We start from the raw sequence: 113,159 nt of genomic DNA on the forward strand, positions 1-113,159 counted from the left end.
GTATTCGCCGGTGTGCAGCGGCTGCCCGGCGCGATTGAAGCGCCAGTAAAGACGCAGCCAGAAGGCATCCCGCAGGGTGCCCGCCGCCTCCATGCGCAGGATCGTGCCGCCGGGGGTCGCGCGGTTGGGTACATCGAGCAATTGTTCTTGAGTGACGGCCAGCGGCTGGTTCAGGGCGCTGTCGACTTTCCAGGCCGCCACGCCCGCTGCCAGTACGGCAACCACGATGAGCGTCTCCAGCAACAGCAGAAATTTACGCTTCACAAATCAGGCATCCAATAGCGCGTGGGCAATGCCTTGCAGTTTACGGGTGAGCGGACCCGCCGGCCACCTCAGTGACGTGAATGCGCGCACAGGCCACACGCCGTAGACGCTATTGCACACGAAGACTTCCTCGGCCCGTGCCAGGTCCGCTGGCCACAGGTCGTCCACGACAACCTCCAGACCCAGGCTTGCGGCCTGCTCCAGCAGTTCGGCACGCATCACCCCGGCCACGCCACAGCGCTGCAGGGAAGGCGTGTGCAGCACCCCGTCGATGACCAGAAACAGATTGCTGTAGACCCCTTCGACCAAGCGCCCGGACATGTCCAGCATCAAACCTTCGGCGAAGCTCGGGTCGCTCCATTCGGCGCGTGCCAGGACCTGTTCCAGGCGATTGAGGTGCTTGAGTCCGGCCAGCAACGGCTGCTCGGCCAGGCGCGTACTGCAGGGGTAGAGTTCCACGCCCTGCGCGCCGTTGGCCTGCGGATAGGCAGGGCTTGGACCGCCTTGCAGAATACGTCGCGCACCGGCCTGCGGATCGGGCGCGTAACCTCGGGCACTGTCGCCACGGGTGACGATCAGCTTGAGCACGCCCTTCTCCAGCGCTGCGGCATAGCGGACAATTTCGTCGCGCAGCACATCCGAGTCGATCAGGATGGCCAGACGCTGGCAGCCCAGCGTAACGCGCGTCAGATGACGTTCAAGAAGTACCGCCTGGCCACCGCGCACGGCGACGGTTTCGAAGACACCGTCACCGTAGGCCAGGCCCCGACTCTTCAGGCCCAGCGCATCGCATGGCTGCCCGTCGAGCCAGGCCTGCATCAACCGGCGAAGCGCCGGAAGACCAGCGAACCGTTGGTGCCACCGAACCCGAACGAGTTGCTCAGCACCACATCGATCGGCATGCTGCGTGCGGTATGGGGCACGAAGTCCAGATCGCAGCCTTCGTCAGGCTCGTCGAGGTTGATGGTGGGCGGCGCCATCTGGCTGTTGATCGCCAGCACACTGAAAATCGCCTCGACCGCACCTGCGGCGCCGAGCAGGTGCCCGGTCATCGACTTGGTGGAGCTGACTGCGAGCTTGTAGGCATGCTCACCGAACACGGTCTTGATGGCACTGACTTCGGCCAGGTCGCCCGCCGAGGTCGAGGTGCCATGGGCATTGATGTATTGCACCTGGTCGGGCGTAATGCCGGCATCGCGCAGGGCGTTGGCCATGCAGCGCGCCGCGCCGGCGCCGTCTTCGGGCGGCGAGGTCATGTGGAACGCATCGCCGCTGGTGCCGAAACCGATCAGTTCGGCATAGATGGTCGCGCCGCGCGCCTGCGCATGCTCGAGTTCTTCGAGTACCAGCGCGCCAGCACCGTCGGACAACACGAAACCGTCACGGCCCTTGTCCCACGGACGGCTGGCACGGGTGGGCTCGTCGTTGCGCGTGGACAACGCACGGGCCGCGCCGAAGCCGCCCATGCCCAAGCCGCATGCAGCCATCTCCGCGCCACCGGCGATCATCACGTCAGCTTCGCCATACGCGATGTTGCGCGCGGCCATGCCGATGCAATGGGTGCCGGTGGTGCAGGCCGTGGCGATCGCGTAGTTGGGCCCCTGAGCGCCGAGGTGGATCGACAGGAAACCGGAGATCATGTTGATGATCGAGCCAGGCACGAAGAAGGGCGATATCCGGCGCGGTCCGCTGTCATGCATGATGCGGCAGGTTTCTTCGATATTGGTCAGGCCACCAATGCCCGAACCCATGGCCACGCCGATACGCTCGCGATTGGCGTCGGTGACTTCAAGACCGGCGTTGCGTACCGCCTGGAAACCCGCCGCCAGGCCGTATTGAATGAACAAGTCGAGCTTGCGTGCCTCCTTGACCGAGAGGTATTGCTCGACCTCGAACTCCTTCACCGAGCCGCCGAAACGGGTCGAATAGGCCGATAGATCCGTATGCTCGATAGGACCTATGCCACTGCGGCCGGCCAGGATGCCCTGCCAACTGCTCGGCACGTCGGTGCCCAGCGGTGACAGCATGCCCATACCTGTGACCACGACGCGTCTACGCGACACAGCACTCTCCTTATTCTGGAAACATCAACGCGCGGCCGTCTAAAGAAAAAACCGCACGCCAACGAAGGCAGTGCGGTTTTTCCATGACAAGCAACGGCGATTACAAAACGTTACGCCTGGTGGGCAGTGACGTAATCGATGGCAGCTTGAACGGTGGTGATTTTCTCGGCTTCTTCGTCAGGAATCTCGGTTTCGAATTCCTCTTCCAGAGCCATCACCAGCTCAACGGTGTCCAGGGAATCGGCACCCAGATCTTCAACGAAGGAAGAAGAGTTGGTGACCTCCTCCGCTTTGACGCCCAGTTGCTCGGCGACGATCTTCTTGACGCGTTCTTCGATGGTGCTCATACCTTGTTTTCACTCCTAATGGACATATGTCAGGCGGCTGGCCGGTACGTAAGTTTATAGAAGAAGCTCGGCTTTTCAAACTGAAAGCGTCACTGCCACCCTACGCGAGCCCGCCACCTAGAATTCGGATGCAGCTTTATAACGGATTTTGGATGCCGGGTAAGACATTTTTTTGAAGCCATCCGTCACAATTTTCGTTACATGTACATGCCGCCGTTCACCGGAATTGTAGCGCCGGTCACGTAGGCAGCACCGTCGGAAGCCAGAAAACCGACCACTTTGGCGATTTCGTCGGCCTGCCCCAAACGACCCAGCGGAATCTGCACCTGCAGGGATTCACGCTGCGCTTCAGGCAGTTCGCGGGTCATGTCGGTGTCGATGAAACCAGGCGCCACCGAGTTCACGGTGATCGCGCGCGAACCCACTTCACGGGCCAGGGCACGGCTGAAGCCTTCGAGACCGGCCTTGGCTGCGGCGTAGTTTACTTGGCCGACGTTGCCCATTGCACCCACAACCGAGCCGATGCTGATGATCCGGCCCCAACGTGCCTTGGTCATGCCACGCAGTACGGCCTTGGACAGGCGGAACAAGCTGTTGAGGTTGGTATCGACCACATCATGCCATTCGTCGTCTTTCATGCGCAGCATCAGGTTGTCGCGGGTGATACCGGCGTTGTTGACCAGAATCGCCGGCGCGCCGAACTGCTCCTGAATCTTGGCCAGGGTGGCGGCCACCGATTCGTCGCTGCACACGTTGAGTTCCAGGCCGGTACCTTCGATACCATGCTCCTTGAGCGTGGCGGCAATGCGCGCGGCGCCGCTCTCGGAGGTGGCGGTACCGATGACGGTGGCGCCCATGCGACCCAGTTCCAGGGCAATCGCCTGGCCAATGCCACGGCTTGCGCCAGTGACCAGTGCAACTTTACCTTGCAGGCTCATGCAAGTTCTCCTTGATCAGGCTTGCGCCGCGCGAGCGGCAGCGAAAGCTTCGGGGGTGTTCAGGTTTTCGGTGCTTACGCCATCGGCGCAGCGCTTGTTCAGGCCAGCCAGGACCTTGCCCGGACCGCACTCGACCAGACGTGGTGCGCCCTGGGCTGCCAGGTACTGCACGGTTTCGACCCAGCGCACCGGTTTGTACAGCTGCTCGAGCAGGTCGCGCTTGAGGGTTTCGAGATCGGCCGGTACGCCGGCACTGACGTTCTGTACGACCGGGATCTGCGGCGTCTGCCAGTCGATGGCGTTGATCGATTCGGCGAAGCGTTCGGCAGCCGGCTTCATCAACGCACAGTGCGACGGCACGCTGACTGGCAATGGCATGGCGCGCTTGGCGCCCTTGGCCTTGCACAATTCGATGGCACGGGCAACGGCCTGTGCGGCACCGGCAATCACTACCTGGCCCGGGGAATTGAAGTTGACTGCACTGACGACTTCACCCTGCGCAGCTTCGGCGCAGGCAGCCAGCACATCGGCGTCTTCCAGGCCGAGAATGGCCGCCATGGCGCCCTGCCCGGCCGGCACGGCTTCCTGCATCAGTTGGCCACGACGCTCCACCAGCTTGACCGCATCGGCCAGCGACAGGCAGCCAGCGGCAACCAGCGCGCTGTATTCGCCCAGGCTGTGGCCAGCGACATAGGCCGGACGCTCGCCACCCTCGGCCAGCCACAGGCGCCACAGCGCGATGGAGGCAGCGAGGATGGCAGGTTGCGTCTTGTCGGTCTGGTTGAGGCTTTCGACCGGGCCTTGCTGGACCAGCGCCCAGAGGTCATAACCCAGGGCGTCGGACGCCTCCTTGAAGGTGTCCATGACCAGAGGGTACTGTGCGCCCAGTTCGGCCAGCATGCCGAGCGACTGGGAACCTTGCCCCGGGAAAACGAATGCGAGGGATGCAGACATTGAACAAGCCCTTGTGTGATCTTGTTGCCGAAAATTTCGACGCCGGAAGCGTACCCGGCGCGCTGAACTCAGAGTTGGATAACCTATGCCCGCTCGTGGTCACATTCAAGCACTGGGGGCCAGGCATGCCTAAAGCAGCATCTGCGCCAACCGCCCGTGCAGGCGCTGGGGCAGGTTTTCACGAATCTCGTCGCGTGCACGGTCTATCGCGCACTGCAAGCCCTCCACGCCCGCGGCGCCGTGGCTCTTGACCACGATACCCTGCAGGCCGAGGAAACTGGCACCGTTGTAGCGCGCCGGCGCCAGATCGGCCTGCAAGCGCTTGAGCAGCGGCATGGCCAGGGCGCCCACGGCCCGCGCCATCAGGCTGCTTTGAAACAACGCCTGAACGCGTTCGGCAAACATCCCGGCCAGCCCCTCGTTGGACTTGAGCAGGATGTTGCCAACGAAACCGTCGCACACCACCACATCGGCCTCGCCTCGGAACACACCGTCGCCTTCGATGAAGCCGGTGTAGTTCAAGCCCTGCGCCTTGCGCAGCAGACTTGCCGCCAGCTTGACCTGCTGGTTGCCCTTGATGTCCTCGGTACCGACGTTGAGCAGCGCCACCCGTGGCCGTTCGACACCCAGCGCTTGAGCGGCCACCGACCCCATCACAGCGAACTGATACAGATGCTCGGCGCTGCAATCGACATTGGCGCCCAGATCGAGCAGCTGGCAGTAGCCTCCCCGCGTGGGGATGGCGGCCATCATCGCGGGGCGGTCGATACCGGGCAAGGTCTTGAGCAGGTGCCTGGACAGCGCCATCAAGGCCCCGGTATTGCCCGCGCTGACCACGGCCTGAACCTGCTCGTCGCGCAGCAACTGCAGCGCCACCCGCATCGAGGAATCGGGCTTGCCGCGCAACGCCTGTGACGGGCGCTCGTCCATGCCGACCACTTCGCTGGCGGCAGCGACGTGCAGGCGTGAGCGATCCACCGCCGGCTGGCTGGCAATCAGTTCTTCAAGGAGTTGAGGGTGACCGACGAGGGTCAGGTGCAGCGAGGGCGTAGCGGACAGGCAGGCAAGGCTGGCCTGAACAATGCTGCGGGGACCGAAGTCCCCGCCCATTGCATCAATCGCGACGGACTGAGCGGACAAGATTTACTCGTCAGCGCCCTTGTCGATCACTTTACGGCCACGGTATACGCCTTCTGGCGATACGTGGTGACGCAGGTGCACTTCACCGGTGGTCTTTTCGACCGACAGGGTGCTTGCCTCGAGTGCGTCGTGCGAACGGCGCATGTCACGGGCAGAGCGGGATTTTTTGTTCTGCTGAACAGCCATAATTGATTAACTCCTAAACGTTTGGGTCACGCTTTAACTGCGCCAATACACTGAACGGGTTGGACCGCGTTACCTCGTCCTCGCTCGGATCGGGATCATCTGCTCCCGCCGGCTGCTGGCATTCTTCCGGATGATGAGCAGGCACGATGGGCAAGGCGAGCAACAGCTCCTCCTCGACCAGCGCCTGCAGATCCAATGGATCTTCGCCCAGTTCCAGCACGTCATAACCTTTCGGTAACGACTGGGTGTTCGCACCCTCCTTCACCACGGCGTAACTGCATTCGCTGTGGATCGGCAGGGTTACCAGCTCAAGACAACGCTGGCAAACCATCTTGACTTCGACGTCCAGGCAGCTGTGGATGACCACGGCCTTGCGTTCGTCTCGTTCGAAGATGAATTTGGCCTGCACCGTACCGACGTTGTCGGAAAGCGGGTCGCAGAGTCTCTCCAAATCGGCCAACTGCAGCGAACCTTCAAGGGTTACGCCACGATCTGCCAATTTGCGCGGGTCAACGTGAGGTGGAATCGGTTCATTCAACATAGGCGCAGCATTCTAGGGACGCCCCCCTCGCCTGTCAAAGGAAATTCGGGCCTGGGTGCGTGATAGAGTGGCCGTTCATCCACAGGAGCCTGCCATGCCCGCCCTGCTACTTGCTTCCAGCTCGCCCTACCGCCGCGAACTGCTGTCGCGGCTGCGTCTGCCGTTCACCTGCGCCTCGCCTGATATCGATGAAAGCCACCTGCCAGACGAGCCGGCGTGCGCCCTGGTCAAGCGCCTGGCTGAACAGAAGGCCAGGGCACTGTCGGCCGCCCACCCCGGGCATCTGATCATTGGTTCGGATCAGGTCGCAGTGTTGGGCGAGAGAATTCTGGGCAAGCCGCTGGATTTCGAGCGTGCGCGCGAACAGTTGATCGCGGCCAGCGGTGCATCCGTCACGTTTCTCACCGGTCTGGCGCTATTGAATGTGGACAGCGGCGAGTGTCAGGTCGATGTGGTGCCGTTCACAGTGAACATGCGCCGGCTCTCGACCGTAGCCATCGAGCGCTACCTGCTGGCGGAAAAGCCCTATGACTGCGCCGGCAGCTTCAAGGCCGAAGGGCTGGGCGTGAGCCTGTTCCAGAGCACCGAAGGCCCGGACGCCACCAGCCTGGTCGGCCTGCCGCTGATCCGCCTGGTGGACATGCTGCTCAAAGAAGGTGTGCAAATCACTTGAGTCCTGCAGGGCGATCACGATCGCCTTAGCGGGCAGAGGGCCCGCGAAAGGGCCCTTGACCGCACCGCACAACCTCAGCGCAGACTCGGCCCCTGGAACCCCATCCACATGGCGATCTGATCGGCAACGCTGGCACCCAGCTTTTTCGAGAAACGGTCCAGCGGCGACTCCTTCACGGTGAAGTCGACCATATCCTTGGCGCCGATCACGTCACGGGCAACCATACTGCTACTGCCCAAGGCATCGACCAGGCCCAGCTGCAGCGCCTGCTCGCCCGACCAGATCAGCCCGGAAAACAGCTCCGGATGCTCCTTGTCCTTGAGTCGATCGCCACGCCCGGCCTTCACGCTGTCGATGAACTGCCGATGGGTCGTGGCCAGAACGCCCTTCCAGAACTCGGTCTCATCGGCGCGCTGTGGCTGGAACGGATCCAGAAAGGCCTTGTGCTCACCCGAGGTATAGGCGCGTCGCTCCACGCCCAGTTTTTCCATGGTGCCGACGAAGCCGTAGCCCGCCGCAGTCACGCCGATGGAGCCGACCAGGCTGGATTTGTCCGCATAGATCTGATCAGCCGCGCTGGCAATGTAATAGGCCCCGGAGGCGCCCAGGTCGGCGATCACTGCATAGACCTTGATGTCCGGGTGCTCACCGCGCAGGCGACGGATCTCGTCATATACGTAGCCGGATTGCACCGGGCTGCCGCCAGGGCTGTTAATGCGCAGGATCACGCCTTTCACCTTGGTGTCTTCGAAGGCGCTGCGCAGGCTGCCGACGATGTTGTCCGCGCTCGCCGCTTCCTTGTCGGCAATCACGCCGCGTACGTCGATCACGGCGGTGTACCCGGATGCACCACTGGTGGCGGCCTTTTCCATGTCCAGCAACGGCGAAAACAGCAAGATCGCGCCGAACAGGTAAATAAAGGTCAAGAACTTGAAGAATATGCCCCATCGACGTGCGCGGCGCTGCTCCTGAACACTGGCCAGCAGAGTCTTTTCCAGCAATCGCCAGCTTTTCTCGTCGCCGATCGGGGCGCTGTCTTCTTCGCTGCGCGGCGCTTTCCATTGGTCAGACATTTTCTACTCCTTATGCAAGGCCACGCGCACCGGCGCGGCGACTGTCCAGCCACTGCGGCAGTTGATCGAACGACTCGATACACAGCTGCGGCTCGTATTGCCGCAGCACGTCCAGCGGCAAGGCGCCATAACCCACTGCGACGCTGTGCATGCCGGCATTGCGGGCCATCAATAGATCGAACGAGGCATCGCCGACCATCAGCGAACGCTCAGGCCCCACCTCACAATGGCTCATGATCTGCTCAAGCATCAGAGGATGGGGTTTGCCGCGGGTTTCATCGGCCGCCCGGGTGATGTCGAAAAAGTCCTCCCAGCCGTGGGCCTTGAGCACACGGTCCAGCCCTCGGCGCGCCTTGCCGGTGGCCACCGCAAGGCGGTAACCCTGCTCGCGAAACCCGAGCAAGGCCTCGCGGACCCCGGGATACAACAAGGAAGGACTAGCGTCCAGGGCCATGTAGGCATCGGCATAGTGATCGCGCATAGCCATCACCTGTACGTCGTCGAGCTGGGGATACAACACGCTGATGGCTTCCGGCAAGGCCAGGCCGATGATGCCCTTGACCGCCTCGTCACTGCAGGGCGGATACCCCGATGCCGCCGCTGCGGCGTGCATGGCCTCGACGATCCGGCCGATGGAGTCGCACAGGGTGCCATCCCAGTCGAAAATCAGCAGTTTGTAATCAGCTTGCACTCAGTCGCTCCACGGTCTTGGCCCAGACCTCGTCGACCGGTGCCTCGACCTTCAGCTCGCCGCCATCGGGCAGCGGCACGGTCAGCGCGTAGGCATGCAGGAACAGCCGCTTGCCGCCCAGGTCGCGAATCTCCTTGGAAAAGTTCTCGTCGCCGTACTTGGTATCGCCCGCGATCTCGTGACCGGCGTGCAGGGCATGCACACGGATCTGATGGGTGCGCCCGGTGATGGGGCGTGCTTCGACGATGGTCGCGAAGTCGCCGAAGCGACGCAGCACCTTGAACAGGGTCAGCGCTTCCTTGCCTTCTTCGTTGATCTCGACCATGCGCTCGCCGGAGCGCAGGTTGCTCTTGAGCAAAGGCGCATTGACCTGTTTCTTGGCAGTCGCCCAATGCCCTCGTACCAGGGCCATGTAGCGTTTGTCGACACCGTCGCCACGCAGCGCAGCGTGCAGGTGGCGCAGCATGCTGCGCTTCTTGGCGATCATCAACAGGCCGGAGGTGTCCCGGTCCAGGCGATGCACCAGCTCGAGCTCCTTGGCATCGGGACGCAACTGGCGAAAGGCTTCGATCACACCGAAGCTCAGGCCACTGCCGCCGTGCACGGCAATGCCTGCCGGCTTGTTCAGCACGATCAGCGCCTTGTCTTCGTAGACGATGGCGTCCTCGAGACGCTGCAGCAGCCCTTGCGCCACCGGCACCGGCGCGTCGCGCTCGGGCAGGCGCACCGGCGGCACGCGCACGATGTCGCCAGCCTGCAGCTTGTATTCCGGCTTGATGCGCCCTTTGTTCACTCGCACTTCGCCCTTGCGCAGGATGCGATAGATCAAGGTTTTGGGCACGCCCTTGAGCGCCGTGATGAGGAAGTTGTCTATGCGTTGGCCGGCAAGTTCCGGCGCAACCTCGATCAGCTGAACGCCGGAGGTTGGGGGAGTAGTAGTCGTCATGGCCGCGATCATAACAATTTTTTATGGATTTGAAGCACTTAATGATTGCTGCTATAGTCGCGAACGCCGCCATAAGCGGCTGGGCAGCGGACAAGCGGTTATGAACCAGCCCTGACCAACGCAATTCTCGAGGACGCGAGGCCGTCCTACGGGGCTTTTGCCAGTTACGGAGTATTTGAGGGCAACGCCCGCGCAGGTGCGAGAAGGCCGATGAAAGCCCAGGAACCCCGGCATACCGGACACCTTCCTGCCTTTGTTCGACGCCACTCCCGCTTCGCAGTCGCTCTCACCCAGTTCAGGCACAAGCTTCGGAAACCCAACGCCTTAGTCATACAGGGCGAACTTTACGAATTGAAGTTCGCGATATTGCCAACCCGTTGCGGATTCAGCGCACGGCAGCACCCGAATTATCAGGGATACGTGTAGGGTGGAGATGCACAACCGTCGGACCGTGTAGTACCGCGTCACGGCAGGAAGCAGCCTCAGGCACTTCTGCCATGCCGGTCTTGAACAAGACGCTCAAGGGCGTCCACGCCAGACGATTGATTCCTCCTCCTGACTGAGTGCTTTTGACACCACAGCAAGCAGGACGCGTCGTCGCGGTTCCGCCCCTGTTGGGCAGATATCGCTGGACACTGCAGTGGCCTAGGCCCTGTTGACGCACCTGACACCGACCGTGAGAAGTCGTGTGTGCCGAACGCCGTTTCCGGCAGCCCGGAAACCGACGGTACTACATGAAAAGAATGCTGATTAACGCAACTCAACCCGAAGAGTTGCGTGTTGCCCTGGTAGACGGCCAGCGCCTCTACGACCTGGACATCGAGTCCGGCGCCCGCGAGCAGAAGAAGGCCAACATCTATAAAGGCCGCATCACTCGCATCGAACCCAGCCTTGAGGCCGCCTTCGTCGACTTCGGCTCGGAACGCCACGGCTTCCTGCCCCTCAAGGAAATCTCCCGCGAATACTTCAAGAAAAACCCTGAAGGCCGCGTCAACATCAAGGAAGTCCTGAGCGAAGGCCAGGAAGTCATCGTCCAGGTCGAGAAGGAAGAGCGCGGCAACAAGGGCGCAGCCCTGACCACGTTCATCAGCCTGGCCGGTCGTTACCTGGTGCTGATGCCCAACAACCCACGGGCCGGCGGCATCTCCCGTCGCATCGAAGGCGAAGAGCGCAACGAGCTGCGCGAAGCACTCAATGGCCTGGTGGCTCCGGCCGACATGGGCCTGATCGTCCGCACTGCCGGCCTGGGCCGCAGCAGCGAAGAGATGCAATGGGACCTGGACTACCTGCTGCAACTGTGGACCGCGATCAAGGAAGCCTCCCTGGACCGCTCCGCGCCATTCCTGATCTATCAGGAAAGCAACGTCATCATCCGCGCCATCCGCGACTACCTGCGCCAGGACATCGGCGAAGTGCTGATCGACAGCGTCGAAGCCCAGGACGAAGCCCTGACCTTCATCCGCCAGGTGATGCCGCAGTACGCCAGCAAGATCAAGCTGTACGAAGACAGCGTCCCCCTGTTCAACCGCTTCCAGATCGAAAGCCAGATCGAAACCGCCTTCCAGCGCGTGGTCGAACTGCCTTCCGGTGGCTCGATCGTCATCGACCCGACCGAAGCACTGGTGTCCATCGACATCAACTCGGCGCGCGCCACCAAGGGCAGCGACATCGAAGAAACCGCCCTGCAGACCAACCTCGAAGCCGCCGAAGAGATCGCTCGTCAGCTGCGCTTGCGCGACATCGGCGGCCTGATCGTCATCGACTTCATCGACATGACCCCGGCCAAGAACCAGCGCGCCGTGGAAGACAAGGTCCGCGAATCACTGGAAGCCGACCGCGCCCGTGTCCAGGTGGGTCGTATCTCCCGCTTCGGCCTGCTGGAAATGTCCCGTCAACGCCTGCGCCCTTCGCTGGGCGAAAGCAGCGGCATCGTCTGCCCACGCTGCAGCGGCACCGGGATCATCCGTGACGTCGAATCGCTGTCGCTGGCCATCCTGCGCCTGATCGAAGAAGAAGCCCTGAAGGACCGCACTGCCGAAGTCCGCGCCCAGGTGCCGATTCCAGTCGCTGCCTTCCTGCTCAACGAAAAACGCAATTCGATCACCAAGATCGAACTGCGCACCCGCGCCCGCATCGTGATCCTTCCGAACGATCACCTGGAAACGCCGCACTTCGAAGTGCAGCGCCTGCGTGATGACAGTCCGGAAGCCCACAGCGGCCAGTCCAGCTACGAAATCGCCGCTGCTGCCGCTGAAGTCGAAGAGGTCCAGCCAGCCGCTGCCACTCGCACCCTGGTTCGTCAGGAAGCGGCGGTGAAAACCGCGCCGACCCGCACCGCTGCCCCCGTTTCCGCGGAAGAAGCTGCCCCGGTGGCTGCTGCAGCACCGACGCCGGCGCCTGCTCCCCAGATCGCCGAACCAAGCCTGTTCAAGGGTCTGGTCAAGTCCCTGGTCAGCCTGTTCGCCACCAAGGAAACGCCTGCCGCTCCGGTGGTCGTCGAGAAGCCTGCCGCCACCGCCCCCGAGCGCCCGGCGCGCGAAGAGCGTCGCAACGGTCGTCAGCAGAGCCGCAACCGCAGCAGCAATCGCCGCGACGAAGAACGCAAGCCGCGTGAAGATCGCGCACCGCGTGAAGACCGCGCCGCCCGCGAAGACGCACCCGCCGCACGTGAAGAACGCCCTGCCCGCGCGCCTCGCGAGGAACGCCAGCCGCGCGCTCCGCGTGAAGACCGCCGCCCACGCAACGGTGGCGACGACGCACCACGGGTACGTGAACTGCGCGAGCCTCTGGACGCACCGACCGCTCGCGAAGAACGCCCAGCCCGCGAAGAGCGTGCTCCACGTGAAGAGCGCGTGACCCGCGAAGAGCGCGCTCCTCGTGAGGAACGTGCACCACGTGAAGAGCGCCCGGCCCGTGAAGAACGCGCACCACGCGAGGAACGTCCGGCCCGTGAAGAACGCCAGCCTCGCGTCGCCCGCGAAGAACGCGCAGCGCATCCGGAACAGGCATCCGAAACCGACGCCGACACTGCCGAAGACGTGCTGAACAACGAAGAGCTGCTGCAGGACGACAACCAGGAAGGCAACGACGGCGATCGTCCGCGTCGCCGCTCCCGTGGTCAGCGTCGCCGCAGCAACCGTCGCGAACGTCAACGCGATGCCAACGGTGACGTGATCGAAGGCTCGGAAGAGTCCAACGAGTCGACTACCCAAGGCGAGTCCAACGGTGCAGCCCTGGCCGCCAGCGTTGCCGTCACAGCCGCAGTCGCGGAAAACGCCATCAGCGCTTCTGCCGAAGCCCAGGCCCACGAACAGGCCGAACAGGCCAATCGCAGCGTGCAACCTGCCGCTGCCCAGGAAGCCGACGCTGAAGGCGAAAGCCTGGCTGCGCCGGAAATCGTCGCCACCGCGCCGACTGCCGAAGCCGCCGTCGAGACGCCGGTTGCTATCCCCGTCCAGGCGGACAGCCCTGCCGAAGTCGAACGCCCTGCAACGGTCTCGGCACCTGACACCTGGGCGGCGCCTGCCAACGAAAGCGCTGCACCTGTGGTCGAGCAACAGCCCGTCGTCGAAGCAGCCCATCCTGCCGAGACCCACGAGCCAGTGCAGCAGGACGTCGCCGAACCGGTGGAAGTAACGCCTCCGTTCGACACCACCCCTGCGCCGATCAGCCAGCCCGGCGCCGACGTCGAAGTTGACGCACCGGTAGTCGTCGATCCTGCACAGGTCAACGAGCCTGCGCTCCAGCCGCGCGCCGTGCCAGCCGCCGAAGAAGTGCCTTCGTTGCCTGCCGAGCCTGCCCTGCACCAGATCAGCGAACCTGCTGCTGTGGAGCCGTCGACTGTCGAACCAGTCGCGGCCGAACCTGCCGCCGTCGAGCCTGTGACGGTAGAACCGGTCATCGCGCCGGTTGCCGAACCTGCTCCTGCGAGCGAGCCTGTGGTGGTTGCACAACCCGAGCCGCTCAAGGAAGCCGAACCGGCACCGGTGCTGCCGAGCAACGGCCGTGCGCCCAACGATCCTCGCGAAGTGCGTCGTCGCAAGCGCGAAGCCGAGGAAGCAGCGAAGCTCGCCGCGCTCAAGCCTGAAACTGAAGTATCGAGCGCTGCTGACAGCGCGCAAGGTACTCAGGACGAGCCCAAGCCACTGGTGTAATCACTGCGTGTGAATCAGCCCCCGCCGCCCACGCGCCGGGGGCTTTTTCTTGCCTGCCGCTCAGATATCCGGGCTGATTTGAAGCTTAATGCATCTAATGCGTTGACAGCCTGCCAGGTATCTGTAGAATGCGCCTCCACAGACGCGGGATGGAGCAGTCTGGTAGCTCGTCGGGCTCATAACCCGAAGGTCGTCGGTTCAAATCCGGCTCCCGCAACCAAACATCGGAAGGGCCACTCTATAAACGGGTGGCCTTTTTCGTATGCGCTCGAAAAAGCCAATAGCCACCTAACGAAGGCTGCGCGCGAGCAATGTGAAAATTGCTTTACAGTTGGCCAGGCGCCGGTCACCCACGGCGCACAGGCGTTAGAATGGCGCGAATTATTTTTTCCACAGGGATTGGTACTTTGACGGGATCCCGGCATCCTGTTGCGCACAATCCAAGAGGTGATTGATGCGCTCTGACTTGCCCGACTCAACTGCTATGGAACTCCCACCTGCCGCTGCCGCCGGCCCGATAAAGCCCGAGCGCGCTCGCTGGCTGGATCTGCTGAGCCGCTACCGGCAGCCGGTGGGGCTGGCCGTTACCCTGTTGCTGTTTGCCATCGCCCTGCTCGCCTGTCGGCATCTGCTCAGCGAACTGGACATCTACGCGCTGCACGACTCGGTACTGGCCACGCCGCCTGCTGCACTGGGCGGAGCCTTGCTGGCCATGGTCTGCGGCTTCATCATTCTGCTGGGCTATGAATGGTCCGCCAGCCGCTATGCCAATGTGGCTCTCCCGGCACGCACCTTGGCCCTGGGCGGCTTTACCTCATTCGCCATCGGCAACGCCATCGGCTTGTCGATGCTGTCCGGCGGTTCGGTTCGTTACCGGCTGTACTCGCGATTGGGCGTAGGTGCAGGCGAAGTCGCGCGCATGACCTTGTTCGCCAGCCTTTCGCTGGGCTGTGCATTGCCGCCGCTTGCCGCCGTGGCCACCCTGAGCAGCCTGCCCGCCGCTTCGCTGGCCCTGGGGCTTTCGCAAGGGCTGCTGGGAACCATCGCCGCGATCGTGCTGCTACTGACTGCCCTGCTGGTGCTGGGCGTCTATCGACGTCGTCTTGCCGAGCAGCCGCTGGCCGATAACCTGCTGGTCCGTGCCGGACGTCGCACCCTGCGCTTGCCGAGTGCGCGCCTGACCCTGCTGCAACTGGTCATCACCGCACTGGACGTGGTGGCAGCCGCCACCGTGCTCTATCTGTTGCTGCCCGAGGCTCCGCCGTTCGGTGCCTTCGTGCTGATCTACCTGCTGGCCCTCGCCGCCGGTGTGCTCAGCCACGTACCAGGGGGTGTCGGGGTCTTCGCGGCGATTCTGCGCGCCGCGTTCGCCGACACCCTGGGCGCCGCGCCCCTGGCTGCGGCGCTGCTGCTGTATCGCCTGATCTATGTCGTGCTGCCGATGCTGGTGGCGTGCGTGCTGCTGCTGGCCAACGAAGCGCGCCGTTTGTTCTTCGCCCAGCAGGCCATTCGCGTGGCCTCCGGGCTCGCCGCCCCGATCCTGGCGGTGCTGGTGTTCCTGTCCGGCGTCGTGCTGCTGTTCTCCGGTGCGACCCCAGAGATCGATACGCGCCTGCAGGACCTGGGCTTTCTGATCCCCCACCGCCTGATCGATGCTTCGCACCTGGGTGCCAGTCTGGTGGGCGTGCTGTGCCTGCTGCTGGCACAGGGGTTGCGCCGTCGCCTGTCGGCCGCGTGGGTATTGACCATGGTGCTGCTGCTGGTGGGTGCCGTGCTGTCGCTGCTCAAGGGCTTCGACTGGGAAGAGGCCTCGCTGCTGTGCATGACCGCACTGCTGCTCGCCGTCTTCAAGCGCTCCTTCTACCGGCCCAGCCGACTGCTGGAGTTGCCGTTCTCCCCGCTGTACCTGATCGCCAGCGTGTGCGTGGTGGGTGCATCGATCTGGTTGCTGTTCTTCGCCTACCAGGACGTACCCTACAGCACCAAGCTGTGGTGGCAGTTTGCGTTGGATGCCGATGCACCTCGCGGCCTGCGTTCGGCCCTGGGCAGCGCAGTGTTGTTGATCGTGGTTGCGCTGACCTGGCTGCTGCGCACCGCGCGCCCGGTGATCCATCTGCCCACACCCGAGGAACTGCAGCGCGCCGCGACCATTCTCAAGGCGTCGCATCAGCCCGATGGTGGCTTGGCCCTGACCGGCGACAAGGCGCTGCTGTTCCACCCCAAGGATGAAGCCTTTCTGATGTATGCCCGCCGCGGGCGCAGCCTGGTGGCGCTGTACGACCCCATCGGCCCGACCCAGCCGCGCGCCGAAATGATCTGGCAGTTCCGCGACCTCTGCGACTTTCACCACGCGCGCCCGGTGTTCTATCAGGTCCGGGCCGAGAACCTGCCGTTCTACATGGACATCGGCCTGACCGCGATCAAGCTGGGCGAAGAAGCCCGGGTCGACTTGTACGCTTTCGATCTGGAAGCCAAGGGCAAGGAAATGAAGGACCTGCGTTACACCTGGAACCGCGGCACCCGAGACGGTCTGTCGCTGGAGATCTACGAGCCCGGACAGGCGCCATTGGAAGAGCTCAAAGTCATTTCCGATGCGTGGCTCACGGGCAAGAACGTACGCGAGAAGGGGTTTTCCCTGGGCCGCTTCAGTCCGGAATACCTGAACCATTTCCGCATCGCGATCGTCCATTTCGAAGGCAAGCCCGTGGCGTTCGCCAACCTGCTGGAAACCGACAGCAAGGAGCTGGCCAGCCTGGACCTGATGCGTGCGCATCCCCAGGCGCCCAAGCTGACCATGGAGTTCATGATGGTAGGCTTGATCCAGCACTACAAGAAACACGGCTACGGGCGCTTCAGTCTGGGCATGGTGCCGCTGTCCGGTCTGCAACCGCGACGCGGTGCTCCCCTGACCCAGCGCCTTGGCTCGATGGTGTTCAATCGTGGCGAGCAGTTGTACAACTTCCAGGGCCTGCGCCGGTTCAAGGACAAGTTCCAGCCTACCTGGGAGCCTCGCTACATGGCCGTGCCGGCCGGCCTTGATCCGCTGGTGGCACTGGCCGATACCGCCGCCCTCATTGCAGGTGGCCTGACAGGATTGGTGAAACGCTGATGATTCGACGTTACTGGCGCAAGTTGTTCGCCTTGATCGTGGTACTGCTGCTGGCAGCTGCCGGCTACTACTGGTGGGCCACCCGCCCTGTCCCGGCTGCACAGCTCAGCGCACAACGCCTGAGCAACGGCAGCGACGCTCGCGATGTCGTCCCCGGCACGCGGACCAAGTCCCGGGTGGCGATCGCACTGCCCGCCGCCGAAGCCCTGACCGACAAGCAGTTGCTGGACTTGAGCCGGGACGCCTCCGCGCACATCGTCCAGGTGATCCTGCCGGAAACCGACTGCAGCGCGCAGCAAGCCGCGTTGAATGCCGCCATCGAGCGACTCGACGCCAAACCGGATCTGGTGGCGGGGATCGGTCCGGGCGCCTCGCTGGCCTGGCGCTGGCTGGCCACGCAGGACAACGACAAGGCCCAGGCCGTGTCGGTGGATCTGAGCGTGGAGAAACCCGACGGCTGTGTACCGGAGTTGCCGAAGAAAGCCGAGCATGGCCAATGGATGGTCGCCTGGAACGACAACCCCGACGACGCCAGCGCCGCGTTCGTGCGCGACCAACCCAATGCGCAGACCGTCATCAGCGATTACGACGTGAAGCTGCCGCAAGTGCTGAAGAATCAGGTCACCGATATTCTGGTCGGCGATGAAGGCACCCACCTGGCCATTCCGGTGGTCGAGGTGCCCGCAACGCAGAGCAACGACACCGTCAGCCTGTTCCTTTCCGGCGACGGCGGCTGGCGCGACCTCGACAAGGCGGTGGCCGGGGACATGGCGACCATGGGTTACCCAACAGTAGGGATCGACACCCTGCGCTATTACTGGGAGCACAAGACACCCGAGCAAAGCGCCGACGACCTGGTCGAGTTGATGCACTACTACCGACAGAAATGGGGCGCGAAGCGCTTCGTGCTGACCGGCTATTCGTTCGGTGCCGACGTGCTGCCAGCCATCTACAACCGCCTGCCCGCCGAGGAACAGAACAGCGTCAGCGCGATCATCCTGCTGGCCTTCGCGCGCAGTGGCAGCTTCGAGATCGAAGTCGAGGGATGGCTGGGCAATGCGGGCAAGGAGGCACCTACCGGCCCGGAAATGGCCAAGCTGCCGGCCGCCAAGGTGGTCTGCGTTTACGGCGAGGAAGAGGCCGATGAAAGCGGCTGTACCGAAGCCACCGCAGTGGGTGAGAAAATGAAGCTGCCAGGCGGGCATCACTTCGACGAGAACTACCCGGCGCTGGCCAAGCGCCTGGTGCAGCAGATCGACAAGCGTACCGGCTCGAACTGATCCTGCTCTAAAAACAAAGCCCCGGACCTGAACAGGTGCCGGGGCTTTTTTGTGGGGGTCAGGTGAGGCCTCTTCGCGGGCACTGCCGGCTCCTGCAGGGGAGTCGAGTCAGCAATGAGCATGCCCTGCCGCTGCCTCTCCCTACATTTCCACCTGCGTACCCAGCTCGATCACCCGATTCACTGGCAGCTTGAAGAAGCGCAGGTTGCCGTTGGCATTCTTCAGCATGAAGGCGAACAACTGCTCGCGCCAACGCGCCATGCCGGCCAGCTTGGAGGGGATCACCGTTTCGCGACTGAGGAAATAGGTGGTACGCATCGGGCTGAAGTCCAGGTCCGGCAGATCACAGAGGGCCAAGGCACCCGGTACGTCCGGTTCATCCATGAAGCCGTAGTGCAGAATCACCCTGAAGAACCCCTCACCATAGCTTTGCACTTCGAATCGACGGCCCACTGGCACCCGCGGCGTGTCCTCGTTGACCACCGTCAACAGCACCACTTGCTCATGCAGCACCTGGTTGTGCAGCAGGTTATGCAACAGCGCATGGGGTACGGCATCGGAGCGCGCGGTCAGGAACACCGCCGTGCCTTGGACGCGATGCGGTGGCTGCACGCTGATACTGCCGATGAAGATCGGCAGCGGCAGTCCGCCCTCGTCGATCCGCTCGACCAGCAGTTGCTTGCCGCGCTTCCAGGTGGTCATGAGGATGAACAGCACGGTCCCCGCCAGCACCGGAAAGGCACCGCCCTGGATGATCTTCGGCACGTTGGCGGCGAAGAACAGGCCATCCACCAGCAGGCAGCCGATCAGCACCGGCACCGCCAGCACCGGCGGCCATTTCCACAACAGCAGCATCACCGCCGAGACCAGAATGGTCGTCATCAGCATGGTGCCCGTGACCGCCACACCGTAGGCCGAAGCCAGGGCGCCAGAGGATTCGAAGCCGATCACCAACAGCACCACGCCGACCATCAACGCCCAGTTCACCGCGCCGATGTAGATCTGCCCCTGCTCGCTGCTCGACGTGTGCTGAATGTGCATGCGCGGAATATAGCCCAGCTGAATGGCCTGCTGGGTCAGGGAAAAGGCGCCGGAAATCACTGCCTGCGAAGCGATCACGGTGGCCAGGGTGGACAATGCCACCAAGGGCACCAGAGCCCAGCCCGGCGCCAGCAGGAAGAACGGATTGCGCGCCGCTTCGGGGTTTTCCAGCAGCAGGCCACCCTGACCGAAGTAGTTCAGCACCAGAGCGGGCAATACCAGGATGAACCAGGCGCGAGCGATGGGCTTGCGGCCGAAATGGCCCATGTCGGCGTACAGCGCTTCGGCGCCGGTCAGCGCCAGGACCACGGCGCCCAAAATCGCCACGCCCATGCCGGGATGAACGATGAAGAAGCGCACCGCCCAGGCCGGATTCAATGCCTTGAGCACTTCGGGATGCTGATACACGCCATAGGCGCCGAGCAGCCCCAGCACCAGAAACCACATCACCATCACCGGCCCGAACAGCTTGCCGATGCGCTGGGTGCCGTGTTTCTGGATCAGGAACAAGGCCACCAGCACCACCAGCGCCATGGGCACAACCCAGCGCTCCAGGCCATCGAAGGCCAACTCCATGCCCTCGATCGCCGAAAGCACCGAGACGGCCGGAGTGATCATGCTGTCGCCGTAGAACAGCGCCGCACCGGCCAATCCGCACACCACCATCAACGCGCGCAGCCTGGGCAGTGCTGAAGTGGCACGGGTCGCCAGTGCTGTCAGGGCCATGATGCCGCCCTCGCCCTGGTTGTCGGCGCGCAGCACGAACAGCATGTATTTGATCGAGACCACCCAGATCAGCGACCAGAAGATCAACGAGAGGATGCCCAGCACGCCATCGTGGGAAATGGGTACGCCGTAGCCCCCGGAAAAGACCTCCTTGAGGGTGTACAGCGGACTGGTGCCGATGTCGCCATATACGACGCCGACCGCTGCCACCAGCATGCCGATCGGGCGGGCTGTCGAATGCCCACCATTGCCGTCACTACTTGCCTGAACCATCGACTACTCCTGCGACCTTGATTTGTAACGCCATGTGGCGCGACGCGGCGAAGCATAGCGCAGCACTCGTCGTAATTCCTCGCATAATGCTGGTCAAGAGACCTCGCCATCGCTAGAATTGCGCACTTTTTGATCAGAGGCGTACCCAGCGCCCGCCTGTGCGGCCCACGAGGCCCTATCGATACCGAGGTTAGCCATGTCCACCACTCCTTCGTCGGCCGCTCCAAAGGTCGGCTTCGTCTCGCTGGGTTGCCCCAAGGCCCTGGTCGATTCCGAGCGCATCCTGACTCAGTTGCGCATGGAAGGTTACCAAGTGGTACCGACCTATGAAGACGCCGACGTCGTGGTGGTCAACACCTGTGGCTTCATCGACACCGCCAAGGCCGAGTCGCTGGAAGTGATTGGCGAGGCGCTCAAGGAAAACGGCAAGGTCATCGTCACCGGCTGCATGGGCGTCGAAGAGAATGCCATTCGCAAGGTGCATCCCAGCGTGCTGTCGGTCACCGGCCCTCAGCAATACGAGCAGGTGGTCAATGCCGTGCACGAAGTGGTGCCACCGCGTCAGGACCACAACCCGCTGATCGACCTGGTACCGCCGCAGGGCATCAAGCTCACGCCGCGTCACTATGCCTACCTGAAGATTTCCGAAGGCTGCAACCACAGCTGTAGCTTCTGCATCATTCCCTCGATGCGCGGCAAGCTGGTCAGCCGCCCGGTGGGCGATGTCCTGAGCGAGGCCGAGCGCCTGGTCAAGGCCGGGGTCAAGGAAGTGCTGGTCATCTCCCAGGACACCAGCGCCTACGGCGTGGACGTCAAGTACAAGACCGATTTCTGGAACGGTCGCCCGGTCAAGACGCGCATGCTCGAACTGTGCGAAGCGCTGAGCAGCCTGGGCGTCTGGGTCCGCCTGCACTACGTGTACCCCTACCCCAACGTCGACGACATCATTCCGCTGATGGCCGCCGGCAAGATCCTGCCGTACCTGGACATCCCGTTCCAGCACGCCAGCCCGAAAGTGCTCAAGGCGATGAAGCGCCCGGCCTTCGAAGACAAGACCCTGGCGCGCATCAAGAAGTGGCGCGAGCAGTGCCCGGATCTGATCATCCGTTCGACCTTCATCGTCGGCTTCCCAGGCGAGACCGAAGAAGACTTCCAGTACCTGCTGGACTGGCTGAGCGAGGCCCAGCTGGACCGCGTCGGCTGCTTCCAGTACTCGCCGGTCGAAGGCGCGCCGGCCAACCTGCTGGACGCCGACATCGTTGCGGACGACGTGAAGCAGGACCGTTGGGACCGCTTCATGGCGCACCAGCAGGCGATCAGTGCGGCACGCCTGCAGATGCGCATCGGCAAGCGTGTGGAAGTGCTGATCGATGAGGTCGAGGAACAGGGCGCCGTGGGTCGCTGCTTCTTCGATGCGCCGGAAATCGACGGTAACGTATTCATCGACGATGCCACTCACCTCAAGCCGGGCGACAAGGTCTGGTGCACCATCGTCGACGCCGACGAATACGATTTGTGGGCCGAACTGGCCTGACTCCAGGCGCTCTGACCCACCGTGCAAGCAGGCGGCGACCGAACCGGTTCGCCGTCGCGCCCACTCCCGTTGCCGGTCGCTGGGTAATCTGCGCGGGCTTAACCGCCGCCAGACAGTTACACTAGCGCCCTTTCCCAGCTACGGCCGCAGTCATGTCTGAACCCATTCGTCTCTCCAAACGCCTCATCGAACTGGTCGGGTGTTCCCGCCGCGAGGCTGAACTCTTCATCGAAGGCGGCTGGGTGTCCGTTGACGGCGTGGTGGTCGACGAACCGCAGTTCAAGGTGGACACGCAGAAGGTCGAGCTCGACCCGCAGGCCAAGGCCGAAGCGCCGGAACCGGTCACCCTGTTGCTGCACCAGGCGCCGGGACAGAGTGCCGAAGAGGCGCTGGCCACCCTTGACGCGCAGACCTTGTCCGGCGAGCACACCTTCGGCAAACGCCCGCTCAAGGGCCACTTCCTGCGCCTGAGCTGCGCGGCCGAGTTGCCGGCTAACGCCAGTGGCCTGCAGATTTTCACCCAGGACTGGAAGACCCTGCGCAAGCTGACCGCCGACGCGGCCAAGATCGAGCAGGAATACGTCGTGGAAGTGACGGGCGAAATGAGCCCCCACGGCCTCAATCGCCTCAATCACGGCGCGCTGTACAAAGGCAAGGCACTGCCGGCGGTCAAGGCCAGCTGGCAGAACGAGACACGCCTGCGCTTCGCCCTGAAGAACCCTGCACCGGGCGTACTGCAGCAACTGTGCGCCAGTGTCGGCCTGACGATTGTCTCGATCCGCCGCATCCGTGTCGGTGGGGTGTCGATGGGCAAGCTGCCGCTGGGCCAGTGGCGCTACCTGACGAGCAAGGAAAAATTCTGAACCCTCTCTTTTTCCGGCGCTGCCTGGGCAGTGTCGTTCAACCAGGACCTACACCATGATTCACAACGATGTACTGCGCAGCGTGCGCTACATGCTCGACATCAGCGATGGCAAGGTGGCTGACATCACTGCCCTGGGCGGACTGGAGATCAGCAAGGCCGACGTCATCGCCTACACCAAAAAGGACGAGGAAGAAGGCTTCGTGCATTGCCCGGACGCGGTCCTGGCGCACTTTCTCGATGGCCTGGTGATCTATCGCCGTGGTCGTGACGAAAACCGCCCGGCCCAGCCGGTCGAGCTGCCAGTGACCAACAACATCGTGTTGAAGAAACTGCGCGTGGCCTTCGAGCTCAAGGAAGACGACATGCACGCCGTGCTCAAGTCGGTGGACTTTCCGGTGTCCAAGCCCGAGCTGAGCGCCCTGTTTCGCAAGTTCGGTCACAACAACTACCGTCCCTGTGGCGACCAGTTGCTGCGCAACTTCCTCAAGGGCCTGACCCTGCGAGTCCGCGGTTAAGCCCCATGGCCTATAGCGTCGAACCCATCGGTTTTGTCCGCTCCTGTTTCAAGGAAAAATTCGCCATCCCGCGCCAGCCCCAACTGGCGCCGGCCGCGCGCGGTGTGCTTGAGCTGCTGCCACCGTTCGATCAGGGCGAGGCCGTGCAGGGACTGGAAGAGGTCAGCCATGTGTGGCTGCTGTTCCTGTTTCATGAGGCCCTGGAAGACAAGCCACGCTTGAAGGTTCGTCCACCACGGCTGGGGGGCAACCAGTCGATCGGCGTCTTCGCCACCCGCGCTACCCATCGGCCCAACGGCATTGGCCAGTCAGTGGTGCGCCTGGACAAGATCGAAGGCTCGCGCTTGCACCTGTCCGGTATCGATTTGCTGGACGGCACGCCCGTGCTGGACATCAAGCCCTACGTACCCTATGCCGATAACGTGCCTGGCGCCGTCAATGCGATCGCCAGCGCCGCGCCAGCGCTCATTGCCGTGCAGTGGCAGGAGGCCGGTCTGGCGCAGGCCCGAACGCACGCCGCTCGCCTGCAGCAGCCCTTGGTCGAACTGATCGAACAGTGCCTGGCCCAAGACCCACGTCCGGCCTACCAGAAACCCGCGCCGGAGCGCGAGTACGGTGCGCGGTTCTGGGATGTGGACGTGCGTTGGCATTATCCGCAACCCGACCTGATTCGTGTGCTGGAAGTGGTGTTGCCCTAGACCTTTTCACAGCCCACAAAAAAACCGCCCGAGGGCGGTTTTTTTCAGGATGCTATTCAGCCGCTTACTTCTCGACGAAGGCGCGCTCGATCAGGTAGTCACCCGGCTCACGCATGCGTGGCGAAACGGTCAGGCCGAAGCTGTTGAGCACTTCGCTGGTCTCGTCGAGCATGCTCGGGCTGCCGCACAGCATGGCGCGGTCGTCCTGCGGGTTGATCGGCGGCAGGCCGATGTCACTGAACAGCTTGCCGCTGCGCATCAGGTCGGTCAGGCGGCCTTCGTTCTCGAACGGCTCGCGCGTCACGGTGGGGTAGTAGATCAGCTTGTCGCGCAGGGCTTCACCGAAGAACTCGTTCTGCGGCAGGTGCTCGGTGATGAACTCGCGGTAGGCGACCTCGTTCACGTAACGCACGCCGTGGCAGAGAATGACCTTCTCGAAGCGCTCATAGGTTTCAGGGTCCTGGATGACGCTCATGAATGGCGCCAGGCCAGTGCCGGTGCTCAGCAGGTAGAGGTGCTTGCCCGGCTTCAGGTCGTCGAGGACCAGGGTGCCGGTGGGCTTCTTGCTGATGATGATCTCGTCGCCTTCCTTGAGGTGCTGCAGCTGCGAGGTCAGCGGGCCGTCAGGCACCTTGATGCTGAAGAACTCCAGATGCTCTTCCCAGTTCGGGCTGGCGATCGAGTAGGCGCGCATAAGCGGGCGGCCGTTTGGCTGCTGCAGGCCGATCATCACGAACTGCCCGTTCTCGAAGCGCAGGCCCGGATCGCGGGTGCACTTGAAGCTAAACAGGGTGTCATTCCAGTGATGAACACTGAGTACACGTTCGTGGTTCATGTTGCTCATGTACGGGGCTCCTAGAAAAAGCGTACGCCTGACAGGGGCGCGAGTGCGCAGTAGTTTACGGGGATGAACAATATCTGTTAAATGGATTATTGAGATATGGGTAATCGGTTATATAGATATGCGATTCACACTCCGCCAATTGCAAGTCTTCGTCACCGTGGCCCAGCAGGAAAGCGTGTCGCGCGCTGCCAACCTGCTGTCGCTGTCGCAGTCGGCGACCAGCACCTCCATCACCGAGCTTGAGCGGCAATCGAGCTGTCAGCTGTTCGACCGCGCCGGCAAGCGCCTGAGTCTCAATGCCCTAGGCCATCAATTGCTCCCCCAGGCCGTGGCCCTGCTCGACCAGGCCAAGGAAATCGAAGACCTGCTCAACGGCAAGTCCGGATTCGGCTCGCTGGCAGTGGGCGCGACCTTGACCATCGGCAACTACCTGGCCACTTTGCTGATCGGCCGCTTCATGCAGGTGCACCCGGAAAGTCAGGTGAAGCTGCACGTACAGAACACCGCCAACATCGTCCAGCAAGTCGCCCATTACGAAATCGATCTGGGTTTGATCGAAGGCGACTGCAGTCATCCCGACATCGAGGTGCAGCCCTGGGTCGAAGACGAACTGGTGGTGTTCTGCGCACCGCGTCACCCATTGGCTCGCGTACCCAGCGCCAGCCTGGCGCTGCTGACCCAGGAGGCGTGGATTCTGCGCGAACAAGGCTCGGGCACGCGCCTGACCTTCGACCAAGCCATGCGCCACCATCGCCTGGCACTCAACATCCGGCTCGAACTGGAACACACCGAAGCGATCAAGCGTGCCGTGGAGTCCGGGCTGGGCATCGGCTGCATCTCGCGACTGGCCTTGCGCGACGCTTTTCGGCGCGGCAGCCTGGTGCCGGTGCACACGCCCGAACTGGATCTGGCGCGACAGTTCTACTTCATCTGGCACAAACGCAAATACCAGACGTCAGCGATGCGCGAGTTTCTCGAACTGTGCCGCGCCTTCACCGCCGGCGCCCAGCGCAGCGACGAAATCGTGCTGCCCGACATCGCCTGACCTCAGGCGCCGGTTACAGCAAAATCACTGCCCACACCAGCACGATCATGGTCAGCGCGACGAACTGGGCTGCGCTGCCCATGTCCTTGGCATTCTTCGACAACGGATGACGCTCCAGCGAGATGCGGTCGATGGCCGCCTCGATCGCCGAGTTGAGCAGCTCCACGATCAACGCCAGCAGGCACACGGCAATGAGCACCGCCCGCTCCACACGGCTGACCTGCAGCAAAAAGCTTACGGGCACCAGCACGACGCTGAGCAGCACCAGTTGGCGGAACGCGGCTTCGCCGGTGAACGCGGCGCGCAGGCCGTCAAAGGAGTAGCCGGTGGCGTTGAGAATACGTTTGAGGCCGGTCTGGCCCTTGAAAGGTGACATGCGCGACGATCCGGAAAGGGAAAACGGCCGACACTGAAACGTTCGGCATTGAAAGAGGTGACGGTACAGCTCAGTTCGCGGAGGTGGACTCCAGTTGTTGCAACAGCAAGGCGGCCTGGGTGCGAGTGCGCACGCCCAGCTTGCGGAAGATCGCCGTCACGTGGGCCTTGATGGTGGCTTCCGACACGCCGAGTTCGTAGGCGATCTGCTTGTTCAGCAGCCCTTCGCAGACCATGGTGAGTACCCTGAACTGCTGAGGCGTCAAGCTGGCCAGTCCTTCGCTGGCGGCCTTGGCTTCAGCGGAGACGCTAACCGCCTCGAACGCCTGCGGCGGCCACCACACCTCCCCATCCAGCACATCACGCACGGCGGCCTGGATGGTTTCCAGCGGACTCGACTTGGGGATGAAACCACTGGCGCCAAATTCACGCGAGCGCACCATGACCCAGGCGTCTTCCTGGGCCGAGACCATCACCACCGGGATCTGCGGGTACTGGCCACGCAGCAAGACCAGCCCCGAGAAGCCATAGGCGCCTGGCATGTTGAGATCCAGCAGCACCAGGTCCCAGTCGGCCTTTTCATCGAGACGCCCCTCGAGCTCGGCAATGCTCGCCACCTCGACCAGACGCACGTCCGCGCCCAGTCCCATGGTCAAGGCCTGGTGCAGCGCACTGCGGAACAGAGGATGGTCGTCGGCGATCAGGATTTCGTAAGTGGCCATTGATCACAGGATTCCAGGAAATGAAGCCGCTCGGACAGTACCGCCCGATTCGGCGCCAAGAATGCCGACCCCGCTCATGGTGGTCAAGCGACTCCACGGCCAGAGTCGACTCGGATTCGACGCAGTGCCCGGAATTATAGGTAGTCGACCAGGAATCGATGCCCCGCATCCGTCTCGTCGACGGGCTCCTGAAATTTCGCCGCCAGGTAGTGTGCACTGAACACATCCAGATAGGCATCCAGCACTCGCGCTGCCGCCTCGTCCCCGGCCAACTCCAGACACAGCGCGGCCACCTCGGCCGTGCAGAAGTGATCATCACGCTTGGAACGGCGCAAGGTGTAGCGCGACAGTTGCTCAGGCGCCAGGCTCAGCACTGGCAGCGAGGCCAGATAGGGGCTCTTGCGGAACATCTTTCGCGCTTCGGTCCAGGTCGCGTCCAGCAGGATGAACAGCGGACGCCGGCCGGGCTGGGGAGTCACGCTGTTCGTCACCCGCTGCGGCTCGACGAATTCTCCGGGAAAGACCAGGTAGGGTTGCCACTGTGGATCGGCCAGCAGCGCCAGCAATTGTGGGTCGACACCCACCCGCGACCACATGAAGGCATGGGTGTCGGCGATCACGTCCGCGATCAGCCAACCGGTATTGCTGGGTTTCATGGGTTCGACGTCATGCATCAGCAGACACATGGCCGACTGCGCAGCGACGCTGGGGCGCCAGGCACACAGACAGTACTGGGGAATGACCCGGCAACGCGGGCAGCGCGGCGCACGCGAACCCCTTGCGGTAAATGGCTGGGTACTGCGCGCCAGACGCTCGCTGCGCAGACGGAAAACGGCATGGCTCATTGCAGATCACGCTGGGAACTGGGGCGCGGATTCTAGCAGAGCTGACCCTGGGAGCGATGCCGATGGTGAGCCGACGTGCCGCACCGTATAATCCGCCTACCCTCAGAGGTGGGTGAACGCCTGTACCATCGACAGGTCATACGCCCACTTGTCTTGCCCGGCTTTTTGCCCAGGAGTGTTTCATGCTGCGCTTTATCGCCCCATCCTTCGCCTTGCTGCTTGCCCTGCCGCTGGCCGCCCACGCTGCCTCGTTGAAGGAGATGGAACTGTCGAAAAACCTGCAGAAAGTCGCTCAGCAAAGCAGTGTGGGTACGCCGCGCGCAATCAACGAGGACATCCTCGATCAAGGTTTCACCGTCGAAGGCAACCAGTTGATCAACCATCTGAGCGTTCGCGAAAGCCAGGCCGAAGAGATGCGCCGTGATCCCAAAACCGTGTACCTGCAGCTGGGTGCCAGCGTGTGTCGCAACAAGGGATTCCGCAACCTGATGGCACAGGGTGCCGTGATGCGCTACGACTTCACCGAATACAAGACCAATCGCACCATCGGTACTCAGTCCTACACCGCCAAGGATTGCGGCAAATAATACTCTGAGAAAAGTGACGGTGCTCCTCGACGAGCACCGCTGACTCAACGGCGAAATGGATCAGTCCAGATCCTTGCCGTTGAGTAGACGGGAAATCAGCTCCATCGGGTAGCCCCGATATGCCAGGAAGCGTGTCTGCTGGGCCCGCTCCTTGGCTTCAGTGGGAAGCCTGGCAGCGAACTTGCGCTCCCAGACATCACGCAGCTGTACGCCCCAATCAAATCCGCTTTGACGAAGTGCCTGTTCGACATCAGCCCGCTGCAGACCGCGCTGGGTCAGGTCTTCGCGTATCCGCGCAGGCCCGTAGCCCGAGTTGGCTCGGTAGCGAATGAAGCTTTCCAGATAACGCGCTTCGGACAACAAGCCTTCGTCGGTGAGACGATCAAGCTCGGTGTCGATCATTTCGGGGGAGGCGCCGCGCTGACGCAATTTGCGCGTCAGCTCGACTCGACCGTGCTCGCGACGTGCGAGCAGGTCCATGGCAGACCGTCGCACGGCGACGGGTGTATCTAGTACGACAGGTGGCATGGGCTAATCAGAAATCAGCTTCTGCTTCGGCCGTGTCTGCAGCGGGTGCAGTCGCCGCCGATGCCTTGTCTGCTGCCGCCTTGTCGGTACCACCGGTCAGCAGTTTGTCGCGGATCTGCTTCTCGAGAGTGGCCTTGATTTCCGGGTTGTCTTGCAGGAACTTGGCCGAGTTGGCCTTGCCCTGACCGATCTTGCTGCCCTGGTAGCTGTACCAGGCACCCGACTTCTCCAGCAGCCCGTTGGCCACACCCAGATCGACGATTTCGCCGTTCAGGTAGATGCCCTTGCCGTACAGGATCTGGAACTCGGCCTGACGGAATGGCGGTGCTACCTTGTTCTTGACGACCTTGACGCGGGTTTCGCTGCCCACCACTTCGTCGCCTTCCTTGACTGCGCCGGTGCGGCGGATGTCCAGGCGAACCGAGGCGTAGAACTTGAGCGCGTTACCACCGGTGGTGGTTTCCGGGCTGCCGAACATCACGCCGATCTTCATGCGGATCTGGTTGATGAAGATAACCAGGCAGTTGGCGTTCTTGATGTTACCGGTGATCTTGCGCAGCGCCTGGGACATCAGGCGTGCCTGCAGACCCACGTGCATGTCGCCCATCTCGCCTTCGATCTCGGCCTTGGGCACCAGTGCGGCCACGGAGTCGACGATGATCACGTCGACCGCGTTGGAGCGCACCAGCATGTCGGTGATTTCCAGCGCCTGCTCGCCGGTGTCCGGCTGAGAGACCAGCAGGTCATCAACGTTGACGCCCAGCTTGCCAGCGTATTCGGGATCCAGCGCGTGCTCGGCGTCGACGAAGGCGCAGGTTGCACCGGCCTTCTGAGCCTGGGCGATGACCGAAAGCGTCAGCGTGGTCTTACCCGACGATTCCGGGCCGTAGATCTCGACGATCCGGCCTTTTGGCAGACCGCCGATACCCAGCGCGATATCCAGACCAAGCGAACCGGTAGAGATGGCCGGAATCGCTTGGCGATCGTGGTCACCCATGCGCATGACGGCGCCCTTACCGAATTGACGTTCGATCTGACCCAGGGCCGCAGCCAAGGCACGCTTCTTGTTGTCGTCCATTGAAGTCCTCACGTAATCAATAAGGCCTGACGGCCAGAACACCTGTATAAGTAGCCAGTATTATTCCACATACCACGTCCCTCGCCTACCCCGGAAACGGTTTTTCTCCAGCGGCAAGGTGTAACAAACCCTGAAGGGCAGCGACCACGGTTTGCCGGCGCACGGCGTCGCGGTCGCCGGCAAATTGCTCGCGCCGGCTGAACACCCGCGTGCCGTCGGCCCAGGCCAACCACACCGTGCCCACCGGCTTGTCCGCGGAGCCACCGCCAGGGCCGGCGACGCCACTGACTGCCACGGCAAAGCGTGCTCTGCTGTGCTGCTGAGCACCGCGCACCATGGCTTCGACTACCTCGCGGCTGACGGCACCGACCTGTTCGAACAGCTCGGTCGGAACCTGCAACTGGGCGGTTTTCTGCGCATTGGAATAGGTGATGTAACCCGCTTCGAACCATGCCGAGCTGCCGGCGATTCGTGTGATGGCTTCGGCAATGCCACCGCCTGTGCAGGACTCCGCCGTGGTGACCTGGGCGCCGAGGCCAAGCAGGCGCTCGCCGAGGTCGGCAGAGAGTGAGGTCGAGGCGTCCATAGCAGCTCCTTGATAAGGCGGCCAACGAGGCTACGCCCTCGCGCCATGCAGGTCAAAAGTCGCCATGGCCTGCCTGGATACGACCGATCCGACGGGCATTCGTGCGACTGCGTCTGCGCTGCCAACGTCCTACATCGCAAAAAAAATCCCTGTACTATTGGCGACCTGCCTTACGTCCCCCAAGACACCCGCGAGCTAAGTCCTTGAATGTCCGATTTTTCTAACCACACCCCGATGATGCAACAGTACTGGAAGCTGAAGAACCAGCATCCTGAACAGCTGATGTTCTACCGCATGGGCGATTTCTACGAAATCTTCTACGAAGACGCGAAGAAAGCGGCCAAACTGCTCGACATCACCCTGACTGCCCGCGGGCAGTCGGCGGGGCAGTCGATCCCCATGTGCGGTATTCCCTACCATGCGGCCGAGGGTTACCTGGCCAAGCTGGTCAAGCTGGGCGAATCGGTGGTGATCTGCGAGCAGATCGGCGACCCAGCGACGAGCAAGGGGCCGGTCGAGCGGCAAGTGGTTCGCATCATCACCCCGGGTACGGTCAGCGACGAAGCGCTGCTCGACGAGCGTCGCGACAACCTCATCGCGGCCGTACTGGGCGACGAACGTCTGTTCGGTCTGGCGGTATTGGACATCACCAGCGGCAGCTTCATGGTCATGGAGCTGGCGGGCTGGGAAAACCTGCTGGCGGAGCTTGAGCGGATCAATCCGGTCGAGTTGCTGATTCCCGATGACTGGCCCCAGGGGCTGCCGGCCGAGAAGCGCAAGGGCTCGCGCCGTCGCGCACCCTGGGACTTCGAGCGCGACACCGCGCACAAGAGCCTGTGTCAGCAGTTCGCCACCCAGGACCTCAAGGGCTTCGGTTGCGAGAAGTTGACCCTGGCCATCGGCGCCGCCGGTTGCCTGCTCGGCTATGCCAAGGAAACCCAGCGCACTGCCCTGCCCCATCTGCGCAGCCTGCGTCACGAACGCCTGGATGACACGGTGGTGCTGGACGGTGCCAGCCGTCGCAACCTGGAGTTGGACACCAACCTGGCCGGCGGGCGCGACAATACCCTGCAATCGGTCATCGACCGCTGCCAGACCGCGATGGGCAGCCGCCTGCTGACGCGCTGGCTCAATCGCCCACTGCGTGACCTCAAGGTGCTGCAGGCACGCCAGGGCTCGATCAGCTGCCTGCTGGAAGGCTACCGCTTCGAAAGTCTGCAGCCTCAGCTCAAGGAAATCGGCGACATCGAGCGAATCCTCGCGCGGATCGGGTTGCGCAACGCCCGGCCGCGGGACCTGGCGCGCCTGCGTGACGCCCTGGCCGCCCTGCCCGAGCTGCAGGTGGCGATGGCCGAACTCGAAGCTCCGCATCTGGCGCAGCTGGCGGCCATCGCCGGGACCTATCCGGAGCTGGCCGATCTGTTGGCCAAGGCCATCGTCGACAACCCGCCTGCGGTGATCCGCGACGGTGGTGTGCTGAAAACCGGTTACGACAGCGAGCTGGACGAACTGCTGTCGCTGAGCGAGAACGCCGGGCAGTTCCTGATCGATCTCGAAGCGCGCGAAAAGGCGCGTACCGGCCTGTCCCACTTGAAGGTGGGCTACAACCGTGTGCACGGGTACTTCATCGAACTGCCCAGCAAGCAAGCCGAGCAGGCACCGGCGGACTACATCCGGCGGCAGACGCTCAAGGGCGCCGAGCGCTTCATCACTCCAGAGCTCAAGGCCTTCGAAGACAAGGCGCTGTCGGCCAAGAGTCGCGCCCTGGCGCGCGAGAAGTCGTTGTACGAAGCACTGCTGGAAAACCTCATCGGCCATTTGCCACCCTTGCAGGACACTGCAGCAGCGCTGGCCGAACTCGATGTGCTGAGCAACCTGGCGGAGCGGGCCCTGAACCTGGACCTCAATCGTCCGCGCTTCGTGGAAGAGCCGTGCCTGCGCATCGGCCAGGGTCGCCATCCGGTTGTCGAGCAGGTGCTGACCACGCCGTTCGTGGCCAACGACCTGAGCCTGGACGACAGCACTCGCATGCTGGTGATCACCGGTCCGAACATGGGCGGTAAGTCCACCTACATGCGGCAGACCGCCTTGATCGTGTTGCTGGCGCACATCGGCAGCTTCGTGCCGGCGGCCAGTTGCGAGTTGTCGCTGGTCGACCGCATCTTCACCCGAATCGGTTCGAGTGACGATCTGGCCGGCGGTCGGTCGACCTTCATGGTGGAGATGAGCGAGACCGCCAACATCCTGCACAACGCCACCGAGCGCAGCCTGGTGCTGATGGACGAAGTCGGTCGCGGCACCAGCACCTTCGACGGCCTGTCGCTGGCCTGGGCTGCCGCCGAATGCCTGGCCGGACTGCGCGCCTACACGCTGTTCGCCACTCATTACTTCGAGCTGACGGTGCTGCCGGAGAGCCAGCCACTGGTGGCGAACGTGCACCTGAGCGCTACCGAACACAACGAACGCATCGTTTTTCTGCACCATGTGCTCGCCGGTCCCGCCAGCCAGAGTTATGGTCTGGCGGTAGCGCAGTTGGCCGGCGTGCCAGGCGCGGTGATCCAGCGGGCCAAGGAGCACCTGAGCCGCCTGGAAACCACCAGCCTGCCCCACGAGGCCCCGACGCCCGCACCTGGCAAGACGGCAGCGCCGCATCAGGCCGACCTGTTCGCGAGCCTGCCACACCCGGTACTGGAGCAGCTTGCCAAGACCGATATCGATGGACTGACCCCGCGCCAAGCGCTGGAATTGCTCTATGCACTGAAGAACCGGGTCTAACGCTTATTCCTACAAGCTGCTAGAATCCCGCGCGGTTTGGGAATGCCAACGGCTATTAGCCTGGTCTGCGGCTGCCTGTCCCAAACCAAGCGGCCCTGTGAAGGGCTTCGCTGCCGCCGCCTGAGGAGAGAAATAGAAATGACCTTCGTCGTCACCGACAACTGCATCAAGTGCAAGTACACCGACTGCGTGGAAGTCTGTCCGGTGGACTGCTTCTACGAAGGCCCGAATTTCCTGGTGATTCACCCGGATGAGTGCATCGACTGCGCACTGTGCGAGCCAGAATGCCCGGCCCAAGCCATCTTCTCGGAAGATGAGGTGCCCGAAGACATGCAGGAGTTCATCCAGCTGAACGTGGAGTTGGCCGAAGTCTGGCCCAACATTACCGAGAAGAAGGATGCACTGCCTGAAGCCGAAGAATTCGACGGCGTCAAAGGCAAGATCAAGGATCTGGAGCGCTAAGTCGCCCCTGCTGCCCCGCGCCAGCCCCGTTCGGCCGCGATCACTGAGGTGACGCCCGTTCGAGCGGCTGGTGGTTTGCTTCCCACCTAAAAAAAAGACAAAAAAAAGGGGCGGTAATGAGCCGCCCACCTTTCCCTGTCCCTTTTATCCCTGTCATCGTCCTGATGAATCGCGTCACTGCGATATCCCTTTTGGGCACTCGATCCTGAGCACCTGTGTCGTCCCTGAACACGCCTTGATATTAACGTATCCAAGAGTTAAGACAACTGCGGTTAATTCTCGCGGGAAGCTGACTTTGTTGTCAGATTATTGAATAAGTTGCGATGGAACAGCCAGTTGCAGCGCACAGGATTTCAAATTACGAAACTTTGACTCGCTTTATAGCCAAAGGCTTACATAACGTCGCCGGAAATACTGACAATCACCTGCAACATTACAGCAGCCAATAAAAAACGCCCCTGCGAAAGGGGCGTATTGATTGGCCATGCTAGCGAGCCTATTGAAACAGCGACTCGCTCGACAGCCCGTTCTTCTCGAGTATCTCGCGCAATCGTTTGAGGCCTTCCACCTGGATCTGGCGTACGCGTTCGCGGGTCAGGCCGATCTCCAGACCGACATCCTCCAACGTACTGCTCTCGTGCCCGCGCAGGCCGAAACGGCGCACCACCACTTCGCGCTGCTTGTCGGTCAGCTCGGACAGCCACTGGTCGATGCTCTGGGACAGATCGTCATCCTGCAGCAACTCGCACGGGTCGGTAGGGCGGTCGTCGGTCAGGGTGTCGAGGAGGGTCTTGTCCGAATCCGGCCCCAACGATACGTCCACCGAAGACACACGTTCGTTGAGCCCAAGCATGCGCTTGACCTCGCCCACGGGCTTTTCCAGCAGGTTGGCGATTTCCTCGGGGGACGGTTCGTGGTCGAGCTTCTGCGTGAGCTCGCGCGCGGCGCGCAGGTACACGTTGAGTTCCTTGACCACGTGAATCGGCAGGCGGATGGTACGGGTCTGATTCATGATCGCCCGTTCGATGGTCTGCCGGATCCACCAGGTGGCATAGGTCGAGAAGCGGAAGCCGCGCTCGGGGTCGAATTTCTCGACCGCGCGAATCAGCCCCAGGTTGCCCTCCTCGATAAGGTCGAGCAACGACAGGCCGCGATTGACGTAGCGACGGGCTATCTTCACGACCAGGCGCAGGTTGCTTTCGATCATGCGCTTGCGACCGGCTGGGCAGCCGCTCTGGGAAAGCCGTGCGAAGTGCACCTCTTCTTCGGGTGAAAGCAGAGGTGAAAAACCGATTTCATTCAAATACAACTGGGTCGCGTCGAGCGCCCGTGTGTAATCGATGTACTTGTGCTGTTTGAGCGATGTGGAACTGCGGGCCTTGGTGCGAACCGCGGGTGCAGCAGGTTCTTCGTCCGACATCACATCCAATACGATGCCGGGTTCCATAAGGAGCACCTCATCGTCGATGTCAAACCCCGGCGCTTCTTTGCTGAGAGCCATTGTTATAGTCCTTTGCTGAGTTCGACCTCAAGCTCCAGCGGCGCCAATCTCCATGGCAGCGCTTGAGCCCGTCCCCACTACGTGAAGGAACAGGCTGGCAGTGCAAATCAACGACGTGGCAGGAACTGCAGCGGATCTACGGGCTTGCCCTGGCGGCGAATCTCAAAATGCAGCTTCACCCGGTCCGTCCCCGTTGAACCCATTTCGGCAATTGTCTGACCGACCTTGACCTGCTGACCCTCCCGAACCAACAACCTGCGGTTGTGACCGTAGGCACTGACGTAGGTATCACTGTGTTTGATGATGACCAACTCGCCGTAGCCCCTCAATCCACTCCCGGCGTAAACCACAGCCCCATCAGACGCAGCAAAAACAGGCTGTCCCAAATCACCGGCGATATCAATTCCTTTATTCAAACTACCGTTTGAAGCGAATTTGCCGATCAGAACACCATTGGCTGGCCATGCCCAACCACCCTGTGTGCGCTCGCCAGCGGGTACCGGCGTGGGCGAAGGCACGGGGATGGCAGCGCTGCTGGCGGTCGTGGTCGGCGCCGTGGTCAGCGGTCGGCGGGTGACGGTGGTACGGCTCGAGGACGATGCCGAGGCGCCACTCTGCGTGGTGACCACGGTGGTTGCTGGCGCACCCGAGCTACCATCGAAGCGAATCACCTGACCGGGGCGAATGGTATAGGGCACGGGAATGTTGTTGCGTGCGGCCAGGGCCTTGTAATCCCAACCATAGCGGAAGGCGATGGAAAACAGTGTGTCGCCGCGCTTGACCGCGTATTGGCCGGTGGTCACGGGCTGGCGCTGTGCCGCCTTGGCTGCATTGTTGCGATCGACCACGCTGACCTGGCTGGAGGTGCTGGAACAGCCGGACAGAAAGGCTGCGACCGCAACCCCGAGCATCAGGAGCTTGAAGCTCGAACTACCTGCACGCTGCCCAATGATTGTGAGGCTCACCCGCCGCTCCTTTGTTGTGGTGACAAAAAAATATCCAACTTCACTGCTCGCCTTCGACGCGCCTGGCTGCAGGCTCTGGCCGTACCTGCGCCACGACCCGCTGTCAGACAGGCGCTGGGCAGCAGAATTCACTCCGCACGGCCACACCGATCACGCCAGCGGACCGTTGAGCAACGGCACGAAACGTACCGCCTCCAGGACATGCCGGGAGAAGCCGTGCTCTTCGCGTACGATCAGCATCAATTGCTGGACGTCGCCCGAGCCGACCGGAATCACCAGCCGACCACCGGGCGCGAGTTGATCGAGCAAGGCTTGCGGAACATCGGTCGCCACGGCGGTCACGATGATGCCGTTGTACGGCGCCAGCGCCGGCCAGCCTTCCCAGCCATCGCCCCAGCGGAACACCACGTTGCGTTGATCGAGGGCCTGCAGGCGCTCCTTGGCGCGATCCTGCAGGACCTTGATCCGTTCCACCGAGAACACCCGTTCCACCAGTTGGGCCAATACGGCCGTCTGGTAGCCCGAACCCGTGCCGATCTCCATGACCTTGTCCAAGGGACCCGCCGCGAGCAACAGCTCGCTCATGCGGGCGACCATGTAAGGCTGGGAAATGGTCTGGTTGTGGCCGATGGGCAGCGCCGTGTCTTCATAGGCGCGGTGGGCAAGGGCTTCGTCGACGAACAGGTGGCGAGGCGTGCGGCGCAGCACTTCGAGCACCTGTGTGTTGGCCAGGCCTTCGTCGCACAACCGCTGGATCAGGCGCTCGCGGGTACGCTGCGAGGTCATGCCGATGCCGTGGTGCTGATTGTCTCTATTGCGCATCAACCGAGCCCCTCGAGCCAGCCTTGAACCTGTTCGAAGGCCTGGTTGAAGGTACGGTCCAGCTGCAGCGGAGTGACCGACACGTAGCCCTGCATCACCGCATGGAAATCGGTACCGGGACCGCCGTCCTCGGCGTCGCCGGCCACCGCGATCCAGTAGCCGGGCTTGCCGCGCGGGTCGACCATGCGGATCGGTGCGGCGGCTCGGGCCCGATGGCCCAGACGGGTCAGGACCATGCCGCGGATGCGGTCGATCGGCAGGTTGGGAATGTTCACGTTGAGCACGGTGCGCGGCGGCAGGTTCAACTGGTCACGGGCCTCGATGAGCTTGCGCGCATAGTACGCCGCGGTCGGCAGGTGCTCGGGCTGACGCGACAGCAACGAGAAGGCAAACGAGGTGTGCCCCAGGAATCGCCCTTCAAGGGCGGCGGCCACGGTGCCCGAATACAGCACGTCGTCGCCCAGGTTGGCGCCCAGATTGATGCCTGAAACCACCAGGTCCGGCTCGAAGGGCAACAGGCCGTTGAGACCCAGGTGCACGCAGTCGGTGGGCGTGCCGTTCACGCTGATGAAGCCGTTGGGCAGGGTCTGCGGGTGCAGTGGCCGATCCAGCGTGAGCGAACTGCTGGCGCCGCTGCGGTCCTGGTCGGGGGCGATCACCGTGCACTGGGCGTAGCCATGCAACACGTCGTGAAGCGCGGCGAGGCCGGGGGCGGTGACCCCATCATCGTTGGAAATCAGAATACGCATGGACTTTCCGTCTGCCCTGTCGGCACCAGATCGACGAGTTCGCGCACCACGACAGTGGCGAAGCAACCGGCCGGCAGGACGAAGTGCAACTGCAGGATGTCAGGCTCGGGATAATGCCACGTCAGCTCGCCAATGGGCAGCCGCAGAATGCGTCGCTCCTGTTCCAGACCGGCCCGGGCGAGCCAGGCGCAGAGTGCTGGATGCTGACCGGCCACGGTGTTTTCCAGGTCGGCGCAATGGCCGCCGGCGGCCGAAGCGCCTTCGCCCCACAGCGCTGCGGTGGGGTGCAGGTCGAGGATGTCCAGTCGCGGGTCGCTGCATTCGGCTTCACCGGCCACAAAGAAACTGCGGCTGTCGGTGAAGGCCAGCAGATCACCAACCTGGGCACGGTTCCAGGTACCGTCGGCAACGCGCGCGGCGAGTATCTGGTTGAACAGAAAACTACGCGCTGTGGAGAGCAGGCGCGAACGCACGTTGCGTTGCTCGGGCAGCGCCTGGCGCTCGGCATACTGCCGAGCGTCGTGCAGGTTGCCGCCCTGGAAACCGAAGCGCTGGGTGCCGAAATAATTCGGTACGCCGGCCTGCCGGATTTCTTCAAGGCGCGCGTCAAGCGCGGTCCGATCGGCCTTCAGCGCAGTCAGGCGCACGGTGAAGCCGTTGGCCGAGTGGGCGCCGCGCTGCAATTTGCGCGAGTGCCGGGCGTGCTTGAGGATGACCAGGGTGTCGTTCTGCGCCGCGCTCAGGTCCGGATCGGCCTTGCCAGGCAGGTGCAGACTGAACCACTGGCGGGTCAGCGCCTGGCGATCCTTCAGGCCCGCGTAGCTGACGGTGCGCAGCGGTACGCCAGCGGCCTTGGCCAGGCGGCGTGCCGCTTCTTCGGTATTGAGGTTGCGTTTTTCGACCCACAGCCAGAGGTGCTCGCCCTGACCGGACAAGGGGATGTCCAGCACTTCATCGACCTGGAAGTCTTCGGCGCTGGCCTTGAGTACGGCGCTGCCCAGGCTGTCGCCTGAAGCTCGCGGGCCGAGCAGTTCGAGTTCGGTCATGCGCGCAGCAACAAGGCGACCGCATGCACGGCGATACCTTCCTCGCGCCCGGCGAAGCCCAGCTTCTCGGTGGTGGTCGCCTTGACGTTGACCTGGTCCAGCTCCACGCCCAGATCGGCGGCGATCCGTTCCCGCATGGTTTCGATGTGTGGCGCCATCTTGGGTGCCTGGGCCACGATGGTTGCGTCGACGTTCCCGACTTTCCAGCCTTTCTGGGCCACTACCGACACCACATGACGCAGCAGCACACGGCTGTCCGCGCCCTTGAACTGCGGATCGGTGTCCGGAAAGTGCTTGCCGATGTCGCCCAGCGCAGCGGCGCCGAGCAAGGCATCGCTCAAGGCGTGCAGCACCACATCGCCGTCGGAATGAGCCAGCAGGCCGAACTTGTGAGGGATTCGCACGCCGCCCAGGGTAATGAAGTCACCCTCGGCGAATCGGTGCACGTCGTAGCCGTGGCCAATACGCATAGAAAAAAACGCCCTGATTGAGTCAGGGCGTGATTCTACCTGCTTTGGCACAGGTTGGGCGGATCAAAACATCTGTCGATGAGGGTGATGGCCGTCCAGTCACCCCAAGGCCTTGGCATGATGCCGCAAATGGTCATCGATGAAGCTGGCGATGAAGTAATAGCTGTGGTCATAGCCCGGCTGCATGCGCAGCGTCAGTGCATAGCCTACAGCCTTTGCCGCCTGGCTCAAGGCCTGCGGCTTGAGCTGGTTCTCGAGGAAGTCGTCGCGATCGCCCTGATCCACCAGCAGCGGCAGATGTTCCGCCGCATCGGCGATCAGCACGCTGGCGTCCCATTCGCGCCAGCGCGAGCGCTCTTCGCCCAGATAATGGGAAAACGCTTTCTGCCCCCACGGACAATCCATGGGATTGCTGATCGGCGAGAACGCCGAGATCGACCGGTAGCGCCCTGGGTTGCGCAGCGCGCAGACCAGCGCACCGTGGCCGCCCATCGAGTGGCCACTGATGGAGCGTTTGTCCGAGGCCGGAAAGTGCGCTTCCACAAGGTCAGGCAACTCATGCACCACATAGTCGTGCATGCGGTAATGCTGCGCCCACGGCTGCTCGGTGGCGTTCAGATAGAACCCGGCACCCAGACCGAAATCCCAGGCTTTCTCCGGATCATCCGGTACGTCGGCACCGCGAGGGCTAGTGTCGGGCGCCACGATGATCAGGCCCAGTTCCGCGGCCAGCTTGAGACCACCGGCCTTCTGCATGAAGTTCTCGTCGGTGCAGGTCAGCCCCGACAGCCAGTACAGCACGGGCAACTTGCCGCCCTCCTCGGCCTGCGGCGGCAGGTACACGGCGAAGGTCATGTCGCAATTCAACGTTTTGGAACGATGCTTGTAACGCTTGTGCCAGCCGCCGAAGCTCTTCTGGCACGACAGGTTTTCCAGGCTCATGGCAGACCTCAGAAGTGGATGACCGAGCGGATGCTCTTGCCTTCGTGCATCAGGTCGAACGCCTTGTTGATGTCTTCCAGACCCATGGTGTGGGTGATGAAGGTGTCCAACGGGATTTCGCCGGTCTCGGCCATTTCGACATAGCTGGGCAACTCGGTCCGGCCGCGCACGCCGCCGAACGCCGAACCGCGCCAGACCCGACCGGTGACCAACTGGAATGGCCGCGTGGCGATTTCCTGGCCGGCGCCTGCCACACCGATGATCACCGATTCGCCCCAGCCCTTGTGGCAGCATTCCAGGGCTGCACGCATCAGTTGCACGTTGCCGATGCACTCGAAGGAAAAATCCACGCCGCCGTCGGTGAGGTCGACGATGACTTCCTGGATCGGACGGTCATATTCCTTGGGATTGATGCAGTCGGTGGCACCCAACTGACGGGCAATCTCGAATTTGCTCGGGTTGATGTCGATGGCGATGATCCGACCGGCCTTGGCCTTGACCGCACCGATGATGGCCGACAGGCCGATGCCACCCAGACCAAATACCGCCACGGTGTCGCCTGGCTTGACCTTGGCCGTGTTCAGTACCGCACCGATACCGGTGGTGACACCGCAACCCAGCAGGCAGACCTTTTCCAGCGGCGCTTGCTTGTCGATCTTGGCCACCGAGATCTCCGGCAGCACGGTGTACTCGGAGAACGTCGAAGTCCCCATGTAGTGGAACAGTTCCTTGCCGTTGTACGAGAAGCGCGTGGTGCCATCAGGCATCAGACCCTTGCCCTGGGTGGCGCGGATGGCCTGGCAGAGGTTGGTCTTGCCCGACTTGCAGAACTTGCACTGACGGCACTCGGGTGTGTACAGCGGAATGACGTGATCGCCCACCGCAACCGAGGTGACGCCCTCGCCCACGGCTTCGACGATGGCGCCACCTTCATGGCCCAGTACCGACGGGAAGATACCTTCCGGATCCGCGCCCGACAGGGTGTACGCGTCGGTGTGGCAGACGCCGGACGCGACCACGCGCAGCAGGACTTCACCGGCCTTGGGCATGGCCACGTCGATCTCGACGATTTCCAACGGCTTGTTGGCTTCGAATGCAACGGCGGCGCGGGACTTGATCATCAATGCTGCTCCTGAAATGAACGGGACTGACTACAGTGTAATTCATCGACCAATACGGAATAATCACCCCTTCGGCAAAACATTGATGCTGTACAGGGATAATCGGATGAGTGACAACCGCTGGGAGGGGATCGACGAGTTCGTCGCAGTGGCCGAGTGCGCTCATTTCAGCGCCGCGGCCCAGCGCCTTGGCGTGTCTTCGTCCCATGTCAGCCGCCAGATCGCTCGACTGGAAGAACGCCTGCAGACGCGCCTGCTCTATCGCAGCACGCGACGCGTGGCGCTGACCGAGGCGGGCCAGACGTTCCTGCAACATTGCCAACGCCTGCAGGATGGCCGCGACGAAGCCTGGCGCGCCATGAGCGATCTGACCGGGGAACCCAAGGGGCTGCTGCGCCTGACCTGCGCCGTGGCCTACGGCGAGCGCTTCATCGTGCCGTTGGTCACGCGCTTCATGGGGCTGTACCCGCAACTGCGCGTGGACATCGAGCTGAGCAACCGCACCCTGGACCTGCTGCACGAGGGCCTGGATCTGGCCATCCGGCTGGGGCGCCTGCAAGACTCACGGCTGGTGGCGACACGACTGGCCCCACGACGGATGTTCCTCTGCGCCTCACCCTTGTACCTGGCGCGATACGGACGCCCGCACAGCGTGTCGGAGTTGGCGCGGCACAATTGCCTGGTGGGCAGCTCGGACATCTGGCCCTTGCAGGTCGATGGCAAGGAGCAGGCTCAGCGGGTACAAGGTAATTGGCGCTGCAACAGCGGTCAGGCGGTGCTCGAAGCAGCATTGCAGGGCGTAGGGCTGTGCCAGTTGCCCGACTACTATGTGCTCGAACATCTGCGCAGCGGTGCGCTGGTGTCCCTGCTGGACGCTCACCAGCCGCCCAATACGGCGGTATGGGGGCTTTATCCGCAACAGCGTCACCTGTCGCCGAAGGTCAGAAAGCTGGTGGACTATCTGCGGACAGGGTTGAGTGAGAGGCCGGAATATCTGTAGGAGCGGTCATCGGCCGCGAACAAGGTCAGCGCGCGCCTTCAGCCGCGCATGGCCCAACGCTGACGCAACCACTCGAGATCTTCCGGTCGGGTGACCTTGAGGTTGTCCGCCCGCCCCTCGACCAGTTTCGGCGCAAACCCGGCCCACTCGATGGCCGAGGCTTCGTCGGTAACGGCCACGCCGGCCACCAGGCTGTCGGCCAGTGCTCGATGCAAGGCGCCCAGGCGGAACATCTGCGGCGTGAACGCCTGCCAGATGGTGCTGCGATCCACGGTGTGTTGAACGCGCCCGGTCGCATCGGCACGCTTGAGCGTGTCCCGCGCCGGTACGGCCAGCAGCCCGCCCACGCTGTCGTCGGCAAGCTCGGCGAGCAGCTTGTCCAGATCGGCACGGGACAGATTGGGACGCGCCGCATCGTGCACCAGCACCCAATCGCCTTCGTCTGCGCCCTGGGCATGCAAATGCAGCAAGGCGTTGAGCACCGAATCGGCCCGCTCGCGGCCGCCGGCCACGCGTTGGATCAGTTCGTTGCGGGCGCTGGGCAGTTCGGGCCAGAACGGATCATCGGCAGCGAGGCTGACGATCACGCCCTTGAGCTGCGGATGCCCGAGAAAACAATCGATGCTGTGTTCCAGAATGGTACGACCGCCCAGGCTCAGGTATTGCTTGGGACGGTCCGCCGCCATGCGTGCACCCACGCCTGCAGCGGGAATCACTGCCCAGAAGGCTGGCAGCGAGGTCTTCATTGGGCCAGCTGGTAGAGGGTTTCACCCTCCTTGACCATGCCCAGTTCATGGCGAGCGCGCTCTTCCACGGTCTCCATGCCCTTTTTCAATTCGAGTACTTCAGCGTCCATCACGCGATTGCGTTCCAACAGCCGCTCGTTCTCGGCGTGCTGTTCGGCGATCTGCTGTTTCAGCTCGGCTACCTGCTTGAGACTTCCGTTTCCGACCCACAGGCGATACTGCAAACCACCCAGGAGCAGAAGCAAGACGAGAAACAACCAATAAGGACTGCGCATCACATTACCCAGTGGTAAAAAACTTCAACTCTGCGACCAGATAGCACGAAGCCTGGCATCCGCCAGGCTCCGCATGTCGTCTTTCTACCATCTATTGCTTAGCCGCGAAACTCGTCGCGACCACGGTAGATCGCCTTGGCGCCCAATTGCTCTTCGATACGCAGCAGTTGGTTGTACTTGGAAACGCGGTCGGAGCGGCACAGCGAGCCGGTCTTGATCTGACCGGCAGCGGTACCCACGGCCAGGTCGGCGATGGTTGAATCCTCGGTTTCGCCGGAGCGGTGCGAGATCACCGCGGTGTAACCTGCGGCCTTGGCCATCTGGATGGCTTCCAGGGTTTCGGTCAGGGTGCCGATCTGGTTGAACTTGATCAGAATCGAGTTGGCGATCTTCTTGTCGATGCCTTCCTTGAGAATCTTGGTGTTGGTCACGAACAGGTCGTCACCTACCAGCTGAACTTTCTCGCCGATCTTGTCGGTGAGGATCTTCCAGCCTGCCCAGTCCGACTCGTCCAGGCCGTCTTCGATGGAGATGATCGGGTAGCGCTCGGTCAGGCCCTTGAGGTATTCGGCGAAACCTTCGGCGTCGAACTTGTGGCCTTCACCGGCCAGATCGTAGGTGCCGTTTTCGAAGAATTCGCTGGCAGCGCAGTCCAGTGCCAGGGTCACGTCGGTGCCCAGTTTGTAGCCGGCCTTCTCGACGGCTTCGGCAATGGCGCTCAGGGCGTCTTCGTTGGAGGCCAGGTCAGGGGCGAAGCCACCTTCGTCACCTACCGCAGTGCTCAGGCCGCGAGCCTTCAGTACCGCCTTGAGGTGGTGGAAGATTTCGGTGCCCATGCGCAGGGCGTCGGAAAAAGTCTTGGCGCCAACGGGCTGGACCATGAATTCCTGGATGTCGACATTGTTGTCGGCGTGCTCGCCACCGTTGATGATGTTCATCATCGGCACGGGCATGGAGTAGACGCCCGGGGTGCCATTGAGGTTGGCGATGTGCGCGTAGAGGGGCAGGTCCTGGTCCTGCGCGGCAGCCTTGGCGGCAGCCAGGGACACGGCGAGGATGGCGTTGGCGCCCAGCGATGCCTTGTTCTCGGTTCCGTCCAGGGCAATCATGGCGTGGTCCAGTGCCTTCTGGTCAACCGGGTCCTTGCCCAGCAGCGCATCGCGAATCGGGCCATTGATGTTGGCCACGGCTTTCAGAACACCCTTGCCCAGGTAGCGGCTCTTGTCGCCATCGCGCAGCTCCAGCGCTTCACGCGAGCCGGTGGACGCGCCCGACGGTGCACAGGCAGTGCCGATGATGCCGTTTTCCAGAAGCACGTCGGCTTCCACGGTAGGGTTGCCACGGGAGTCGAGAACTTCACGACCTTTGATGTCGACGATTTTTGCCATTGTTATGAACACTCCAAAGTAGACGAGAACGACGCAGCGGGGGTCTTGGTGGCCCATTCACGGGCAGAGAACCGCTCCCACATGGAGCCCTGTGAGAGCGGGTCTCTGCCCGCGAAGGGTTCACCACAACAAATCGGGCACTACTTTACCGCAATCAGGCCGTTTCGATCGCCGGGAAACCTTTGACCAGTTCGTCGAGCGCCTTGAGCTGGGCGAGGAACGGCTCCAGCTTGTCCAGACGCAGTGCGCACGGACCGTCGCACTTGGCGTTGTCCGGGTCCGGGTGGGCTTCCAGGAACAGACCTGCCAGGCCCTGGCTCAGGCCTGCCTTGGCCAGGTCGGTGACCTGGGCACGGCGACCACCGGCCGAGTCGCTGCGACCGCCCGGCATCTGCAGGGCATGGGTAACGTCGAAGAACACTGGATATTGGAACGACTTCATGATGCCGAAGCCGAGCATGTCCACCACCAGGTTGTTGTAACCGAAGCTCGAACCACGCTCGCAGAGGATCAACTGGTCGTTACCGGCTTCCTCGCACTTGGTCAGGATGTGCTTCATTTCCTGCGGCGCCAGGAACTGGGCCTTCTTGATGTTGATGACCGCACCGGTCTTGGCCATGGCGACCACCAGGTCGGTCTGGCGCGACAGGAAGGCTGGCAGCTGAATGATGTCGCAGACTTCGGCGACCACGGCAGCCTGCGCAGGCTCGTGGACGTCGGTGATCAGCGGCACATTGAAGGTCTGCTTGATCTCCTCGAAGATGCGCATGCCCTCTTCCAGGCCGGGGCCACGGTAGGAGGTCACCGAAGAGCGGTTGGCCTTGTCGAAGCTGGCCTTGAACACGTAGGGGATGCCGAGCTTGTCGGTCACCCGCACGTATTCTTCGCAGACCTTGAGGGCCATGTCGCGCGATTCCAGCACGTTCATGCCGCCGAACAGGACGAATGGCTTGTCGTTGGCGATCTCGATGTCGCCAACGCGGATGATCTTCTGCGCCATGAGGGTCAGGCCTTCTTCTGATGTTGAGCCAATGCAGCCTTGACGAAGCCGCTGAACAGCGGGTGACCGTCACGCGGCGTCGAGGTGAACTCGGGGTGGAACTGGCAGGCCACGAACCACGGATGGTCCTTGGACTCGACCACTTCGACCAGCGCACCATCACCCGAGCGACCGGAAACCACCAGGCCGGCGTCGACCAGTTGCGGCAGCAGGTTGTTGTTCACTTCGTAGCGATGACGATGACGCTCGACGATCACATCGCGGGCGTAGCAATCGTGCACCTTGGAACCGCTGATCAGCTGGCAGTCCTGCGCACCCAGGCGCATGGTGCCGCCCAGATCGGAAGCTTCGGTACGGGTTTCCACGGCGCCGGTGGCGTCTTCCCATTCGGTGATCAGACCGACCACCGGGTGGCCGCTGGCGCGATCGAATTCGGTGGAGTTGGCGTCTTTCCAGCCCATCACGTTACGGGCGAATTCGATGACGGCCACCTGCATGCCCAGGCAGATACCCAGGTACGGCACCTTGTTCTCGCGGGCGTACTGCACGGCGGTGATCTTGCCTTCCACACCGCGCAGACCGAAGCCGCCGGGAACCAGGATGGCGTCCACGCCTTCGAGCAGCGCAGTGCCCTGATTCTCGATGTCTTCGGAGTCGATGTAGCGCAGGTTGACCTTGGTGCGATTGCTGATGCCGGCATGGCTCATCGCTTCGATCAGCGATTTGTAGGCATCGAGCAGTTCCATGTACTTGCCGACCATGGCGATGGTCACTTCGTGTTCCGGGTTCAGCTTGGCATCGACCACCGCGTCCCACTCGGACAGGTCGGCGCTGCCGCACTGCAGTCCGAAACGCTCGACGACGAAATCGTCCAGGCCCTGGGAGTGCAGGATGCCCGGGATCTTGTAGATGGTGTCGGCGTCTTCCAGGGCGATGACCGCGCGCTCTTCGACGTTGGTGAACTGCGCGATCTTGCGACGCGACGAGGTGTCGATCGGGTGATCGGAGCGGCACACCAGCACATCGGGCTGCAGGCCGATGGAGCGCAATTCCTTGACCGAATGCTGGGTCGGCTTGGTCTTGGTCTCGCCGGCGGTGGCGATGTACGGGACCAGCGTCAGGTGCATCAGCATCGCGCGCTTGGCGCCGACTTCGAAGCGCAACTGGCGGATCGCCTCCAGGAACGGTTGCGATTCGATGTCGCCCACGGTGCCGCCGATCTCGACCATGGCCACGTCGGCATCGCCGGCGCCCTTGATGATGCGGCGCTTGATCTCGTCGGTGATGTGCGGGATGACCTGGATGGTCGCGCCCAGGTAGTCACCACGACGTTCCTTGCGCAACACGTGCTCGTAGACGCGGCCGGTGGTGAAGTTGTTGTTCTGGGTCATGGTCGTGCGGATGAACCGCTCGTAGTGCCCCAGGTCCAGGTCGGTCTCGGCGCCGTCATGGGTGACGAACACTTCACCGTGCTGGAACGGGCTCATGGTGCCCGGGTCGACGTTGATGTACGGGTCAAGCTTGAGCATGGTGACTTTGAGCCCCCGCGCCTCCAGGATGGCCGCCAATGAAGCCGAGGCAATGCCTTTCCCCAATGAAGAAACAACACCGCCCGTGACGAAGATGTAGCGCGTCATGAAAAACCCTAGAAGTCTGCGTTAAAGCGGCAGAAGCCGCCGGGGAAAGCGAAGGAAGGCCGAAGCCCCCGACGGCCAAAAACGGTTTGGCAATCGGCAACGTCCGTGAATCCGGTGGGCTCACAGAAGCTGTATCAAGAAGGGAGCGTAGTCTACCGGATTCCCCCTTTCATCTCAAACTCTGCTCGCCGGTCGGCGGCGACCACACCAGTTGGCCATCGACGCTGGACAGCGGCAGGTTGGCCACGGCCACCAGCTGGTCGTCGACGAACAGCAGAGGCAGGCGATCGCGCACGAACCCCGGCAGGCGGCTTTCGTTGAGCAGGCGTTTGAGGTCTCGCTGCCCGCGAGCGGGCAAGCGCAGGCCTTCGCCGCCCTGGCGGTAGCGAATCTGCGCCTGACCGGGCGGCGGACTGCCCTGCCATCGCACCTCACCGTTGCCCGGTAGCTGCAAGGCCTGTTCAAGTCGCGGCCATGTTTGAACCGCGGGCTGAGCCTGCGACCATTGGCCACTGACCCACCAGATCCGTCCGTGCGCCCTGTGCAGCTCGCCGTCGGTCAGTCGCCAGACGGGCGTGGCTGCCGCATCGGCGTCGCGTAAGGATGTCCATCCGACCCAGTGCTGGGTGTCGGGCAGGCGCGTCAGGCCTGCCAGCCAGCACTGCAGGGCATTGCGCTGACGGCTGTCCGACAGCGCTTGCAGCGGCGCCAGCGCCAGGCTCGGTACGGCCAGCCAGGAATGCTCGACCGACGCGCGCGCAGGCTCCAGGTCCGCTTCGGCCAGTTCCTCGAGCAACTGCGCCGCTTCGCCCAGATGGGCGGCCGCCCTGGCAATGCTGCCCGCCGCCTGGGGCCAGCGCGCCGTGATCACGGGCAGCACGTCGCGGCGCAGGTAATTGCGGGAAAAACGGGTATCGGTGTTGGAGGGGTCGTCGATCCAGTCCAGGCCCTCGGCGCGAGCGTACGCGACCAGTTCGCTGCGAGGCTCATCGAGCAGCGGCCTGGCCAAGACACCCTGCCCTTGCGGTCGCTGATGCGGCATCGCTGCAAGCCCCCGTACGCCAGCGCCGCGCAGTAGTCGAAACAGCAGGGTTTCGGCCTGATCATCCTGGTGCTGGGCGGCGAACAGGACATCGCCGATCCCGAGTACCCCATCGAAGGCTCGATAGCGTGCCTGACGCGCGGCTTGTTCCAGGCTGGGGCCGTTCTCGACCTGCACCCGGATGATGCGCAACGGCACACCGAGCTGATCGCACAGGGATTGGCAGTGTGCGGGCCAGGTATCGGCGACCGATTGCAGACCGTGATGGATATGAAGAGCAGTCAGCGGCGGACGCTTGGGCAGACCGGCCATCAGGTGCAGCAGGACGGTGGAGTCGAGGCCACCGGAGAAGGCGACGTACCAGGCAGGGGCTGAGAGGTAGGGTTGCAACCGGGCCTGTAATCGTTGCATCAAGACTGAGGATTCACGCATATGGTGCGGCCCTCACTGGGCAAAGCGAGGTATGAGCGGTGCTCCCTTCGCGGGCAGAGGGCTCAGCCGCCCGCCCCGCTCCCACACGGATCGGGGCTGGGCCTTGAATCGGCGGTGCGCCCTTCGCGGGCAGAGCCCGCTCCCACAGTGGACGGAGTGAACCCATACCTGTGGGAGCGGGGCGGGCGGCTGAGCCCTCTGCCCGCGAAGGGCGCGCCGCGGTCTCGAACCTTACAACCCGTAGCCCATCAACCGGTCATACCGGCGGCTGAGCAGCGTCTCGGTGTCGAAGCCCTTGAGCATGTCCAGTTGGCGGGTCAGCTCGGCGCGGATCAGGGCCGGGGCGGCGACCGGATCGCGATGGGCGCCACCCAGTGGCTCGTCGATTACCTTGTCGACAATGCCCAGGTGGTTCAAGCGCTCGGCCGTGATGCCCATGGCTTCGGCGGCGTCCGGCGCCTTTTCGGCCGTTTTCCACAGAATCGACGCGCAACCTTCCGGCGAAATCACCGCATAGGTCGAATACTGCAACATGTTCAGTTGATCGCAGACACCGATGGCCAATGCGCCACCCGAACCGCCTTCACCGATCACCGTGGCGATGATCGGCGTTTTCAGGCGTGCCATCACGCGCAGGTTCCAGGCGATCGCTTCGCTCTGGTTGCGCTCTTCGGCATCGATGCCCGGGTACGCGCCCGGCGTGTCGATGAAGGTAAGGATCGGCATCTTGAAGCGCTCGGCCATTTCCATCAGGCGGCACGCCTTGCGGTAGCCTTCCGGACGCGGCATGCCGAAGTTGCGACGGACCTTCTCGCGCACTTCGCGGCCTTTCTGGTGGCCGATGATCATCACCGGCTGCTCGTCGAGACGGGCGACACCGCCGACGATGGCAGCGTCGTCGGAGAAATGACGGTCGCCGTGCAGCTCATCGAACTCGGTGAAGATGTGCTGAATGTAGTCCAGGGTGTACGGGCGGCGCGGGTGACGCGCCAGCCGGGCAATCTGCCAGCTGGTCAGGTTGCCGAAGATGCTTTCGGTCAGCGTGCTGCTTTTGTCTTGCAGGCGAGAGATCTCGTCGCCGATGTTCAACGAATTGTCGTTGCCTACCAGGCGCAGCTCTTCGATCTTGGCTTGCAGGTCAGCGATCGGCTGTTCGAAATCAAGAAAATTCGGGTTCATAGGCATCCGTCTTGGGTCGACGGCCAAGCGGCCGGCCGGTTGATCCGTTTGGCGCCATACCTTAAAGGAAACGGCGCGTTCAGGTCGAGTTTATTAATTGTGGTCGAGCCCGGCCCGCGAGGCCAGCTCAACGGTCAGGTTCAACGATATTGCAGAAAGACGTTCTCGCGACCGAACTGGTCACGCAACGCTTGAATCAAGCTGTCGGCCGGGTCGATCCGCCAGCCTTCGCCGAACTGCAGCGTCGCCTTGGCGTCGTTGCTGGTGTATTCCATGGTGATCGGGCAGGCGCCACGGTGCTGACGGCACAACTCGCCCAGCCAGCCGAGCCGATCGCCACCCAGCCCGTCGGCGTGCACCTTCAGACGCAAGCTTTCGGCCAGGTTGGTGCGCGCATCTTCCATGCTCATCACGCGCTTGACGCGCAGGCGCAGGCCACCGGAGAAGTCATCGTTGCTGACCTCCCCTTCCACCACCACCATGGCGTCGGTCTGCAGCAGCGATTGCGCGGACATGAAGGCATCGGCGAACAATGAAGCCTCGATGCGGGCCGAGCGGTCGTCGAGGGTGATGAAGCCCATCTTGTCGCCCTTCTTGTTCTTCATCACCCGCAGCGCGATGACCATGCCGGCCACGGTCTGGGTTTCGCGCGAAGGCTTGAGGTCGATGATGCGCTGCCGAGCGAAGCGGCGGATCTCGCCTTCGTATTCGTCAATCGGGTGCCCGGTGAGGTACAGCCCCAGAGTCTCCTTCTCGCCGCGCAGCCGCTCCTTGAGGGTCAGCTCCTTGGCCTTGCGATGGTCGGCATAGACATCGGCGTCCGCTTCGACGAACACACCGCCGAAGAGGTCGTCGTGGCCGCTGTCGTGGGTGCGTGCGGTCTGCTCCGCCGCCTTGATCGCGCCCTCCATGGCCGACAGCAGTACCGCGCGATTGCGGTCGATGTTGGCTTGATAGGCTTTTGGCTCATCGTGGAAATACGGGCCCAGGCGGTCGATCGCACCGCTGCGGATCAGACCGTCGAGTGTGCGTTTGTTGATGCGCTTGAGATCGACGCGCTCGCAGAAGTCGAACAGGTCCTTGAACGGGCCGGCCTGACGGGCTTCGATGATCGCCTCGACGGGCCCTTCGCCCACACCCTTGATCGCGCCCAGCCCATAGACGATGCGGCCATCGTCGTTGACCGTGAACTTGAACTCGGAGTTGTTCACGTCCGGCGCGTCCAGGCGCAGCTTCATGGTGCGCACTTCTTCGATCAAGGTCACGACCTTGTCGGTGTTGTGCATGTCCGCCGAGAGCACCGCGGCCATGAACGGCGCCGGGTAGTGAGCCTTGAGCCAGGCGGTCTGGTAGGACACCAGGCCATAGGCGGCGGAGTGGGACTTGTTGAAACCGTAACCGGCGAATTTTTCCACCAAGTCGAAGATGTTGCCCGCCAGGTCCGGGTCGATGTTGTTGGTGGCGCATCCTTCGATGAAGCCGCCACGCTGCTTGGCCATCTCTTCGGGTTTCTTCTTGCCCATGGCGCGACGCAACATGTCGGCGCCGCCGAGGGTGTAGCCTGCCATCACCTGAGCGATCTGCATCACCTGTTCCTGATACAGGATGATGCCGTAGGTGGGCGCCAGTACCGGTTTCAGACCCTCGTACTGGTAGTCCGAATGCGGGTAGGCCAGCTCGGCGCGACCGTGCTTGCGGTTGATGAAGTCGTCCACCATGCCCGACTGCAGCGGGCCCGGCCGGAACAACGCCACCAGTGCAATGAGGTCTTCCAGGCAGTCGGGCTTGAGCTTCTTGATCAGCTCCTTCATGCCGCGAGATTCGAGCTGGAAGACGGCAGTGGTCTCGGCCTTCTGTAGCAACTGGTAGGTCGGTTTGTCGTCGAGCGGAATGAAGGCGATGTCCAGCGGCGCCTCGTTGACCTTGGCCCGGTCGCGGTTGATGGTCTTCAGCGCCCAGTCGATGATGGTCAGGGTACGCAGGCCGAGGAAGTCGAACTTGACCAGACCTGCCGCTTCCACGTCATCCTTGTCGAACTGGGTCACCAGGCCGTCACCGGCCTCGTCGCAGTAGATCGGCGCGAAGTCGGTCAGCTTGGTCGGCGCGATCACCACACCACCGGCGTGCTTGCCGACGTTACGCACCACGCCTTCGAGCTTGCGCGCCATTTCCCAGATTTCCGCCGCCTCTTCATCGACCTTGATGAAGTCGCGCAGGATTTCTTCCTGCTCGTAGGCCTTTTCCAGGGTCATGCCGACTTCGAAGGGGATCATCTTGGACAGGCGATCAGCCAGGCCGTAGGACTTGCCCTGCACCCGCGCCACGTCGCGCACCACCGCCTTGGCCGCCATGGAGCCGAAGGTGATGATCTGGCTGACCGCATTGCGGCCGTACTTGTCAGCCACGTAGTCGATGACCCGGTCGCGACCGTCCATGCAGAAGTCGACGTCGAAGTCGGGCATGGACACCCGCTCTGGGTTGAGGAAGCGTTCGAACAGCAGGTCGTATTCCAGCGGATCGAGGTCGGTGATCTTCTGTACGTAAGCCACCAGAGACCCTGCGCCCGACCCCCGGCCCGGACCCACCGGCACGCCGTTGTTCTTGGCCCACTGGATGAAGTCCATCACGATCAGGAAGTAACCGGGGAAGCCCATCTGGATGATGATGTCGAGCTCGAAATTCAGCCGGTCGACATACACCTGTCGGCGCGCTTCGTAGTTCTCGGTAGTGTCCTTGGGCAGCAGCACGGCCAGGCGCTCTTCCAGGCCGTCGAACGAGACCTTGCGGAAATATTCATCGATGGTCATGCCATCGGGAATCGGGTAATCGGGCAGGAAGTGCTTGCCCAGCTTGACGTCGATGTTGCAGCGCTTGGCGATCTCGACGGTGTTTTCCAGCGCCTCGGGCAGGTCGCTGAACAACTCGGCCATCTCCTCGGCGCTCTTGAGGTACTGCTGGTCGCTGTAGTTCTTGTTGCGGCGCGGGTCGTCCAGCGCCCGGCCTTCACCAATGCACACGCGCGTCTCGTGGGCCTCGAAGTCTTCCTGCTTGATGAAGCGCACATCGTTGGTGGCCACCAAGGGCGCGCCCAGGCGGTCGGCCAAGGCTACGGCGGCGTGCAGGTACTCTTCGTCGTTGGTGCGGTTGGTCCGCTGCACCTCGACGTAGAAGCGCTCGGGGAACACCGCCATCCACTCGCGCAGCAGGTTGTCGGCATCGCCCGGGTAGCCGCCCAACAGGGCCATGCCGATCTCGCCCTCCTTGGCCGCCGACAGGCAGATCACCCCTTCGCTGGCTTCGGCCACCCATTGCCGCTCGACGATCACCTGGCCATTGCGCTGGCCATCGATGAAGCCGCGGGAAATCAGCTCGGTGATGTTGCGATAGCCCACCGCGTTCATCGCCAGCAGGCTGATGCGGCTCAGTGGGCCGTCGGGGTCGCGATTGGCCAGCCACAGGTCGGCACCGCAGATCGGCTTGATGCCAGCGCCCATGGCCGCCTTGTAGAACTTCACCAGCGAACACATGTTGTTCTGGTCGGTCACCGCCACCGCTGGCATGTTCATGCCGGCCAGCGCCTTGACCAGCGGCTTGATCCGCACCAGGCCGTCGACCAGCGAGTATTCGGTGTGCAGGCGAAGATGAACGAAGGAAACCGACATGTTGATCCTATGGTGACGGGTAGAACGACAAGGCCCGGATTGTACCGGGCCCTGATCAAAACATCAGCCTGCTAGACCCAGGCAGGGGTTTGATCGATGCTTTCGCGAGCCTGCCACGCCGCGCGGACTGGCGCGAACGATCGCCGATGAATGGGCGTCGGCCCCAGGCGGGCCAAGGCTTCCAGATGCACCGGCGTGGGGTAGCCCTTGTGACCACCCATGCCGTAACCCGGGTAGATCAATTCGAAAGCGGACATCTCCCGGTCGCGACTGACCTTGGCCAGGATCGAGGCGGCGGCGATGGCCGGGACCTTCGCGTCGCCCTGGATCACCGGGGCGCTTGGTACATCCAGCTGCGGGCAGCGATTGCCATCGATCAGCGCCAGTCTTGGCGTGATGCTCAGGCCTTGGACCGCCCGCTGCATGGCGAGCATGGTCGCGTGCAGAATGTTCAGGCGGTCGATCTCTTCGACCTCGGCACGGGCGATACACCAGGCCAGCGCTTTCTCGCAGATTTCGTCGTAGAGCAGTTCGCGACGCGCTTCGTTGAGTTTCTTCGAATCGTTGAGGCCCAGGATCGGCCGACGCGGATCGAGAATCACCGCCGCCGTCACCACCGCGCCACACAACGGGCCGCGGCCGACTTCATCGACACCGGCGACCAGCTCTTCGACCAGATCGAAATCCAGGCCCATTTGCAGTTGCCTGCTTGTCTGTAGAGGCTTAGCCATCGTTCCTGCCTATCAGTTGCAGCACGGCGTCGGCCGCCTGGTTGGAGGCGTCGCGGCGCAGCGTGCGATGAATCGCGTCGAAACCGCTGGTCTGTTCCTCGCCACCGGCCAGCAGCGGCAGCAAGCGCTCGACCAGCGCCTGGGGCGTAGCGTCATCCTGCAGCAGCTCGGGCACCAGCATTCGCTGGGCCAGGAGGTTGGGCAACGACACGTAGGGGCTCTTGACCATGCGCTTGAGAATCCAGTACGTCAGGGGCGCCAGTCGATACGCAACCACCATCGGGCGCTTGTACAGCAGGGCTTCCAAAGTGGCCGTACCGGAAGCGATCAATACCGCGTCACAGGCAGCCAGCGCCGTGTGCGAGTCGCCGTCGAGCAAGGTCACCGGCAGCGTGCGCCCCGCAAGCATCTGCTCCAGTTGCGCCCGCCGCTGGGGGGTGGCACAGGGAATCACGAAGCGTGCATCCGGTTTCGACTGCAGCAGCAACTGGGCACTGTCGAGGAACAGCTCGCCCAGGCGGCCGACTTCCCCACCGCGACTGCCGGGCATCAACGCCACCAGCGGGAACTCGCCGGCCAGGCCCAGCTGGGTGCGGGCCTGGCTACGGTCCGCCTGCAGGGCGATGGTATCGGCCAACGGGTGACCGACGAAACGCACCGGCACGCCCTGCTCCTCGTAGAAGCGAGCCTCGAAGGGCAGCAACGTGAGCATAAGGTCGCAACCCTGGCGAATCTTCAATACACGCTTCTGCCGCCATGCCCAGACCGAGGGGCTCACGTAGTGCACGGTCTTGATCCCGGCCTGGCGCAGCTTGAGTTCGATGTTCAGGGTGAAGTCGGGTGCGTCGATGCCGATGAACACGTCCGGCTTGCAGGCAATCAGCTCGGCAATCAGCTGCTTGCGCCGCGCCAGCAGTTCGCGCAGACGACCCAGCACTTCGACCAGGCCCATCACTGCCAGGCGCTCCATGGGGAAGCGACTGACCAGCCCTTCGGCTTCCATCAGCGGGCCGCCGACGCCGATGAACTCGACATGCGGATGGCGCGCCTTGAGCGCACGCATCAGCCCGGAACCCAGGATATCGCCACTGGCTTCGCCTGCCACCAGTGCCACGGTCAGCGGTGCGGGGTGAGACATCAGCGGGTGATGCCGCGAGTCGAGGACTGGATCGACTTGAGGAACACGTCGACTTCAGGGTGCAGCCGCGCAGGTTCTTCCAGATCGAGCAGGGCCTGCTCGACGGTCAGGCCACGACGATAAACCGTCTTGTAGGCACGGCGCAGCGCGTGGATCGCTTCGTCGCTGAAACCGCGGCGGCGCATGCCTTCGAAATTCATGCTGCGAGCTTCGGCCGGGTTGCCGAACACCGTGACATAGGCCGGCACATCCTTGCCGATGGCGGTACCCATGCCCGAAAAGCTGTGGGCGCCAATGTGGCAGTACTGGTGAACCAAGGTGAAGCCGGAGAGGATCGCCCAGTCGTGAACATGCACATGGCCGGCCAAAGCGGTGTTGTTGACCAGAATGCAGTGGTTGCCGATCACGCTGTCGTGCCCGATATGGGCGTAGGCCATGATCAGGTTATGGTCGCCCAAGGTGGTTTCGGCGCGGTCCTGCACGGTGCCACGGTGGATGGTCACACCTTCGCGGATCACGTTGTGGTCACCGATGACCAGGCGGGTTTCCTCGCCTTTGTACTTGAGGTCCGGCGTGTCTTCCCCGATCGAGGAAAACTGGTAGATGCGATTGTGCCTGCCGATGCGGGTCGGCCCCTTGAGAATGACGTGAGGACCGATCACGGTACCTTCACCAATTTCCACGCCCGCACCAACGATCGACCAAGGGCCGACTTCGACACCATCTGCCAATATGGCGGACGGATCGATGATGGCGCGAGGGTCAATCAAACTCATAGCTTGCGTTCCGCACAGATGATCTCGGCCGAGCAGACCGGCTTGCCATCGACCGAAGCCTTGCAGTCGAACTTCCAGATCTGGCGCTTGCAACTGATGAACTTGGCTTCCAGGATCAACTGATCACCCGGCAGCACAGGCTGGCGGAAACGCAGCTTGTCCGAACCCACGAAGTAGTACAGCGTGCCGTCGGCCGGTTTCACGTCGAGCATCTTGAAACCGAGAATACCGGCGGCCTGGGCCATGGCCTCGATGATCAGCACGCCCGGCATGATCGGGTGCGCGGGAAAGTGACCATTGAAGAACGGCTCGTTGATGCTGACATTCTTGTAGGCGCGAATGCTCTGGCTTTCGACGTCCAGCTCCACGACCCGATCCACCAACAGGAAAGGATAGCGGTGCGGCAGGTATTCGCGAATCTCGTTGATGTCCATCATTTCGGGGGGAAGCCTGTAGTAAAGATAGGGAGCGCGCGGCTGACGCGCGACACTCCTATTGCAAATCAAGGGGCAGTCTAGCGGCTGGGCACACTTGATATGGAAAAGGTATCAGCCATCAGATGACGCTTTACCGCCTTGGGTCACTGCCTCGACATGCTTTTCCACCTGCTTGAGGCGCCGAGCCATGTCATCCAGATGCCGCAATCGCGCAGCGCTCTTGCGCCACTCGGCTGCCGGCTGCATCGCCGTACCCGAGGAATAGGCACCCGGCTCGGTGATCGAATGGGTCACCATGGTCATGCCAGTGATGAATACCCCATCGCAGATCTCGATGTGCCCGACCAGGCCTACACCGCCTGCGAGCATGCAATTCTTGCCGATCTTGCTGCTTCCCGAAATGCCGACGCAGGCTGCCATGGCGGTGTTGTCGCCAATCTGCACGTTGTGGGCAATCTGGATCTGGTTATCGAGCTTCACGCCATTGCCGATCACGGTATCGGCCAGTGCACCACGGTCGATGGCGGTATTTACACCGATCTCGCAGTCGTCGCCGATGCTGACGCCGCCGATCTGGGCGATCTTCTGCCAGACGCCTTTCTCGTTGGCAAAGCCGAAGCCCTCGCCACCCAGCACGGCTCCGGATTGGATGACTACTCGCTTACCGATGCGCACGTCGTGATAGAGCGTGACCCGGGGCGCCAACCAGCCGCCCTCGCCGATCTCGCAGCGTGCACCGATGAAACAGTGCGCACCGACGGTCACACCGGCCGCGATCCTGGCCCCGCTCTCCACGACCGCGAACGGCCCGACACTGGCAGCAGCATCGACCTGGGCATCGGCAGCGATGACCGCAGTAGGATGCACACCCGTGCTGGCGCGGGGCTTGGGATCGAACAAGTGGGAGATGCGTGCATAGGCCAGATATGGGTCAGGAACGATCAGCGCGTCGCCCTTGAACCCTTCTGCATCAGCGGCCTTGAGCAGTACGGCCCCGGCATGGCTGTCGGGCAGATACTTGCGGTACTGCGGATTGGCCAGAAAGCTCAGCTGAGCTGGGCCGGCCTCCTGCAAGGTGGCCAGCCCAGTGATGATCTTCTCCGGGTCGCCACTGACCGTGGCGCCCAGGAACTCAGCCAGCTGACCGAGCTTCATGGTCGCTGTCATATCAGCGCGACTGATTCATGCGCTCGATGACCTGGCGAGTGATGTCGAACTGAGGTTTGACATCAATCACCGCACCGCGCTCCAGCACCAGGTCGAAGGCACCTTTCTTGATGACTTCTTCGACGGCGCCGTCAAGCTTGGGCTTGAGCTGCTTGAGCATTTCGCGGTCGGCAACGGCCTTGGCTTCGTTCAGTTCCTTGGACTGGAACTGGAAGTCGCGGGCTTTCTGCTTGAATTCGAGTTCCAGGCGCTCGCGCTCGGGCTGGGCCATCTTGTCGCCACCGGCGACCAGACGGTCCTGAATGCTCTTGGCGCTGCTTTCCAGGGTCTTGAGCTTGCTCAACTGCGGACCGAATTTCTTCTCGGCATCGACAGCGTATTTCTTGGCCGCGTCAGACTCGAGCAGTGCCATCTGATAGTTCAGAACGGCGATTTTCATGTCGGCGAAAGCCGGAGTGGCACCCAGCGAGGCGGCGAGGGTCGCGGCCAGAACAACCATTTGAGTCAACTTGCGCACAATAAACTCCTACAAAATCCGTTGTTGTTGCCAAGGAGCAGACCTTAGAAGGTCTGACCCAGAGAGAATTGGAAGACTTGGGTTTCGGCGTTGTCAGGTTTCTTGACCGGCATTGCCAGGCTGAAGCTCAACGGGCCCAGGGCGGTGATCCAGGTCACACCCAGACCGGCGGAGACGGCCATGTTGGCGATGTCGATGTCGTTGCAACGGACGGGTTCACCGGTTGCAGTTTTGCTGTCGTTGCAGTTGGTATCAAATACGTTACCAACGTCGACGAACAGGGAAGTACGCAATGAGCGCTGATCCTTCACGAACGGCAGCGGGAACAGAACTTCGGCACCACCGGTGATCTGTACGTTGCCGCCGAATGCCAGTGGATCCTGGTCCGGGTCTGCGAGGGTGCCTCGGGCATCGTTCTTTTGACTCGGAGTACTACGCGGACCCAACGTACTGTCCTTGAAACCACGTACCGAGTTGAAACCACCGGCGTAATAGTTCTCGTAGAACGGCAGGCCGTCGGTTGAACCGTAACCATCGCCATAGCCCAGTTCGGTGTGGAAGCGCATGGTGTAGTTTTCGGTGACCGGCACGAACGCTTGGTTGCGATAGTCGATCTTGAAGAACGACAGGTCGCTGCCCGGAATGGTGATTTCACCGGTCAGGCTTTGCGAGGCACCGCGGGTCGGCAGTACACCCTTGTTCAGCGTTGACGAAGACCAGCCGGCCGAAGCCTTGAAGTTGGTGAAGTTCTCACCTTCCTTCTCGATGAAGTCGAAAATCTCTTCAACGGTGTATTTACCGGTCTTGATCTTGTCGTTCTGCACGCTCAGGCCAAAGGTCAGGCGCGAGGTTTCACTGATCGGGTAGCCGAAGTTCATGCCGGCGCCCAGGCTGTCCACCGCGTAGCTGGCCACGTCGACGTCGAGGTCGTCGTAGTCGGTGGTGCGGTAGAACGCGTTGTAGCCCAGGCTGACGCCGTCCGGCGTGTAGTAGGGGTCGGTGTAGCTGAAGTTGTAGCGGCTCTGGTACTCGCTGCGGGTCAAGCCGATCGACACGCGGTTACCGGTACCCAGGAAGTTGTTCTGGCTGATCGAACCACCCAGGATCAGACCGGCGCTCTGGGCGAAGCCGACGCTGGCGGTGATCGAACCCGACGCCTGCTCTTCCACGGCGTAGTTGACGTCGACCTGGTCATCGGTACCGGGCACGGCCGGCGTTTCGACGTTCACTTCCTTGAAGAAGCCGAGGCGCTCGAGGCGGGTCTTGGATTGGTCGATCAGGTAGGTCGACGCCCAGCCGCCTTCCATCTGGCGCATTTCACGGCGCAGCACTTCGTCTTCCGACTTGGTGTTGCCACGGAAGTTGATGCGGTTGACGTAGGCACGCTTGCCCGGGTCGACCACGAAGGTGATGTCCACGGTGTGGTCTTCGTCGTGCGGCTGAGGCACGCCGTTGACGTTGGCGAAGGTGTAGCCGTCGTTACCCAAGCGGCGGGTGATCAACTCGGAAGTCGAGGTCATGACCTTGCGCGAGAACACCTGGCCCTTCTTCACCAGCATCAGCTGCTGGACCTGATCTTCAGGCACTTTCAGGTCACCGCTGAGCTTGACGTCACGAACAGTGTACTTTTCACCTTCGTTGACGTTGACGGTGATGTAGACGTGCTTCTTGTCCGGCGTGATCGACACCTGGGTGGAGGCGATGTCCATGTTGATGTAGCCGCGGTCCAGGTAGTAGGAGCGCAGACGCTCCAGGTCACCGGACAGCTTTTCGCGTGCGTACTTGTCGTCGTTGCGGAAGAACGACAGCCAGTTGGATGTCTTGAGTTCGAACAGGTCGGTCAGGTCTTCCTCGGGGAATACCGAGTTGCCCACCACGTTGATGTGCTGGATGGCCGCGACCGTGCCTTCGTTGATGTTGATCTTCAAGGCCACACGGTTGCGCGGCTGGGTGACCACTTCGGTGTCGACCGACGCCGAGTAGCGACCCTGGGCGACGTACTGGCGCTGCAACTCGTTGCGCACGCCTTCGAGGGTCGCACGCTGGAAGATCTCGCCTTCGGCCAGGCCGGACTGCTTGAGGCCCTTCATCAGGTCTTCGGTGGAGATGGCCTTGTTGCCTTCGATGTCGATACTGGCCACCGAAGGTCGTTCGACCACGGTGATCACCAGGACATTACCGTCCCGGCCCAGTTGGATATCCTGGAAGAACCCGGTTTTAAAGAGTGCACGGGTCGATTCCACCAGGCGACCGTCGTCGGCCTGGTCACCTACGTTCAACGGCAACGCGCCAAACACGCTGCCGGCGGAAACCCGCTGCAGACCGTTGACACGAATATCGGAGATGGTGAAGGACGCGGCGTGAACTTCAGCGATCATCAGTACGGCAAGAACCGCAGTTAGCAGCAGACGTTTCATGAAGTCCTTTCTTATTCCAACTGGCAATAAACAAACTGCCGCAAAAGCGGCAGGTTCGCGAACGAGCGAAGCGTTACAGTCGACCCAGATCGTTTATCAGGGCAAGTAACATGACCCCAACCACCAGACTGATGCCGATCTGGATTCCCCAACCCTGTACCCGATCGGACACTGGGCGACCACGCACCCATTCGATCAGATAGAACAGCAGATGCCCCCCATCCAGTACTGGAATGGGCAGCAAATTGAGAACTCCGAGGCTTATGCTCAGGTAGGCAAGGAAATTCAGGAAATCCCCAAAACCCGACTGGGCCGAAGCGCCCGCCACTTTAGCAATGGTTATCGGTCCACTCAAGTTTTTTACCGACAGCTCGCCGAACAGCATTTTCTTCAGCGAATCAAGGGTCAGCACGCTCATGGTCCAGGTACGCCTGGCGCCTTCGACCACGGCATCGAGCGGCCCGTAGCTGACTTCGCGCAGCATCTGTGGTGGCCACTCGACCGGTTTTACCCCGGCGCCCAGGTACCCCGTGGCTTTACCCTCGCCCTTTGAGACCAGGTTTACCGGTACGTCCAGTTGGGCATTGTCACGCTCCACGCGCAATACGATTCGACTGTCCGGGCGCTGGCGCACCAGGTCCACGACCTGCTGCCAATCGCCCAGTGGCTGGCCGTCCAGTGCCAACAGACGGTCCCCGTTGCGCAGCCCAGCGGATTGGGCCGGACCGTTCGGATCGAGTTCGGCCAGGATCGGCTCCAGCGCTGGGCGCCACGGACGGATGCCCAGCGAGCGAATCGGATCAGGTTCTTCGGAACCCTGCAGCCACTGGCTCAGGGCCAGCGAACGAGTAGTCTCGGCATCGGAACCCGGCCCGCGTACGGTCAGTTGCAAGGACCCGGTTTCACCCAGTCGACGGACCATCTGCAGGTTCACCGCTGCCCAACCTGCAGTGCTCTCGCCATCTACCGCAACAATTTCTCCGCCCGCCATCAGACCGGCGGTTGCTGCAATGCTGCCCGGCTCGACCGATCCGACCACCGGCTTGAGTTGCTGGGTACCCAGCATCGCCAGCAGCCAGAAGAACACCAAGGCCAGAAGAAAGTTGGCCGCCGGTCCGGCAGCGACGATGGCGATGCGCTGACGCACACTCTTGCGATTGAAGGACTGGTCAGCCTGGTCGACCGGCACCTCGCCCTCACGCTCGTCGAGCATCTTGACGTAGCCGCCCAAGGGAATGGCCGCAACGACGAACTCGGTGCCCTGGCGGTCGTGCCAGCGCAGCAGCGGCGTGCCGAAGCCTACCGAAAAACGCAGCACCTTGACGCCACAGCGCCGTGCGACCCAGAAGTGGCCAAACTCGTGAAAGGTAACCAGCACCCCCAATGCCACCAGGGTGCCGATAATCATGTAGAGCGCACTCATAACTCTCTCCGAACGACGGCCATACGGGTGTCAGTTCCCGTGCTGATTCAACCACTGCTGGGCCAGATCCCGCGCGCGGGCGTCCGCGGCGAACACCGTGTCGAGCGTATCCAGCGCAACGACAGGCTCCTGGTTCAAGACGTCTTCGATCATACGCGGGATCTGCGGATAGCGTATGCGACGCTCGAGGAACGCCGCCACGGCAATCTCGTTCGCCGCGTTGAGCATGGCCGGGGCGCTGTCGCCCGCCTCCGCCGCCTGCCGCGCAAGACGCAGGCAGGGAAACCGCTGCTCGTCCGGCGCCTCGAAATCCAGCCGGGCGATGGCGAACAGGTCCAGAGGTGCCACGCCGGAGTCCACACGTTGAGGCCAGGCCATGGCATGGGCGATTGGCGTGCGCATGTCGGGGTTGCCCAACTGCGCCAGCACCGAGCCGTCGACATAATCGACCAGGGAATGGATCACGCTCTGCGGATGGACCACGACCTCGATCTGGTCCGGACGCGCATCGAACAGCCAGCAGGCCTCGATCAGCTCCAGCCCCTTGTTCATCATGCTCGCCGAATCGACGGAGATCTTGCGCCCCATCGACCAGTTCGGATGGGCGCAGGCCTGCTCTGGGGTGACCTGTTCCAACTGCTCAAGGGGGGTCTGCCGAAACGGACCGCCCGATGCGGTCAGCAGAATCCGGCGCACACCGACATTGCTCAGGCCGCGCTCGAAGTCACCGGGCATGCACTGGAAAATCGCGTTGTGTTCACTGTCGATCGGCAGCAAGACCGCGCCGCTGTCGCGCACGGCCTGCATGAACAAGGCGCCTGACATGACCAGCGCTTCCTTGTTGGCCAGCAGCACTTTCTTGCCCGCACGGACGGCGGCCAGCGTAGGGCGCAGGCCGGCAGCGCCGACGATAGCGGCCATGACCGCATCCACTTCCGGCGCCGCCGCCACCTGGCACAAGCCCTCCTCGCCTACCAGTACTTCGGTGCGAGACCCAGCTTGAAGAAGCGCTTGCTGCAAGTCGCTGGCACGCGCCGCAGTGGGCACCACGGCGAACACCGGACGGTGCACCAGGCACAGCGCCAACAGTTCGTCCATGCGTGAGAAACCGGTCAGGGCGAATGCGGCATAGCGGTCCGGATGCCGGGCGATGACGTCGAGCGTGCTCAGACCAATGGAGCCGGTTGCGCCCAGTACGGTAATACGCTGCACGCCGCTCACATCACGCCCCAGCCAGCGGCCCACAGCAGTACGGCGAACACCGGTACCGCTGCGGTCAGGCTGTCGATGCGATCGAGCACGCCGCCATGGCCGGGCAGCAGGTTGCTGCTGTCCTTGATGCCGGAACGACGCTTGAACATGCTTTCGGTGAGGTCACCCACGACCGAAATGGCCACCACGATCGCGGCGCCGAGCAGGCCCGCGAGCATCTGGCCCACGCCCCAGTCACGCACCAGGCCAATGGCCAAGGTGATCAAGAGGCTGGTCACCAGACCACCGTAGAAACCTTCCCAGCTTTTGCCAGGACTGACCTGAGGTGCCAGCTTGCGCTTGCCCAGAGCCTTGCCGGTGAAGTAGGCGCCGATGTCGGCACCCCAGACCAGCACCATGACAGTCATGATCAGCCAGTTGCCCAGTGGCCAACCCTTGAGCAACACCAGGCCTTGCCAGGCAGGCAGCAGAATCAGCAGGCCGATGAGCAGCTTGCAGGCAAGGCTGGCCCAATGCTCGCTGGTGCGCGGGTACGTCAGCACCAGAAAGGTGGCCAGACACCACCACAGCACTGCGGCACCGAGCACGAACGGCGCCAGACCGGGCGTCAGGTAAAGGAAGAACAACAGGCCCGCGACCACCGCCGCGAAGGCGATGCGCGCGGACTGCTTTTCGAAGCCGGCCAGACGCGCCCACTCCCAGGCGCCCAAGGTGACCACCACGCCGATAAACAGGGCGAAGCCTGCTCCTTCGAGCAGGAAAAAACCGCACAGGGCAATCGGCAGCAGGATCAGCGCAGTGATGATGCGTTGTTTAAGCATTAAGCACGGGCTCCGGCTTCGACCTGCTCGCTCGTTTTACCGAACCGGCGCTGGCGCGAAGCGAAATCGGCCAGCGCCGTGCGCATGGCTTCGTGTTTGAAATCCGGCCAGAACAGGTCGGAAAAATACAGCTCGGCATAAGCCAGCTGCCACAGCAGGAAGTTGCTGATGCGATGCTCGCCGCCGGTGCGGATGCACAGGTCTGGCAAGGGCAGGTCACCCGTGGCCAGGCAGGTCTGCAGCAGATCGGGGGTGATGTCTTCCGGCTTCAGGTGGCCGGCCTGGACTTCCCGCGCCAGACGCTGAGCCGCCTGAGCGATGTCCCACTGACCGCCGTAGTTGGCGGCGATCTGCAGGACAAAGCGGTCGTTGCCGGCAGTGGCCGCTTCGGCTTCACGCATGGCCGCCTGCAGTTCGGGGTGGAACCGCGAGCGGTCACCGATGATCCGCAGGCTGATGCGGTTGTCGTTCAGCCGACGCGCTTCGCGACGCAACGCGCTGAAGAACAACTCCATCAACGCCCCGACCTCGTCGGCCGGGCGCTGCCAGTTCTCGCTGGAAAAGGCGAACAAGGTCAGTACCTCGACCTTGGCCTCGGCACACACCTCGATGACCGCGCGCACGGCATCCACACCGGCCTTGTGCCCAGCGACACCGGGCAACAAACGTTTCTTGGCCCAGCGATTGTTGCCATCCATGATGATCGCAACATGCCGCGGTACCGTGGAAGGTACAGCCAACTTGGTCTTTTCCATGAGACGGACTAATTCCTTAAACGGCCATCAGGTCCGCTTCTTTCTGCTTCACGGCCGTTTCGATGTCCGCGACGAACTTGTCGGTCAGCTTCTGGATATCATCGGCGGCACGACGTTCTTCGTCTTCGCTGATTTCCTTTTCCTTGACCAGATCCTTGTACTGGCTCAAGGCATCACGACGGATGTTGCGCACGGCCACGCGGGCATCTTCGGCAGCGTCGCGGGCCTGCTTGGTGAAGCCCTTGCGGGTCTCTTCAGTCAGCGCCGGCATGGAGATCAGCAGCAACTCGCCCAGGTTGGTCGGGTTGAGGTTGAGGCCGGCAGCACCGATGGCCTTGTCGACCGCAGCGAGCATGTTGCGCTCGAACGCAACCACCTGCAGGGTGCGCGAGTCCTTCACGGTGATGCTGGCGACCTGGTTGATCGGGGTGTCGGCACCGTAGTAGGGAACCTGGACGCCTTCCAGGATGCTTGGGTGCGCCTTGCCGGTACGGATACGACCGAACGCGTGCTGCAGCGACTCCAGGGATTTCTGCATGCGCGCCTGCGCATCCTTCTTGATTTCGTTGATCATACTTCGCCTTCCTCGATCAGAGTTCCTTCGGCGCCGCCCACTACGATGTTCAGCAGAGCGCCAGGCTTGTTCATGTTGAATACCCGCAACGGCATCTTGTGGTCACGGCACAGGCAGATGGCGGTCAGGTCCATCACGCCCAGTTTGCGATCCAGTACTTCATCGTACGTCAGGCGGTCGAATTTCTCAGCATGCGGATCCTTGAACGGATCGGCCGTGTAGACACCGTCCACCTTGGTCGCCTTGAGGACCACGTCGGCATCGATCTCGATGGCGCGCAGGCACGCTGCGGAGTCGGTGGTGAAGAACGGGTTGCCGGTACCGGCGGCGAAAATTACCACATCGCCGGAATTGAGGTGACGAATACCCTTGCGACGATCGTAATGGTCGGTCACGCCGACCATCGAGATGGCCGACATGACGATGGCGGCAATGTTGGAGCGCTCCAGCGCATCGCGCATCGCCAGGGCGTTCATGACCGTGGCCAGCATGCCCATGTGGTCGCCGGTGACACGGTCCATGCCGGCCGCGCTGAGAGCAGCACCGCGGAACAGGTTACCCCCGCCGATGACCAGGCCTACCTGAACGCCGATGCCAACCAGCTGGCCTACTTCGAGGGCCATGCGGTCCAGCACTTTCGGGTCGATCCCGAAGTCTTCGGAGCCCATCAGGGCCTCGCCGCTAAGTTTGAGCAAAATGCGTTTATAGCGAGGTTGACGACCACTCACCTGCTGAGCCATTGCGTGTCTCTCCTGCGGCGTTTAATAAATTCTGGACGGGCCGGTGTACGGCGCGCCTAACTCTAGCTTGCGGCACTGCGACAGTACCACCGGACCTGCGCCTTGTAAGCGGCTAAATCCGGGTCCCGACTTTGAAAAAGAGGCTGCGCGCGTAAGCGGGCAGCCTCTTTGGGGCAACAGGACGAATCCGTCTTATTGCTTGCTGGCAGCGGCCACTTGTGCGGCAACTTCGTCAGCGAAGTTGTCGACAGGCTTCTCGATGCCTTCGCCTACCTTGAAGTAGGTGAACGAAACGATTTCAGCACCGGCTTTCTTGGCCAGGTCACCGACCTTGACTTCAGGGTTCTTGACGAACGCCTGCTCGACCAGGCTGGCTTCGGCGAGGAACTTGCTGATACGACCAGCAACCATTTTCTCGACGATTTCGGCTGGCTTGCCCTTGATCTTGTCTTCGTTCAGGCTCATGAAGACGCCCTTCTCACGCTCGATCGCTTCGGCCGAAACCTGCGATGGCAGCAGGAATTCCGGGTTGCTGGCAGCCACGTGCATGGCGATGTCGCGAGCCAGTTCGGCGTTGCCGCCGTTCAGGGCGACGATGACGCCGATCTTGTTGCCGTGCAGGTAGGCATCGACCACGTCGCCTTCCACACGCACCAGGCGGCGGATGTTGACGTTTTCGCCAACCTTGGCAACCAGGGCTTCACGAGCCGGCTCTTGAGCGGCGATCAGTGGAGCTGCGTCGGTCAGCTTGTCGGCGAAAGCCTTTTCAACGCTGGCGGCGACGAAGTTCTTGAAGTCGTCCTGCAGAGCCAGGAAGTCGGTCTGCGAGTTGACTTCCAGGATGACTGCGGACTTGTTGTCAGCGGCAACCTTGACGGCGATGGCGCCTTCGGCAGCAATGTTGCCGGCTTTCTTGGCGGCCTTGATGGCACCGGAAGCACGCATGTCGTCGATGGCTTTTTCGATGTCGCCGCCGGCCTTGGTCAAGGCCTTTTTGCAATCCATCATGCCTTCGCCGGTACGCTCGCGCAGTTCTTTGACCAACGCTGCAGTAATCTCTGCCATTTCAAATTCCTCTTGGATAGGTGTCTAACCATTCCACCCGTTAACGGGCGCTCAATTCTTGACCTTGCCAGCGGCTCTTTACAGTTCGAGCGATGACGATGCCGGCAATGGTTCTCGAGGTGGCAAAAAGGGGGCCTAGCCCCCTTTTTGCGTACCGAGTAAACGCTGGGCGTCTAGACTCAGCCTTCTACCGCTGCGGCAGGTGCGTCCTGAACGTATTCTTCAGTACCGCCAGCCACGTGGTTGCGACCACGGATGACCGCGTCGGCCATCGAACCCATGTACAGCTGGATGGCGCGGATGGCGTCATCGTTGCCTGGGATGATGTAGTCAACGCCTTCAGGGCTGCTGTTGGTGTCGACGACGCCGATGACCGGGATACCCAGCTTGTTGGCTTCGGTGATCGCGATGCGCTCGTGGTCGACGTCGATGACGAACAGTGCGTCAGGCAGGCCGCCCATGTCCTTGATACCACCCAGGCTGCGATCCAGTTTTTCCAGATCACGGGTGCGCATCAAAGCTTCTTTCTTGGTCAGCTTGGTGAAGGTGCCATCTTCGGCCTGGGTTTCCAGGTCGCGCAGACGCTTGATCGAAGCACGGATGGTCTTGAAGTTGGTCAGCATGCCGCCCAACCAGCGATGATCGACGTACGGCGAGCCGCAACGTGCTGCTTCCTCGGCCACGATCTTGCCGGCGGAACGCTTGGTACCGACGAACAGGATCTTGTTCTTGCCCTGGGCCAGGCGCTCTACGAAGGTCAGTGCTTCGTTGAACATCGGCAGGGTTTTTTCGAGGTTGATGATGTGGATCTTGTTACGCGCGCCGAAAATGTACTTACCCATTTTCGGATTCCAGTAACGGGTTTGGTGACCGAAGTGCACACCGGCCTTCAGCATATCGCGCATGTTGACTTGGGACATGATAGTTCCTTGATAAGTCGGGTTAAGCCTCCACGTATCCCAATGACCAACCCGTGGCAGAACCACCGGCACCCAGGTCATCGTGTCGACACGTGTGTGGGTTTGGTTGCTCCCGGGGCATCCCCGGAAAGCGGCGCATTTTATACCATAGCCGCCTCGATATAGAAACCTGAAATAGCGTCGATGCACAACGGCTTTTGCGCCGCTGCCGGATTCGCGCGACAATGGCGCCCATCACCTCTTATATAGAGGCGTCGTCAGCGCCGCGCGGCAGTCCGCGGTGGCTCTGGTAGAATCGCCTCGATTTCCAGCCTGCGAATGCGCGCAAGCGCTCAGAGAGCCCCGAATGACCGTGACCATCAAGACCCCCGAAGACATCGAGAAGATGCGAATTGCCGGCCGCCTGGCGGCCGAGGTGCTGGAGATGATCGCGCCTCACGTCAAGCCCGGTGTCACCACCGAAGAGCTCGACCGCCTGTGCCACGATTACATCGTCAACGAGCAGCAGGCCATCCCTGCCCCGCTCAACTATAAAGGCTACCCCAAGTCGATCTGCACCTCGATCAACCATGTGGTCTGCCACGGCATCCCCAACGACAAGCCTTTGAAGAACGGTGACGTGCTGAACATCGACGTCACCGTGATCAAGGATGGCTACCACGGCGACACCAGCCGCATGTTCCACGTCGGCACCGTGCCAGTATGGGCCGAGCGTCTGTCGCAAGTGACCCAGGAATGCCTGTACAAGGCCATCGAACTGGTCAAGCCAGGTTGCCGTCTGGGCGACATCGGTGAAGTCATCCAGAAGCACGCCGAGAAGAACGGTTTTTCCGTGGTCCGCGAATTCTGCGGCCACGGTATCGGCAAGGTGTTCCACGAAGAACCCCAGGTGCTGCACTACGGGCGCGCCGGGACCGGCATGGAGCTCAAGGAAGGCATGACCTTCACCATCGAGCCGATGATCAACCAGGGCAAGGCCGACACCAAGGTGCTTGGCGATGGCTGGACGGCGATCACCAAGGACCGCAAGCTATCGGCGCAGTGGGAGCACACCCTGGTGGTGACCGCTACCGGCTACGAGATCTTCACCTTGCGCAGCGACGACACCATCGCCCGCGTTTCGGCGTGATGCCGCGCAGGCGAGCGAACCGTTCAGGCCACTAATCTCTTCAGGAATACGACATGCCGCAGGTGGATCCGGAGTTGTTCGATCGCGGCCAGTTCCAGGCCGAACTGGCATTGAAGGCAAGCCCCATCGCGGCTTTCAAGAAGGCGATTCGCCAGGCTCACGATGTGCTCGACGAGCGCTTTCGCAACGGCCGCGACATTCGTCGGCTGATCGAAGACCGTGCCTGGTTCGTCGACAACATCCTGGAGCGTGCGTGGAACCAGTTCGACTGGAGCGAGGATGCCGACATCGCCTTGGTCGCCGTGGGCGGCTACGGTCGCGGCGAACTGCACCCCTACTCCGACATCGACCTGATGATCCTGCTCGAAAGCCCCGACTACGAGGTCTTTCGCGATTCGATCGAGCGTTTTCTCACCCTGCTGTGGGACATTGGCCTGGAAGTGGGCCAGAGCGTGCGCTCCATCGATGAGTGCGCCGAGCAGGCGCGTGCCGACATCACGGTCATCACCAACCTGATGGAAAGCCGCACCATCGCCGGGCCCGAGCGGCTGCGCAAGCGCATGCTCGAGGTCACCAGCACCGAGCGCATGTGGCCCAGCCGCGAGTTCTTCCTGGCCAAGCGCGCTGAACAGTCCGCCCGTCACCACAAGTACAACGACACCGAGTACAACCTGGAGCCCAACGTCAAGGGTTCCCCCGGCGGCCTGCGCGATATCCAGACCCTGCTGTGGGTGGCGCGCCGCCAGTTCGGCACGCTGAACCTGCACGCGCTGGCCGGTGAAGGCTTCCTGGTGGAAAGCGAGAACAACCTGCTGGCCTCTTCTCAGGAGTTCCTGTGGAAGGTCCGCTATGCCCTGCACATGCTCGCCGGGCGTGCCGAAGACCGCCTGCTGTTCGATCACCAGCGTTCCATCGCCGGCCTGCTGGGTTACAAGGACAGCGACGCGAAGCTGGCGATCGAGCGGTTCATGCAGAAGTACTACCGCGTGGTCATGAGCATCGCCGAGCTCAGCGACCTGATCATCCAGCATTTCGAGGAAGTGATTCTCGGCGACCCCGATGCCGGTTCCACGGTACCGATCAACTCGCGCTTCCAGCTGCATGATGGCTATATCGAGGCGACTCACACCCAGGTGTTCAAGCGCACTCCGTTCGCGATGCTGGAAATCTTCGTGCTGATGGCGCAGAACCCGGAGATCAAGGGCGTACGCGCGGACACCATCCGCCTGCTGCGTGAGCACCGCCACCTGATCGACGATACGTTCCGCAACGATATCCGCAACACCAGCCTGTTCATCGAGCTGTTCAAGTGCGAAGTGGGCATTCACCGCAACCTGCGTCGCATGAACCGCTACGGCATCCTCGGCCGCTACCTGCCCGAGTTCGGCCATATCGTCGGGCAGATGCAACACGACCTGTTCCACATTTATACGGTGGATGCGCACACGCTCAACCTGATCAAGCACCTGCGCAAGCTGCAGTACACCCAGGTCTCGGAGAAGTTTCCATTGGCCAGCAAGGTCATGGGCCGCCTGCCCAAGCCAGAGCTGATCTACCTGGCCGGGCTGTACCACGACATCGGCAAGGGGCGTAACGGCGACCACTCCGAGCTGGGTGCGGTGGATGCCGAGCACTTCTGCCAGCGTCACCAGTTGCCGGCCTGGGACAGTCGCCTGATCGTCTGGCTGGTGCAGAACCATCTGGTGATGTCGACCACCGCGCAGCGCAAGGATCTTTCCGACCCGCAGGTGATCCACGATTTCGCCCAGCAGGTCGGCGACGAGGTGCACCTGGATTACCTCTACGTGCTGACGGTGGCCGACATCAACGCGACCAACCCCAGCTTGTGGAATTCCTGGCGGGCCAGCCTGTTGCGTCAGCTTTATACCGAGACCAAGCGCGCGCTGCGTCGGGGCCTGGAAAACCCGCTGGACCGGGAGGAGCAGATTCGTCGCACGCAGAGCGCGGCCCTGGAGATACTGGTACGCGGCGGGACCGATCAGGACGACATCGAGCAGCTCTGGTCGCAGTTGGGCGACGACTATTTCCTGCGCCATAACGCCGGCGACGTGGCTTGGCATACAGACGCCATCCTCCAGCAGCCTGCCAATGGCGATCCGTTGGTGCTGATCAAGGAAACCACGCAGCGCGAGTTCGAGGGCGGCACGCAGATCTTCATCTATGCGCCCGACCAGCACGACTTTTTCGCGGTGACGGTCGCGGCCATGGACCAGCTCAACCTGAACATCCACGACGCACGCATCATCACTTCCAGCAGCCAGTTCACCCTCGACACCTACATCGTGCTGGACAACGACGGCGGCTCGATCGGCAACGACCCGCGCCGCGTCGCGCAGATTCGCCAGGGCCTGAGCGATGCGCTGCGCAATCCCGATGACTACCCCAACATCATCCATCGCCGCGTGCCGCGTCAACTCAAGCACTTCGCCTTCGCGCCGCAGGTGACCATCCAGAACGATGCCCAGCGCCCGGTCACCATCCTGGAGCTGAGCGCGCCTGACAGGCCTGGCCTGCTGGCCCGCATCGGCAAGATTTTCCTGGAGTTCGATTTGTCGTTGCAGAACGCCAAGGTGTCCACACTGGGCGAACGCGTGGAAGACGTCTTCTTCATTACCGATGCGCACAATCTGCCCCTGTCCGACCCGCAGCTGTGCAGTCGGCTGCAGGCCACCATCGTCGACCAACTCAGTGTCAGCCAGGCGCAAGGCGTCGAGCTGTCCCGTTTGAGCATTTGATATGAACCATGCGTTGAACCAGTTGCAGCCCTACCCTTTCGAGAAGTTGCGTGCCTTGCTCAGTGGCGTCACCGCTGCTGCGGATAAGCGTGCGATCGCCCTGTCCATCGGCGAACCCAAGCACAGCTCGCCAGCCTTCGTGAAGCAGGCGCTGGCCGACAATCTCGACCAGATGGCCGTGTACCCGACGACCCAGGGTATTCCGGCCCTGCGCGAAGCCATCGCGCAGTGGTGCGAGCGACGCTTCCAGGTCCCGGCGGGTTGGCTCGATCCGGCGCGCCACGTACTGCCGGTCAATGGCACCCGTGAGGCGCTGTTCGCCTTCACCCAGACCGTTGCCCAGCGCGACGTCGACGGGCTGGTGGTCAGCCCCAATCCGTTCTATCAGATCTACGAGGGCGCAGCGCTGCTGGCGGGCACCACGCCGCACTACCTGCCCTGCCTGGACCAGAACGGCTTCAACCCGGATTTCGACGCGGTCTCGGCCGATGTCTGGCAGCGCTGCCAGATCCTGTTCCTGTGCTCGCCCGGCAACCCGACCGGTGCCCTGGTGCCGTTGGCGACCCTGAAGAAACTCATTGCCCTGGCCGACGAATACGACTTCGTGATCGCCGCGGACGAGTGCTACAGCGAGCTGTACTTCGACGAAGACGCACCACCGCCCGGTCTGCTGACGGCCTGTGCCGAGCTGGGTCGCAGTGATTTCAAGCGGTGCGTGGTGTTCCACAGTCTGTCCAAGCGTTCCAACCTGCCGGGCCTGCGCTCGGGGTTCGTGGCGGGCGATGCGGATATCCTTAAGGCATTCCTGCTGTACCGCACCTATCATGGCTGCGCCATGCCCGTACAAACTCAACTGGCCAGCATCGCCGCCTGGCAGGACGAAGCTCACGTACGGGCCAACCGCGATCTGTACCGGGAAAAGTTCGATGCCGTGCTGGACATCCTGACGCCGGTACTGGACGTCAAGCGCCCCGACGGCAGCTTCTACCTGTGGGCCAAGGTGCCGATGGACGATGCCCAATTCTGCCGCGAGCTGTTCGAGCAGGAGCATGTCACGGTGGTGCCCGGATCCTACCTGTCCCGCGAAGTCGATGGACTCAACCCGGGTGCCGGACGCGTACGCATGGCGCTGGTCGCACCGTTGAGCGAGTGTGTCGAAGCCGCTCAGCGCATTCGCCAGTTTCTCGAGCGTCGATAACACATAGCTACGCCTGTGCCGGGCGTTTGATCGCCATCATCGGTGGCTCTTTTTCAGGAGCCATTGATGATGTGCGATCTACTGTTCTGCAAACCCCTTCCTGCCTCCGACATCGAGGCTTCACGCCGCGTGGCCCTGGCCGAGCGCGCGACCAATGCGTTGAGCGCCCCTTCTTCCGGACGTTCAAAACGCGCTCTGGGCCAGTTCTCGAAATTCTGGGCACCCGGCCGCACGTTGACCATCGGCTTTTTCAACGACACCCCACGTGAGCACCAAGCGGCCATCGAGAAAGTGTCACGGCAGTGGCTGTGCTGGGCCAACCTGAAGTTCGACTTCGTCGACAGCCCGTTCGCCGACATCCGCATCTATACCGGTGGCGAAGACAACTACAGCCAAGTCGGCACCGATGCGCTGCTGGCCAGCCCGATGGATGCGACCATGGCCCTGAGCGTCAAGCCAGATGATCCAATGTTCGGGCGAACCGTGCTGCACGAGTTCGGTCACGTGCTGGGGCTGCTGCACGAACATCAACACCCCAACGCGGATATTCCGTGGGACGTCCCCAAGCTGTATGCGTATTTTGCAGCCAAGGGCATCGACCAGCAGACCGTCGACATCAACCTGCTGGACAAGATCGACAAGGCACTGGCCAAGGGCACGGCGTATGACCGTACTTCGATCATGCATTACTCGGTGCTGCAGGAGCAGACCGTGGGAGACTGGGAAGTGGGCATCAATCACACCTTGAGCCGCCGCGACCGCAAGTTCGTGCGGCGCATATACCCGGAGGTGGTCGCCTAGCGGGCCCGGCCGAGGCTGGCTTGATCGAGGTCGAATTCGACCAGCGCTTCGTTCACGGCGGCAGCGTTGGTCAGGTGCTGTCGGCGCACGACGTAGCATGGAAGCTGTTCGTATTCCTGTTCCACCCACACCGGTTGGCGAGAGGTCCGCTCGAAATCGGGCCACTCACCAATGACGAGGAAAATCACCTGGGGTATGAGCGCGATTGCCAGCATCAGGTTGAGGTCGACCAACCCCAATCCACCGAGCGCCGAGCCCACCACCACAGGTATGGCGCTAGCGACGGCCGTCCACAGTTTGGATAATCTGCGCATGGGGTATGACCTCACATGGGTTACTGTATGTTTATACAGTAACCCAGTCTGGGCTTTGTTATCAATCCCTGAGAGGTTCCCGCTCGGCGGATCAGCTGACGCCCAAGGCGTGCGGCCCATCCTGCGTGCTTTACAGGGTTCAGTCGGGTGCGCCGAACATGGCGGTCACTGCCTGTTCCCCCAACGCTGGGCCGACACTCATGCCGACTCCACTGTGCATCAGCGTTGCACTCAACCCCGGCGCGATGTCCAACCGCGAAAAGGGATTGGGTCCCTTGGCGCCATAGACACCTTGCCAGCGTTCCACGACTTGGATCTTGCAACCCAGGGTGTCCTCTGCGAGCGCCAGCATCCACCGGTCCACCTGCTCGGAGTTGAACGGTGAAGCGTCCGTGGCGTAATCATGGGAATCACCGATGATCAGATCCCCATACGGTGTGGGGCTGACCAGCAGGTGAATGCCGTGTTCTTCCAGATGAGGATAATTGCGTTGGATTTCGGCGCGCACGGCGGCGGCCTCAGGCAGATCTGCAAAGGCTGCGTAATGAACACAGCTCAGTCCGGTCAGTACAGAATGCTGAAGTTCCAGATTTGAGTCGGGCCGCCCCCGCAGCATCTGCAAGCGGCACACCCTGGGATTCAGTGCCGCCATGGGCTCGGCCAGCAGCGTCAGATAGTCATGCCCTGAACACACCACCACCTGCCGACCGCGAAAACTACCGGCAGTGCTCTGCAGGTGCCCAGGTTCGACTCCGCTGACCAAGGTCGAAAAATGAAATTCGACGCCCAGTTCGCGCTGAAGATAGCCGACCAGTTGCGGTATGGCCTCGCGGGAATACAGCTGCTGATCATCGAAGCCATGCAAGGCGGCTCGATGATGGTTGAATCGACCGCCATACAAATCGCTCAGTTGTGCGCGGCTCAACAGTTCTACCCGATAATCGTGTTGCTGGGCGCGCCCGGCGCAAAAGGCGGCGAGCAGTGTTTCTTCCGCTTCGGTGCGCGCGAACAGCAACGAGCCATTGCGCTTGAGCTCGAAGCCTGCGGCTACGCTCCAATTGGCCCAGAGCCCGCGGCTGGCTTTGGCCAATTCGAGCATGACGCCGGGCGGTTGCCCGGTGACCAACGCTTGGCCGAAGTTGCGTACCGAGGCGCCCACGGGAGTGGCTGAACGCTCGAACACACGCACCTTCAGTCCTCGCCTGGCAGCCGCATAGGCGTGAGAAAGCCCGAGAATTCCCGCGCCTACCACCAGCAGGTCGCTTGCAAACCGATCCATTTCAACCTCCTCCCTATTGCTTGGCCGATTTACCGTCGTAGCGTTTGCGCCACTCGGCCAGAATGTTGTCGCGCTCTCTCGAGGCCCAGGCGAAGTCATTCTTGATCAGGCGCTGCTCATAGTCGGCCGGTAGCTCGGTGGGCGGCTTGGCCAAGCCTGCCTGGGCCAGCACTGCAAAGTTTTCCTGGTACAGCGCCATGCCCGCGGCACTCGCCGAGAAGTCAGCCAGACGCTTGGCAGCCTCGGGGTGAGCGGTGCCCTTGATCACGGCTGTTGCCTCGATCTCCCAGCCCAGGCCCTCTTTGGGCAGGATGATATCCAGCGGAGCACCTTGGCGTTTGAGCTGTACTGCGGGGTACTCGAACGAAATACCGATAGGGAACTCGCCCGCTGCAGCCATCTTGCAAGGCTTGGAACCGGAGTGGACGTACTGACCGATGTTGCGATGCAAATCGTCCATGTAGGCCCAGCCCTGCGCTTCGCCAAAAGTCTGCAGCCAGGCGCTTACGTCCAGGAACCCGGTACCGGACGAGGCCGGGTTGGGCATCACGATCTTGCCGCGATAGACCGGGTTGGTCAGGTCTTGCCAACTGACAGGGCGCGGCAGGTTCTGCTTCTCGGCTTCGATGGTGTTGAAGCACAGGGTGGCGGCCCAGACATCCATTCCGACCCACGCCGGCGGGTTGGCCGGATCACGGTACTGGGCGCCAATCTTGGGCAGATCCTTGGGCGCGTAGGCGTCGAGTAGGCCTTGTTGATCGAGGATGGCCAGACTCGAGGCTGCCAGCCCCCAAACGGCATCAGCTTGCGGACGGGCCTTTTCCGCGAGCAGCTTGGCCGTGATGATTCCAGTCGAGTCCCTCACCCATTTGATATCGATATCCGGATTGGCTTTCTCGAAAGCTTTTTCGTAGGTCTGCAGTTGCTCGGTTTCCAGGGCGGTATACACCGTAAGTTCCGTGGCGGCCTGGACGTGGAGGCTGAAGCCTGCGAGCACTGCGGCAAGGGCGAGGGGCTTGAACATGAAGTGATCCTGAGAGGTTCGCGAAGAAGTTGTCGGTCAGTCAGACGCTTGATCATGGACTGCAGGGTGTTTCACCCCGGGCCATACGTAGGTTGATCTCATCGATGAGCGCTGGCAGATCAGCGATGGTGTCTGCCAGGTAATGCGGGCGTGCCGGGGTGAACAGCGCATCGATGCGCTGTCGATGCTGCTCGAGCTCGGAGGGGGTGAGCGCCTCGAAGGCCGGGTAATCCAGACCGAGGAAATTACCGGAGAAGCGCAGCCCGACCGTCCACATTCCGGCACTGCGGCCTTCGAGAATACCCGGCAGGGTGTCATCGACTTTCACACAGGCGGCGACGTCGCCGATGCCCAGCGCGATCACATTGGCCAGCGCCTGGGCTGGGCCCGGTCGCCCAGTGAGCAGGTCATCGGCCGCGACCACATGATCGGGCTGATAGCCGGCCACAGCGGCCATGGCCACGACATGATCCATCACCTGCCGGGGATATCCCGAAGTGGTACCGATTTTAAGTCCGGCTTGGCGCAGGTGCTCGATTGCGGCGAGTGCACCGGGAATGAGGGCGCTGTGCTTGCCGACATTGGCGATCTGCAACGGCATGAACCGCTCGTAGATGGCTGTCACGTCGGCATCGCTGGGTCTTCGCGCGAAGCGTTGCTCGAAACGCGCAGCGATCTGTGGCTGATTGCACAGGCTGCGGATGTGGTCCCACTTGCCCATGCCCATGGGGCCACGGGCTTCTTCGAGGCTCAGCTCGATATCGAATGTGGCGAAGGCCTCGACAAAGATTCGAGTAGGCGCGAACGAGCCGAAATCGACGACGGTGCCAGCCCAGTCGAGAATGGCCGCCTGCAGCCGTATGGGGGATCGATAGTGCATCAGGGTCTCCGCAGATCAGTGGGATGGGGTGCTCTGGCGCCAGGCTTGTGAACGTCGCAACAGCCCTCGAGACGTCCAGGCGAGCAACAGTGAAACGGCCGCCGAGGTGAACAGAATCAGCGTCGACATGGCGGCTGCGCCGCCGACATTGCCTGCGTCGTCCATGTTGAGTACCGCTACGGCAGCGAGAATGCTGTCTGGCGAGTACAGGAAAATGGCTGCGGAAACGGTGGTCATCGCCGAGACGAACAAGTAACGGACGATGTCCAGCACTGCAGGTAGGCAAATCGGCAAGGTGACCCGCAGGTAGTGCCGATGCAAAGGGACCTTGAGCGAAAGCGCCGCCGCTTCGAACTCGGTGTCCAACTGGCGCAAGGCAGTGGTCGCGGTCATGTGCGCAGTGGTGAGGTAATGGGCAATGGTGCAGATCACCAGCAACGCCATGCTGCCGTATAGGCTGTGCAACGGGTTGTCGGGCAGATTGAAGAAAAAGGCATAGCCAAGTCCGAGCACCAGCCCCGGCACGGCCATGGGTATGAAGGTGAGTATGCGCAGGGCCAGATCAAGGCCAGCCTGCCCACGGGTTTTCTCCATCAGATAGGCACCGGTGAAGATCAACGCGCTGCCGATCACCGCACTGCAGCTCGCCAGTACCAGGCTGTTGCGATAGGCCAGCCATCCACCGCCTGCGTTTTCATTGAACAGGTAGTGCTTGAGCGACAACGACAGGTTGTAGGGCCAGAACTTGACCAGAGAGGAAAACACCGCCATCCCCAATACGGCCAGCAGCGCTGTGCAGATGAGTACGACGATCACCAGATAACCGCCATCTCGCCATGTCGAAGGCTGTGGCGTGAATACCTGCGCGCGGCCACTCATGAACGAACGTTGGCGCCGGCGCAACCAGGCATCCATGGAAAAGCTGATCAGCGCGGGCACCAGCAAGACCATACCGATGAGAGCTCCACGACCGAATTGCTGCTGCCCCACCACAGCCTTGTAGGCCTCGATGGCCAATACCTGATAGTCGCCACCGACAATCACCGGCACGCCGAAGTCGGTGATGGTCAGCGTGAAGACCAGGCAGAACGCGGCAAACACGGCTTGTCGAGAGGCGGGCCAGGTGATGCTGTGGAAAGACCGCCAGGCGCTTGCACCCATGCTCGATGCCGCGTCGAACAGACGCGCGTCACTCAGCGAGAGGGCCGAAAGCAGAATCATCAGCGCGTGGGGAAACGTGTAGATCACCTCGCCGATCACGATGCCCCAAAAACCATAGATATTGTCTGCAAAAAGGCCGCGCAGCAGTCCCTGGTTACCGAACAGGTAGATCAACGCAATGGCGGGCAGCATCGAAGGCGCCAACAGCGGCAGCAGGGATATTGCGCGCCACAGGCTCTTGGCGGGAATCAACGTGCGTTGCAGCGCGTAGGCGAACACATAGGCCAGAGGCACCACAATGATCGCGACAGTCAAGGAGACACGCAGGCTGTTGCCCAGCAACCAATGGAAATGCTCGCTGGCCAGCAATTGTCGAGCTGCGGCAAGTCCGCCGCCCTGCCCCATGTCGTTGCTGAAGCCGCGCCAGAAGATCGCCAGCAGGGGCAGAAGCAGCGCCATCGCCAGAACGGCGAGAAACAGTACTTTCCCGCCGAATACGAATAGTCGGTCGGCCCAACCGGAGCGTTCGATCCGGCGGACCTGGACCCGTTCGCCAACCGGCATGTTCACGTCAAGCATATTAGGCAAACACCTGCAGGCTACTTGGAGGCAGGGCTACCTGGATATTGCGCGTCCCCGGAGATGGCAGCTGACGCGCACTGATTTCGGCGGTCAGTGATTGACCCGGCAATGCGTCGAATTCGAAACTCACTCGGCATCTGTTGCCAAGGAAGGTCACGTCCCTCATCTGCGCAGCGAAAAGGTTTTCCTCCCCCTGCAGAGGATTCACGCAGATTGCCTCGGGACGACAAAAAAGCCGCCCAGCGGCGCGAGGCGCGACTCCACCGGCCAGTCGCAATTGCAGTGCCCCGACTTGCGCGTGACCGCTGCCATTGCCTTCGAAACTCAACCAGTTGCCCTGGCCAACAAAATTGGCCACGAATGGCGTCTGCGGATGTTCATAGATCGATTGCGGGCTGGCGTACTGCTCGATGCATCCCTGGTTCATCACTGCAATCCGATCAGCCATCAGCATGGCTTCTTCCTGATTGTGCGTGACCATCAACGTGGTGATGCCCAGGCGCTGCTGCAGGCTGCGCAACTCCATACAGAGGTGTTCGCGCACCTGGGCATCAAGCGCCGACATGGGCTCATCCAGCAGCAGCAACGACGGTGCAGGTGCCAGTGCGCGAGCCAGTGCCACACGCTGCTGCTGACCGCCGGACAGCTGGCCGGGATACTTCTTCTCGCTTCCGGTCAGCCCTACCAGCTCAAGCATGTCGCCAACCCGCTGACGAACGATGTCACGGGCGCTGCCGGTGAGCCCATAGCCGATGTTCTGCTCGACGTTGAGATTCGGAAACAAGGCATACGACTGGAACACAATGCCGTAGTCCCGGGCCTGGGGCGGTAGATTGGATACATCCCTGCCCCCCAGATAGATGGTGCCCCGGTTCTGGCGCTCCAATCCGGCGATGCATCGCAGCAAGGTGGTTTTGCCGCACCCCGATGGCCCCAGCAGGCAGACCAGCTCGCCAGGCGAGACGGCCAATGACACATTATCCAATGCCTTGAAGGCGCCGAAGCTCTTCTGCAAGTCAGCGATCCGAACCTGTACGCTCGGGGAGGCTTCAGCGGTGGGAAGGGAACAGAGCATGGATGCACCTCATCAAATGGAGCACGAGCCGCGTGTGCAACGCGGCATTCGTGTCGATGAAGCAATGCTAGGGTGCTATTGCGACGGCGATGTGGCAGATAGCCAAAAGCTGGCGATAGTCATATCGGCAAATTTGTTAAGCATCTACCGCTCAAGACTGTCGCGAGCCACGTCGAGAAAGGCGGCGGGCAAGCGTGATTGCCTGCGATCCTTGAGGCAATACAGATACTCGGCGATCTGCGGCGCGCCTTCTACCGCGATGGTTCGCAGATCCGGATTGACGGGTACCTCCTGGCGGGCAATGAGACTCACACCGATATTGCGCAGAACGGCCTCGCGAATGGATTCGCGGCTGCCGATTTCCAGTTCGATAACAGGGCGAACCTGATGGGTGGTCAAGAAGGTCTCGGTCAACGTTCGGGTGGTGGAACCGTGCTCACGCATCAACAGGCATTGTCCGGCCAGCGCGCTGGGCGGCACGCAATCATGCATGGCCAGCGGGTGCTGCTTGTGGACGGCCAGCACCAAGGGATCGGTGCCCAGCACCAGGTGCATCAAACGCGGATCCTCCAGCCATTGCGAGGACGCCGCCAGGTCTACCCGGTACTCTTCCAGCGCCTCGAGGACGTCCTGAGAGTTGCCTATTTCCACTGACACGTCGATGTGGGGCAAACGTTCGCGAAATGCCTTGACCAGATCGAGTATGTAATAAGGCGCCGTCGCACCTATTCTGAGTGCCCCCCTGCCCTGGCCGCAGTTTCGCAGGTGGAACTCGATATCGGCTTCATGCTGAAGCAGGACTTTCACCTTGGGCAACAGCCGAGCCCCCTCATCGCTGACGGTCAGACGACGCCCGCCTCGATAGAACAACTCGACCGCGTAGCGGCTTTCCAGCTGCCGAATCTGCGTAGTGACCGTCGGCTGGCTCAAGCCAAGCTTCTTGGCCGCCTGGGTGACACTACCCAAAAGGGCGACGGTGTAGAACGCCTTCAGCTCTGCACTCAGCATGATTCAACAGGCTCCTCAAGATCGCTGGCGTGGTTGCGGAACACCCACCGGCGCAATAATGGTTTAATCCGTACACCGGGGTGCCATCAGGGGCTTCATGACAACGGATCCGTCTTCATGCGCCTGTCAGACTTCATCCTCAAGAACATCGAACCCATCCTTCAGACCTGGGAAGATTTCGCGCGAAGCCTGGAAACGCCTGGCACGCCGCTCGATCGTGAAGACCTCAGGGATCATGCGCACGCGATGTTGCTGGCCATTGCCGATGATTTGCGCAATACGCAATCGAGCCAGGAGCAGGCCGAGAAGTCAAAGGGCCATGACCCCCAGAACGATACTACCGCAGCCAATGTCCATGCGCTTTCCAGGCTGCTTTCCGGATTCACCATCGAGCAGGTCGTCGCCGAATTTCGCGCCCTGCGCGCAAGTGTCATCAAGCAGTGGGTCAACGACGCCAGCAAGAAAGCCGACATCGATGTCGAAGACATGATCCGGTTCAACGAGGCGATCGATCAAGCCCTGGCGCGATCGGTGGGCAGCTACACCGAGGCGGTACAAGCCTCGCGGAACGTCTTTCTCGGCATACTGGGGCATGACCTGCGGACCCCTCTGGGCGCGATCATGCTGGGGGCAGACGCACTGCTGCGCACAGATGATCTGAGTGCGCGGGCCACCAAGATCACTTCGCGGATCTATACCAGCGTCAAGCGCGCTTCCCGGATCGTGGGCGATCTGCTGGACTTCACCCGGTCCCAACTGGGCCCCGGCCTGCCAGTTTCGAAGACTAGGAGCGACGCGGCGCCTGCGCTCGAACGCGTCGTCGAGGAGCTGCGCATGGTGAACTCGAACGCGAAAATCCTGCTTGAAAGCCCGGTCAGTGCGATCGGCCTTTACGACGCCGCGCGCCTGGAACAGGTGTTTTCCAACCTCATAGGCAACGCTTTGCAACATGGTGATCCACAGGGGGCCATCTCGGTGGCGCTTACCGCCACAGACGATACGCTCAGGTTCACGGTTCACAACACGGGCGCGGTCATTCCCGAAGACGTCCTTGGATCGATCTTCAATCCATTGGACAGATATTCACCTGAGTCACCCACCGACAAAGGACCGCATGCCAGCCTGGGTTTGGGATTGTTCATCGCGTCCGAGATCGTCAGCGCCCATCAGGGGCATGTGGACGTCACCTCGAGCGCTGAAGCGGGCACCGTGTTTGCCGTCGAGATTCCCACCGGCGCCGCTGATCTACCTTCCTCCACAGACGCGCAGCGCTGATCATCCAGCGCGGCGCCCGTTCTGCGGGAGCTCTATTGGCGGCCCGCCGCAGACCGCTTTCAAGCCCGCGGCCAGGGCTCAGCGCCCGTGGCCGAGGTTGGCTTCGCTCATGTCCAGCTCGGCCAGCACCTCGCGCACGGCATCGTCGCCGATCCGGCGTTCGCGGCGCATTTCATAGAGTGCCAGGCGCTGCGCGCGCAGTGCCTTGATCCGCAGGTGGCGTTCGAGTTGATCCATTTGCCGCGCCAGCGCCTGGGCCTCGGCGGAATCCTCGAACGCGTCCAACTGCTGGCGGTACTCGGACATGATCCGCGCCTTGAGCTCGGTCGCCAAGGCCGCCTGACTGGCGTCCTGCTCGGTGGCTTTCTGCGTCGGATCTTCCTCTTCGAGCGAGCGAATGGCCGACTCGGCGGTGTGGCGCCAGGCATCCCGCACTTCCTGGCGAGCGCCCTGATCATCGCTGGTGGCCACGCCGCGCAGCAATAGCGGCAAGGCGATGCAGGCCACGACCAGCGACAGCAGGATGACACCGGCGGCAATGAAGATGAGCAGGTCCCGCTGGGGGAAGTCCTGACCGGGTGCCATCAACAGCGGCACCGACATGACGCCGGCCAGGGTTACCGCGCCGCGCACACCGCCCAGGGTCAGCAGGGCGCAGGAGCGGGCATCGGGCAGCCGCGTGATGGTGGCCTTGCCGCGCAGGCGGCGTATCCACGTCATCGCGCGCCAAGTGCTTTGCACCCAGACGAAACGCAGCACCAGCAAGACGCCGAAGATCGCCAGCACCTCCAGGCAGCGCCACGACAACGCGGGCCACAACGTCGGCTCGTGGCTCAGCACTGCCTTGACGATGTCCGGCAACTGCAGACCAAGGAGGAGGAAGATCAATCCATTGAAGGCAAACTCCAGCAGCGCCCACACGCTGCGGTTGAGGATGCGCGTGCGGGTCTGCCGGGGCAGCAGGTCCAGCCAGCTCTGCATCATGCCGGCAGCCACCGCGCTGAGGATGCCCGAGGCACCCAGGCGCTCGGCCAGCACATACGCGGCGAAGGGCAACAGCAGCATGAACACCACATGGGTCGCCGGATCGTCCCAGCCCCGCGCAATCATCCAGACACGCAGACGCCCCACCACCCAGCTCAGCAGCACGCCCAAGGCCAGGCCGCCGACCGCCACCAGGACGAACGTGACACTGGCGTCGGCCAGGGAGAACACGCCGGTGATCGCTGCCGCCAGGGCGAACTTGAAGGTCACCAGGCCCGAGGCATCGTTCATCAGCGCTTCGCCCTGAAGGATGCGCATCAGCGGGGTCGGCAAGCGGTCCTGGGCAATCGCCGACACCGCTACGGCGTCGGTCGGCGACAGTACCGCCGCCAGGGCGAAGGCCACCGGCAGCGGAATGTCGGGCAGCAGCCAGTGAATGAAGTACCCCGCCCCCAATACCGTGAACAGCACCAGGCCCACCGCCAGCATCAGCACGGGGCCGCGGTAATGCCAAAGATCGCGCTTGGGAATGCGCCAACCATCGGAAAACAGCAGTGGCGGCAGGAACAGAAACAGGAACAGCTCAGGCTCCAGCGCAACGTGCAGGCCCAGGGTCGGCCAGGCGAGGATGGCCCCGGCGGCGATTTGCAGCAGTGGCAATGGCAAGGGAATGACGCGGGCGAACAACCGCGAAACGCCGACCAGCATCAACAGGATCAGCACGGTGTAGGCGGTTTGCATGGGGCAGGATTTCCTTTGAATCGACAGGCAGCCGCCATGGTAACGGTTTGCAACAGGTTTGGCCGCGACCGGGATGTCGCAGTTCAGCGATCGCTTCAAAGCCCAGCCCAGTCCCGCCCACGCAGGCATGGCGCTGTCACAGTCGATGCCGCATAATTCCCCGATTCGTTTTCGGGAGGCAGTGGGGCGCATTCGTAGCCCCTCCTAGATCAATGACGCATATTCTCTACGGCATCAAAGCCTGCGACACGATGAAGAAGGCCCGCACCTGGCTCGACGAGCACCAGGTGCAATACGCCTTCCATGACTACAAGACAGCTGGCATCGACCGCGAGCACCTGGCCCGCTGGTGCGACGAGCACGGCTGGCAGGTCGTGCTGAACAAGGCCGGTACCACCTTCCGCAAGCTTGCCGACGAACAGAAGGCCGACATCGACCAAGCCCGTGCCATCGAACTGATGCTCGCCCAGCCGTCGATGATCAAGCGCCCGGTGTTGCAGGTTGGCGACAAGACCGTGATCGGCTTCAAGCCCGACATCTACGCAGCGGCCCTTGCCTGACACGGGCCCGCACTCATTCTGCACGAGGTAATTCCATGTCCAATTCTCTGTTCAGCCTGGCCTTCGGCGTCGGCACGCAAAACCGTCAAGGCACCTGGCTGGAAGTGTTCTACGCCCAGCCCCTGACCAACCCGTCTGCCGCGCTGGTCGATGCCATTGCCCCCCTGTTGAACTACACCGGCGGCAACCAGGCCATCACCTTCAGCAACACCCAGGCTTCGCAACTGGCCGAAGCGCTCAAGCACGTCGACCCGTCCCAGGCTGCCCTGCTCACTCGCCTGGCCGAGAGCCACAAGCCACTGGTCGCGACCCTGCTGGCCGAAGACGCCGCGCTGACCTCCACGCCCGAGGCGTACCTCAAGCTGCACCTGCTGTCGCACCGTCTGGCCCAGCCGCACGGTCTGAACCTGGCCGGCATTTTCCCGTTGCTGCCCAATGTCGCCTGGACCAGCCAGGGCGCGGTCGATCTGGCCGAACTGGGCGAGCGTCAGCTGGAAGCGCGCCTGAAGGGCGAGTTGCTGGAAGTGTTCTCGGTGGACAAATTCCCGAAGATGACCGACTACGTCGTGCCGGCCGGTGTGCGCATCGCCGACAGCGCCCGTGTGCGACTGGGCGCCTACATTGGCGAAGGCACCACCGTCATGCACGAGGGCTTCGTCAACTTCAACGCCGGCACCCAAGGCCCGGGCATGATCGAAGGCCGTGTTTCGGCCGGTGTGTTCGTCGGCAAGGGCTCGGACCTGGGCGGCGGCTGCTCGACCATGGGCACCCTGTCCGGTGGTGGCAACATCGTGATCAAGGTCGGTGAAGGCTGCCTGATCGGCGCCAATGCCGGTATCGGCATCCCGTTGGGCGACCGCAACACCGTGGAAGCCGGCCTGTACATCACGGCGGGCACCAAGGTGGCCCTGCTCGACGAGCAGAACCAACTGGTCAAGACCTTGAAGGCGCGCGACCTGGCGGGCCAGCCCGACCTGCTGTTCCGTCGCAATTCGGTCACCGGCGCCGTGGAGTGCAAGAGCCACAAGTCGGCCATCGAACTCAACGAAGCGCTGCACGCTCACAACTAAGTGGCGATATCGGGCCCGGCATCTCTGCCGGGCCTCTTGCCCGGGGTCTTCGACCATGTTCCACGCCTCCCCCTGGCGCTCTGACTTCCCAGCCATCGCCGCCTTGCAACACCAGCAGCAGACCTACCTGGACAGCGCTGCCACCACGCAGAAACCACACGCCCTGATCGACGCCATCGGCCAGTACTACGCGCAGGGTGCGGCCAATGTGCATCGCGCGCAGCATCTGCCTGGCTCCTTGGCCACGCGTGCGTTCGAAGCCAGCCGCGAGAAGGTCGCGCAGTGGCTCAATGCAAGCAGTCCGGAGCAGGTCGTTTTCACTCACGGCGCGACCAGTGCCCTGAACCTGCTGGCCTATGGCCTGGCCGAGCAGTTTCAGACGGGCGATGAATTGGTGATCAGCGCCGCCGAGCACCACGCCAACCTGCTGCCCTGGCAGCAACTGGCCAAGCGTCGTGGCCTGTCGTTGCGGGTTCTGCCACTGGAAGCCAGCGGCGTGGTTGATCTGCAAGCGGCCGCACAGATCATCGGCCCACGTACTCGGGTATTGGCAGTGAGTCAGTTGTCCAATGTGTTCGGTGCGTGGCAACCGCTCTCGCCCCTGCTGGCGCTGGCTCGGGCCCAAGGCGCGATCACGGTGGTGGATGGCGCCCAGGGCGTGGTGCACGGACGCCATGATGTGGAGCACATGCAGTGCGACTTCTATGTGTTTTCCAGCCACAAACTGTACGGCCCGGACGGCGTCGGCGTGTTGTATGGACGCCGCGAGGCGTTGCAGAAGCTCGCGCACTGGCAGTTCGGCGGCGAGATGGTGCACCAGGCCGACTACCAAAGCGCCAGCTTTCATCCCGCGCCCCTGGGCCATGAGGCAGGCACCCCGCCTATCGCCAGCGTCATCGGCCTGGGCGCGACTCTGGATTACCTGAGCGGCCTGGACGCGAAGGCGGTCGCCGAACACGAGGCAGCCCTGCATGCACAACTGCTGGCAGGGTTGCGCGCGCGCAGTGGCGTTCAACTGCTTGGCGCACCGCAGGTGGCGTTGACCAGCTTTGTCGTGGAGGGCGTGCACAACGCCGACCTGGCGCACCTGCTGACCGATCAGGGCATCGCCGTGCGGGCCGGACACCATTGCGCCATGCCGCTGATGAAGCACCTGGGTTTGTCGGGCGCCATTCGTGTGTCCCTTGGCCTGTACAACGACTCAGGGGATTTGCAGCGGTTTTTCGACGCGTTGGACAAGTCGCTGGAGATACTCGTATGACGATGAGTCCACAGGCGCAAGAAGCACTAGAGGTGTTCACCCAGGCCGTCGGGTGGGAGCAACGCGCACGGTTGCTGATGCAATGGGGCGAACGCCTGGAACCGCTGAGCGACGAGCAGAAAGTGGAGGCCAATCGCGTGCACGGCTGTGAGAGCGTGGTGTGGCTGGTGGCCGAGCGGCAGGGCGAGCACTGGCACTTCAACGCGGCCAGCGATGCCCGAATGATCCGCGGCTTGCTGGCGCTGCTGCTGGTGCGGGTTCAGGGGCTCGATTCCCAAGCGTTGCGTGAGTTGAATCTTAACGCCTGGTTCGAGCAACTGGGCCTGGGTCGCCAGCTGTCGCCTTCACGCAGCAATGGGCTGAACGCGGTATTGAAGCGGATGAGCGAACTGGCGTGAATCTCTGGGTCGGGTGGGCAGCCCGGCCCTCAGCCCCCCGCCTTGACCCGATCAGCCGGCCGCCGCACTCCGGCGACGATCTTGTCGACCGCCTTGGTCGCCGCCACCATACCGAAGGTCGCCGTCACCATCATCACTGCGCCAAAGCCCCCCGCGCAGTCCAGTTTCACTCCGTCACCGACGAAACTCTTCTGCAGACAAATGCTGCCATCGGGCTTGGGATAGCGCAGCTGCTCGGTGGAGAACACGCAGGGCACGCTGTAGTGACGGGTGACCGTGCGCGAAAAGCCATAGTCGCGACGCAGGGTCGAGCGCACCTTGGACGCCAGCGGATCGTTGAACGTCCGGTTCAGGTCGCACACTTGAATCAGGGTCGGATCGATCTGCCCGCCGGCGCCGCCCGTGGTGATGATCTGAATCTTGCGCCGCTTGCACCAGGCGATCAGCGCGGCCTTGGCATTCACGCTGTCGATGCAGTCGATCACGCAATCGATGTTCGGCGTGATGTATTCAGCCATGGTGTCGCGAGTGACGAAATCAGCCACCGCGTGCACGGTACAACCAGGGTTGATGCCCCGCAGCCGCTCGGCCATCACCTCGACCTTGGGCTTGCCCACGGTGCTGTCGAGCGCATGCAACTGACGGTTGGCGTTGCTGACGCAGACGTCGTCCAGGTCGAACAGCGAGATCTCGCCCACCCCGGTGCGGGCAATCGCTTCCGCCGCCCAGGAGCCGACGCCGCCCACACCCACGATGGCCACGTGCGCATCACGCAGGCGCTGCATGCCCTCCAGACCATACAGGCGGGCAATACCGGCGAAACGGGGATCTTCTGTACTCATGGGGCGGCACCTCAAAAAACCGGCGCGCAGTATACATCACAGCCCGATGCAGGAGCGGTCATGGGATGCGCCGCCCTTTTCGCGGTCAAGGACCGCTCCTACGGACGAGGGAAACCGTTAATATAGCGCCTGACCGTCATTATCCGAGGTGAACCCCATGAGTTCGTCCACACCCCACACCGCCAAGCTCGATCGCATTCTGGCCGATGCCCAGCGCGAGCGCGAAAGCGGCTACCGCGAAAAGGCCCTGCGCATGTACCCCCATGTATGCGGCCGTTGCGCCCGCGAGTTCGCCGGCAAGCGCCTGAGCGAGCTGACCGTGCACCACCGCGACCATAACCACGACAACAACCCCCAGGACGGCTCCAACTGGGAACTGCTGTGCCTGTACTGCCACGACAACGAGCACTCGCGGTATACCGACCAGCAGTACTATGCCGAAGGCTCGACCAGCAGCCCGACCATCGCCAAGGCGACCCACAACCCCTTCGCGGCCCTGGCCGGATTGATGAAAAAAGACTGAGCGAGCACGTGGCCAACAAACGGTACAGCTGCATCGGGTTGTTCAACCCCAAATCCCCGGAAAACGTCGGCTCGGTGATGCGCGCCGCCGGTTGCTACGGGGTCAATTCGGTGTTCTACACCGGCAAGCGCTACGAGCGTGCGCGGGATTTCGTCACCGACACCAAGCGGGTTCACTACGACATCCCGCTCATCGGCATCGACGACCTGCAGAAGATCATCCCCCTGGGCTGCACGCCCGTGGCCGTGGAACTGGTCGACGGCGCACGCCCGCTGCCCGAGTACACCCACCCGGACCGTGCCATCTACATTTTCGGCCCCGAAGACGGCAGCCTCGACCAGAGCGTGCGCGACTGGTGCGAAGACACCATCTATATTCCCACCACCGGCTGCATGAACCTGGCGGCCACGGTCAACGTCGTGCTCTACGATCGACTGGCCAAGGGCAACAACACGCGCTCCGGGCCCAAATTCAAATAAGCCGATGGAACAGCGTGACGATTTGGCAGTCAGCTTGTTATCACTGCCCTATCAGGAGATTCACCATGAGCGACAGCAAAACCGTGGACGTCATCAAATCCGTTACTCAGCCCGACTACCATAACGTCAAGGGTTGGGAACGTGCCGGCTCGCTGCTGGTAGGCGTCGTCACGATCGGCAAGGGTCTGCGCCGCGGCGGGATCTTCGGCCTGATCCAGGTGGCCATCGGCGGCGCCGCCCTGGCACGCGGTTGGAGCGGTCACTGCGCAGCCAAGTCGCTGGCCGAAAAAGGTCGTAGCGATCTGGAAGAGATCCGCAGCAAGATCGAGCGCGCTGGCGAAGACCTGCTGAATCTGAAGAAGAATGCCGATTCGGCCACCGACACGGCGACCGTGACCGGTGAAGATCCGGCTGTGACCCCCAAAGTTTAAGCGTCCGGTATCAGGCGCATCCCTGCACGCTGCGGGGATGCGGTTCACTCGCGTGAATCGACCCTCGGAAACGAGCCCCGCGCTCGATCAGCCCGCCCGAAAAATCAGATAGTCTTCCCAGTCGTCTTCATCGACATCCTTCTCGCTGACCATTTTTCCAGACTGCGAAATACGCTGTTTGTGCACCTGTTCGCGATCACCACAGACCAGATGATGCCACAGCGGCAAATCCTGCCCCTGGCTGACCAGGCGGTAGCCGCAGGTGGGCGGCAGCCACTTGAACTGGTCGGCCTGGCCCGGCGTCAGCTGGATACAGTCAGGCACTTCGAGCTTGCGCCTTGGGTAATCGCTGCACTGGCAGGTCTTGAGGTCCAGCATCTTGCACGCCACGCGGGTGTAGTAGACGCTCTCGTCGTCTTCGTCCTCGAGCTTCTGCAGACAGCACAGGCCGCACCCGTCGCACAGCGACTCCCACTCGACCGGATCGAGTTGGTCGAGCGTCTTGCGCATCCAGAAGGGTTCGACGATGGCGGCCATGTTACCGAGTGTCCTGTACGAAATTGACGGTTCAGGCATGGGCGGTACCTGAAAGGGCCGCCAGTCTAGTGCGCTGCGGCGCGCGGGCCAAGCCTTGGCGACTATCGGTCAAGCTTCACTTGTCAGGCGCGATCGATTCGCAGTAGGTTTTGCCCCTGTCATCCATCACTCTCTCATTCAGGAATGCCATGAGCGCCAATCCCCGCATCGCCGACTACGCCATCCACGAGCAATTCATCAATCGCTGGTCGCCCCGTGCGTTCGAGCCGGTCGAGATCGAACAGGACACCCTGCTCAGCTTCTTCGAAGCCGCTCGCTGGGCCGCTTCGGCCTACAACTCGCAACCTTGGCGCTTTCTCTACGCACGCCGTGGCACGCCGAACTGGGAGCGTTACCTGGGCCTGCTCAATGAATTCAACCGCTCCTGGGCGCAGCATTCGTCGGCGATCGTGATAATCGCCTCGAAGACCACCTTCACCGCACCCGGCGCGACCGAGGAATCGCCCGCGCTGTGGCACACCTTCGACACCGGTTCGGCTTGGGCTCACCTGGCGCTGCAAGCCAGCATCAGCGGCTGGCACACCCACGGCATGGCCGGTTTCGACCAGGACAAGACCCGTGAAGAGCTGAAAGTCCCCGCCGAATACGCGCTGCACGCCGCCGTGGCCATCGGCAAGCTGGGCGACAAGGCCACCCTGGCCGAATACCTGCAAGGCCGCGAGCTGCCGAGCCCGCGTCTGTCTCTGACCCAACTGGTGGCCGAAGGCGACTTCACGCTGTGATCCGAAGGGTCGGCTCGCCATCCGCCGCCGACCCTGCTTCCCTCAATCCCCGCAACTCAATAGCCGCGAGCGAAATCCACTTCGCCGCGCAGCGGCTTGCCGTCCTGCCACGCCTGCAGGTTCTCGACGAACAGCTCAACCATGGCCGACGGCGAGGTCGGTGCTGCGCTGTGGCCGGTGAGCAGCAAGCCCCACGCGGTCCAGAAGGGATGCTTGACCGGCAACGGCTCCTGCCGACAGACGTCAATGACCGCACCGGCCAGGTGCCCTTCCTTGAGTGCTTCCACCAGATCCGCGTCCACCACCGCCACGCCGCGTCCGGCGTTGATGAACAGCGCTTCGGGCTTGAAACGCTTGAACATCGCCGCATCGAACAGATCGTGGGTCTGCGGGGTGTCGGGTAGCAGGTTGATGACATAGTCGGCTTGCGCCACCAGTCGCCCGAGCTCGGCGAGCGGCGCCACTTCGGCGAAAGGCGCCAGCGTTCTTGTACTGCTCGCCACCCCGTTGAGGGTGACACCGAAGGGTTGCAGGAAACTCGCCACCGCCTGGCCTATCTCGCCGACACCGACGATCAGCACGCTGCGCCCGGCCAGGCTCGAGCCGGGGCGCGGATCCCATTTGCGCTCGACCTGGCTGACCAGTCGCGCCAGCACCTCGCGTTCATGGCCGAGCATATACGTCAGCATGTATTCGGCCATCACCTGACCGAAAATACCCACCGCACGGGTCAGGCGATAGCCGCGCGGCAAGCCTTCCTTCAATAGCGGCGTGATGCCCGCCCAGGTCGACTGCGCCCATTGCGGCGTCGCGCCGGTGCGCAACAGGTTGACGAACAGGTCCGGCTGGCCGAGCCACACCGGGCAATCTGCCGCCAACCGCGCCAGCTCGGCCGGATCGCCGCTGGTCTGTACATTCAAATGAGGAGCAGCTGCGCCGAGCAACCTGGCGTATACGGCGTAATCGTGTTCGGCGATCAGAACGCGGGTCATTGCGAAACCTTGGTCAAGACAGCTGGCCGACCCTGTTTCAGCAGGGCGGCAGCAGATAGGGATGATCAGATGGGGTCGTTGCGGCGCAGCAGTTCTTCGGGAAGATGCTCGATGTACTCGTCTTCGGCGGGCGGCATCTGCAGGTGGTAGCCCTGGGTGTCCAGGTGTTCCAGCACCAGGTTGATATCTTCACGCGCCAGGGCGCGCTCGGGGCTCAATACCAGGTCGAAGGCGTGCACCGGCTTGCCGAACACCCCCAGCAGGCCTTCGGGCACGCGCTCCAACGCGTCGCTCTTGAGCACATAGAGGTACATTTCGTTCTTGCGCGGGCTGCGATAGATCGAGCAGATGCGTTTCATGACGGGTCTCCAGCGTTGGCCAGGCTGTCGAGCAGGGCCTGCCCCATGCGCTCGCGTCGCCATCCACGCAGCGAATCGGGCAATTGATAAGGGCCATCGGGGTAGCCGGTCTTGAGCAGGGCCTCGAGGGTTTTCTTGCGCAGCATCAGCTCGGGTGCCATGTTCAGGCGCTCCGCTTCGCGTTGGCCAATGGCGCGCAGCTGCTTGAGCACGGCCGAGCTTTCGATGGGCAAAGGCTCGGGCAGCGCCGCTGGCCACTGCTCGGGCGGAACGCTGGCACCGGTCTTGATCAACTCCAGAATCTGCTCGCCATCCTGGCGGACGGTCCGCGGATGCATGTCTTCGATCTTGGCCAGGGTCTGCAGGTTGTCCGGTTGCAGTTTGGCCAGCGGCCACAGCGACTGCTCACGCACGATGCGGTTGCGTGGCAGATTGCGCGCACGGGCCTCGCGCTCGCGCCAGGCGCATAACTCGCGCAGCACCGCCAACTGTGCGCGCGACAACTTCCACGCCAGCTTGGCGTCACGGTACAGCTCGTCGGGGTTCACTTCGCGGCGCAGTTGGGCAACCAGTTCGGCGCCGTCTTCAAGGACCCAGGCGTACTTGTCCTCGGACAACTGCGGACGCAGCTTCTCGAACACTTCGGCCAGGTGCACGGCATCCTCGGCGGCATAGCTGACCTGGGTATCGGACAACGGCCGCTGCAGCCAATCCGAACGGGTCTCGCCCTTGGGCAGCTCGATGCCCAGCACTTCCTGAACCAGGCGCGAGTAACCCATGGAGAAACCCAGGTTGAGGTAGGCCGCCGCCAATTGGGTGTCGAACAGCGGCGCCGGCAGGCTGCCGGTCAGGCGCAACAGCACTTCCAGGTCTTCGCTGCAGGCGTGCAGCACCTTGATCACCGCAGGGTTTTCCAGCAGTTGAGTCAGCGGTTGCCATTGGGTGATCGACAAGGGGTCGATCAGAAAAGCGCTGGCGCCGTCGCCGATCTGCAGCAGTCCGGCGATCGGGTAGAAGGTGTCGACCCGCATGAATTCGGTGTCGAGGGCGACGTACGGCAGGCGCTGCCAGTGGGCGCAATGCTCAGCCAGGCTGGCATCGTCGCGAATCCAGTGAATATCGATGGCCACAAGCCTCTCCCACGAATAATGGCGCGCAGTATATATCGGCCCTGCTTCCACGGGGACATCCATCCGTGCCTGCGGTCGCCAATCCTGAGAGTACCTGTTGCGGGCACACGCATTGAACGATCCGCCCCTCGTTGTGGGTCGAACCTAGGCATGGGGTCGTTTTCGATGGCCCGCCATTCTGTCCACACTGACCAGAGGTGTCGAGATGCCGGTAAAACACAACCTGTTCGCTGACCTGAAACTAAGCAAGGAAGAGGTCGAAACCCGCGCCAAGAGCGACGATCGACTCAGCCAGCTACTCACCGAATACCACGTCAGCGACGCCGACGTGGTCAAGGCCGAAGACCGCGCCGCGCCGGACGACGAGGTCAAGAAGCTCAAGGAAAAACGTCTGCTGATCAAGGACAAGATCGTCCAGCAGCTGGGCTAGTGCGAGCGTGGGAGGCGGCGCAGGCGCGCCGCTTCCACAGTCCTCACAGCGCCGAGGATTCGCGCTTCAGGTCCGCATGGCGAAACGGCTTGGTCGCCCCGGACAAGGATGTGGCCACCTGATCGAGCCAATGCTCGGCGGTAAATTTTGGCGCACTGGCAGCGAGCACGATCAGCATCAACCCAGGCACCAGCGCAGCCAGCCCGAGACGCCGCAGGTTCCAACGTTCCAACACCAGAAGAAACGCGAACGCGGCACTCCCGCCGATCACCGCACCCATGATGGCCTCCGCCATCGGGTGGATCACATTGCCCACCAGCGTTGCCGCGAACCAGACTCCAAAGCCAAGACCCGCCAGCGCCGCTGGCCATCGCAGCCGTGGGTGGATCTGCCGCGCAAGCACACTCGCCAGCACCGGCATCATCAAACACGCATTCATCGCATGGCCACTGAACACGGCAATGTTCAACGACGGCAGGCCGATGCCCCAGCCCTTGAACAGAATCTTGCTGGCGCCGACCAGGGCGTAGGCGCACAGCACCGTCAGCAACCACACGGCACATGCGGCGCGGGCGCCGCTGAACCACAACCAGCCGGCAATCACCAGCGCAATGGGGAACATCACGGTGATAGCACCGTACTCCAACAACATGCATCACTCCTTCACAATCGAACCAACTGCGCCGGTCGTGTAGATCCGGCGCGACATCAAGGCGTCTTGTTGAGCGTTATACGCGAGATATCATGGACCGCGATGTACTTCTTGGCATTCTTCGACACACGCACGCATCCAAACACCAGCACGTAGGCACCGGCCAGGTCCTCGAGCTCGTGAATGGGAAAGCGCTGGGTGAAATCATCGGCCAGCGAACTGTCGCCCACCACGCTCAAGTCCTGCCGCCCGCCGGTGTTGAGCCACAGGCTCGGCGGCTGATCGCCCGACTGCGCCGCATCGGAGATCAAGCCCCAATAACCGCGCATGCGCTCCAGCTCATCACACTCGGCATGGGCGAACGGCACGAAGAAATCGCGGACCTTGAACAGCCCGCTTTCCACCGAGATCAACTGCTCCGAACGACGAAAGTCCTCACTCAGGATCAGGTTCTTCAGCAATGTGCTCAAGCGCCGATGACGGGTCTGGGTTCTTTGTGCGGCATGCCCGCCACTCTGCCGGCCTGCGCCATAGGTGGCCTCTGCGCCCTCCTCCACGGCGTGATGATGCAACGGTGCGCCAAAGGCAAAGTCCACCTCGATGCGTTCGCCCCGGTTGACCACATCGTCCTGCTCCAGCGTGTCACCGCGGTACGACGCACTCTGCGGCCCGCCCATGTCGCAGAACTCGGCATGGGGCCGGGCACCGAAGCAGGAGGCCTGTCCACTGCGCGCCGCCTTGCGATAGAACCCTGGCCCCATGCAACGCGGACACAACAGATTGCGCCGCATGACACCAATGCACTTGGGGCTCAGCGCCTCGAATCCGGCGATGTCGTAAACGGTATTGTTGATGGTGCACAAGGCGACGTCCATGCAGCTCTCCGGCTTGGGTCTCAATGGGGATGCGGGAGGTTGGCAGTGGATGGAATGGGATGATAGGCGAAGGGGGGATTTTCAGATTTTTCTTACAGGGTTTCTGCTGCGCAGCTTTTTTGGCGAAAGCACGGGCTAGCGAGCCGGAACGCAACGGCTCACTTTGCACAGAGGTACGGGTGGCTGAAACACGGGTCGGAAGTTTGCCGGGTCGTTTTTCAGGCCTTGGCAATTTCTGGCGTCAGCAGCCATTCGGCGCTGTCATTCCAGACGTCCATGCGGACTATCTTGCCATTACGCACCTCGAATCGATCCAGGTAACGGTTGCCCGAGAAACTGCGGCCATCAGCCCATTCGCCATAAAGCGTTCCGTTTGAATACACCACGGTGTGATCACCACGGTCCATCCAGTCGAAATCACCCAGGGCCTTCTTGACCCACGCGTAACGTGAACCGTTGAACGCAGTGATTGCCTGGGGATCAGGCATCACCCGTCCGCCGGTGAACGTGATCTGCACATCCTCACTCATGAACGTCGCGGCGCGGACCGGATCCGGAGCCATCGAGGCTTCGAGGAAACTGCTAACAATCTGTACGTCTTTGTTCATATCGATCATCGTCATAACTCCTGAATCATGGGAAGTCCGCTGATGGCGGATGCATCCGCTTGGTGCAAAACGCTTTATTTTGGCGCGCAGACTGCGGTATTCACGGACATATCGGCCATTTTTGTGGATCCAGCGACTGGCATCCTACTTGCTAGCAATAAACATGCAAATGCTAGCAATCAGGAGAGTAAACCATGGCCACCTGGCTTCCAAACCTGCAACGTCTGCTGTTCCCCGTGGCTGCGGCAGCCACGCTCAACCTGGCGATGATCCATGGCGCGCAAGCGGTCGAACCGCCGATCAAAGTCGGTTTGGTAGCCGCCCTTTCGGGCCAATCGGCCAAGTCCGGGGAAGCCCTGACCCGCGGCCTGACCATGGCCATCAATGAGGTCAATGCCAGCGGCGGCGTGCTTGGCCGTCAGTTGGAGCTGGTGCGTCGAGATGACGAAAGCAACCCGTCCAAGGGGATGCTCGCCGCGCGCGAGCTGGTCCAGCGCGAGAAGGTCACCGTGCTGTTCGGCGGACTGGACACGCCAGTTTCCCTGGCTATCGTGCCGCTGGCCAATCAGCTGAAAGTACCGTTCATGGGCATCTGGGCCGCGGGTACGAAAATCACCGAGAACGGTGCGGCAGACAACTACGTGTTCCGGGTCTCTGCCGTCGATGAGCTGGTGGACGAGGCCCTGGTGCAATACGGGGTCGACAACGGCATGAAAAAGCCGGGCATGATCCTCATCAATAATCCCTGGGGCGAATCCAACGAGGCAGGTTTCAAACGCGCCCTGGAAAAACGCAGCCTGGCCAATGCCGGTGTCGAGCGCATTCAGGACAGCGACCTGGATGTGGTTCCGCAACTGACTCGCCTGAAAAACGCCGGCGCGGACACTCTGCTGATGGTGGGCAATGTGGGTCCTTCGGCGCAGGTGGTCAAATCCCTGGACCGCATGGGCTGGGACGTGCCTGTGGTTTCTCACTGGGGGCCGGCGGGTGGTCGTTTCGGCGAATTGGCAGGGCCGAACGCGTCCAAGGTCCACTTCATTCAGACCTACGTGTTCACGGAACACAACGGTGCCAAGGGCGATGCATTGTTGGCCGCATTGAAAACGGCCTACCCGCAGATCAAGACCGTGGCCGACGTCACCCCGGCAGTCGGCATCGCCAATGCGTACGACGCGCTGCATCTCGCCGCTCAAGCCATCGAAAAGGCCGGCACCACGCAGGGCCCTGCCGTGCGCGACGGTTTCTACGCAGTCACGGACTATGACGGCTTGATCAAGCACTACAAGCAGCCGTTCAGCCCATCCAAGCATGATGCCCTGGGCCCTGACGACTATATCTTCACCCACTTCGTCAACGACCAGATCGTGCCGCTCAAGCCTCAGGAGTAAGCGATGTTCACCGCCGCCGTTATCACCGGGCTCGGCCTGGGCAGCATGTACGCCTTGCTGGCATTGGGTTTTCACCTCACCTACGTCGTATCGCGCACCGTCAACTTTGCCCAGGGCAGCGCCATGATGGTCGGTGCGGTGCTCGGCTACCTGTTTTGCATCAACTGGGGCTGGCCACTATGGCTAGGCGTGCCACTGACATTGATCCTCTGTGCGGTGTATGGCTTGGTGATCGAGCGCTACCTGGTGCGGCCCTTCCACAGCCGTGGTTCGCAGGCCTGGTTGATGGCAACGGTGGCGGGCGGGATTCTGGTGGACAACCTGGCGCTGTTTACCTTCGGCAAGGAACCTCGGCAGTTCGAGAGCCACTTGGTGAACCTGAATGTCGAGCTGTTCGGCAGCCATATCAGCGCCCTGCAGCTGTTGATTCCACTGGCAGGCGCGGCTGTCGCCCTGGCGCTGTATCTGGTACGGCGTTACACCCGGCTGGGCAAGGTATTGGAAGCCTGCGTGCAGAATCCGCGCGCTGCGATGCTGATGGGCATCAGCGTCAATCGTGTGGTCGCCATCGCCTTTGCGCTGTCGACCGTCTTCGCGGCGGTGGCGGGCCTGTTGATTGCACCATTGTTCAGCGTCAACGCGGAAATGGGCATGTTGTTCGGATTGAAAGCCTTTGCGGTGGCGATTCTCGGTGGCATCGGCAGCGCGGGCGGTGTGTTCGCCGCCGGATTGCTGTTCGGCCTGGCCGAGGCGTTGATCACCCTGTACTTCGGCTCGGCATTCACCCAGATATTCACGTTTGCACTGGTCATTCTGGCGCTGGCGATTCGGCCTAACGGCCTGTTCGGCAGCCGGGTATTGGTGAAAGTATGAACAACCTCAAAACCCTGGTCGCTCCAGCGTTCATCGCCTTGCTCGCTGTGGTCTGCGGCGTCATGGCGTTCACGCTCGACAGCTACTCGTTACTGGTTTTCACCCTCTGCGCCCTGGCGGCGGTGGTCGGCGTCGGCCTCAATATCCTGCTTGGCCTGAGCGGACAGATTTCCTTCGGGCATATCGCGTTCTACGCGATAGGCGCCTATGTATCGGCACTCCTGAGCATGGCCGGATGGACGCTGTGGCTGGCCCTGCCAATGGCCGGTGCGGTGGCGGGTCTGATTGGCGCGCTGCTGGCGATCCCCGCGCTTCGGGTCAGCGGCCCTTACCTGGCGATGATCACCATCGCCTTTGCGTTCGTGGTGCATCACGGCTTGATCGAATGGCGGGACGTGACCGGTGGCTCCAACGGCTTGATGGGTATCCCGCTACCGGAGTTCGCCGGCCTGGATCCAGCGATCCTGCTCGCCCTGCTGGCCGCCGCGCTGATGATCGGCGCGCTGCTGTTCTATCGACGCCTGAGCCAGAGTGGCTGGGGCAAGGCCATGCGTGCGGTGAAAACCTCGGAAATCGCGGCACGCTCGCTGGGCTTCAATCCGGTGATCAGCAAGACCCTGGCGTTCGCATTGTCCGCGGCCCTGACCGGGCTGGCAGGCGGTTTGCTCGCGCCATTGCTGATGTTCATCAACCCGGAATCCTTTCCCTTCTCCCAATCCATCCTGTTCGTTCTGGCCGTGATCGTGGGCGGCAGTGGCATGCTGTTCGGGCCGCTGATCGGCGCAGTGTTGATCGTGCTGGTCCCGGAACTGCTCTCGGATTTCGCCGAATACCGGCTGTTGATCTTCTCCCTGCTCCTGCTCATCGTATTGTGGATCGCGCCCAACGGACTGCTGGGCGCCCTTGCCCGACGCCTGATCAAACCGGTGCGCTTGCTGCCGCCGACGTCCATCGATCAAGCACGCATGGCCGCGCATCTACGCAGCCGTGGCCCGTCCTCGGGGTTGCGGGTTTCCGATATCGGCATTCGCTTCGGTGGTGTGCAGGCCGCGCAACACGTCAGCCTGCAGGCACCCGCTGGCAGTATCACCAGCATCATCGGCCCCAACGGCGCGGGCAAAACCACCGTTCTGAATATGATCAGTGGATTCTACGCACCAGACAGCGGCCAGATCGAATTGCAGCAACCGCTGGCCGGCCTACCGGCCTGGAAAACCGCCAGGGCCGGCATCGCCCGTACTTACCAGACCACCTTGCTGTTCGGCGAAATGTCCGTACTCGACAACCTGTTGGTGGCGATGCAGAAGGGACGCCTGGGTCTGCCGTTCAGCCGCGCCCCGGAAACACAACGCAGCCTGGCGCTGGATCTGCTGGCATTGGTGGGCTACCGCGGCGAGGTGAATATTCCCGCCGAAGATTTGCCTCACGTAGACCGTCGCCTGGTGGAAATAGCCCGGGCGCTGGCGACCGCACCGGCGGTATTGCTGCTGGATGAACCTGCGGCGGGCCTCAGTCGTCGCGACACCGACGACCTGGCGATACTGCTGCGCAAGCTGGCGGACTTCGGCCTCACGGTCATTCTGGTCGAGCACGACATGACGCTGGTCATGTCGGTGTCCGAGCATTTACTGGTGCTTGACGCTGGCAAGCCGATCGCCTCGGGACCGCCGTCTGAAATCCGCCAGAATCCGCAAGTGATCGCGGCCTATCTGGGCGGCACCGACTATCAGGCCACCGCGCGTGCCCAACCCTGGGCCGGTAGCCGCGATGCGCGTCTGTACGTCAAGGATCTGGTCATTGACTACGGCGCGTCCGCCGTGGTCAACAAGGTCAATCTGCTGGTCAATCCTGGCGAGCTGGTGGCCATTCTCGGCGCGAACGGCGCTGGCAAATCGAGCATTCTGCAATGCCTGGCCGGCCTGCATCGCGCCAGCAGCGGCAGCATCCTGCTCGACAACGAAAATATCGAACAGACCAGCGCCAGCCTGATTGCCGCGCAGGGCCTGGCACTGGTGCCCGAAGGCCGTCAGGTCTTCCCTTACCTGAGCGTGCGCGACAATTTGCTACTGGGCGGTTACTCGCGCCGCGAAGCCTTCGATACCGACGCTGAAATCGAGGCCATCCTCAAGCGCTTCCCTCGCCTGCGCGACCGCATCGACAACCCGGCTGGTCTGTTGTCCGGAGGTGAACAGCAAATGGTCGCCGTGGGGCGCGGCCTGATGGCGAAGCCGAAAATCCTGTTGCTCGACGAACCCTCCCTGGGCCTGTCGCCCGCCATGATCGGCGAGCTTTACGACGCGCTGGCTGCCCTGCGTGACGAGGGCGTGACCATTCTACTGGTGGACCAGATGGCCAACCTGGCGCTGCAAGTGGCAGATCGTGCGTATGTGCTGGAAACCGGGACCATCGTGAAAACCGGCAGCGCCGCTCAATTGCGCGAAGACAAAGACTTGGCTGCGGCCTACCTGGGCGAAGGTGTCAGTGCATGAAGGCGATGAAGATCATCAATGTGCGGCTCGGCGCCGATAGCCACCTGACCAAACTGCAGGTCGAGAACGGCTATTTCGTCGAAGCCTTGAGCGCAGACGCAGGCCCGTGGGAAACCCTCGATTTGCGTGGGCAGCTCGTGATGCCCGGCCTGATCGAAACCCACATTCACCTGGACAAAGCCTGCATCATGCAGCGATGCCATCTTCAGGAAGGCACGCTGGCGGAAGCGGTGGCCCAAACCCGAGCGGCCAAAGCCGGGTTTACCGAAGACGATGTGTATCGGCGCGGCGCGCAGGTGCTGGACAAGGCCATCGTGCAAGGCACCACGCACATGCGCACCCATGTGGAGCTGGATCCACAGATCGGCTTGATCGGTTTCCATGCCATTCGCCGTTTGCAGGCCGACTATGCATGGGCTATCACCCTGGAACTGTGTGTGTTTCCGCAGGAAGGAATGCTCAACAACCCAGGGACCGAGGCACTGTTGTGCCAGGCACTGGAAAGCGGTGCAACGGTCCTGGGTGGGTGCCCGTATATGGACAGCGACCCGCTGGGGCAGATCCAGCGGCTGTTCGAACTGGCCACACGCTACGACTGCGACCTGGACCTGCATCTGGATTTCGATTTGAACCCCGAAGGCCTGACCGTCATGGAAGTCGCGCGCTGCACTCGGCTGCATGGTTGGGGCGGACGCGTGACCATTGGCCATGTGACCAAGCTGTCCGCCTTGCCCCAGGAATCACTGACGGGGCTCGCATTGGAGCTGGCCGAAGCGGGCGTTCAGGTGACCTGCCTGCCCAGCACCGACCTGTTCCTGATGGGTCGCGACGTGTTCCACAACAAACCTCGGGGGCTGGCACCGCTGGCGCATCTGCACGCCTGCGGCGTGACGTGTTCGGTGTCCACCAACAATGTCGGCAACCCCTTTACGCCCTATGGCGATGCTTCGCTGGTGCGTCAGGCCAACCTTTTCGCCAACGTCAGCCAGATGGGCACAGTGCCGCAATTGCTGCAGTGCCTGGCCTGGGTATCCAGCGAATCGGCACGCCTGCTCAGGCTGAAAGATTACGGCCTGCTACCGGGCTGCCGCGCCGACTTCATCGTCTTCGACGCGCCTTCGCCAGCAGCGGTGATCGCCGAGATAAGCGCCCCGGTGATGGGCTTCAAGGGTGGCAGGCAAACATTCAGTCGACCGGTCGGGACGTTGCTGAGGCCATGATTGAACGGGCAAGCCTGCCCGTCAGCCACTCAGCGCCTGCTTGAGGTTGAACTCCTCCAAGGCTCGCTCTTCCAGGGCCAACTGCCCTTCCAGTTCGTCCAGGTGCTCCAGCATGACCCGTACGGCCCCCGCGTTATCGCCCTGTTCCAGCGCGGTGATGATCTGCTGATGTTCGTCCGACGCGCATGACGGCACATCGTTGCGCTGGTACAGCGCCACGATCAATGAGCTGCGCACCATCAGATTTCCAAGGATATCGCTGAGCACGACGTTTCCACTGATTTCGCCGAGCATGAGGTGAAATTCACTCAGCTCGCGAACGATGGCGCGTCGATCGGTATCGCTGGTGGCTTTGCGCTCGTTGTTCATATGGCTGGCAATGCGCTGGCGGTGCTTGCGCATCACGGCCGGGGTAATGGCCTCGACGATCGCCCGCTCGATGGCGCGACGGGCACTGAAGATATCCCGCGCTTCCTTGGCGGTAGGCTGGGCCACCATGGCGCCCCGATTGGCTTCGATGGTCACTACTTTCTGCATCGCCAGCCGCTGCAGGGCGACTTGCACGTGATTGCGGTTGGCCTGCAAGGTTTCGACGATGTGGGCTTCGACCAAGCGAGTGCCGGGCGGCAGGCGATGGTGGGCAATAGCGTTGAACAGCGCATCGACGATACGCTGCACCTCAAGCTGTTTGGCAGTGACGGTACTCAACCCCATCGTTTCCTCTGTTGTCTAGAAAGCCTCATGCCTATACACGAGATGGCTAGTATCCGGCAAATACCCGTTCAACCTTCAGTCTGCCTGACCAAGTGCCGTACCCTCGCCTCGCGGATCATGCATGGCACTGCGCCGCCCCTGGGCATCGATGGCGATGATACCGGCATGGCCCGTCATCGGGCTCTGCGCCGGTATGATTTCCACCCCATGACCCAGCGCCGCCAGGCCTTCGATGCTCGTGGCGCTCATATCGCCTTCGAGTTTGAGGTTGTCGGTGCTGTCGAAAAAACTGCGGCCCAGCAAAAAGCGGGGGAAGCCCAAGGCCTGATCGATAGGCTGCTGATAGTCGATGAGCTGCGTCGCCAGGACCATCTGCGTCTGCGGTTGACCATCGCCTCCCTGAGTGCCGAAGAACCAGCGGCGACCATCGTCGGCCAGGTAACAGGATGGGTTGAGCGTATGGGCGGGACGCTTGCCGGGGGCCCAGCCATTGACGTGTTCGGGACTGGCGTTGAAACCCGCAGCACGGTTCTGCCACAGCACCCCGGTGTCGCCCAGAATACAGCCCGAGCCGAAGTCATGAAACAGGCTCTGGATGAGGCAGGCCGTCCGACCCTGGGCATCGGTCGCAGCCATCCAGACCGTATCGGCAGGACGCCCCGGCTCGTTCCACGGCGCTGCTCGCTGGTCGTCGATGGCATCGGCATACCCTCGAACGTGCCGTTCATCGAGACTGGCGGCGAAATCCCAAGCCGTACCCAGGGGGTCGCACAATTGCGCGTTGCGGCGCAGCAGACCTTGCTTGATGGCTTCGACCAGGTAGTGGTAGTAAAGCGCGCTGCCATTGCCGACCTGCGCGAGTGGCTTATGCTGCAGCGCGGCCATGGCTTGCAGGGTGTAAAGACCCTGGCACGGCGGTGCGACGTTGTAGAGTCGGCCCTGGCGGTAAGGTACCGAAACAGGGGCCACCAGCGGTGCACGCGTGGCCGCCAGGTCGGCCTGGGTCAAGCCACAACCGAGCCGATCGAACGCCGCCCCGAACGCGTGAGCCAACTCGCCTTGATAAAAATCCTCGACCCCGTACCTGGCCAGATGCCGCAGGGTGTTGGCAAGCGCCGGCTGACGCAGCGTATCGCCTGCGCGCAACCAGCGCCCATCGGTCTTGCAGACACCGTGCAGGTCCGACAGCTGCTCGATGAGTGGCTGCCGCAGTGTCTGCCAAAACAGCTGGGACTGTGAAACAGGCGTGCCCGCCTCCGCCACGCTGGCGGCGTCCTGCAACAGGTCGGCCCAACCCAAATGGGAGCCCCACTCCTGCCGGCTGATAGTCGCCGCCGTCTGCCAACTCGCCAGCGCACCTGCCGTGGTGGCGACCGACGATGGACCTCTCAAACCGATGACTCCGCCGTCGGGCAACCGCTGCCCGGCCTGGCCGATCCCCACGATGGTGCGGACCTGGGTGTCGTGGATCATCCAGAGGGCATCTCCGCCCAGGCCGGTCATGTGCGGGAAGACCACGGCCAGCATCGCACTGGCTGCCAGCATGGCATCAATGGCCGTGCCACCCGCATCGAGGATCTGCATCCCTGCGGCAGTGGCTTGGGCGTGAGGCGTGCAGATCACAGCATGAGAAGAGGTAGCGATCATGATTCGAGGCCCTGACTTTGCTAGCTATTTATGAATTTATTGTTAGCAGAGCAATAAGTGTGCCGCGCTTTTTTCTTGGTGGCTGGTGAGGCTCGGGTTGGGCAAACGGCAGTGGGCTGAATCAATGGCGGCGAAGAGGATCTTCAGGCTTTCAGACGGTGTTTCCTATCAGCGGGGACACGATCTGCGCCCCCGCTACGGTCATTGCGCGGCGTTGAACTGCGGGGTGGCCTCGATAGGCGCCTTGACCAACAGATACGGCGGCTGCCGGGTGTCGAACCCCTTGCCCATCCGGCTCCACTGCCCCAACGTCACGTACACCGAATCGGCGGTCACGAATACGCCGTCCGGCCAAACCAGTCGCGGGTCGCGCACGACCACGTCGAGGCGTCCATCCGGCCAGCGACGCAGCACCTGATGATGCTCGGCATCGGTCATGTACAGACGGCCCTGAGCGTCCATGTCCATCCCGTCGACCATTACCTTCTCGCCTTCATCCTTGATCCGGGCAGCCAGTTGTCGATCATCGAGGCCGAAGTCGGAAAGTGCTGCGGTTGGCAGACTCCACAGGTGTCGACTGGTGAGCGGTGAATAGAACAGACGCGAACTATCGGGCGTCAGCGCCAGACCATCGACGCCACCGTGAGGGAATGCCGTGTTCTTGCCGTCGTAGCGCATGGGCACACCGTCGAGCTGGGTGACGAAATCCATCTGCGCCACGATGGAAGGATGACCGGTAAGCACACGACGCTGCTTCCCCGTGGCCAGATCCACCACCACCAAAGCCGGGTCGTCGCCGAAGGATGAGTCGGCGACATAAGCGGTGCCTTGGCTGCCGTGGGTCAGATCGATGCGCAGGTCATTCATGTGGCTGTCCTGACGCAGAGCATCCTTGAGCTCGATGGACGTCACGATGCTGTTGCTGCTCAAGTCGATACCCACCACCTTCGCCGCCCCCGCCGGAATGCCCTGCTTGCCGGCGCGCTTGCCATCGTCGATCAACCAGAGGCGCCCACGCTTATCCAGGGTCATGCCATGCAGGGAAACGAGACGCTTGGCGTCGGACAGCCCAGACGGCAGGCTGACATCGGCGGAGGGATAGGGAACCAGCTTACCGTTGACCAACTCGCCCAGCGTCATGCCAGCGTGATCATCGGCATGACGCGGAAAGCCGACAAAGGTGCGCCCTTCCGGAGTAACCACGATGCCCGACGGCCCTGGGCCGCTGAACGCCGCCACCTCCTGGATCGAACCAATGGGAACCACGCTGCGATCAATGGTCTCGGCCTGGGCTGCATTCGCTGTCAAAGCCAACATCGCGGCCGCCAGGGCGGTGATCGAGGCTCGCTTCAATGGGTTTTTGGTCATCCTTTCCGGGCTCCTGCGGGATGAGATGGGCTGGTCTGCACCGAGTTGTGAAACCGGTTTCAGAGGTGTGCGAAAAAAAACCTGTCGGGGTGTCGGATGGAACGGACGGCGCGACAGATTCATGGGTATTGAAGGGAGTTGGGGTGGGGAAGTTCCACTGGATGAAGGGTGACGTGTGGCTGGGAATGGACTGAACGATGGTTGACGGCCGGTGCGTCACGATCGAAGTCGGGGAGTCGGAGACGATCAAATCGACGCAGCCGCCAAACCGAGGCTTGATGGTTAATTCCACCGCGTGAAATGGCGTCCAAAACAAAAAGCCCCCGAGAACGTCAACGTTTTCGGGGGCTTAGCGTGTAGCAATAATGGCGGAGAGATAGGGATTCGAACCCTAGGTACCGGTGAAGGTACAACGGATTTCGAATCCGTCCCATTCGGCCACTCTGGCATCTCTCCAACGGCGCGAATCATACCAGCGTCTGCGCCAAACGCGAAGCCCCTGATGCAAAATAATTTGCGAATTCAGGCGCTTGCGCGTCTACAGCGGTGTTACAGCGGCACGCCCAGGCGGTTGGCCACTTCTTCGTAGGCTTCGATGACGTCGCCCAGACCCTGGCGGAAGCGGTCCTTGTCCATTTTCTTGCGGGTGTCCTTGTCCCACAGACGGCAGCCGTCGGGGCTGAATTCGTCGCCCAGGACGATGGAGCCGTCACTGAACACGCCGAATTCGAGCTTGAAGTCGACCAGCAGCAGGCCGGCGTCGTCGAAAAGCTTGATCAGCACGTCGTTGACCTTGAGCGACAGCTCTTTCATCTTCGCCAGCTGCTCGGCGGTGCCCCAGCCGAAGGCCACGACGTGGGATTCGTTGATGAACGGGTCACCCTTGGCGTCGTCCTTGAGGAACAGTTCGAAGGTGTACGGGTTCAGCTTCATGCCCTCTTCGACGCCCAGACGCTTGACCAGGCTGCCGGCGGCGTAGTTGCGCACCACGCATTCGACCGGAATCATGTCGAGCTTCTTGACCAGCACTTCGTTGTCGGCCAGCAGCTTGTCAAATTGAGTCGGGATGCCCGCCGCTTCCAGCTTCTGCATGATGAAGGCGTTGAACTTGTTGTTCACCATGCCCTTGCGGTCGAGCTGTTCGATGCGCTTGCCATCGAACGCCGAGGTGTCGTTGCGGAACAGCAGGATCAAGCGGTCGGCGTCGTCGGTCTTGTACACCGACTTGGCTTTGCCGCGGTAGAGTTCTTCACGTTTTTCCATGATGGGCTCCGCTTGCTAAAAGTATGGGCTAGGCGCCCCTTTGGGACGCTAGGCGATGTGACGCCAGTCGAGCCCTGAATCTTGATCGGCCACTTGCAGCCAGTCCGCGTCGCACCCCAGGGTGTCGACGAAGCATTGCCGAGCCAGCTGCGGCAGGTTGTTCTTGCTGCTCAGGTGGGCCAGCACCAGGTGTTGCAGGTTCTTCCAGCCCAACTGTTCCACCAGGCCAGCAGCCTGGTGATTGTTCAGATGGCCCCAGTCACCGCCGACGCGCTGCTTGAGGAAATAAGGGTAGTGCCCACGGGCGAGCATGTCGCGGCAATGGTTGCTTTCGATCATCAAGGCGTCCAGGCCCTGATAGTGGTCGCGAACCCTGGCGCAATGGGAGCCCAGGTCGGTCAGCAGACCGAAGCGGCGCTTGCCGTCGGTGAATACGTACTGGGTAGGCTCCAGAGCGTCGTGGGCCACGGAGACCACTTCGATGCGCAACGCCCCGACGTCCAGCACGTCGCCACAACGCACATGGCTGCGCACCGGCACCGGCTTGCGCAGACCGCGCTCGGTGCCCTGGCTCATGTAGACGGGCACGCCATGACGCCGCGCCAGCAGCTCCACGCCATGCACGTGGTCGGCATGTTCGTGGGTCACCAGCACGGCGCTCAATTGCGCGGCGCTCAGGCCCAGACGGGCCAGCCGACGTTCGGTTTCCCGCAGGGAGAAACCGCAGTCGACCAGCACGTGCGTGTCTTCGCTGCTGACCAGTGTGCCATTCCCTTGGCTACCGCTTCCGAGAACGGCGAAACGCATCGCTTAGCCCAGGTTGTCTTGAATCACACCCAACACGCGGCGGGCAACGTCTGCCGGGGCCACGGTGTTGATGTTCTTCTCGACAGTGACCTGAACGGTGTCGCCCACCTTGCTCAGGCGCACCTGGTAACGCTCGGCGCGGGCTTCGATCTCTTCCTTGCTCGGCGCATTGCCGAACACGCGGCTGAAGAAGCCGGGCTTGTCGTCGGCGCGCTGGGCGGACTCGGCGAGGTTGATGTAGTACAGGCCCAGGCTGCGGTTGATGTCTTCGATGCGCCACTGGCCCTGTTCAAGGGCACGACCCACGCTGGACCAGGCACGGTCCAGGTCGGCGCCGACGTTGAGCACCGGGTTGCCGCTGCCGTCTTCGCTCATGGCTACACGGCTGGGCGCGTCGAAATCACGCGCGGCAACCAGAGACACCGAGCCGCCGCGTTCCGAGTCGCGGGTCATGCTGGCGAGCATCTGGTCGACCAGAATCGAATCCAGGCCAGTGTTCACCGAACGTGCGGGGAAATCGGGCTCGCTGGTGCTGCCACCCGGACGCTCGACGCTGACCACGTAGATTTCGCTGCTGTTGCGTTGCACGCCTGGCTCGATGCGCACGCGCACGCGGGTTTCGCTTTCACCGGAGGTGGTCGCGCCGCTCAGGCGCTGCGCCATGGAGGCGGAGAGCTCGTCGAAGCGCTGCCAGGTGGTGGTGAATTCGCCGGTCTGCGGGCGGTCTTCGGCGATGCGGAAACCGTTGTCCTCGAAGAACTGGTGCGCGATCGGCCAGACTTCGGCAGGTGCGCGCTGGGCCAGGATCCAGCGGTTGTCACCGCTGCGCTGCAGCGAGAAATCGCTGGCCTGGGCCGCCACCTGCAAGGGCAGTGGACGCGGTACTTCGAATTCGGATGCCTTGGCGTTGTCGTCGGCGACGTTGCGCGGGATCGGCAGCAGCGGATCCAGACGCTTGTCGGTTTGCACGCCGGGCGGCAGTTGCATCGGGGCGGTTTGGGTCGCCTCGAGGTAATCATTGCCACGATCGCGGAAATAACCGTTTTCGCCCCAGAGCCACCCGCAACCGCTGGTGCTCGAAATGACCAAGGCAAGGGCAGAAAGGCCAGCCAATCGCTTCATGCGTCTTACTTCCTCAATTAAACCAGGACGCCGGACTGGCGCAGGGCCTGCCGCAGCGGTTCATGACAGGTGGCGCTCAACCAGGTGAGCGGCAGGCGAATGCCTTCGGGCATCAAGCCCATTTCGTGCAACGCCCATTTGACCGGAATCGGGTTGGCTTCCAGGAACAGGTTCTTGTGCAGCGGCATCAGCTTGTCGTTGATGGCGCGGGCCAGTTCCGCCTCGCCGTTCAACGCCGCGTTGCACAGGTCGGCCATGGCGCGCGGGGCGACGTTGGCAGTGACCGAAATATTGCCCTTGCCGCCCAGCAGAATCAGCTCGACGGCCGTGGGATCGTCACCGGACAGCACGAGGAAATCGCTGTCGACACGGCTGATGATGTCCTTGGCGCGCTCGAGGTTGCCGGTGGCTTCCTTGATGCCGATGATGTTCGGCACCTTGGACAGCCGCACGACGGTGTCGGCCAGCATGTCGCAGGCGGTACGACCGGGAACGTTGTAGAGGATCTGCGGGATGTCGACGGTTTCAGCAACGTGCTTGAAGTGCTGGTACAGGCCTTCCTGGGTCGGCTTGTTGTAGTACGGGGTCACCAGCAGGCAGGCATCGGCGCCGGCGCGCTTGGCATTGCGGGTCAGCTCGACGGCCTCGCGGGTGGAATTGGCACCGGTGCCGGCGATGACCGGGATACGCCCGTTCACCTGCTTGACCACGTGCTCGATGACCTTGATGTGCTCTTCGTAATCAAGGGTCGCCGACTCGCCGGTGGTGCCGACGGCGACGATGGCATGGGTGCCCTCCTGCAGATGGAAGTCCACCAGCTTGCTCAGGCTGTCCCAGTCCAGACGCCCTTGGGCGTCCATGGGTGTGACCAGTGCCACCATACTGCCCGCAATCATGCAACCGCTCCTGCCGGAAAAAGAGAGCGGTAATGGTACTGGCGCCAACCACCTTGCACAAGCGAAGTACCACGCCGCGAGCATTCCCCTTCGCGCCGCTTTTCTATACCCTTTCAGACTTTGATCGGCAGGGGTTGCCTTTCTTGCCTGGTCATCGCCTGCCGTAACGGCGCTTCGAACCCCGTCCCTGAGCCTTGTCACCTGGCGTCACCCCGTATCTGCGGGCGTTGCCGGGCAGTCAGCGCAGGTTCGCACGAGGTACGGCGCAGGCCTTGAACCAGTCATCCGGCCCCTTGAAGCTGCCGACCGCTCATCGCTTTAGGAATGCTGCATGTCCACCCCCACAGTTCGCGAACAATTCCTCGTCATCAGCGCCCTGGGCCGCAACCCCATGGAACTGACCAATGTACTGTGCCGCGCGGCCCACGACGCCCGCTGCTCGGTGTCCACCTCGCGCCTGACTCGTCATGGCGAATACAGCGCCCTGGTTCTGCAGGTATCGGGCAACTGGGACGCCCTGGCGCGCCTGGAAACCGGCCTGAGCTCGCTGGCCAAGAAGCACGACTTCACCGTCAGCCTGGTGCGCAGCGCCACCCTGGACAGTCGCCCGCAGGCGCTGCCTTACGTGGCCTATGTCAGCTCGGCGTATCGTTCCGACATCATCAACGAGCTGTGCCAGTTCTTCATCGACCACAACGTCGAGCTCGAGAACCTGACCTGCGACACCTACCAGGCGCCGCAGACCGGTGGCACCATGCTCAATGCCACGTTCACCGTGACGCTGCCTGCCGGTGTGCAGATCAGCTGGTTGCGCGACCAGTTCCTGGACTTCGCCGATGCGCTGAACCTGGATGCGCTGATCGAACCCTGGCGTCCACAGAACCCCATGTAAGGATTGACCGATGGCTGTCGCCCTCAATGAACCTGTTGCCGATTTCCAAGCCCAGGCCACCGGCGGTCAGACCGTCAGCCTGAGCGAGCTCAAGGGCCGCCAGGTGGTGGTCTATTTCTACCCCAAGGACAGCACGCCGGGCTGCACCACTCAGGGCCAGGACTTCCGCGACCTGCTCGAGCAGTTCAAGGCCGCCGACACCGAGGTGTTCGGTGTGTCGCGCGACGGGCTCAAGTCCCACGAGAACTTCAAAGCCAAGCAGGGCTTCACCTTCGAGCTGATCAGCGACAAGGACGAGGCGCTGTGCCAGCTGTTCGATGTGATCAAGCTGAAGAAGCTGTATGGCAAGGAGTACCTGGGCGTGGACCGCAGCACCTTCCTGATCGATCGGGACGGCGTATTGCGCCAGGAATGGCGTGGCGTGAAGGTGCCAGGGCATGTGCAGAGTGTGCTGGAGGCGGCACAGGCGTTGAGCAAGGGTTGATATCGGCGGTGGCCCCTTCGCGGCCGCTGACCGCTCCTACAGACAGGATCACCTGTGGGAGCGGGCTCTGCCCGCGAAGCCCGCACCGCGGTCTCAGAGCATCGGCGCGACGGTAGGCTCCTGCCTTGGCCAGGCATCCAGCACGGCCTTGAACAGGGTCGCCAGGGGAATGGCGAAGAAGATGCCCCAGAATCCCCACAACCCGCCGAACAACAGCACCGCACAGATGATCGCCACCGGGTGCAGGTTCACCGCCTCGGAGAACAGCAACGGCACCAGCACGTTGCCATCCAGGGTCTGGATGATGCCGTACACCACCATCAGGTAGATGAACTGGTCACCCCAGCCCCACTGGAACAGCGCGATCAGCGTGACCGGGACCGTCACCACCACCGCCCCCACGTAGGGCACCACCACCGACAACCCCACCAGCAGTGCCAGCAGAGCGGCGTAGTTCAGCCCCAATGCGACGAAGGCGATGTAGGTCACCACGCCGCAGATGAAGATCTCGATGACCTTACCGCGGATGTAATTGGCGATCTGCCGGTTCATCTCCTGCGCCACCCGAGTCAGCAGCGCACGCTCGCGCGGCAGGTAGCCGCTGACCCAGCGGCCGATCATCACCCGGTCCTTGAGGAAGAAGAACACCAGGATGGGCACCAGTACGAAATAGATCATGACGTTGACCAGCAGAGGCAGGCTGGACAGGGAAAAAGTCAGTGCCCACTGGCCGAATTTGCCGATCTCGCCGCGGGCCGCTTCGATGGCCTGCAATACCTGCTCGTCGCTGACCAGGTGCGGATAGCGCTCGGGCAGCAGCAACAGCAGCGACTGCCATTTGCCGAGCATGCCGGGCAGCTCGTTGAACAGGGTGATCACCTGATGCCAGAGCAGCGGCACGAGCACCAGCATGAACAGCGCCAGCGCGCCCATGAACAACGCGAACACCGCGCCGACGGCCACGCCAGAGGGCCCCCGCAGGCGCCCCAGAATGTTGACCAGGCCTTGCATGAGGACCGCCAGCACCACCCCCGCCAGCACGGGTGCCAGCATCCCGCCCAAGGTCAGAACGGCGGTGAACGCCAGCACCAGCAGCACCGCCAGAATGACGGCCTCCTCATCGGAAAAGTAACGCTGGATCCAGTCGCGTAGCACTTTGAACATTGAAATTCCCTTGAATGACCCAGCTACCAGGGTGGTGGCTCAGGCCTTGCGCAACCAATACGAGTAGACCCCGTCCAGCGCCTTTTCGTGTAACAGCGCATGACCTGCCAAGGTGGCAAACGAACGGAAGTCGCGCTGCGAGCCGGCGTCGGTGGCGATCACCTTCAG

Annotated in this window: 109 protein-coding genes and 2 tRNA genes (2 of these 111 running past the window's edge); 34 read left to right on the plus strand and 77 right to left on the minus strand. The window is 62.4% G+C overall.

The window, feature by feature from the left end; all coding sequences use genetic code 11:
- From mltG to AC788_RS19760, 9 genes are all read right to left on the minus strand, one after another.
- Nucleotides 1–264, minus strand: the 5' end (the start) of a protein-coding gene (gene mltG, locus AC788_RS19720; RefSeq protein WP_049862236.1) for an endolytic transglycosylase MltG. The gene continues 843 nt to the left of window position 1, outside the view; 264 of the gene's 1,107 nt are visible here — the first part of the coding sequence; the start codon lies at nt 262–264; the stop codon falls past the left edge of the window.
- Nucleotides 265–267: 3 nt separating this feature from the next.
- A complete protein-coding gene (pabC, locus tag AC788_RS19725; protein WP_049862237.1) occupies nt 268–1,083 on the minus strand; it encodes an aminodeoxychorismate lyase in 816 nt (271 codons plus the stop codon).
- Entirely contained in the window at nt 1,083–2,327 is a 1,245-nt protein-coding gene (gene fabF, locus AC788_RS19730) for a beta-ketoacyl-ACP synthase II (protein WP_049862238.1), read from the minus strand. The genes pabC and fabF overlap by 1 nt, the downstream gene beginning before the upstream one ends.
- Nucleotides 2,328–2,437: 110 nt before the next feature.
- Complete coding sequence (gene acpP, locus AC788_RS19735) at nt 2,438–2,674, minus strand: acyl carrier protein (protein WP_049862239.1); 237 nt, start codon at nt 2,672–2,674, stop codon at nt 2,438–2,440.
- Nucleotides 2,675–2,871: 197 nt separating this feature from the next.
- Nucleotides 2,872–3,612: a 3-oxoacyl-ACP reductase FabG gene (gene fabG / locus AC788_RS19740; protein ID WP_049862240.1), complete on the minus strand. Its 741-nt coding sequence runs from the start codon at nt 3,610–3,612 to the stop codon at nt 2,872–2,874.
- Between the two features lie 15 nt (nt 3,613–3,627).
- Complete coding sequence (fabD, locus tag AC788_RS19745; RefSeq protein ID WP_049862241.1) at nt 3,628–4,566, minus strand: ACP S-malonyltransferase; 939 nt, start codon at nt 4,564–4,566, stop codon at nt 3,628–3,630.
- Nucleotides 4,567–4,695: 129 nt separating this feature from the next.
- Nucleotides 4,696–5,706, minus strand: coding sequence for a phosphate acyltransferase PlsX (gene plsX, locus AC788_RS19750; protein ID WP_082223729.1), 1,011 nt, complete (start codon nt 5,704–5,706; stop codon nt 4,696–4,698).
- 3 nt (nt 5,707–5,709) lie between these two features.
- A complete protein-coding gene (gene rpmF, locus AC788_RS19755) occupies nt 5,710–5,892 on the minus strand; it encodes a 50S ribosomal protein L32 (protein WP_003179396.1) in 183 nt (60 codons plus the stop codon).
- Between the two features lie 13 nt (nt 5,893–5,905).
- Entirely contained in the window at nt 5,906–6,433 is a 528-nt protein-coding gene (locus tag AC788_RS19760) for a YceD family protein (RefSeq protein ID WP_049862243.1), read from the minus strand.
- 94 nt (nt 6,434–6,527) lie between these two features.
- On the opposite strand from AC788_RS19760, the gene AC788_RS19765 reads away from it, so the two are divergent.
- Nucleotides 6,528–7,106 carry a Maf family protein gene (locus AC788_RS19765; protein WP_049862244.1) on the plus strand — a complete coding sequence of 193 codons (579 nt, stop codon included), beginning with the start codon at nt 6,528–6,530 and terminating at the stop codon, nt 7,104–7,106.
- A 74-nt stretch (nt 7,107–7,180) separates the two neighbouring features.
- Here AC788_RS19765 and AC788_RS19770 read toward each other — a convergent pair whose 3' ends face one another.
- Genes AC788_RS19770 through rluC form a run of 3 tightly spaced genes read right to left on the minus strand, consistent with a single transcriptional unit; the run spans nt 7,181 to nt 9,816 of the window.
- The gene (locus AC788_RS19770; protein WP_049862245.1) at nt 7,181–8,179 is read right to left on the minus strand and encodes a S49 family peptidase; all 999 of its coding nucleotides are present in this window, start codon (nt 8,177–8,179) and stop codon (nt 7,181–7,183) included.
- A gap of 10 nt (nt 8,180–8,189) precedes the next feature.
- Nucleotides 8,190–8,870, minus strand: coding sequence for an HAD-IIIA family hydrolase (locus tag AC788_RS19775; protein ID WP_049862246.1), 681 nt, complete (start codon nt 8,868–8,870; stop codon nt 8,190–8,192).
- A complete protein-coding gene (rluC, locus tag AC788_RS19780; protein ID WP_049862372.1) occupies nt 8,860–9,816 on the minus strand; it encodes a 23S rRNA pseudouridine(955/2504/2580) synthase RluC in 957 nt (318 codons plus the stop codon). The genes AC788_RS19775 and rluC overlap by 11 nt, the downstream gene beginning before the upstream one ends.
- A gap of 734 nt (nt 9,817–10,550) precedes the next feature.
- On the opposite strand from rluC, the gene rne reads away from it, so the two are divergent.
- The 4 genes from rne (at nt 10,551) to AC788_RS19800 (ending at nt 18,359) form a co-directional block, all read left to right on the plus strand.
- Nucleotides 10,551–13,970, plus strand: coding sequence for a ribonuclease E (gene rne / locus AC788_RS19785; protein WP_082223730.1), 3,420 nt, complete (start codon nt 10,551–10,553; stop codon nt 13,968–13,970).
- Nucleotides 13,971–14,113: 143 nt separating this feature from the next.
- Nucleotides 14,114–14,190, plus strand: a tRNA-Met gene (locus tag AC788_RS19790).
- Nucleotides 14,191–14,424: 234 nt separating this feature from the next.
- A complete protein-coding gene (mprF, locus tag AC788_RS19795; protein WP_049862248.1) occupies nt 14,425–17,079 on the plus strand; it encodes a bifunctional lysylphosphatidylglycerol flippase/synthetase MprF in 2,655 nt (884 codons plus the stop codon).
- The gene (locus tag AC788_RS19800) at nt 17,079–18,359 is read left to right on the plus strand and encodes a virulence factor family protein (RefSeq protein ID WP_049862249.1); all 1,281 of its coding nucleotides are present in this window, start codon (nt 17,079–17,081) and stop codon (nt 18,357–18,359) included. Before mprF ends, AC788_RS19800 begins: the two co-directional genes overlap by 1 nt.
- Before the next feature lie 141 nt (nt 18,360–18,500).
- On the opposite strand, the gene AC788_RS19805 is transcribed toward AC788_RS19800, so the two are convergent.
- Entirely contained in the window at nt 18,501–20,399 is a 1,899-nt protein-coding gene (locus tag AC788_RS19805; protein ID WP_049862250.1) for a potassium transporter Kup, read from the minus strand.
- A gap of 196 nt (nt 20,400–20,595) precedes the next feature.
- Between AC788_RS19805 and rimO the strand changes: the two genes are divergently transcribed.
- The 4 genes from rimO to tsaA all read left to right on the plus strand — a co-directional run bounded on the left by rimO (nt 20,596) and on the right by tsaA (nt 24,011).
- Complete coding sequence (gene rimO, locus AC788_RS19810) at nt 20,596–21,933, plus strand: 30S ribosomal protein S12 methylthiotransferase RimO (protein ID WP_049862251.1); 1,338 nt, start codon at nt 20,596–20,598, stop codon at nt 21,931–21,933.
- Nucleotides 21,934–22,085: 152 nt separating this feature from the next.
- Complete coding sequence (locus AC788_RS19815) at nt 22,086–22,796, plus strand: rRNA pseudouridine synthase (RefSeq protein WP_049862252.1); 711 nt, start codon at nt 22,086–22,088, stop codon at nt 22,794–22,796.
- A gap of 55 nt (nt 22,797–22,851) precedes the next feature.
- A complete protein-coding gene (locus AC788_RS19820) occupies nt 22,852–23,313 on the plus strand; it encodes a DUF1456 family protein (protein ID WP_049862253.1) in 462 nt (153 codons plus the stop codon).
- A gap of 5 nt (nt 23,314–23,318) precedes the next feature.
- On the plus strand, nt 23,319–24,011 hold the full coding sequence (tsaA, locus tag AC788_RS19825; protein WP_049862254.1) for a tRNA (N6-threonylcarbamoyladenosine(37)-N6)-methyltransferase TrmO: 693 nt from the start codon (nt 23,319–23,321) through the stop codon (nt 24,009–24,011).
- Between the two features lie 64 nt (nt 24,012–24,075).
- Here the strand turns inward: tsaA and fpr are convergent, their stop codons facing one another.
- Nucleotides 24,076–24,855 carry a ferredoxin-NADP reductase gene (gene fpr, locus AC788_RS19830; protein ID WP_002554680.1) on the minus strand — a complete coding sequence of 260 codons (780 nt, stop codon included), beginning with the start codon at nt 24,853–24,855 and terminating at the stop codon, nt 24,076–24,078.
- A gap of 118 nt (nt 24,856–24,973) precedes the next feature.
- Here fpr and AC788_RS19835 point away from each other — a divergent pair, with 118 nt between their 5' ends.
- A complete protein-coding gene (locus AC788_RS19835; protein WP_049862255.1) occupies nt 24,974–25,900 on the plus strand; it encodes a LysR family transcriptional regulator in 927 nt (308 codons plus the stop codon).
- A gap of 13 nt (nt 25,901–25,913) precedes the next feature.
- On the opposite strand, the gene AC788_RS19840 is transcribed toward AC788_RS19835, so the two are convergent.
- From AC788_RS19840 to AC788_RS19850, 3 genes are all read right to left on the minus strand, one after another.
- On the minus strand, nt 25,914–26,276 hold the full coding sequence (locus AC788_RS19840) for a diacylglycerol kinase (RefSeq protein ID WP_049862257.1): 363 nt from the start codon (nt 26,274–26,276) through the stop codon (nt 25,914–25,916).
- A 70-nt stretch (nt 26,277–26,346) separates the two neighbouring features.
- Nucleotides 26,347–26,997, minus strand: a complete 651-nt coding sequence (gene erdR / locus AC788_RS19845) for a response regulator transcription factor ErdR (RefSeq protein WP_049862258.1) — start codon at nt 26,995–26,997, stop codon at nt 26,347–26,349.
- A 134-nt stretch (nt 26,998–27,131) separates the two neighbouring features.
- A complete protein-coding gene (locus tag AC788_RS19850; RefSeq protein WP_049862259.1) occupies nt 27,132–27,842 on the minus strand; it encodes a tRNA-uridine aminocarboxypropyltransferase in 711 nt (236 codons plus the stop codon).
- A 182-nt stretch (nt 27,843–28,024) separates the two neighbouring features.
- On the opposite strand from AC788_RS19850, the gene AC788_RS19855 reads away from it, so the two are divergent.
- Nucleotides 28,025–28,429 (plus strand): PA3611 family quorum-sensing-regulated virulence factor, encoded by a 405-nt coding sequence (locus AC788_RS19855; protein WP_049862260.1) that lies wholly within the window; start codon nt 28,025–28,027, stop codon nt 28,427–28,429.
- Nucleotides 28,430–28,489: 60 nt separating this feature from the next.
- Here AC788_RS19855 and recX read toward each other — a convergent pair whose 3' ends face one another.
- The 3 genes from recX to AC788_RS19870 all read right to left on the minus strand — a co-directional run bounded on the left by recX (nt 28,490) and on the right by AC788_RS19870 (nt 30,621).
- Nucleotides 28,490–28,957 (minus strand): recombination regulator RecX, encoded by a 468-nt coding sequence (gene recX, locus AC788_RS19860; protein WP_082223731.1) that lies wholly within the window; start codon nt 28,955–28,957, stop codon nt 28,490–28,492.
- Nucleotides 28,958–28,964: 7 nt separating this feature from the next.
- Entirely contained in the window at nt 28,965–30,035 is a 1,071-nt protein-coding gene (gene recA / locus AC788_RS19865) for a recombinase RecA (RefSeq protein WP_043185156.1), read from the minus strand.
- 85 nt (nt 30,036–30,120) lie between these two features.
- The gene (locus tag AC788_RS19870) at nt 30,121–30,621 is read right to left on the minus strand and encodes a CinA family protein (RefSeq protein WP_049862262.1); all 501 of its coding nucleotides are present in this window, start codon (nt 30,619–30,621) and stop codon (nt 30,121–30,123) included.
- Nucleotides 30,622–30,828: 207 nt separating this feature from the next.
- Between AC788_RS19870 and mutS the strand changes: the two genes are divergently transcribed.
- Both mutS and fdxA read left to right on the plus strand, forming a co-directional pair.
- Entirely contained in the window at nt 30,829–33,396 is a 2,568-nt protein-coding gene (mutS, locus tag AC788_RS19875; RefSeq protein ID WP_082223732.1) for a DNA mismatch repair protein MutS, read from the plus strand.
- Between the two features lie 138 nt (nt 33,397–33,534).
- Complete coding sequence (fdxA, locus tag AC788_RS19880; protein WP_043185148.1) at nt 33,535–33,858, plus strand: ferredoxin FdxA; 324 nt, start codon at nt 33,535–33,537, stop codon at nt 33,856–33,858.
- A 496-nt stretch (nt 33,859–34,354) separates the two neighbouring features.
- Here fdxA and rpoS read toward each other — a convergent pair whose 3' ends face one another.
- The 8 genes from rpoS to AC788_RS19920 form a co-directional block, all read right to left on the minus strand.
- Complete coding sequence (rpoS, locus tag AC788_RS19885) at nt 34,355–35,359, minus strand: RNA polymerase sigma factor RpoS (RefSeq protein ID WP_049862264.1); 1,005 nt, start codon at nt 35,357–35,359, stop codon at nt 34,355–34,357.
- Nucleotides 35,360–35,466: 107 nt separating this feature from the next.
- On the minus strand, nt 35,467–36,324 hold the full coding sequence (locus tag AC788_RS19890; protein ID WP_049862265.1) for a peptidoglycan DD-metalloendopeptidase family protein: 858 nt from the start codon (nt 36,322–36,324) through the stop codon (nt 35,467–35,469).
- A gap of 150 nt (nt 36,325–36,474) precedes the next feature.
- Nucleotides 36,475–37,110, minus strand: a complete 636-nt coding sequence (locus AC788_RS19895; protein WP_161804308.1) for a protein-L-isoaspartate(D-aspartate) O-methyltransferase — start codon at nt 37,108–37,110, stop codon at nt 36,475–36,477.
- A 35-nt stretch (nt 37,111–37,145) separates the two neighbouring features.
- The gene (gene surE, locus AC788_RS19900; protein ID WP_049862267.1) at nt 37,146–37,895 is read right to left on the minus strand and encodes a 5'/3'-nucleotidase SurE; all 750 of its coding nucleotides are present in this window, start codon (nt 37,893–37,895) and stop codon (nt 37,146–37,148) included.
- Complete coding sequence (gene truD, locus AC788_RS19905) at nt 37,883–38,941, minus strand: tRNA pseudouridine(13) synthase TruD (protein ID WP_049862268.1); 1,059 nt, start codon at nt 38,939–38,941, stop codon at nt 37,883–37,885. The genes surE and truD overlap by 13 nt, the downstream gene beginning before the upstream one ends.
- Complete coding sequence (gene ispF, locus AC788_RS19910) at nt 38,938–39,411, minus strand: 2-C-methyl-D-erythritol 2,4-cyclodiphosphate synthase (protein WP_049862269.1); 474 nt, start codon at nt 39,409–39,411, stop codon at nt 38,938–38,940. The genes truD and ispF overlap by 4 nt, the downstream gene beginning before the upstream one ends.
- A 99-nt stretch (nt 39,412–39,510) precedes the next feature.
- Nucleotides 39,511–40,353: an S-formylglutathione hydrolase gene (fghA, locus tag AC788_RS19915; RefSeq protein WP_049862270.1), complete on the minus strand. Its 843-nt coding sequence runs from the start codon at nt 40,351–40,353 to the stop codon at nt 39,511–39,513.
- 8 nt (nt 40,354–40,361) lie between these two features.
- A complete protein-coding gene (locus AC788_RS19920; RefSeq protein WP_043185129.1) occupies nt 40,362–41,474 on the minus strand; it encodes an S-(hydroxymethyl)glutathione dehydrogenase/class III alcohol dehydrogenase in 1,113 nt (370 codons plus the stop codon).
- A 106-nt stretch (nt 41,475–41,580) separates the two neighbouring features.
- Here AC788_RS19920 and AC788_RS19925 point away from each other — a divergent pair, with 106 nt between their 5' ends.
- Nucleotides 41,581–42,474, plus strand: coding sequence for a LysR family transcriptional regulator (locus AC788_RS19925; RefSeq protein WP_049862271.1), 894 nt, complete (start codon nt 41,581–41,583; stop codon nt 42,472–42,474).
- Nucleotides 42,475–42,512: 38 nt separating this feature from the next.
- Here the strand turns inward: AC788_RS19925 and ispD are convergent, their stop codons facing one another.
- The 23 genes from ispD to rpsB all read right to left on the minus strand — a co-directional run bounded on the left by ispD (nt 42,513) and on the right by rpsB (nt 68,528).
- Complete coding sequence (gene ispD / locus AC788_RS19930) at nt 42,513–43,220, minus strand: 2-C-methyl-D-erythritol 4-phosphate cytidylyltransferase (protein ID WP_049862272.1); 708 nt, start codon at nt 43,218–43,220, stop codon at nt 42,513–42,515.
- A complete protein-coding gene (gene ftsB, locus AC788_RS19935) occupies nt 43,217–43,495 on the minus strand; it encodes a cell division protein FtsB (protein ID WP_043185120.1) in 279 nt (92 codons plus the stop codon). Before ftsB ends, ispD begins: the two co-directional genes overlap by 4 nt.
- Nucleotides 43,496–43,593: 98 nt before the next feature.
- Nucleotides 43,594–44,883: a phosphopyruvate hydratase gene (eno, locus tag AC788_RS19940; protein WP_049862273.1), complete on the minus strand. Its 1,290-nt coding sequence runs from the start codon at nt 44,881–44,883 to the stop codon at nt 43,594–43,596.
- Nucleotides 44,884–45,037: 154 nt separating this feature from the next.
- Entirely contained in the window at nt 45,038–45,883 is an 846-nt protein-coding gene (kdsA, locus tag AC788_RS19945; protein ID WP_049862274.1) for a 3-deoxy-8-phosphooctulonate synthase, read from the minus strand.
- Nucleotides 45,884–45,888: 5 nt separating this feature from the next.
- Nucleotides 45,889–47,520 carry a CTP synthase gene (locus AC788_RS19950; protein ID WP_049862275.1) on the minus strand — a complete coding sequence of 544 codons (1,632 nt, stop codon included), beginning with the start codon at nt 47,518–47,520 and terminating at the stop codon, nt 45,889–45,891.
- A gap of 169 nt (nt 47,521–47,689) precedes the next feature.
- A complete protein-coding gene (gene tilS, locus AC788_RS19955; protein ID WP_442965555.1) occupies nt 47,690–48,973 on the minus strand; it encodes a tRNA lysidine(34) synthetase TilS in 1,284 nt (427 codons plus the stop codon).
- Nucleotides 48,974–49,225: 252 nt separating this feature from the next.
- Nucleotides 49,226–50,173, minus strand: a complete 948-nt coding sequence (locus tag AC788_RS19960; RefSeq protein WP_049862277.1) for an acetyl-CoA carboxylase carboxyltransferase subunit alpha — start codon at nt 50,171–50,173, stop codon at nt 49,226–49,228.
- Between the two features lie 140 nt (nt 50,174–50,313).
- Complete coding sequence (gene dnaE / locus AC788_RS19965; protein ID WP_049862278.1) at nt 50,314–53,835, minus strand: DNA polymerase III subunit alpha; 3,522 nt, start codon at nt 53,833–53,835, stop codon at nt 50,314–50,316.
- A gap of 71 nt (nt 53,836–53,906) precedes the next feature.
- Nucleotides 53,907–54,536 carry a ribonuclease HII gene (gene rnhB, locus AC788_RS19970; RefSeq protein WP_049862373.1) on the minus strand — a complete coding sequence of 210 codons (630 nt, stop codon included), beginning with the start codon at nt 54,534–54,536 and terminating at the stop codon, nt 53,907–53,909.
- Nucleotides 54,537–54,558: 22 nt separating this feature from the next.
- The gene (lpxB, locus tag AC788_RS19975) at nt 54,559–55,704 is read right to left on the minus strand and encodes a lipid-A-disaccharide synthase (protein WP_049862279.1); all 1,146 of its coding nucleotides are present in this window, start codon (nt 55,702–55,704) and stop codon (nt 54,559–54,561) included.
- A complete protein-coding gene (gene lpxA / locus AC788_RS19980) occupies nt 55,704–56,480 on the minus strand; it encodes an acyl-ACP--UDP-N-acetylglucosamine O-acyltransferase (protein WP_049862280.1) in 777 nt (258 codons plus the stop codon). Before lpxA ends, lpxB begins: the two co-directional genes overlap by 1 nt.
- Nucleotides 56,477–56,917: a 3-hydroxyacyl-ACP dehydratase FabZ gene (gene fabZ, locus AC788_RS19985; RefSeq protein ID WP_043185101.1), complete on the minus strand. Its 441-nt coding sequence runs from the start codon at nt 56,915–56,917 to the stop codon at nt 56,477–56,479. The genes lpxA and fabZ overlap by 4 nt, the downstream gene beginning before the upstream one ends.
- A gap of 111 nt (nt 56,918–57,028) precedes the next feature.
- A complete protein-coding gene (gene lpxD, locus AC788_RS19990; protein WP_049862281.1) occupies nt 57,029–58,084 on the minus strand; it encodes a UDP-3-O-(3-hydroxymyristoyl)glucosamine N-acyltransferase in 1,056 nt (351 codons plus the stop codon).
- Nucleotide 58,085: 1 nt separating this feature from the next.
- Nucleotides 58,086–58,601 (minus strand): OmpH family outer membrane protein, encoded by a 516-nt coding sequence (locus AC788_RS19995; RefSeq protein WP_049862282.1) that lies wholly within the window; start codon nt 58,599–58,601, stop codon nt 58,086–58,088.
- Nucleotides 58,602–58,645: 44 nt separating this feature from the next.
- Nucleotides 58,646–61,018 (minus strand): outer membrane protein assembly factor BamA, encoded by a 2,373-nt coding sequence (bamA, locus tag AC788_RS20000; protein WP_049862283.1) that lies wholly within the window; start codon nt 61,016–61,018, stop codon nt 58,646–58,648.
- A gap of 73 nt (nt 61,019–61,091) precedes the next feature.
- Complete coding sequence (gene rseP / locus AC788_RS20005; protein WP_049862284.1) at nt 61,092–62,441, minus strand: sigma E protease regulator RseP; 1,350 nt, start codon at nt 62,439–62,441, stop codon at nt 61,092–61,094.
- Between the two features lie 30 nt (nt 62,442–62,471).
- Entirely contained in the window at nt 62,472–63,662 is a 1,191-nt protein-coding gene (gene ispC, locus AC788_RS20010) for a 1-deoxy-D-xylulose-5-phosphate reductoisomerase (protein WP_049862374.1), read from the minus strand.
- Nucleotides 63,659–64,474, minus strand: a complete 816-nt coding sequence (locus tag AC788_RS20015; protein ID WP_049862285.1) for a phosphatidate cytidylyltransferase — start codon at nt 64,472–64,474, stop codon at nt 63,659–63,661. The genes ispC and AC788_RS20015 overlap by 4 nt, the downstream gene beginning before the upstream one ends.
- Entirely contained in the window at nt 64,474–65,229 is a 756-nt protein-coding gene (uppS, locus tag AC788_RS20020) for a polyprenyl diphosphate synthase (protein WP_043185089.1), read from the minus strand. Before uppS ends, AC788_RS20015 begins: the two co-directional genes overlap by 1 nt.
- Before the next feature lie 16 nt (nt 65,230–65,245).
- A complete protein-coding gene (gene frr / locus AC788_RS20025; RefSeq protein ID WP_049862286.1) occupies nt 65,246–65,803 on the minus strand; it encodes a ribosome recycling factor in 558 nt (185 codons plus the stop codon).
- A complete protein-coding gene (gene pyrH / locus AC788_RS20030; protein WP_049862287.1) occupies nt 65,800–66,543 on the minus strand; it encodes a UMP kinase in 744 nt (247 codons plus the stop codon). Before pyrH ends, frr begins: the two co-directional genes overlap by 4 nt.
- Before the next feature lie 192 nt (nt 66,544–66,735).
- Nucleotides 66,736–67,608 carry a translation elongation factor Ts gene (gene tsf, locus AC788_RS20035; RefSeq protein ID WP_049862288.1) on the minus strand — a complete coding sequence of 291 codons (873 nt, stop codon included), beginning with the start codon at nt 67,606–67,608 and terminating at the stop codon, nt 66,736–66,738.
- Nucleotides 67,609–67,787: 179 nt separating this feature from the next.
- Nucleotides 67,788–68,528 (minus strand): 30S ribosomal protein S2, encoded by a 741-nt coding sequence (gene rpsB, locus AC788_RS20040; RefSeq protein ID WP_049862289.1) that lies wholly within the window; start codon nt 68,526–68,528, stop codon nt 67,788–67,790.
- 346 nt (nt 68,529–68,874) lie between these two features.
- Here rpsB and map point away from each other — a divergent pair, with 346 nt between their 5' ends.
- From map to AC788_RS20060, 4 genes are all read left to right on the plus strand, one after another.
- The gene (gene map, locus AC788_RS20045) at nt 68,875–69,657 is read left to right on the plus strand and encodes a type I methionyl aminopeptidase (protein ID WP_049862290.1); all 783 of its coding nucleotides are present in this window, start codon (nt 68,875–68,877) and stop codon (nt 69,655–69,657) included.
- A 53-nt stretch (nt 69,658–69,710) separates the two neighbouring features.
- Nucleotides 69,711–72,413 (plus strand): [protein-PII] uridylyltransferase, encoded by a 2,703-nt coding sequence (locus AC788_RS20050; RefSeq protein WP_049862291.1) that lies wholly within the window; start codon nt 69,711–69,713, stop codon nt 72,411–72,413.
- A 1-nt stretch (nt 72,414) separates the two neighbouring features.
- Complete coding sequence (gene dapC, locus AC788_RS20055; RefSeq protein WP_049862293.1) at nt 72,415–73,611, plus strand: succinyldiaminopimelate transaminase; 1,197 nt, start codon at nt 72,415–72,417, stop codon at nt 73,609–73,611.
- Between the two features lie 66 nt (nt 73,612–73,677).
- A complete protein-coding gene (locus AC788_RS20060) occupies nt 73,678–74,412 on the plus strand; it encodes a M12 family metallopeptidase (protein WP_049862294.1) in 735 nt (244 codons plus the stop codon).
- Here AC788_RS20060 and AC788_RS20065 read toward each other — a convergent pair.
- The 7 genes from AC788_RS20065 to AC788_RS20095 all read right to left on the minus strand — a co-directional run bounded on the left by AC788_RS20065 (nt 74,409) and on the right by AC788_RS20095 (nt 81,735).
- Nucleotides 74,409–74,726, minus strand: coding sequence for a hypothetical protein (locus tag AC788_RS20065; RefSeq protein WP_152965778.1), 318 nt, complete (start codon nt 74,724–74,726; stop codon nt 74,409–74,411). The two genes, AC788_RS20060 and AC788_RS20065, sit on opposite strands and share 4 nt — an antisense overlap.
- Before the next feature lie 139 nt (nt 74,727–74,865).
- Complete coding sequence (locus tag AC788_RS20070; protein WP_049862296.1) at nt 74,866–76,005, minus strand: TIGR03364 family FAD-dependent oxidoreductase; 1,140 nt, start codon at nt 76,003–76,005, stop codon at nt 74,866–74,868.
- A gap of 13 nt (nt 76,006–76,018) precedes the next feature.
- Complete coding sequence (locus AC788_RS20075) at nt 76,019–77,029, minus strand: putative 2-aminoethylphosphonate ABC transporter substrate-binding protein (RefSeq protein ID WP_049862297.1); 1,011 nt, start codon at nt 77,027–77,029, stop codon at nt 76,019–76,021.
- Between the two features lie 52 nt (nt 77,030–77,081).
- Nucleotides 77,082–77,909: a phosphonoacetaldehyde hydrolase gene (gene phnX / locus AC788_RS20080; RefSeq protein WP_049862298.1), complete on the minus strand. Its 828-nt coding sequence runs from the start codon at nt 77,907–77,909 to the stop codon at nt 77,082–77,084.
- Nucleotides 77,910–77,924: 15 nt separating this feature from the next.
- The gene (locus tag AC788_RS20085) at nt 77,925–79,634 is read right to left on the minus strand and encodes a putative 2-aminoethylphosphonate ABC transporter permease subunit (RefSeq protein WP_442965556.1); all 1,710 of its coding nucleotides are present in this window, start codon (nt 79,632–79,634) and stop codon (nt 77,925–77,927) included.
- A gap of 16 nt (nt 79,635–79,650) precedes the next feature.
- Entirely contained in the window at nt 79,651–80,727 is a 1,077-nt protein-coding gene (locus AC788_RS20090; protein ID WP_049862300.1) for a putative 2-aminoethylphosphonate ABC transporter ATP-binding protein, read from the minus strand.
- A 144-nt stretch (nt 80,728–80,871) separates the two neighbouring features.
- Nucleotides 80,872–81,735 carry a LysR substrate-binding domain-containing protein gene (locus AC788_RS20095; RefSeq protein ID WP_049862301.1) on the minus strand — a complete coding sequence of 288 codons (864 nt, stop codon included), beginning with the start codon at nt 81,733–81,735 and terminating at the stop codon, nt 80,872–80,874.
- Nucleotides 81,736–81,852: 117 nt separating this feature from the next.
- On the opposite strand from AC788_RS20095, the gene AC788_RS20100 reads away from it, so the two are divergent.
- Nucleotides 81,853–83,010 (plus strand): sensor histidine kinase, encoded by a 1,158-nt coding sequence (locus AC788_RS20100; protein WP_049862302.1) that lies wholly within the window; start codon nt 81,853–81,855, stop codon nt 83,008–83,010.
- 78 nt (nt 83,011–83,088) lie between these two features.
- On the opposite strand, the gene AC788_RS20105 is transcribed toward AC788_RS20100, so the two are convergent.
- Nucleotides 83,089–84,735 (minus strand): Na+/H+ antiporter, encoded by a 1,647-nt coding sequence (locus tag AC788_RS20105; protein WP_049862303.1) that lies wholly within the window; start codon nt 84,733–84,735, stop codon nt 83,089–83,091.
- Between the two features lie 212 nt (nt 84,736–84,947).
- On the opposite strand from AC788_RS20105, the gene AC788_RS20110 reads away from it, so the two are divergent.
- Genes AC788_RS20110 through AC788_RS20125 form a run of 4 tightly spaced genes read left to right on the plus strand, consistent with a single transcriptional unit; the run spans nt 84,948 to nt 88,024 of the window.
- Nucleotides 84,948–85,295, plus strand: coding sequence for an ArsC family reductase (locus AC788_RS20110; protein ID WP_049862304.1), 348 nt, complete (start codon nt 84,948–84,950; stop codon nt 85,293–85,295).
- Between the two features lie 35 nt (nt 85,296–85,330).
- Nucleotides 85,331–86,365 carry a 2,3,4,5-tetrahydropyridine-2,6-dicarboxylate N-succinyltransferase gene (gene dapD, locus AC788_RS20115; protein ID WP_049862305.1) on the plus strand — a complete coding sequence of 345 codons (1,035 nt, stop codon included), beginning with the start codon at nt 85,331–85,333 and terminating at the stop codon, nt 86,363–86,365.
- Between the two features lie 55 nt (nt 86,366–86,420).
- A complete protein-coding gene (locus AC788_RS20120; protein ID WP_049862306.1) occupies nt 86,421–87,626 on the plus strand; it encodes an aminotransferase class V-fold PLP-dependent enzyme in 1,206 nt (401 codons plus the stop codon).
- Complete coding sequence (locus AC788_RS20125; protein ID WP_049862307.1) at nt 87,623–88,024, plus strand: SufE family protein; 402 nt, start codon at nt 87,623–87,625, stop codon at nt 88,022–88,024. The genes AC788_RS20120 and AC788_RS20125 overlap by 4 nt, the downstream gene beginning before the upstream one ends.
- A 29-nt stretch (nt 88,025–88,053) precedes the next feature.
- On the opposite strand, the gene tcdA is transcribed toward AC788_RS20125, so the two are convergent.
- A complete protein-coding gene (gene tcdA / locus AC788_RS20130) occupies nt 88,054–88,866 on the minus strand; it encodes a tRNA cyclic N6-threonylcarbamoyladenosine(37) synthase TcdA (protein WP_049862308.1) in 813 nt (270 codons plus the stop codon).
- A gap of 157 nt (nt 88,867–89,023) precedes the next feature.
- Here tcdA and AC788_RS20135 point away from each other — a divergent pair, with 157 nt between their 5' ends.
- The 3 genes from AC788_RS20135 (at nt 89,024) to AC788_RS20145 (ending at nt 90,299) form a co-directional block, all read left to right on the plus strand.
- Nucleotides 89,024–89,389: a YajD family HNH nuclease gene (locus tag AC788_RS20135; RefSeq protein WP_049862309.1), complete on the plus strand. Its 366-nt coding sequence runs from the start codon at nt 89,024–89,026 to the stop codon at nt 89,387–89,389.
- A gap of 8 nt (nt 89,390–89,397) precedes the next feature.
- Nucleotides 89,398–89,868, plus strand: coding sequence for an RNA methyltransferase (locus tag AC788_RS20140; RefSeq protein WP_049862310.1), 471 nt, complete (start codon nt 89,398–89,400; stop codon nt 89,866–89,868).
- A gap of 65 nt (nt 89,869–89,933) precedes the next feature.
- Nucleotides 89,934–90,299 carry a YgaP family membrane protein gene (locus tag AC788_RS20145; protein ID WP_049862311.1) on the plus strand — a complete coding sequence of 122 codons (366 nt, stop codon included), beginning with the start codon at nt 89,934–89,936 and terminating at the stop codon, nt 90,297–90,299.
- 87 nt (nt 90,300–90,386) lie between these two features.
- On the opposite strand, the gene AC788_RS20150 is transcribed toward AC788_RS20145, so the two are convergent.
- Nucleotides 90,387–90,836, minus strand: coding sequence for a YcgN family cysteine cluster protein (locus AC788_RS20150; RefSeq protein ID WP_049862312.1), 450 nt, complete (start codon nt 90,834–90,836; stop codon nt 90,387–90,389).
- Nucleotides 90,837–91,024: 188 nt separating this feature from the next.
- On the opposite strand from AC788_RS20150, the gene AC788_RS20155 reads away from it, so the two are divergent.
- On the plus strand, nt 91,025–91,618 hold the full coding sequence (locus AC788_RS20155; RefSeq protein ID WP_049862313.1) for a nitroreductase family protein: 594 nt from the start codon (nt 91,025–91,027) through the stop codon (nt 91,616–91,618).
- A gap of 56 nt (nt 91,619–91,674) precedes the next feature.
- Here AC788_RS20155 and AC788_RS20160 read toward each other — a convergent pair whose 3' ends face one another.
- From AC788_RS20160 to rnd, 3 genes are all read right to left on the minus strand, one after another.
- A complete protein-coding gene (locus AC788_RS20160; RefSeq protein ID WP_049862314.1) occupies nt 91,675–92,610 on the minus strand; it encodes a D-2-hydroxyacid dehydrogenase in 936 nt (311 codons plus the stop codon).
- A 65-nt stretch (nt 92,611–92,675) separates the two neighbouring features.
- Entirely contained in the window at nt 92,676–92,969 is a 294-nt protein-coding gene (locus AC788_RS20165) for a YcgL domain-containing protein (protein ID WP_049862315.1), read from the minus strand.
- Nucleotides 92,966–94,099 carry a ribonuclease D gene (rnd, locus tag AC788_RS20170; protein ID WP_049862316.1) on the minus strand — a complete coding sequence of 378 codons (1,134 nt, stop codon included), beginning with the start codon at nt 94,097–94,099 and terminating at the stop codon, nt 92,966–92,968. Before rnd ends, AC788_RS20165 begins: the two co-directional genes overlap by 4 nt.
- Nucleotides 94,100–94,304: 205 nt before the next feature.
- Here rnd and AC788_RS20175 point away from each other — a divergent pair, with 205 nt between their 5' ends.
- Nucleotides 94,305–94,529, plus strand: coding sequence for a DUF465 domain-containing protein (locus AC788_RS20175; protein ID WP_049862317.1), 225 nt, complete (start codon nt 94,305–94,307; stop codon nt 94,527–94,529).
- Nucleotides 94,530–94,572: 43 nt separating this feature from the next.
- Here the strand turns inward: AC788_RS20175 and AC788_RS20180 are convergent, their stop codons facing one another.
- From AC788_RS20180 to AC788_RS20190, 3 genes are all read right to left on the minus strand, one after another.
- Nucleotides 94,573–95,181: a hypothetical protein gene (locus AC788_RS20180; RefSeq protein ID WP_236690546.1), complete on the minus strand. Its 609-nt coding sequence runs from the start codon at nt 95,179–95,181 to the stop codon at nt 94,573–94,575.
- A gap of 56 nt (nt 95,182–95,237) precedes the next feature.
- The gene (locus AC788_RS20185) at nt 95,238–96,056 is read right to left on the minus strand and encodes a hypothetical protein (RefSeq protein ID WP_049862318.1); all 819 of its coding nucleotides are present in this window, start codon (nt 96,054–96,056) and stop codon (nt 95,238–95,240) included.
- A gap of 218 nt (nt 96,057–96,274) precedes the next feature.
- Nucleotides 96,275–96,673 (minus strand): nuclear transport factor 2 family protein, encoded by a 399-nt coding sequence (locus AC788_RS20190; RefSeq protein ID WP_043185044.1) that lies wholly within the window; start codon nt 96,671–96,673, stop codon nt 96,275–96,277.
- A 185-nt stretch (nt 96,674–96,858) separates the two neighbouring features.
- On the opposite strand from AC788_RS20190, the gene AC788_RS20195 reads away from it, so the two are divergent.
- Genes AC788_RS20195 through AC788_RS20210 form a run of 4 tightly spaced genes read left to right on the plus strand, consistent with a single transcriptional unit; the run spans nt 96,859 to nt 102,634 of the window.
- Nucleotides 96,859–98,052 (plus strand): ABC transporter substrate-binding protein, encoded by a 1,194-nt coding sequence (locus AC788_RS20195; protein ID WP_049862319.1) that lies wholly within the window; start codon nt 96,859–96,861, stop codon nt 98,050–98,052.
- 3 nt (nt 98,053–98,055) lie between these two features.
- Nucleotides 98,056–98,925: a branched-chain amino acid ABC transporter permease gene (locus tag AC788_RS20200; RefSeq protein ID WP_049862320.1), complete on the plus strand. Its 870-nt coding sequence runs from the start codon at nt 98,056–98,058 to the stop codon at nt 98,923–98,925.
- Nucleotides 98,922–101,414, plus strand: coding sequence for a branched-chain amino acid ABC transporter ATP-binding protein/permease (locus AC788_RS20205; RefSeq protein WP_049862321.1), 2,493 nt, complete (start codon nt 98,922–98,924; stop codon nt 101,412–101,414). Before AC788_RS20200 ends, AC788_RS20205 begins: the two co-directional genes overlap by 4 nt.
- Nucleotides 101,411–102,634 carry an amidohydrolase family protein gene (locus AC788_RS20210; protein ID WP_049862322.1) on the plus strand — a complete coding sequence of 408 codons (1,224 nt, stop codon included), beginning with the start codon at nt 101,411–101,413 and terminating at the stop codon, nt 102,632–102,634. Before AC788_RS20205 ends, AC788_RS20210 begins: the two co-directional genes overlap by 4 nt.
- A gap of 21 nt (nt 102,635–102,655) precedes the next feature.
- Here the strand turns inward: AC788_RS20210 and AC788_RS20215 are convergent, their stop codons facing one another.
- From AC788_RS20215 to dapA, 8 genes are all read right to left on the minus strand, one after another.
- A complete protein-coding gene (locus AC788_RS20215) occupies nt 102,656–103,348 on the minus strand; it encodes a GntR family transcriptional regulator (RefSeq protein ID WP_049862323.1) in 693 nt (230 codons plus the stop codon).
- A 75-nt stretch (nt 103,349–103,423) separates the two neighbouring features.
- Nucleotides 103,424–104,995, minus strand: a complete 1,572-nt coding sequence (locus AC788_RS20220; protein ID WP_049862324.1) for a gamma-glutamyltransferase family protein — start codon at nt 104,993–104,995, stop codon at nt 103,424–103,426.
- A 201-nt stretch (nt 104,996–105,196) separates the two neighbouring features.
- Nucleotides 105,197–106,312 carry an SMP-30/gluconolactonase/LRE family protein gene (locus AC788_RS20225; protein ID WP_236690547.1) on the minus strand — a complete coding sequence of 372 codons (1,116 nt, stop codon included), beginning with the start codon at nt 106,310–106,312 and terminating at the stop codon, nt 105,197–105,199.
- A 417-nt stretch (nt 106,313–106,729) separates the two neighbouring features.
- Nucleotides 106,730–106,819: transfer RNA gene (locus AC788_RS20230), tRNA-Ser, on the minus strand.
- A gap of 93 nt (nt 106,820–106,912) precedes the next feature.
- The gene (gene purC, locus AC788_RS20235; protein WP_049862326.1) at nt 106,913–107,626 is read right to left on the minus strand and encodes a phosphoribosylaminoimidazolesuccinocarboxamide synthase; all 714 of its coding nucleotides are present in this window, start codon (nt 107,624–107,626) and stop codon (nt 106,913–106,915) included.
- Nucleotides 107,627–107,674: 48 nt separating this feature from the next.
- A complete protein-coding gene (locus AC788_RS20240; protein ID WP_049862327.1) occupies nt 107,675–108,433 on the minus strand; it encodes an MBL fold metallo-hydrolase in 759 nt (252 codons plus the stop codon).
- A 3-nt stretch (nt 108,434–108,436) separates the two neighbouring features.
- The gene (bamC, locus tag AC788_RS20245; protein ID WP_049862328.1) at nt 108,437–109,555 is read right to left on the minus strand and encodes an outer membrane protein assembly factor BamC; all 1,119 of its coding nucleotides are present in this window, start codon (nt 109,553–109,555) and stop codon (nt 108,437–108,439) included.
- Nucleotides 109,556–109,572: 17 nt separating this feature from the next.
- Nucleotides 109,573–110,451: a 4-hydroxy-tetrahydrodipicolinate synthase gene (gene dapA / locus AC788_RS20250; protein ID WP_049862329.1), complete on the minus strand. Its 879-nt coding sequence runs from the start codon at nt 110,449–110,451 to the stop codon at nt 109,573–109,575.
- 331 nt (nt 110,452–110,782) lie between these two features.
- Here dapA and AC788_RS20255 point away from each other — a divergent pair, with 331 nt between their 5' ends.
- The gene (locus AC788_RS20255; RefSeq protein ID WP_043184988.1) at nt 110,783–111,343 is read left to right on the plus strand and encodes a glycine cleavage system protein R; all 561 of its coding nucleotides are present in this window, start codon (nt 110,783–110,785) and stop codon (nt 111,341–111,343) included.
- Nucleotides 111,344–111,353: 10 nt separating this feature from the next.
- Nucleotides 111,354–111,827 (plus strand): peroxiredoxin, encoded by a 474-nt coding sequence (locus AC788_RS20260; RefSeq protein ID WP_043184985.1) that lies wholly within the window; start codon nt 111,354–111,356, stop codon nt 111,825–111,827.
- A gap of 93 nt (nt 111,828–111,920) precedes the next feature.
- On the opposite strand, the gene AC788_RS20265 is transcribed toward AC788_RS20260, so the two are convergent.
- The gene (locus AC788_RS20265; RefSeq protein ID WP_049862330.1) at nt 111,921–112,991 is read right to left on the minus strand and encodes an AI-2E family transporter; all 1,071 of its coding nucleotides are present in this window, start codon (nt 112,989–112,991) and stop codon (nt 111,921–111,923) included.
- A gap of 39 nt (nt 112,992–113,030) precedes the next feature.
- A protein-coding gene (locus AC788_RS20270; RefSeq protein ID WP_049862331.1) for a sulfurtransferase TusA family protein crosses the window boundary here: on the minus strand, nt 113,031–113,159 show its 3' portion. Its footprint extends 111 nt past the window's final position; 129 of the gene's 240 nt are visible here — the last part of the coding sequence; its start codon lies off the right edge, out of view; its stop codon occupies nt 113,031–113,033.

It is taken from the genome of Pseudomonas sp. RIT-PI-a, from assembly GCF_001187875.1.
In the GTDB taxonomy this organism is placed as follows: Bacteria; Pseudomonadota; Gammaproteobacteria; order Pseudomonadales; family Pseudomonadaceae; genus Aquipseudomonas; species Aquipseudomonas coleopterorum.

Bases quoted from the DNA above. Each gene is read 5' to 3' on its own strand.
- pabC (WP_049862237.1), bottom strand. From the start codon at position 1,083: ATGCAGGCCTGGCTCGACGGGCAGCCATGCGATGCGCTGGGCCTGAAG.
- acpP (WP_049862239.1), bottom strand. From the start codon at position 2,674: ATGAGCACCATCGAAGAACGCGTCAAGAAGATCGTCGCCGAGCAACTG.
- fabG (WP_049862240.1), bottom strand. From the start codon at position 3,612: ATGAGCCTGCAAGGTAAAGTTGCACTGGTCACTGGCGCAAGCCGTGGC.
- fabD (WP_049862241.1), bottom strand. From the start codon at position 4,566: ATGTCTGCATCCCTCGCATTCGTTTTCCCGGGGCAAGGTTCCCAGTCG.
- rpmF (WP_003179396.1), bottom strand. From the start codon at position 5,892: ATGGCTGTTCAGCAGAACAAAAAATCCCGCTCTGCCCGTGACATGCGC.
- AC788_RS19760 (WP_049862243.1), bottom strand. From the start codon at position 6,433: ATGTTGAATGAACCGATTCCACCTCACGTTGACCCGCGCAAATTGGCA.
- AC788_RS19765 (WP_049862244.1), top strand. From the start codon at position 6,528: ATGCCCGCCCTGCTACTTGCTTCCAGCTCGCCCTACCGCCGCGAACTG.
- AC788_RS19770 (WP_049862245.1), bottom strand. From the start codon at position 8,179: ATGTCTGACCAATGGAAAGCGCCGCGCAGCGAAGAAGACAGCGCCCCG.
- rluC (WP_049862372.1), bottom strand. From the start codon at position 9,816: ATGACGACTACTACTCCCCCAACCTCCGGCGTTCAGCTGATCGAGGTT.
- rne (WP_082223730.1), top strand. From the start codon at position 10,551: ATGAAAAGAATGCTGATTAACGCAACTCAACCCGAAGAGTTGCGTGTT.
- mprF (WP_049862248.1), top strand. From the start codon at position 14,425: ATGCGCTCTGACTTGCCCGACTCAACTGCTATGGAACTCCCACCTGCC.
- AC788_RS19800 (WP_049862249.1), top strand. From the start codon at position 17,079: ATGATTCGACGTTACTGGCGCAAGTTGTTCGCCTTGATCGTGGTACTG.
- AC788_RS19805 (WP_049862250.1), bottom strand. From the start codon at position 20,399: ATGGTTCAGGCAAGTAGTGACGGCAATGGTGGGCATTCGACAGCCCGC.
- rimO (WP_049862251.1), top strand. From the start codon at position 20,596: ATGTCCACCACTCCTTCGTCGGCCGCTCCAAAGGTCGGCTTCGTCTCG.
- AC788_RS19815 (WP_049862252.1), top strand. From the start codon at position 22,086: ATGTCTGAACCCATTCGTCTCTCCAAACGCCTCATCGAACTGGTCGGG.
- AC788_RS19820 (WP_049862253.1), top strand. From the start codon at position 22,852: ATGATTCACAACGATGTACTGCGCAGCGTGCGCTACATGCTCGACATC.
- tsaA (WP_049862254.1), top strand. From the start codon at position 23,319: ATGGCCTATAGCGTCGAACCCATCGGTTTTGTCCGCTCCTGTTTCAAG.
- fpr (WP_002554680.1), bottom strand. From the start codon at position 24,855: ATGAGCAACATGAACCACGAACGTGTACTCAGTGTTCATCACTGGAAT.
- AC788_RS19835 (WP_049862255.1), top strand. From the start codon at position 24,974: ATGCGATTCACACTCCGCCAATTGCAAGTCTTCGTCACCGTGGCCCAG.
- AC788_RS19840 (WP_049862257.1), bottom strand. From the start codon at position 26,276: ATGTCACCTTTCAAGGGCCAGACCGGCCTCAAACGTATTCTCAACGCC.
- erdR (WP_049862258.1), bottom strand. From the start codon at position 26,997: ATGGCCACTTACGAAATCCTGATCGCCGACGACCATCCTCTGTTCCGC.
- AC788_RS19850 (WP_049862259.1), bottom strand. From the start codon at position 27,842: ATGAGCCATGCCGTTTTCCGTCTGCGCAGCGAGCGTCTGGCGCGCAGT.
- AC788_RS19855 (WP_049862260.1), top strand. From the start codon at position 28,025: ATGCTGCGCTTTATCGCCCCATCCTTCGCCTTGCTGCTTGCCCTGCCG.
- recX (WP_082223731.1), bottom strand. From the start codon at position 28,957: ATGCCACCTGTCGTACTAGATACACCCGTCGCCGTGCGACGGTCTGCC.
- recA (WP_043185156.1), bottom strand. From the start codon at position 30,035: ATGGACGACAACAAGAAGCGTGCCTTGGCTGCGGCCCTGGGTCAGATC.
- AC788_RS19870 (WP_049862262.1), bottom strand. From the start codon at position 30,621: ATGGACGCCTCGACCTCACTCTCTGCCGACCTCGGCGAGCGCCTGCTT.
- mutS (WP_082223732.1), top strand. From the start codon at position 30,829: ATGTCCGATTTTTCTAACCACACCCCGATGATGCAACAGTACTGGAAG.
- fdxA (WP_043185148.1), top strand. From the start codon at position 33,535: ATGACCTTCGTCGTCACCGACAACTGCATCAAGTGCAAGTACACCGAC.
- rpoS (WP_049862264.1), bottom strand. From the start codon at position 35,359: ATGGCTCTCAGCAAAGAAGCGCCGGGGTTTGACATCGACGATGAGGTG.
- AC788_RS19895 (WP_161804308.1), bottom strand. From the start codon at position 37,110: ATGACCTCGCAGCGTACCCGCGAGCGCCTGATCCAGCGGTTGTGCGAC.
- surE (WP_049862267.1), bottom strand. From the start codon at position 37,895: ATGCGTATTCTGATTTCCAACGATGATGGGGTCACCGCCCCCGGCCTC.
- truD (WP_049862268.1), bottom strand. From the start codon at position 38,941: ATGACCGAACTCGAACTGCTCGGCCCGCGAGCTTCAGGCGACAGCCTG.
- ispF (WP_049862269.1), bottom strand. From the start codon at position 39,411: ATGCGTATTGGCCACGGCTACGACGTGCACCGATTCGCCGAGGGTGAC.
- fghA (WP_049862270.1), bottom strand. From the start codon at position 40,353: ATGAGCCTGGAAAACCTGTCGTGCCAGAAGAGCTTCGGCGGCTGGCAC.
- AC788_RS19920 (WP_043185129.1), bottom strand. From the start codon at position 41,474: ATGATCAAGTCCCGCGCCGCCGTTGCATTCGAAGCCAACAAGCCGTTG.
- AC788_RS19925 (WP_049862271.1), top strand. From the start codon at position 41,581: ATGAGTGACAACCGCTGGGAGGGGATCGACGAGTTCGTCGCAGTGGCC.
- ispD (WP_049862272.1), bottom strand. From the start codon at position 43,220: ATGAAGACCTCGCTGCCAGCCTTCTGGGCAGTGATTCCCGCTGCAGGC.
- ftsB (WP_043185120.1), bottom strand. From the start codon at position 43,495: ATGCGCAGTCCTTATTGGTTGTTTCTCGTCTTGCTTCTGCTCCTGGGT.
- eno (WP_049862273.1), bottom strand. From the start codon at position 44,883: ATGGCAAAAATCGTCGACATCAAAGGTCGTGAAGTTCTCGACTCCCGT.
- kdsA (WP_049862274.1), bottom strand. From the start codon at position 45,883: ATGGCGCAGAAGATCATCCGCGTTGGCGACATCGAGATCGCCAACGAC.
- AC788_RS19950 (WP_049862275.1), bottom strand. From the start codon at position 47,520: ATGACGCGCTACATCTTCGTCACGGGCGGTGTTGTTTCTTCATTGGGG.
- tilS (WP_442965555.1), bottom strand. From the start codon at position 48,973: ATGCAACGATTACAGGCCCGGTTGCAACCCTACCTCTCAGCCCCTGCC.
- AC788_RS19960 (WP_049862277.1), bottom strand. From the start codon at position 50,173: ATGAACCCGAATTTTCTTGATTTCGAACAGCCGATCGCTGACCTGCAA.
- dnaE (WP_049862278.1), bottom strand. From the start codon at position 53,835: ATGTCGGTTTCCTTCGTTCATCTTCGCCTGCACACCGAATACTCGCTG.
- lpxB (WP_049862279.1), bottom strand. From the start codon at position 55,704: ATGTCTCACCCCGCACCGCTGACCGTGGCACTGGTGGCAGGCGAAGCC.
- lpxA (WP_049862280.1), bottom strand. From the start codon at position 56,480: ATGAGTTTGATTGACCCTCGCGCCATCATCGATCCGTCCGCCATATTG.
- fabZ (WP_043185101.1), bottom strand. From the start codon at position 56,917: ATGATGGACATCAACGAGATTCGCGAATACCTGCCGCACCGCTATCCT.
- lpxD (WP_049862281.1), bottom strand. From the start codon at position 58,084: ATGACAGCGACCATGAAGCTCGGTCAGCTGGCTGAGTTCCTGGGCGCC.
- bamA (WP_049862283.1), bottom strand. From the start codon at position 61,018: ATGAAACGTCTGCTGCTAACTGCGGTTCTTGCCGTACTGATGATCGCT.
- rseP (WP_049862284.1), bottom strand. From the start codon at position 62,441: ATGAGTGCGCTCTACATGATTATCGGCACCCTGGTGGCATTGGGGGTG.
- AC788_RS20015 (WP_049862285.1), bottom strand. From the start codon at position 64,474: ATGCTTAAACAACGCATCATCACTGCGCTGATCCTGCTGCCGATTGCC.
- uppS (WP_043185089.1), bottom strand. From the start codon at position 65,229: ATGGAAAAGACCAAGTTGGCTGTACCTTCCACGGTACCGCGGCATGTT.
- frr (WP_049862286.1), bottom strand. From the start codon at position 65,803: ATGATCAACGAAATCAAGAAGGATGCGCAGGCGCGCATGCAGAAATCC.
- pyrH (WP_049862287.1), bottom strand. From the start codon at position 66,543: ATGGCTCAGCAGGTGAGTGGTCGTCAACCTCGCTATAAACGCATTTTG.
- tsf (WP_049862288.1), bottom strand. From the start codon at position 67,608: ATGGCAGAGATTACTGCAGCGTTGGTCAAAGAACTGCGCGAGCGTACC.
- rpsB (WP_049862289.1), bottom strand. From the start codon at position 68,528: ATGTCCCAAGTCAACATGCGCGATATGCTGAAGGCCGGTGTGCACTTC.
- map (WP_049862290.1), top strand. From the start codon at position 68,875: ATGACCGTGACCATCAAGACCCCCGAAGACATCGAGAAGATGCGAATT.
- AC788_RS20050 (WP_049862291.1), top strand. From the start codon at position 69,711: ATGCCGCAGGTGGATCCGGAGTTGTTCGATCGCGGCCAGTTCCAGGCC.
- dapC (WP_049862293.1), top strand. From the start codon at position 72,415: ATGAACCATGCGTTGAACCAGTTGCAGCCCTACCCTTTCGAGAAGTTG.
- AC788_RS20060 (WP_049862294.1), top strand. From the start codon at position 73,678: ATGATGTGCGATCTACTGTTCTGCAAACCCCTTCCTGCCTCCGACATC.
- AC788_RS20065 (WP_152965778.1), bottom strand. From the start codon at position 74,726: ATGCGCAGATTATCCAAACTGTGGACGGCCGTCGCTAGCGCCATACCT.
- AC788_RS20070 (WP_049862296.1), bottom strand. From the start codon at position 76,005: ATGGATCGGTTTGCAAGCGACCTGCTGGTGGTAGGCGCGGGAATTCTC.
- AC788_RS20075 (WP_049862297.1), bottom strand. From the start codon at position 77,029: ATGTTCAAGCCCCTCGCCCTTGCCGCAGTGCTCGCAGGCTTCAGCCTC.
- phnX (WP_049862298.1), bottom strand. From the start codon at position 77,909: ATGCACTATCGATCCCCCATACGGCTGCAGGCGGCCATTCTCGACTGG.
- AC788_RS20085 (WP_442965556.1), bottom strand. From the start codon at position 79,634: ATGCCGGTTGGCGAACGGGTCCAGGTCCGCCGGATCGAACGCTCCGGT.
- AC788_RS20090 (WP_049862300.1), bottom strand. From the start codon at position 80,727: ATGCTCTGTTCCCTTCCCACCGCTGAAGCCTCCCCGAGCGTACAGGTT.
- AC788_RS20095 (WP_049862301.1), bottom strand. From the start codon at position 81,735: ATGCTGAGTGCAGAGCTGAAGGCGTTCTACACCGTCGCCCTTTTGGGT.
- AC788_RS20100 (WP_049862302.1), top strand. From the start codon at position 81,853: ATGCGCCTGTCAGACTTCATCCTCAAGAACATCGAACCCATCCTTCAG.
- AC788_RS20105 (WP_049862303.1), bottom strand. From the start codon at position 84,735: ATGCAAACCGCCTACACCGTGCTGATCCTGTTGATGCTGGTCGGCGTT.
- AC788_RS20110 (WP_049862304.1), top strand. From the start codon at position 84,948: ATGACGCATATTCTCTACGGCATCAAAGCCTGCGACACGATGAAGAAG.
- dapD (WP_049862305.1), top strand. From the start codon at position 85,331: ATGTCCAATTCTCTGTTCAGCCTGGCCTTCGGCGTCGGCACGCAAAAC.
- AC788_RS20120 (WP_049862306.1), top strand. From the start codon at position 86,421: ATGTTCCACGCCTCCCCCTGGCGCTCTGACTTCCCAGCCATCGCCGCC.
- AC788_RS20125 (WP_049862307.1), top strand. From the start codon at position 87,623: ATGACGATGAGTCCACAGGCGCAAGAAGCACTAGAGGTGTTCACCCAG.
- tcdA (WP_049862308.1), bottom strand. From the start codon at position 88,866: ATGAGTACAGAAGATCCCCGTTTCGCCGGTATTGCCCGCCTGTATGGT.
- AC788_RS20135 (WP_049862309.1), top strand. From the start codon at position 89,024: ATGAGTTCGTCCACACCCCACACCGCCAAGCTCGATCGCATTCTGGCC.
- AC788_RS20145 (WP_049862311.1), top strand. From the start codon at position 89,934: ATGAGCGACAGCAAAACCGTGGACGTCATCAAATCCGTTACTCAGCCC.
- AC788_RS20150 (WP_049862312.1), bottom strand. From the start codon at position 90,836: ATGGCCGCCATCGTCGAACCCTTCTGGATGCGCAAGACGCTCGACCAA.
- AC788_RS20155 (WP_049862313.1), top strand. From the start codon at position 91,025: ATGAGCGCCAATCCCCGCATCGCCGACTACGCCATCCACGAGCAATTC.
- AC788_RS20160 (WP_049862314.1), bottom strand. From the start codon at position 92,610: ATGACCCGCGTTCTGATCGCCGAACACGATTACGCCGTATACGCCAGG.
- AC788_RS20165 (WP_049862315.1), bottom strand. From the start codon at position 92,969: ATGAAACGCATCTGCTCGATCTATCGCAGCCCGCGCAAGAACGAAATG.
- AC788_RS20175 (WP_049862317.1), top strand. From the start codon at position 94,305: ATGCCGGTAAAACACAACCTGTTCGCTGACCTGAAACTAAGCAAGGAA.
- AC788_RS20180 (WP_236690546.1), bottom strand. From the start codon at position 95,181: ATGTTGTTGGAGTACGGTGCTATCACCGTGATGTTCCCCATTGCGCTG.
- AC788_RS20185 (WP_049862318.1), bottom strand. From the start codon at position 96,056: ATGGACGTCGCCTTGTGCACCATCAACAATACCGTTTACGACATCGCC.
- AC788_RS20190 (WP_043185044.1), bottom strand. From the start codon at position 96,673: ATGATCGATATGAACAAAGACGTACAGATTGTTAGCAGTTTCCTCGAA.
- AC788_RS20195 (WP_049862319.1), top strand. From the start codon at position 96,859: ATGGCCACCTGGCTTCCAAACCTGCAACGTCTGCTGTTCCCCGTGGCT.
- AC788_RS20200 (WP_049862320.1), top strand. From the start codon at position 98,056: ATGTTCACCGCCGCCGTTATCACCGGGCTCGGCCTGGGCAGCATGTAC.
- AC788_RS20205 (WP_049862321.1), top strand. From the start codon at position 98,922: ATGAACAACCTCAAAACCCTGGTCGCTCCAGCGTTCATCGCCTTGCTC.
- AC788_RS20210 (WP_049862322.1), top strand. From the start codon at position 101,411: ATGAAGGCGATGAAGATCATCAATGTGCGGCTCGGCGCCGATAGCCAC.
- AC788_RS20215 (WP_049862323.1), bottom strand. From the start codon at position 103,348: ATGGGGTTGAGTACCGTCACTGCCAAACAGCTTGAGGTGCAGCGTATC.
- AC788_RS20220 (WP_049862324.1), bottom strand. From the start codon at position 104,995: ATGATCGCTACCTCTTCTCATGCTGTGATCTGCACGCCTCACGCCCAA.
- AC788_RS20225 (WP_236690547.1), bottom strand. From the start codon at position 106,312: ATGTTGGCTTTGACAGCGAATGCAGCCCAGGCCGAGACCATTGATCGC.
- purC (WP_049862326.1), bottom strand. From the start codon at position 107,626: ATGGAAAAACGTGAAGAACTCTACCGCGGCAAAGCCAAGTCGGTGTAC.
- AC788_RS20240 (WP_049862327.1), bottom strand. From the start codon at position 108,433: ATGCGTTTCGCCGTTCTCGGAAGCGGTAGCCAAGGGAATGGCACACTG.
- bamC (WP_049862328.1), bottom strand. From the start codon at position 109,555: ATGAAGCGATTGGCTGGCCTTTCTGCCCTTGCCTTGGTCATTTCGAGC.
- dapA (WP_049862329.1), bottom strand. From the start codon at position 110,451: ATGATTGCGGGCAGTATGGTGGCACTGGTCACACCCATGGACGCCCAA.
- AC788_RS20255 (WP_043184988.1), top strand. From the start codon at position 110,783: ATGTCCACCCCCACAGTTCGCGAACAATTCCTCGTCATCAGCGCCCTG.
- AC788_RS20260 (WP_043184985.1), top strand. From the start codon at position 111,354: ATGGCTGTCGCCCTCAATGAACCTGTTGCCGATTTCCAAGCCCAGGCC.
- AC788_RS20265 (WP_049862330.1), bottom strand. From the start codon at position 112,991: ATGTTCAAAGTGCTACGCGACTGGATCCAGCGTTACTTTTCCGATGAG.